Raw genomic sequence first — 115,343 nt, forward strand, 5'->3', positions numbered from 1 at the left:
AGGATACGTCCGTGGTCAGCAACCGATGAACTCATGATGATTTCCGCACCTTCTGGAAGTTCGTCGAGCGATTTGTATTTTTGTGAGTAGACACCGATTGGCTCAATGTGGACACCACCCGCAGATGCGAATTTGTAGTCTTTGTTTTCAGCCATTTGCGACTCGAGGTATGGCTCGTGTTGGAAGTAGTTCGCATCGAGTTCCCCGCTTGCGAGCGTCTTGTTCGGAAGCACGTAGTCTTGGAACTTCTTGATTTCGAGTTTGTAACCTTTTGCTTCATATTCTTCTTGTACGTGCTCTAAAATCTCAGCGTGTGGTACGTTCGATGCACCGACAATCAATGTCTTTTCATCGCCAGACCCTGTGTCTGCCTCTTCCCCGCCGCAAGCCGCGAGAACTGTGAATGCTGATAATGCTGTCAATCCGAGTACTGTTTTCCAAGTTTTCATAATGAATCCCTCCAAATGGTATATGTGTGATTAAGCTGAACGTTTATCAATTTTTGTGACGAGTCGGTCACCGATGAATTGGATGACGAACACGATGATCAAGATGAGCACCGTCGCTACGAACGTGACGTCGTTTTGTGAGCGCTGGAACCCTTCCAAGAAGGCCAAGTTCCCGAGTCCGCCGCCCCCGACGACCCCTGCCATCGCCGTATAACCGACGATGGCAACGATGGTCACCGTGAGTCCTGATACGATTGCCGGAAGAGCTTCCGGAATCAAGACTTTATAAATGATTTGCCATTTCGTTGCTCCCATCGATTCGGCCGCCTCGATGACACCACGGTCGACTTCACGAAGCGCAAGTTCGACCATTCGGGCGTAGAACGGTGCCGCTCCGATGATGAGCGCCGGAAGCGCCGCCGTCGAACCAAGCATCGTACCGAGTAGGAACAACGTGAACGGGATGAGTAAGATGATCAAGATGATGAACGGGATCGAACGGAACACGTTGACGATCGCGCTGACAAAGACGTAAATCGGACGATTCTTCAATAATAGCGATTCGTTTGTAATATAGAGAATCAAACCTAAAGCGAGTCCGATCACAAACGTTGCGACACCTGCGACGAGCGTCATGTATAACGTCTCCCAAGTCTGTTCCATCATGATTTGCCAGTCTACGTTAGGAAACATCGCTTTCCACCTCCACTTCTACAGATTGCGAACGAATCGACGCGATGGCGCGGTCGATTTCTCTTGCTTCCCCAATCAATTGGATGAATAGCGTGCCGAGCGCACCGACTTGTGACTGGGTCACATTCCCGCCGATGATGTTGAATCCGATATCGTGTGTTTTAAGGACGTCAGACAAAATCGGTTGTTCCGCCGTCTCATTCAAGAATTTCAATTTGACGATTTGACCACTTGGGTATCGTGCTTTCAAGTGTTCGAACGTGAGCGACAGATCGTCGACCGCTCCGATTTGTTTCACGAATTCTTTCGTGATCGGTTGTTCCGGATGTTGGAACACGTCGGAGACTTGACCCGTCTCGACGACTTTCCCCGCTTCCATCACGGCGACACGATGACAAATCTTTTGGATGACGTGCATCTCATGCGTGATGAGGACGATCGTCAAGCCGAGTTTCTTATTGATGCTGACGAGCAGTTCGAGAATCGAATCCGTCGTCTTCGGGTCGAGCGCACTCGTCGCTTCGTCACAGAGGAGCACCTCTGGATTCGTAGCGAGCGCGCGGGCAATCCCGACTCGCTGTTTTTGACCGCCCGATAATTGTGATGGGTAGCTGTCTTCACGACCAGCCAATCCAACGAGCTCAACGAGTTCTTGGACCCGACGTTTCCTCTCACTTGCCGGAACCCCAATCAATTCGAGTGGGAAGCTAATGTTTTCTGCGACCGTGCGCGACCACAGAAGGTTAAAGTGCTGGAAGACCATCGAGACGTTTTTGCGAACCCCTCGTAATTCTTTCGGGCTGAGCTTCGTGAGCTCACTCCCGGCGACCTCGATTTCACCGCTAGACGGTGACTCGAGACGGTTGAGTAATCGGATGAGCGTCGACTTCCCCGCCCCCGAATATCCGATTATTCCAAAAATTTCACCGCGATCAATCGTTAGTGACACATCATCGACCGCCTGGACACGACCATTCTTCGTATCGAACCATTTGGCGACGTTTCGTAATTGAATCAATTCTTTTCCCTCCTGACAACAAAAAAAGCGCGCACGTTTGAGCAAACGTGCGCACTTTATCGTACGGACAACGATTGCTCTCATCTCTCAAGGTTTCTCACCTTGCTGGAATTAGCACCATTTCGGATTGCTCCGCGGTTGCTGGGCGTCATAGGGCCAGTCCCTCAGCCTCTCTTGATAAGAGTGTTGTGTATTCGATTAGCTTTATCATAGCGACAGCTTTTTCTGCTGTCAAATCCTTTTTTCAAAAAAATTAAAAAAGGTGCCGTCCGAGGACGACACAGAACGTAGCACCTTGAGTCACGGAAGGACAGCCCATAGATGAAAATCTTTTGCCCGTTCAAGATTTCCACCCTTATATGGGGGAGATTCACCAATCATCACTCGATCTTGACTTGGACCGTGCGATTATACGGAACGTCTTTCTTCGCTTGATTTTTTTGGGGGACAATCGAAGGGAAGACTGACGTGTATTCGTATAAAGTGTAGCAGCGGCTTCATCAAAACGTCTTGATGTCGGGAATATCGCGTCCTATTTTGTGTTCAAGTAAGATGTTGTAATGAATATACCATTCGTGAACTTTCTGTGTCAACTGATTATTTAAAATTTTCAGATTATTCTAATGTTCCTCTCTCACTTCACGAAAGAGAGGACATGCTGGACGTTTTGAAAAGCATAGAGACGATCCCGAACCTCGCCATTTTCAAGCTTTAATAGGGCCGGGACACTCATCACTTGATAGGCCTCAAGCTCTTTTGGAATATAGTTCGCGTCTCGCTTTTCAATCTGAATTTCAGGGTCAACCGCCTCGACGACCGTTAACATTTTCTCTGCGATAGCGCATGTACCACACATCGGCGCGTATATATATAAGAATCCGTCTGTAATCATTATTCTCACCTCTCTTGCCATTATAATGGTCGATTGATTCTCGTTCAAAAATCGTGCTCTCTTGAAATTTCAGAATTTTTCAATGATTCTCTTGACTCTTCTGTCGGATAGGAATAATATGGGTTCTAACTTTATCGCTTTTGTACATAACAGCAAAAAAGAAGGACAGGTGAATGAATGATGACGGAACAGGCAACAAGTACGACAAAGCAATTCACGATGAACGTCTTAAACGGTCTCAGCATGGCGATTCTGATCGCCCTCATCCCGAGCGCACTGCTCGGTGAACTCACGAAAGCCATACTCCCTTATTTTCCGTCTCTTCAATTCATATTGGATGCGACGACGATTGCGATGCGGCTTCTCCCAGCCATTATCGGTCTGGCCGTTGCGATGCAGTTCGGACGATCGATTCTAGAGGCAGGAACGATTGCCATCGCGACGTATGTCGGCAGTGGTGCCGTTCGAATTAACGAGGGTGCGTTTGTGATGGCAGGCATCGGTGACGTGATCACAGCCGGCGTGACCGCTGCGATTGCCACCCTTCTCGTCATGAAGCTCGCTCCCCACTTGAAGACGTATACGGTCATCGTTATGCCGATGACAGTCATTGTCGTCGCTGGTGGGATTGGTTCCTTCTTGTTGACGTATATCTCACAGATTACGACATACATCGGATACCTCATCATGACGATGACAGATCTTCAACCCGTTCTCATGGGTATCTTGATTGCGATGGCGTTCTCGCTCATCATCGTCTCGCCGATTTCGACCGTTGGGATTGCGACCGCGATTAGCCTATCCGGCGTTGCGGCCGGTGCGGCAAACCTCGGCGTCGTTGCCGCCGGATTCGGTCTCGCCATCGCGGGTTGGCAGGCGAACGCGACCGGTACATCGATTGCACACTTCCTTGGGTCACCGAAAATTCAAATGGCAAACTTCGTCCGACGTCCCATTATGATGCTTCCGATTTTGGCGAATGCGGCCATTCTCGGCGCCCTCGCCGGTATGTTAAGAATCGAAGGGACTCCGATTAGCGCCGGATTCGGTGTATCTGGACTCATCGGACCGGTGAACGCGCTACACCTCATGCCGGGCGGATTCGCCTTGTTCAATGTTCTTCTCGTCATCGTCTTGTTCGGTCTCATCCCGGTCGGACTCGGGATTTTCTTCTACCGTGTGTTCGAACGGGCGACACTCGTCAAATCCGATCATTATCGTCTCGATTTCGAGTAAGACGTAAAAAAGCCGGCTTCTCCAATTCGGAGAGGCCGGTTTTACTTATCCTTGAATCATCGCTTCGTATTCTTCAGCTGTCATGAGCTTGTCGAGGTCCGACTCTTCCGTCAACTCGACTTCGACCATCCATGCGTTTTCAAACGGTGACTCGTTGACGAGTTCTGGAGAATCCGCGAGGTCCTCGTTCACTGCTGTGATGCGTCCTGATACCGGCGCATACAACTCAGAGACCGTCTTCACTGATTCGACTGAACCGAATGGCTCGTCGAGCAAAATCGTACCGTCGACTTCTGGGAGTTCCACAAACACGATATCCCCTAGTTCGCTCTGTGCGAAATCCGTGATGCCGATGCGGGCTTTCGTTCCGTTTACTTCCACCCATTCATGTTCTTTTGAATAACGTAAATTTGCTGGTACTTTGCTCATCCTAACTTCCCCCTCAAATAAATTAGACTCACATCTGTATTATAGCACTTAGCCCCAAACGTCCGTAAAGGACTTTTCTGAAAATCCGACCGTCGTTTTTTCACCATTTGTGACGATTGGTCGCTTCAAAAGCATACCATTACTCGCCAACAGCTCGAGTTGTTCGTCTTCTGATAGATTTGGAAGCTGATCTTTGATGCCTTCATTCCGATACACTTGCCCGCTCGTATTGAAGAACTTTTTGAGTGGTAAATCCGATTGTTTCCACAACTCGGCGAGCTGTTCTTTCGTCGGTGTCGATTCGACGATATGGACGTATGTATAATCGACGCCTTGCGCTTTCAACCATTTTTCTGCTTTTTTACACGTGCTGCATGGTGGATAGCCATATAGTGTCACCATCTGTTCATCACCTCTCTCATCAATGTAGCATATTCTGAGAAATCAATTCACGTCTCAAGCAACCGTTCGATTTCTCGTTTCATCGTCGTGTTGACCATATGTCGCTCTTCGATAAAACGTAAGATGATCGCCGCCGCGACACCTGACTTGCCATATCCTAATACCCCGCCCATCAAGAAAGAAATCATTTGTGGATGTCTCGACTCGACCCGACGTGTCGGGTTGAACGGGTCCCCTTGTCCACCGAGCGCCTTCAGAACGTTCTGAACGGCCGCGACTTGGACGAGTTCGAATCCGGCGAGCGTCTCTCCTCGGCGTTCACGTAGCAACCCGACATATAGGTTCGTCAACGCTTCTTCATAGTAATAAGCCGTCTCTTCACGCGCGATCTCGAGATGCGGTGTCGCGAATACATCGAGTGCTTCGTCCCGTCGCCAGACGATCCGTCCTGGCGTGTAGGCGATCGTTGCGAGTTCATGTACTTCGAAGACGGCGAACTCACCGTAAATGCCATCGTGATACATAATCTTATGCCCGTCTTTCGTGTTTTGGAACTGATAATGAAGCGGCTCGACTTCGAGCCAGTCGAGTCGGTCGATAAAGCGTGCCTTATGCCCGTCCTCGACAATCAAAAAGAAATCGAGGTCCGAGTAATCATCCAACCGCTCCGTCTCTTGTCCGATCGAACCTAATGCCAGCAGCATAAGCGTTCCTTCGTGTGCAGCGACCGATTCCCCGATTCGTTCCATCCGTTCAAGCAAGATCTCTCGTTTTTTCATCGTCTCTCCCCCTCGTTTCTATTGTACGTGGCGGAGAGACCAAAAAGAAAGGGTCGACCGCGTCCGGTCCACCCTTTCTGTCGATTGGATTAAACGATAAACTTGTTCGCTTTGATGAGGCTCGCAGCGACTTCGCGCTTCGTTCCGATCACATTGATCGGCTGGTAGCGGCTGAACTTCTTCATTGCCGAGAGAAGCATACGCTGCTCGTCACCAGACGCCGCTGCGTACAACACTTCTTTCGCCATGAGTTCGACTTGTTTAAATACTTGTTCCGCAAAGATTTCCGTGTAGCGGACTTTGAGCGTGTTCTTCTCTTCGCCTGTGCGTGCAATCGCTTTGTCCGTACGAGCGATCGCTGCTTCAAGCGCATAGATGGCACTGATCATGTCTGCGATCTTCGCCAAGATTTCTTGTTCGTTTTGAAGGTTTTGTTGATACTTCTGAACCGCTGTACCTGCGACCATCAAGTTGATTTTCTTCATGTTTGAAAGGAGCATCTTCTCGCGTGCGAGCGGTGAGCCGTCCAATTCTTGCGGCATGTAGCTCATGAGCTCTTTTTGAAGTTTTTGTGCTTCTGCGAGGAGCGGTAATTCCCCTTTCATCGCTTTCTTGAGAAGCGTACCAGGAACGATCAAACGGTTGATCTCGTTCGTTCCTTCGAAGATGCGGTTAATGCGTGAGTCACGGTAGAGGTTTTCGACTTCATACTCTGCCATGAATCCGTATCCACCATGAATTTGAACGGCTTCGTCGACGACGTAGTCGAACGTTTCAGATGCGAATACTTTGTTGAGTGAACATTCAATCGCATATTCCGCGATGGCTTGCGCAACTTTCGATCCGTCGCGCATGTTCTCGTCACCGAGTGCGTCAAGGCTGTCCTGGAACAAGCCGCCCGTACGATACACTGAACTTTCCATCGCATAGATGTTTGCTGCCATCGTCGCCAATTTCTCTTGGATGAGTGGGAATTGGCTGATTGGTGTCTTGAACTGTTTGCGCTCGTTCGCGTATTGAACCGAGAGGTCGAACGCGCGTTTTGATGAACCGACCGCTCCGACTGCGAGTTTGTAACGACCGACGTTCAAGATGTTGAAGGCGATGACGTGACCTTTTCCGACTTCACCGAGGAGGTTGTCGACCGGTACTTCAACGTCCTCAAGGATGAGCGTACGTGTCGACGATCCCTTGATTCCCATCTTCTGCTCTTCTGCGCCTGTTGAGACTCCTTTGAAGTCACGCTCGACGATGAAGGCACTGAACTTGTCGCCGTCGATTTTTGCGTAGACGACGAAGACGTTCGCAAAACCAGCGTTTGTGATCCATTGCTTCTCACCGTTCAAGACGTAGTGTGTTCCTGCTTCGTTCAAGACAGCCGTCGTTTTCGCACCGAGAGCGTCAGACCCTGAGCCTGGCTCCGTGAGCGCGTAAGCTGCGATCCATTCCCCTGTCGCGAGTTTCGGCAAGTACTTGTGTTTTTGCTCTTCTGATCCGAAGAAGACGATCGGGAGTGTCCCGATTCCAACGTGTGCGCCGTAGCTGAGTGCGAACGAACGAGCTTTTGCGAAGCGCTCCGTGATGATCGAAGATGAGATTTTATCGAGTTGGTAACCACCGTACTCTTCTGGAACGTCTGCTCCGAGGAGGCCGAGTTCGCCTGCTTCTTTCAACAATTCGACTGAAAGGTCGAACTCGTGCTTCTCGATACGCTCGAGGACTGGCATGACGCGATCATCGACGAATCCTGCTGTCGTGTCACCAATCATTTTATGCTCATCTGAGAAATCCTCTGGTGTGAAGAGACGCGATGCGTCGAGTTCGTCAATAACAAAGCTACCGCCTTTAATCAATTCATGTTCTGTACGTTCCATATCCGATTCCCCCTTAAAGTAATTCGAAGACACCAGCCGCGCCCATTCCGCCGCCGATACACATCGTGACAACCCCATACTTCTCATTGCGTCGTTTCATCTCGTGCAAGATGGAGACAGAAAGTTTGGCTCCTGTACATCCAAGTGGGTGACCGAGGGCGATGGCGCCGCCGTTCACGTTTACTTTCGAAGGATCGATTCCGAGTTCACGGATGACACCGAGTGACTGACTCGCGAACGCCTCGTTCAACTCGAACAATCCGACGTCTTCTAATTTTACGCCAGCCATTTCGAGTGCTTTCGGAATCGCGACGACTGGACCGATTCCCATCACTTCTGGACGGACACCGCCGACAGCGAACGAGAGGAACTTGGCCATCGGTTGTAACCCTTGACGTTCTGCTTCTTCACGGTCCATGACGAGAACAGCTGCTGCCCCGTCTGACACTTGTGAAGCGTTACCCGCTGTGACCGAACCTTTGATTTTGAAAGCCGGGCGAAGTTTACCGAGCGCTTCGATTGTCGAATCGGCACGGACACCTTCGTCATGCTTCACGACTTTCTCCACTTCAGCGACTTTTCCGTCTTCACCGAGTACGTGCTCGATGACTGTGACAGGTACGATTTCTTCCTGGAACTTGCCACCTGCGATGGCTGCCGCTGCTTTTTGATGACTGTTGATCGCGAACGCATCTTGGTCTTCACGCGAGATGTTATATTCGGCTGCGACACGCTCTGCCGTATGACCCATGCTCATGTAGTACTCTGGTGCCGTCTCCATGATGTGTGGGTTTGGACGGATGACGTGACCACCCATCGGTACTTGGCTCATCGACTCCATACCGCCGGCGATGATTGCCGTCGCTTGACCGATCATGATTTTTGCCGCCGCATCCGCAATGGCTTGAAGGCCTGACGAGCAGTAGCGGTTGATCGTAATCGCTGGAACTTCGTGCGACAGTCCCCCCCGGACCGCCGCATAGCGAGCGATGTTCATCCCTTGTTCCGCTTCTGGCATCGCACAACCCATGATGACGTCATCAATCGGGCCTTTATATCCTGAACGCTCAAGCGTTGCCTTGATGGCATATCCCGCGAGCTCGTCCGAACGAACGTTACGGAACGATCCGCGTTTTGCTTTTCCGACCGGCGTCCGTGCGCCGGCTACGATGACTGCTTCCCTCATCTGTTATGTCCCCCTTTATCAGTTCCGTAGTGGTTTACCTTTCACGAGCATATGTTGCATCCGTTGTTGTGACTTCGGCTCCCCGATGAGGCTCAAGAAGGCTTCACGCTCGATGTCGAGGAGGTACTGTTCGTCGACGAGCGTACCGTATGCCAAGTCGCCACCACTGATGACATGTGCGAGTTTCTTCGCAATCTTCAAATCATGCTCTGAAATATAACCGCCGTAGAACATTTCATACGCCGCGAGTTCGAGCGTCGCTTTACCCGTTTGACCAACGACCGGTAACTTCTCACGAACCGGTGCCGTGTAACCATCAGCAAGTTCGAGTACCGTTTGTTTCGCATCGAACGTCAAGTGATCACGGTTCATCGAGATGCCGTCGACCGCACGATGGTAACCGAGCGCCTTCGCATCAAATGCCGACTTCGATACTTTCGCCATCGCGATGTTCTCAAACGTCTGTTGCGCAGCCTTCTCGATGTTTTGCATCGATTTCGGCGTCTGTTCGAGGAGACGACGATACGTGTTGACGTTTCCGCCCCCACCTGGGATGAGACCGACACCGACTTCGACGAGACCCATATACGTCTCAAGCGCAGCTTGCATACGTGCTGCCGGTAAGCTGATTTCCGTTCCGCCACCGAGTGTCATACCGTATGGTGCGGCAACGACCGGACGACCCGAATAACGAATCTTTTGAACGACTTGTTGGAACTTGTTGATGATCCAATCGAGTTCGTACCAGTTCTCGTCTTCTGCTTCCATGAGCATCATCGCAAGGTTCGCGCCGACACAGAAGTTCTTGCCATCATTCGCGAGGACCATTCCTTTGAAGTCTTGCTCGACACGGTCGATCGACTGTTCGATCATCTGCATGATGTCGACACCGATTGCGTTGTTTGGTGACGTGAATTCGAGTGCGACGACGTCATCGCCGATATCGACGAGGCGTGCGCCACCGTTCTCTAAGATAATGCCGTTAGATTTTGCGAGTGGCTTGAGTTTCAATTCTTTCGGGTTGACGGTCTTCTCGACATACGCCTTCGACGCTTTATCGTAATACTGGTCTCCCTTGTAGAATGACGTGTTGCCTGCAGCAAGCATCTCATCGATCCATGCCGGGACTTCGTAACCTTCTGCTTTCATACGTTCGACTGATTTTTCAACACCGAGGGCATCCCACATCTCAAACGGTCCGAATTTCCAACCGAAGCCCCACTTCATCGCATCGTCAATCGCAACGATCGTGTCTGCGATTTCACCCGTGAGACGCGCCGAGTAAGCGAGCGTCTTCGCCGTAATCGGCCAGAGCAATTGTCCGATGCGACCTTTGTTCAAGATGGCACCTTTCAACTTCGCCTTCGAACCAGGAAGTGACTTGATTTGATCGAGTTCAGGACCTGTAATCGCTTTCAATTGTTCGTATTCGAACGTTTGAAGATTCAATTCCTGAATGACCTTTCCTTCTTTCTTATAGAAGCCTTGACCGGCCTTCTGCCCGATCCAGCCTTTTTCGACGAGTTGCTTCATTTCTGAAGGGACGTCGAACGTGTCCTTTTCTTCCCCTGCTTCGAGCGTCTCGTAGACGTTACCCGCCACGTGAACGAATGTGTCGATTCCGACGACATCGAGTGTGCGGAACGTCGCTGATTTTGGACGACCGATGAGCGGACCTGTAATCGAATCCATCTCTCCGATTGACGCGTTTTGTTTGAGCATCTCTTCGAACGTGACGAGGAGCCCGTATGTCCCGATACGGTTACCGATGAAGTTTGGCGTATCTTTGGCTTCGACGACACCTTTGCCGAGACGGTCTTCCGCGAAGCGTGACATGAAGTCGATGACCGGACGAGCCGTCTTCTCCGTCGGGATGAGTTCGAGCAACTTCAAGTAGCGCGGTGGGTTGAAGAAGTGCGTCCCGAGGAAGCGTGATTTCAAGCCTTCTGGAAGGGCACTTGCCATCGCTTCGATCGAGATCCCTGACGTGTTCGAGCTGAGAATCGCATCTTCACGGATGTAAGGTGCGATCTTCTCGAAGAGCTGTTGTTTCACGTCGAGACGTTCGACAACGACTTCAATCACCCAGTCTGCTTCTTTCAAACGCTCCAAATCATCTTCTAAATTTCCGACTTCGATGAAGTTGAGATGGTCTGCTGTCGCGAGTGGTGCTGGATTTTGTTTCAATAACTTTTGACGGTTTTCTGAGGCGATGCGATTACGTACTTCAGGTGACTCGAGCGTCAACCCTTTCGCTTCCTCTTTTGCTGTCAATTCACGTGGTACGATGTCGAGCATGAGCGAACGAATCCCCGCGTTCGCCAAGTGAGCCGCAATCCCCGCCCCCATTACTCCTGAACCGATGACGACCGCAAAACGAATTGAGTTCGTCAAACGGAGGTCGGTTGATTGTTCGATGTGACTCGTCATAGTGTTCCCCCCTAAAATGAGAATGAATAGTGATTCATTTCACGCGTAAAAAAAATCGCAATCACCATCGTGTTTACTCTTCTATCATAAATGAATGAACATTCATTCGCAAGCGTTCATTTTTCAATTTCATTCCATTTTTTAATTGAACGATTAGTTTTCAATCGGTGTGGTATAGACAAAAAGAGTCAAATTTAGAAAGGGGAATGTATACATGCGCGATAATCGTTTAAACACCGCCGGCAGCCGAGAGGATTTTGAATCGTTCAAAAAGAACGCCCAAGAACAGGCCCATCAACCGGGAATCGATTCGAAGATGGAGCCTTTCCCAATCTATGAACGAGAGGACTATAAAGGAAGTGACAAGTTAAAAGACAAGGTGGCAATCATCACCGGTGGGGATTCCGGGATTGGAAAATCGGTCGCTATCTTTTTCGCCCATGAAGGCGCGAACTCGGTCATCGTCTATAAAGATCAAAACGAGCTCGAGGACGCGGAAGCGACGAAAGAACGGATTGAAGACTTGGGGCAAGCCTGCCTCTTGCTTCAAGGAGACCTCGGGGAATCTTCTTTCTGCCAACGAATCGTCGAAGAAACGCTCGAGACGTTCGGTCATATCGACATCCTCGTCAACAATGCCGCCGAGCAGCATCCGCAGGAATCACTCCTCGACATCTCGGACGAACAACTCGAGAAGACGTTCCGCACGAACATCTTCAGCATGTTCTACTTAACGAAAGCCGCGCTCCCTTATTTAAAAGAAGGAGCCAGCATCATCAATACAACCTCGATCACGGCATATGAAGGAAACGATCAGCTCATTGACTATGCGTCGACGAAAGGCGCGATCACCGCGTTCACCCGCTCGCTCGCCAAAAACTTGGCGGATAAAAAAATTCGCGTCAACGGGGTCGCACCAGGACCGATTTGGACACCGCTCATCCCGTCGACGTTCGACGCGGAAAAGGTCAAATCGTTCGGTGACTCTTCCGGTATGAAACGACCGGGGCAACCGGCCGAACTCGCACCAGCATACGTCTATCTCGCAAGCGATGACTCGACATACGTCAGCGGTCAAGTCATTCATGTCAACGGTGGGACAGTGATTAATGGATAATAGGTGAGACTCAGCGATGGCTGGGTCTTTTTTTGTTAATCCCTTTCGTTTTCTTATCAATCCTACCTATGTTTTAATTAAGGAAGAGATTACCACTTTTTATAGAATGGAGGAAACGTATTGACCACTCAGTATCATTTGACGGAACATGATTTTTTCGCTCTTCAAAAAAATTCCCTTCACCAATTAACAATGCATAAAAAAGGACGCATTGCCTTTACTGTTGTCGCAGAAATACTCGCCATTTTTTATGGGATTGTATTATTAGTTAATGTACTTCCTCAACAAAATGCGTTATATCCACTTGTCGGAAGTTTGATCATCGGGTTGTTGCTTTTACCATTCATCACGAAACTCTATCAAAAAATCGTTCTCCGACAAACTCGGTCAATTATAAAAACGAAGACGAAGTGGCCAAGAAAAGTCACCTTACACTTGAGTGAAAGCGGTATTGAATTTCATTCAACCCACCATAACGTAACCAAACGCATACACGTGGCATGGGAAGCGATCCAAAACATGAGTGAAGATGAAACAAACCGCTATTTATATTTCCAAACAAATGAAGTGTTTATCATCCCAAAGCGGAATCACGGAATCAGTGAAATCGACCAAACTGACATCAATCGCTGGTTACAAAACCATCTACATATCAAAAACTAATCAGATCAATATACTGACCGACAAATAAGTTTGAAAGGAGTGAACGAATTGACGTTCACGTATCAAATGACAGTAGAAGATGCCATATCTTTTCAAAGAGAATTGATCCATCACACTGCAGAACATGAACGAAGACGTAAAGCATGGATGAAATATATGCGCGCCATTCTGATTGCCATTGGGTATGTAGGGACACTCTTTTTCCCGTACCGACCCGAGTCGACCGCATCACATGTATTTATTGCCGTCATCGTCGGATTCTTGTTCGCGCTCTTGCTGACGCCACTTTTAAATGATTTGTACGCACCATATATGTTGCGACTAAATCGTCGTTTCCTGCAAAAGAGTCAGACTTGGCCAAAAGAAACCACTCTTCAATTTTATGAGACTCACGTCGAAGTCCATTCTGTTAGTACAAACATTCATCGAACGACTCAAGTTCCTTGGGAATCCATCAAAAAAGTGAACGAAGACGAGACATATCGCTTCTTGTATTATGAAGAAGATGAGGCACTGATCATCCCAAAAGCAAAACAAGGAATTAGTGAAGCTGAACAGCTTGAAATCAATCGGACACTCGAAAAATATTTGTCTACCTCACCAAATGTATGACTTCGGTTAAGGAGGACGAGAACAAGAAATCGTAGCCCCTCCGCTATATAGAAAGCGGAACGAATCGACGTCATCCGTACATCAAAAAAGCACGAACATCCTTTGACGGACGTTCGTGCTTTTCTCATTTCTTGACCATTCCTTTTAACACGAACGCCACGTTTGCCGGGCGCTCCGCGAGGCGGCGCATGAAGTAACCGTACCAGTCACGGCCGTATGGCACGTAGACGCGGACTTTGTATCCTTGGCGCACGAGTTCGAGTTGACGCTCGACGCGGATACCGTATAGCATCTGGAACTCGAACTGGTCGAGTGGAATGTTGTTCTCTTTGACGTGCTCGATGACAGCGTCAATCATATGGTCATCGTGTGTCGCGATGGATGCGTAGTTTCCGTTCGCAAGATGGAGCTTGACGAGCTTCACATAGTTATGGTCGACGTCCTCTTTTTCAGGGAATGCGACCGTCGCTGGCTCTTTGTATGCCCCTTTGACGATTCGGAGGTTCGGCTTAAGCGGTGCGAGGTGATTGATGTCATCTTCCGAACGATACAAATACGACTGGATGACCGTTCCGAGACCGTCAAATTCAGTCTTCAGCTTCTTGAACAATTCGAGCGTCTTCTCACAACGCTGCTCGTCTTCCATATCGATGGCCACAAAGACCCCGACTCTTTGTGCGACCGTCAAAATTTGACGCATGTTGTCTTCAATCAATTCGTCCGAAATGTCGAAGCCGAGTGACGTCAACTTGAGTGACATATATGCATCTAATTGTTCTTCTGCCATAATTTCAATCGCACGAATGATCTCGTCGCGATTCGTATTCGCTTCTTCGACCGTCTTGATAAATTCCCCGAGATGATCGACCGTGACCGACAACCCTTTCGCGTTGAGTTCGCGAATCGTTGGAACGGACGCCTTAAAGTCTTCTCCTGCTACAAAGCGTGATGCACCAAATCGTAAACCATATTTCTTCGCCAAACTATTGAGTGTTTTGTTTTGTGACATGTAGATAAATCCATCGCGCAACACTTTTTCCATCTGATTTTCCCCCTTACTTTTACACCCATCTATCTCTATGATGATGTCTGAAATTATTATGACACACAAACGTCAATTCGTCTGTATTTTTGTAACCGTTTTCAGCACTTTCTTCCCAACTTTTCAAAAAAGACAGACGCCCCGTAGGACGGCTGTCTTATAGGCTTGTCGAAGGTGCGACATAGAGCAGAATACTGAGGAAGATGAACACACTTCCCGCTAAGACGAACAAGTGCCAAATCGCATGATTGAACGGCAGTTTTTGCCACACATAAAACACAATGCCGACCGAATAAGCAATCCCTCCGGCGAGGAGAAGCATGAACCCTTGATGCCCGAGTGATTCATAGAGCGGACGGATGGCAATGATGCAGATCCAGCCGAGTGCGAGGTATGTCACGTTTGACACCCACATGTACTTCCCGGTCGAAAATAGTTTCCAGATGATTCCGAGAATCGCCACTCCCCACACGATCCCGAACAACGTCCAGCCGAGCGTCCCGTGAAGCGTCACGAGGGCGAACGGTGTATAACTTCCGGCGATGAGTAAGTAAATCCCTGCGTGGTCGAACACTTGCAGCACCCGCTTCGCCCGTGGATGCGGGATGGCGTGCATGAGTGTCGAGAAAAGATAGAGTAAAATCATCGATGCCCCGAACACACTTACCGCCGTGACGTTCCATGTGCTCCCACTTTCTGTCGCGCTCATGACGAGCAAGACGAGGGCGACGATGCTGAAGATGACTCCTAAGCCGTGCGTGATCGCGCTCGCAATCTCTTCCCCGAGCGTATCGGCATGGAGCATCTCTTTGAGTTGTTCTTGTTTCATATGCTCCCACCTTCCATAACTGTTCCCTCTAGTATGGACATTTCCCGATTTGAACGCAATCAAAAACACGGGCTACCGATTAGCCCGTGTCGAGATTATGCGACTTCTTTCACCGGAATGTCACATTCCATTTGTGCAGCCCGCATCGCGCGTGCCCGTTTGTGGAACAAGACGAGAAGCGTCAATGTCCCGAGTGTTGAAATGACATAAGGAAGGACTCCGTCAAGCTTGAAGCCAATCGGTGCCGTCAAAATGTAGAACCAGACCGCATACAACATGAACGTCCCCGGAAGAAGCGCGATATAGTGGTTACGTCCTTTAATGTAGAGGTACATCGCCCCGACGAACAGTGCGATGACCGCCGTCGTCTGGTTCGCCCAGTTGAAGTATTGCCAAAGCATCTGGAAGTCCATGTTCGTGAGCACGTACGAGATCGCGAAGAGTGGAAGTGCGATCCAGAGGCGTGACGAGAATTTCTTCTGCGCAATCGACAAGTAGTCCGCGATGATCATACGGGCGCTACGGAATGCCGTGTCGCCTGATGTGATTGGTAAGACGATGACACCGAGAATCGCGAGCGTGCCGCCGATGCTACCGAGCATGAGTGTCGCCACTTCTTGAACGACGAGTGCCGGCGTCCCTGAGTTGATGAGTCCGAGCAATTCACCTGGCTCGAAGATGGCCATTGCAGCCCCAGCCCAAATCATCGCGATGACCGCTTCCGCGATCATCATACCGTAGAAGATTTCACGACCATTGCTCTCTTTCATCGTCGTCCGCGAGATGATCGGCGACTGTGTCGCGTGGAAGCCAGAGAGCGCCCCACATGAGATTGTGAAGAAAAGGAGCGGCCAGATCGGTAAGCCGTCCGGGTGCATGTTCGTCAATGTCATCTCTGGAATTTGGTAGCCTTGTGCGAACAAGCTGACCGCAATCCCGATCGCACTGACGACAAGAAGTGCCCCGAAGAACGGGTAAATCCGACCGATGATTTTATCGACTGGGAGAAGCGTCGCCAAGATATAGTAGGCGAACACAGCGAAAATGACGAACATGAGCGTCGTTGCGTTTCCGTCAAATAAGTTGTTGATCATGTTACTCGGAGACGTGACGAACACCGTTCCGACGAGTAAGAGAAGTAAAAGTGCGAATCCGTTGACGATATGACGGAGCGAGCGTCCGAGGAACTTCTCCGCAAGTTGTGGCAAGTGTGCCCCGTTATTCCGAAGGGAAATCATTCCTGTCAAATAGTCGTGTACCGCCCCGGCAAAAATCGACCCGAAGACGATCCAAAGAAATGCGACCGGTCCGTAGAGCGCCCCCATGATCGGTCCAAAGATTGGTCCGACACCGGCGATGTTGAGCAGCTGGATCATCGAGTTCCGTTTTTTTCCCATCGGCACATAGTCGATGCCGTCCTGAGAAGCATAAGCAGGCGTCGTCCGCTCTTCCTTAATGCCGAACGTCTTCTCGACGTAACGACCATATACCAAATACCCGACCAAAAGTAGTGCGAGTGCGACAAAGAATGTAATCATCTGTCAGTCCCCTTTTCCGTCCATATGTAGCTGATCTCCGTCAGCTCTTCGGTTTACACGTGTCATGTAACCGATTACATGATTGATTATACAAGAAGAATCCATAGAATGTAAGGGTTTTCATTCACATTTTCGCCACAAAAAATGAGCCCCCATTCAGGAAGCTCATTTCCAATTAACGAAGCGCAGGTTCACCGACGTGGCCGGCACCAACGACTTCCATTTCTGACTTCGTCTGACCATCTTTTTCACTGACGACTTCTACTGTTTGGCGAAGTTTGAGCGGTTTGACAGACAGTACGTATTCTCCGTTCTCGTTCGCGACCGTCTCAGCCAAGATGCGATTGCCGTCGCGAAGCGTCACGTCTGCTCCAGGAGCCGTCATTCCCGTCACGCGTTTCGCACCCGGTTTGATCGTATCCACTGTGAGGTTTAACACGAACTCTGGTGCTGTCGGCTCAAGACCGAGCGTATACGTCCGGAAGAGACGCCCCGCTGCGTCCGCACGTGTCGCGTCTGTCGCTTCGATGCCTTCGTAAAGGTTCAAGTACTGCTTGCCGGCATCTGCTGTCTCAAATGTCACAGAACGTTTCGCGTCCGCGACAATCTTCCAGTTGTTGTCGGCTTTATAGTCCAAGTTACTGCCACTCGACACGATATAGTCCGAGATGACGTTACGTGTCTCATACGCTGAGCGATAGACGATGTTCTTCCCTCCACCGAGACCCGGGAATGAAGACGACCCTGCACGATAGTTGTTCGTCGCGACCAAGAACTCTTGGTCCATCGTGATCGGTTGACCGTTATACTCGACGTTCTTCACGCGGTTGGCGTTCTCGTTGACGAGCTTCCCGCCGACATCGAACTTTGCCGGTCCTGTGACGTCAATCTCATACATCAAGCCGTCGAGGACGTCGAAGTTATAGCTACGGAACTGGAGGTTGAGGAGATTTTCGCCGTCCGCCTCGATTTGGTCATATGCCCCCGCTGACATCTCGAGCCAGTCCATGACGTCTTTCCCTGTCACTTTGACGACTTCGAGCGTGTTCGGATAGACATAGAGGTCCGCCACGTTCTTCAAGGCGATTTGACCTTTCGGGATGTTCGTGTAATAGCTCGCGTCCGTCAATTCACGACCGCCCGCTTTGAACGGTGCCCCTGCCGACAAGAGTGGCAAACCTTTGTACGGTGAAAGTTCTGGGTTCGTCTCGAGTTCTTTCTCGACGTACCATTTCTGTGCGTTCGTCACGAACTGGACCGATGCATCATCACGGACGAGTGCGAAGTAGCTCTGAATATCGTCTTGAATCTGTCCGACCGGTTGGTTGATGTAGTCGATTGTCGCCAAGTGGTCGTCTTCAATCAACGCTTGGATCGTCGGGTCGACCGCTGTATCAGTCGTCACCGTGTCGAGCGCAGCTGATGCGTCAAGAATCTGCCATTTGCCCTCGACGAGTTCGAGTTCAAAATCGATGACGCCGAGGTCTTTCCCTTGGTTGTTCGCCATGACGACCGGTTTCCCGTTGATCGTCCCTTTTGTCATATCGACGTTCGGGAACGAGGCGAACATGCCTTTCGCATCCGGGAATCGACCGTGCTGGTGTCCCGTCATGACCATGTCGAGCCCGTCAATCTTCGTGAGCGCATACCCGACGTTTTCTTCGCTGTCGAGTTGTTCGTCCGCGAGTGCTGCACTATCGCCGATGCCTGAGTGCGCGAGCGCGACGACGACGTCTGCTCCTTGGTCTTTCAATTTTTGAACCGATTCACGTGCCGACGGGATGATATCTTCTGCCGTCACACGACCTTGCAGGTTCCCTGAATCCCATGACATGATTTTCGGCGGAACGACCCCGAACACACCGACTTTGATTGTATGTGTTTCCCCGTCCAAGTCTGTGACCGTCCGTTCGATGATTTGGACCTCTTGTCCATCCACGTTGAACTTCGAGACGATCGGGTTGCCTTCTAAGTCTTTGACGTTCGAGTTGACGAAACGGAGCTTCCCTTTCGATCCTTCCATCGCGTTGTACAAGAATTCGAGACCGAAGTTGAACTCGTGGTTCCCGAGTGTGACAGCGTCATAGTTGAGTGCTGCCATCGCCTTATACATCGGATGTTCGAACGCTTCATTTTTCCCAGCTTGAAGCTCACGGACGTAGTCGCCAAACGGTGTCCCTTGAATCGTATCGCCGTTATCGAACAAGAACGTGTTCGATTCCCCAGCGGCTGTACGATGTTCATTGATGAGTGTCGCGACTTTCGTCAACCCGATCGTGTTGTCGACCTTGTCTTGGAAGTAGTCATAGTTCGTGATGTTCGTATGTAAGTCTGTCGTCTCTAAGAAACGGAGCTTGACGATATCCTCGTCGACCTCTGCCAAAACGTTTGGTGCCTGTAGCGGTAAAACGGTTGGTAACACGAGCGCGGTCGCGATCGACCATTTCCATGCACTTTTCATTTGATTGTCCCCTTTGTCTGGTTGATAAGTTTCTAACCATACTCAATATAACACCAGCCTCGTTGACCTTCTATTAAAATTTTGTATAAAAAAGACCCAATTTCCTTTACAGAAATTAGGTCTTTTGTCTTATGAGCGTTTAATCCGTACGGTGAACGGGCCGTTCCCTTCCACATTCTCGAATGTGACGGAAATCGGGTACGCATGTTTGCTGTGGACCGGGTTCTCGAGACGGATTGTCGTGAGACCGACAACTTCTTCTCCACTCATGAGTTCAAGTGGGAGTTGTTCGACGTTCAAGTCGTGAGCATAGCCGTTTCGGAGAAGGAGTGTCGTCGTGACACGTGTCTCTTCTTGCTCGACGGCGACGAGCATCATGTTGAACTCGTCTTCCGCGACCGGTGGTGTCGCAACGTTCGTGCGCATCACTTGTTGCCACGCTTCTGCCGAGAACTGTTCCATCGCCTCGCGTGAGATGGCTTGGATCGCGTCGATCGGGTTCATTTGGAAGACGAGACGAAGTGGTGCGGACGTATCGATCTCGCCAAATAGTTCATCCTGAAGAAAATCGAGGTAAACAGGCTTACTCGTCCACGGCTCGAAGTTCGGGAGCGCCGAACGTTCCAACACTTTTCGTCCGAGCGGCATGTTGTTCGCGTCGAGCAACAAGACCGGGAGTTCGTTGATCTCGAACGAACTCGGGAGCGTGTTGCGGAACAACGCAACAATCGACAAGTCCTGACCGAGCGACTCGGCGCTCAATAGTTCAATTGAGAGCTGGTTGTCGAGTAGGGCCGGGAGCCGTTTCGCATGATAACGGAAGACGTACTCATCTTCTTTCGGGATCCCCATCTCATCGTCGAAGACGAGCGTCAACTGACGCCCTTCTTCCGTTTTGCCTGTCTCGATTTGTTTTCGCTTACGAAATCCTAACATTACACTTCCTCCTCTGCCGTCTCGACGAAGTACAGGTCGAGCTGGCATAGTTCTACCGTCACGTCACGGGCGATGTTGACATACGTCTGTTCGAAGATGTCCAACCCTTCTTTGCTGAAGAGACGACTTGGATCTTCTTGGGCATAGCTCCGTAGACCGATTCCTTCTTTCAATCCGCTCATCATCGTCAAATGATCCGTCCATTTCGTATCAAGGGCGCGAAGGAGCGACTCTTTCGTGAATAAGACGACGTCTTCTCGCGTAAGGCGCGCTTCTGTTTTTTGGATGATCTCTTCCATCCAATCCTTCAACGCTTCTTTCAACTCATACGTATCCGCGATGTCATTCGACCAAGTCGGCTCTTGCATCGTCAAATAACGCAAATCTTCTTTTAGTTCGGCGACTGGCCACTCTTCCGGAACGAGTTCGTCTGACACATGCATGTCGATACTGTTCTCGAGGGCGAGACGCATCATGCTGAGCACGTTTTTCGTGATGGCATCCGCATCGGCATTGACGGCCTGGTCGCGAATCGTATAGATGATGTTCCGCTGTTCGTTCAAGACGTCATCGAGCTTGAATAAGTAGTCGCGGATCGATACGCCGATTCCTTCAATCGTCGTCTGGGCGTATTCCACCACATCGATCGCTTCTTTTGACGAGACCTCACCTGTCGCGTTTGGCTTCAGTTTCTTCTCGATGCGTTCTAGTTTTTGTGCGGCATATCGTTTCACAATCTCATCTTCGAGCGAGACGAAGAACTCGGTCTCCCCCGGGTCACCTTGGCGTCCCGAACGTCCACGAAGCTGGTTGTCGACACGCTGCGACTCATGACGCTCCGTCCCAACGACGAATAGTCCACCTGCCGCTTTCGACTTCGCATCGAGCATGATGTCCGTTCCCCGCCCTGCCATGTTCGTCGCAATCGTCACTTTCCCGAACTGTCCGGCGTCGGCGATGATATCGGCTTCTTGTGCGACCGTCTTCGCATTCAAGACGTCATGCTTGATCCGTTTCTTCTTCAAATGTTTACTGATCGCCTCAGATTGCGCGATCGATGTCGTCCCGATCAAGACCGGACGTCCCATCGCATGCAACTCGTCGACTTTTTCCGTCACGGCCGCATACTTCTGCTCGATCGTCATGAAGATGCGGTCCGGATGGTCGATCCGTTTCCGTTCACGGTTCGTCGGCACTTGCACGACGTCCATGTTATACGTCTTCAAGAACTCTTGACGTGACGTCTGTGCCGTCCCCGTCATCCCGCCGACGAGCGGATACATGCGGAAGTAGTGCTGAATCGTGATTTCCGCCGTCGTCTTGTTCTCCTCGGTGATTGTGACACCTTCTTTCGCCTCAAGCGCCTGATGCAATCCTTCCGAGAGGCTACGTCCTTCCATGATGCGTCCCGTGAACAAGTCGATCAGTTCAATCTTGTCGTCACGGACGATATAGTCGACGTCGAGCTCGAACAATACGTTCGCACGGAGCGCCTGGACGAGATAGTGATAGAGCACCTGGTGCGACGCGCTGAACAAGTTGTCGATGGCGAACAACTCTTCGATTTTAGTGATCCCGGCTTCTGTGAACGAGGCCGCTTTCGATTCCAAATCGACTTCATAGTCCGTATCCTCAAAGCTCGAGATGACTTGTTGCGAGAGTTGTTTCAAGCGGATATGTGAACGGTCCTTTTGTGCGATGATGAGCGGCGTTTTCGCCTCATCGATCAAGATGCTGTCCACTTCGTCGACGAGGGCGAAATGGAACGGGCGCTGGACGCGCTCTTCCGGTTTCCCGACGAGGTGGTCACGTAAATAGTCAAACCCGAACTCGGTCCCGACCCCGTACGTGATGTCTGCCTGATAAGCGGCGCGCTTCTCGTCTGGCTCAATATCTGGCACGTTCAACCCTACCGTCAACCCGAGGAAGTCATGGATTTTGCCAATCTGTTCGGCGTCACGTCTCGCCAAGTAATCGTTCACGGTGATGACGTGGACCCCTTTTCCTTCGAGTGCCTTGACATAACTCGGTAAAGCGGCGACGAGCGTCTTCCCTTCTCCTGTCGGCATCTCCGAGATGTTCCCTTCGAGAAGGGCGAACCCGCCGATGAGCTGGACATCGTAATGGCGCATGCCGAGCACACGGACCGATGCTTCCCGGACGAGGGCGAACCCTTCTTCGGCGATATCATCGACTGTCTTTCCATCCAAAAGACGCGCTTTGAGCGTCTCCGTATATGTACGCATCTCGTCATCCGAGAGTGCTTGCATCGTTGTCTCTAATTCGTTGATTCGCGCGACCCGTCGTTCGTACGCTTTCAAACGCCGGCTTTGATCATTCGTTAATTGTTTTACAAATTGGATCACACTAATAGCCTCCATCTTTCTGTCAATTCATCTGTTACATACTCGTCTATTATAACGAAATTCGGACGAATTCGGAGATTTTTTTACGAAAACTTCCTAAAAGTTGGTTTTTGAATTCTTAAAAACCTATAAATTTTGGTTAATTTTCAAAAAGTATTTGTAAAAATATTTTCAATTCACTATTTGAGACGGCGTGAGACCGTGTTACGATGAGAAAAACAGAACATTTGTTCGTAAAAAGGAGTGGTGACGATGCGCAGACGAATCTTTTGTATCGACAGCGTCTCGTTCTATGCCAGTTGCGAGTGTGCCGCGCGCAACAAAAATCCTTACCATACGAAGCTCGTCGTCCTCTCGAATCTACAGGACAGCGGGGCACTCGTCCTCGCGGCGACCCCGAAGATGAAGCAGCTCGGTATCAAGACCGGGTCGCGTCGTTTTCAGATCGACCGCCTTCCGTGGCACGAACGGCGGGACGTTTTGTACGCTGAGGCGCGAATGAGTCATTATTTGAACGTCTCGATTCAAATCATCCACATCCTCCATCAGTTCGCCCCACCCGAAGCGATTCGCGTCTATTCGATTGACGAGACGCTCGTCGACATGACCGGGACGGAGCGGCTGTTCGGAAGTGACGAGCACGTCGCCCACCTCATGCGTGCGACGATTTTTCGCTATACGGGTATCCCCGTGACGATCGGCATCGGACCGAACAACGTCCTCGCCAAGCTCGTCCTCGACTTGCATGCGAAAAAGAAAGGGGTCGCCACGTGTCTCCTCCACGACGTCGAGCGACTGATTCATCCGGCCCCGATCGAAAAGATGTGGGGCGTCGGGACGAAGATGGCGGTCCACCTGCAGCGGCTCGGCATCTTCACGATTGGTGACCTCTCCCGTTATCCGCTCGACGTGTTGCATGAAAAATTCGGCGTCATCGGCGCCGAACTCTGGCATCACGCTTGGGGCATCGATGAGTCGCCGACCATCTTGCCGGCGAGTTCCTTGTTCGGTGCGAAACGGACGCGACCGAAGTCGATTGGACACGGAATCACGCTCATGAAAGATTATGCAACGTATTCCTCAATCCGGCTCGTCTTACAGGCGATCGCAGTCGAGGTCGGGATGCGGACCCGGCAAGCGGGACTCGTCGGAGGGATGATTCATCTCGGGGTGCGCTATACGCGGACGAGTGACCGGGGTGGGTTCAGTAAACAAAAGAAGCTCCCCCGCTTCACAGCGGACGAGCAAGAGTTTCTCCCAATCTTGTTGCAGCTATTTTTAGACGGCTGGGAAGAGACAGAGGCCGTCCGCTACGTCTCGGTCGCCCTCGGCAAACTCGAGCCACGGAGCGATCATGTCCAATTGTCATTCTTCGAAGACGAATGGGCGAAGGCGAAACGGCTCGACTTCCTCGATTTGATTGATGGTTTGAACGTCCGGTTCGGTCGCGGTACAATCCGACCGGCGTCGAGCCTACTAAAAGACAGTCCGCTCCGGACGCGCCAACGTTTAATTGGCGGACATAAACAAGGAGGCGATTCCTCATGAGCAAGACCCGCTATCGTGACCGGGGTGAATTGAAATGGATCCCATTTCTCATGCCCGAGCACGTCGCCCTACTGAAACGTTATTATGCCCAAATCCAAAAGATCGAGCTGCCCGATTTGGACGAACAACTCCTCTATCTGTGGCAGACCGAGCTCGAACGCGCCATCCGTGAAGGCGACCAGGTCGAAGTGACACTATTCGTGGACGGCCTGACAAAAAGCATGCGCGGTTACGTCCATGCCATCTATTACGCCGAGCGCGAAGTCGAACTGTTCGATGGCGAAGTGCGCCGTGTCCCGTTCGGCGACATCTTGTCCGTTCGTTAAGACGCCTCGATCGCTTCCTGGGTTGTCTCAAACGTCTCAATTCCATCGAGTAGCCCATAGTGAGCAAGCGTCGCACGGACCGATGGTGACAAGTGCGCGAAGATTACGTGCCGGTCGGCCGCTTTCAGCTCGGTGACGACACGCCGCAACTCCTCGACCGCGGTCACGTCGATGACCGGGCAGCGGTGAAAGTTGAAGATGAACACGTTCGGCTCCCGATGAATGTGATGGAGGACGTGCTCGAACAGCTCGACCGCACCGAAAAAGAGTGGTCCTTCGACACTGAAGACGATCTGCCCGTCTCTTGTGACGTAGCGTTCCGTCCGTTCACGTACGTCAATCGTGTCTGCCATCCGCTTCGCGAAGAGCGCGAGCGCACAGATGACACCGACCTCGACGGCGACGACCAAGTCGACGAATACCGTCAACAGTAGCGTCACGAGGAGGACGAGCGACTCGGATGAACGATGACGTAACATCGCCATCACGTGATGACGCTCGGACATGTTCCAGGCGACCCGCATCAAAATCGGGGCGAGTGCAGCGAGCGGCACGTAACTCGCGAACGGTGCGAGAACGATTACCGCAACGAGTACGGTAATGCCGTGGATGACACCGGCACGTCGGCTGACCGCACCCGCCTGGATGTTCGTCGCCGTCCGAGCGATGGCACCCGTCGAGGGGATTCCACCGAAGAACGGCGTGATCACGTTCGCGAGCCCTTGACCGAACAGTTCCTTGTCCGGCTTCATCTTTGTTCCCGCCATCCCATCGGCGACCGTTCCCGAAAGAAGTGACTCGAGCGCACCGAGGAAGGCGATGGCGAATGCGGATGGAAGGAGCGTTGTGATCAGGTCAACGTCGATCGCGAGCCAGTTGACTGTTGGCAGTCCACTTGGGATGCCGCCGTAGGCACTTCCGATTGTCGCGACCTCACCCGGGATGAGGAGACTGACGAACGTCGGGACGAGCATCGCCATGAGTAAAAGCGGTAAACGGAACGGCAGCTTCGGTACGAGCCAAAGCGTCAAAAAACCGATCCCGGCAATGACAATCGGCCACATCGATGCGTCAGGCAACGCCTGACCGAGACGAAGCAGATTCTCGTGAAAATGTGGCGCCTTCTCAAACGTGACCCCGAACAACTCATCGAGCTGGTCGACGAAGATGACGACGGCGATCCCTGCCGTGAAACCGATCGTGACGGCACGGGGCATGAAGCGGATGAGTCGTCCGACCCGGAGTACGCTCATGAGGAGCAGTAACACACCGGCGAGGACGGTCGTGACGAGTAACCCTTCATACCCGTATGCGAGAACGACACCCGAGACGATCGGGATGAACGCCCCCGTCGGTCCGGCGATTTGGAACGTCGAACCTCCGAACAGGCTGACGAGGATCCCAGCGAAGATGGACGTGTAGAGCCCGTATACCGGTGGGACCCCAGAGGCGATGGCGAATGCCATGGCGAGCGGGATCGCGACGACACCGACCGTGATCCCGGCCGAGATGTCCTTTTGCCACATCTCACGTGTGGAGAGTGAGTCTTGCATCATACATTCCTTCTTTCCAATCAGTTCAAAAGCGAGTTTAGTGTACGCCTGTAAAGAGGGCTTGTAAACGGGTTGAGAAAAACATTAACAGAATGTACAAAACAAGCACCATGTCTATGATTGGGGCACAGAGATCATCGTTCGACCAAACATGTCCTAGCAAACTGTTTAAGCGAATGACTCAACTCGAATAACCGGGTGGTGATGGCCGGCTTGTCTCCGTAACGAATGATATCCTCTCGCGCCAATTCTTCTTGACGTAACAACTGGTGATGGAGATACACCGTCTCGAGTAATTGCAGCAGCTGTTCTCCTCGTACTTCACGAATGACGGACTTATCTCCGCCACTATAGCCTTTGAGAAACCCTGTTGCTATGCCTTTCAACTGGTCTTCATATACATCAAACCGATGCTTCCGATAGCGCTCCGTTTGTGACAGTGCGACAAAATAGCTCTCATATAAATTCATGAAGTTCCCTGCCATGCCTCGCGGTGCATAGACGATCGGGTACGGATCGATCAAACAGACACAATCCCCTTTCAATAAAATATTTTCGGGAGAAGCATCTTGGTTAACGAGACTTAGGACAGAAACCCGTTCGTTTCGCGATTCTGTCGCCACTTGAAGCATATGTTCCACCACATCGTCTTGAATTTCGGGATACGCTTCACACAACACTTTGTAATCTGCCAAGTGTTCGTCACCTTCTTCACGGACAAACGTATGCAGGTCACCGCTCAAACTACCGTGCAACTTCTTTTCTTCCGTCCAGATCAAATACCCGAGTCCTTCGACACCATGTTCAATTTGATCTGTTCTTCGATAAATCGCTCCTACTTGGACGCCGATATCGATAGCTTGCTCTATCGTCATGGTATGTAACGAAAGCGGTTCGCCCCCGAACGACTCTAATGTATATGTAAAGTCAGGAGACACATAGAATTCGTAAAAATCAGGCGCTGCTCCGGGAACCGCTTGATTGACGGACTGATAGTATAGCTTCGTAGCCGCGTACTCTGCCGTCAAGGCATTGTAATCGAACGTCACTCGCTTTCCATACGCCACTTCTTTCGGAATCCGGAGAACCCGTTCGTAACCGTCTTTTACTACTTTCCACGCCTCATGCCATGCACCCTCACCTAGAAAGTTCGGATCAGTGACCCCTGCATGCCTAAACACCTTGAGTCGTTTTTCATTATTCGTTTGTTGAATCATTAATCTAATCACCCCTCTGTTTTCAACCTCAAGTGTTTGATTCAAATATATGTATTTTGTCCTAATGTACACTTTCTACTTTTGACGAGGTTACATTGATTGTACCGTACTTCCGAAAATTGGAATTAAAAAAGACGCACCTTTCGATGCGTCTCCCTTCAATTAGTCGGAGCCTCTACGACTTGATCACCGTCTTCCGTGTCTTTCGCCAACAACTTCACGTGACGACCGAACAGCCACATGACGACGAGATGGGCTTTCGCCTGTGTCTTCGTATAGAACCACCATGGGAGGGCCGGCACGAACTCATGGATGGCGACGAGTCCTTCATCCGATTCTGGTAAGCGTCTGAACTCGAGACGTCCCGTCTGATCCTCTTCACTCAATTTGACAAACTTGCCCCCATCAATCGCAAAGGATGCCATATCGTCTGTCGCTTCCTGTTCAAGCGATAGATGAAGCGCGACGAATGACGGATCGAGAAGCGCGATCTCCCAATCATCGTCTTCTTTTGTCGTCTGGATAAGCGGATACATGAAACGACCGAGCCATTCAAAGTACGTGTCCGCCATCCAAAGCGCCGACTTTTCTTCCGGCAGACCGAACCGCTGAATCGAGCGGACAGTATACGACTTCGGCTGCTTTTTCTTCTTACCGCCCGAGGATTGTTTTTCCTCTTCTTCAAGTGCATGTTCGACCGCCTGTTTGAACGGAATCTCACCTTGTCCGATGCCTTCGACCGTATCTTCTGCGACCATCGCATGACCCATGCTCTCAACGAGCGGATAGACGGTCGCCTTCGGTTCACCCGTGACCGCCATGACCCACAACCGCGACAGTTTGATTGTCGGGAATGGGAAGTCGATCAAGACGCGACGCTTGTCCATGACCTCCGCCGTCTGCTCGATCATCTTCCGATACGTCATCACTTCGGGACCCCCGATGTCGATATGACGGTCGTAGAGCGACTCCGCACCAACGACCGAAATGAGCGCCTGAACGGCTTCACGGATATCAATCGGATGCGTCTCCGTCTTCGTCCACCTTGGCAATATCATCGACGGCAAACGTTTGACGAGCTTCGCTAAAATCGGGAACGATGAACCTTCCGGACCGATGATGAGTCCTGCCCGAATCGTCGTCACCGGCACCCCTTGTCCGCCGAGGATACGTTCGACCTCGAGTCGACTCTTCAGGTGACGCGACAATGTCTTCTCTTGTTTCGGAATGATGCCGCTCAAATAGACGATTTGCTCGATATCGTTCGCCTTCGTCGCCCGAGCGAAGTTATCGGCGATGAGCGCATCCATGTCCTCGAACGTCGCCTGTGTCAAGCCGCCGTCCGGAATCATCGAGTGGACGAGGAACATCGCATAATCCGCGCCCTCACATGCTTCTTTGGTTGCCTCATATGAAAATAAATCACAGGCACGCCATGTAATATGAGCTTCATCTTCTTTATTTTTCGTCGATCGTGACAACGCGATGATGTCGTACTCTTCTTTCAACTGCTCCATCACGTTCGAGCCGATATAGCCGCTCGCTCCCGCAATGACAATCGTTTTCCGCATAAAGCTCACTCCCCTTCGTTTTCACATAGAGGTAATGTACCCGTCTTTTCGAAAAGATAAATCAGTCTGCGTATGGAGATTCTGTTCGTTCAATTGTAGACGTCTGTGGAGGTCAAGTGGAACTTGATATTTTCACTCATTTACTTTTTAAACTACTGTCGAAATCAATGGTTGCCTGGCCTTAAATCAGATGATTATAAAAATGTACGATTCCCCCTTAGAGTAAGAAATTCACTATCGAATTTTTAATAGCCTAGTTTGTTTCTCTGTTCGTTATTATTAATAAAAAATCATAAATATGCAAAAAACAAAAAGAGTACTTTTTGAAAATTAAGAAAGTAACCATTACTAAATTAAAAATCTATGATTTGATCAAATTCAAAATCTCTTAAAAATCTGGATAGGTTTTTACTATAACCATTTAACTTTTTTGACATTAACAAATAACATGTACTTTTCGATCTTGAAATACAAACAAAAAGAACTCGCTTCTCTTCTGTCATTTTTTTAGGGTTATCAAAATTTCTATAAAAAGGTAGACTTCCATCTTCTACAAATGGAATTATAACCACTTCAAATTCTAATCCTTTAGAGCTATGTCTAGTAAGTAAAGCCACTTTATTTCCTTGAATACCTGAAGTTGAAAATTCCTTCACATCCATCGTTTTACTCTTTCCATTTTCAGCAGAATTAACTAGTAAATTTAGGCTTTGGATATTTTCTTTAAAGCGAACGGATAAAGCTAAGGATTTATTAAAATTTAGTTTTAAATTTAAATATCGAAGCCATTCGTACAAATTGCTAGATTTCCCTAAAGAATCTGTTAAAACCCTGTATAGCTTAGTTTTTTCCCGAATAATTTCTTCAGAATTGGATGCACGGAGACCTCTGATGACTATCCACTGATCGAATATCTCTCCAAAAAGCACTTTACGGGATTCTAATAACCATCCAGCACAGTTTTCTAGCCAAATAATAAATTCTGTTCTTGGGTACTCCTTCTTAGATATATAATATGGAATATCTTTAGCTTCTAGATAATTTATCATTTCATTTATCCTATAATTACTAGGAAGTAAGATTGCTATTTCATTTAATGGGGTGCCTTTTCTTAGAGAATCTGGTATTAGAGTGTCTACTATATAGTTTAGTTGCTCATCAACATCCTGCTTACATCTTACTAAATTTATTTCAGAATTCTTTTTAATGTTGGCTTTTGATAAGTATCCTTTTTGCAAATTTAAAATTTTGGATGAAGCATCAACAATTTTTTGATCACTTCTGTAATTATTAATTAACTCAATAACCTCAAAAGAGCTTTCTCTTTCTAATTCATCAAAGAATTCTGGAATAGCACCATTGAAACCATAGATAGATTGATCCGAATCTCCAACAGCTACTATTTTTATACTTGTAAGCTTAGATAAACATAGTACCATTTCATGAAGAGGTCTACCCAAATCTTGATATTCATCAATCAAAATATAAGGAAAACGAGCTTCTAAGCATTTACGGATATATGATTCATTTTGAATCATATAAGTAGAATGTTTCACTATTGAAATAAAATCTAACAAATTATGTTTAGTCAAATACTCTTCATATGCAATAGCAACTCTCTTAGCCAAATCGTAGCTCTCAACTTCTATTTGACTTAATCCATCAATTGACAAATTTCGTTCTTTATCCATTTCTATCAAACTGACCTGGGTATCACAAATATTCAAATTGTCTTTTATAGTTTTCACTATTTGTTCTTTTTCATCATCTGTTAATATTGTGAACTCTTCATCAATTCCATTATCACATAATTTTGAAAATGGCTTTATAATTTGTGCTAAACAAAAAGAATGTATAGTACTGATATAATAATTATTATTTTTTAATTCTAGTATGGACTTTACTTTCTTCTCCAAATTGTTAGTGGCTTCATTACTAAATGTAATACATGCTACTTTTCTAGGAGATTTTATTTTCTCTTTAATTAACCTAGCCAATTTCATAGAAAGTACAGTGGTTTTACCACTTCCGGGACCAGCTTTGATTATAAGCGAATTGTTACTTTTATACGCATTAAACTGTTGTAGATCTTTTGAGATGATTTCTAGAACTTCATCAAATTTCTTCAACTTTCTTCACCCTCAATGAGTTCTAATAAGTCACTCAAACCCGTTTTTATATAGTTAGGGACTTCCAATCCTTGATAGGTAGATAACCTCTGTGCAAATCTACCTTTTCCAACTTTATTTGCACTATCTTCAATCCTTTTTAAACAATAATAGTAGTCACCATCTTTTAATTTGGCCAAGAAGTTTGCTTTTTGTTGACTACCACCTTTTGTAAGGTCAGAAAATGTTTCATTAATTTTACTTTCTAATTCGCTATTGTCCTTACTTAACATCATTAAATCCACTTCTAATGTGTAATCACTAAAATAATAGCCATATTCTCTTAATTGCTCTGCATCCAAAACATCTTGATCACTTATAGTACCTAATTCATTTAAAGTATTCATAGCTAATTCAAATCCTAGATACCCAAAATCGTCATGTTCATCATTAGCCAAAACGTGATATTGTTTTTCCCCTTTAGCATTAACAAAATAATAGTCACCATCAGTAAATATTATATATGGAATATTTAGTGCGTTTAATAAAGAAATATATGGCTTAAAGTTAGTTGAATTAATATTGCAACATACTATTCCGTAAAAATCTAAGTTTATACCGCATTCTCTAGCTAGTATAGGAATTAAATACTCTTCAGCAATTCCCTCTACTAAAATAACACCTTTACCAAAAAATATTTCACTTCTTTTAACATCTAAATATCTTTCGATGTCAGATAGTTCTTTTCCCGAGACATGTAACTCAGCACTCGAAGATATTTTAGTACCAAACTTATTAGCTCGTAGATGAACAATAGATTTTACAGGAGATACTGATACTATGTCCGAAGAATGTGTGGTTAATATTATTGAATTATTTTTAGACATAACTTCTCTATATATAGAGCGTTGTAATATCGGATGTAAATGTGCTTCTGGTTCTTCAATGACTAAAATTGTATGACTTTTACTAAGGTTGAAATATTCACTCAAAAATTTATAAAGTTCAGGCGTTTCTTCTAATTCCGAATTAAGTTTATAATACTTATCTGATATCGGTTCGTAAAAATTATCTAGTAAGTTTAATGAGTCAGAATCTTTAAGTTTTTCAAAGTCTCCTGCTCTAATTAAAGTTGGTATTGTACGATCTTCAATTGACAAAAGCACTAATGCAATATATAAAATGTTTGTCACACCTAAACTAGTCTCAGAGACTTGACGTTGCCTATTGAGTCCAACCATTAACTTTAAAGTATTTAATACTCTATTTGGATTTACATCAATGGTCTCTAATTTAATTTTAGAATAGGGAACATGTTCCCCAACAATTTTCATTAAGCTGGTATTGATTTTTTCATTTAAATCCACAATCTCATCTAATTTTAAAATTTCATCACCTTTTTCTTTCATTTCTAAGGCAATGTCACTTAATAAATCATTATCTAATTCATACATGTCTAGAAGTTTATTAAAAGGAGATTTTTTAGAGTTTTTCAAATCACTATTGGCATCTCTTAATCCATTAATAACCTTAATGTTTAGTAATTTCCGATGAACATGAGTAAAAGGTATATCCTTATTTCCTCCTAAAAATATTCTATGGCCATATTCTCCGTCAACTGACGCAAACTCATAAGTGATTTTTATTGTAGGAGGATTTTTACTAACACTACCATCACAAAAAGCTGCAACTAAAGGTGTATGATTTTCAAACCCTTGAACTTCTATAGAAATTTCTATCTTTTCTTGATTTTCGTAGGGACTTTCAATAGAATCGTTAAAATCTGATTCTTCCAATTCTCGATCAGCATCTGAAAAAGTAGGATCTAATATTAATTGAAGTGCTTTTATGAAGTTAGTTTTACCCACATTATTCTCGCCGATTACAACTTGCTTAGAATTTAAAGTTATTTCTTCATTTAAAAAATTCCTGAAATTTTTAATTATCACTTTTGATATATATGGAAATTGAATTATTTGACTCATATCACATCACCTCTACCAACTATTATAACTTCAAAATAACAAAAATTGTATAAGAATAATATGTTACGTATACTATATCAATTAGAACGTTAAGTATTATTTCTATATTGTTTCTGGAATAGAAAATCACATTTAGATATAAAGTTTAAATTTACATATTTTTGAATAATTCACATATAAAAAATAAGAAGAGAGCCACTCACGCATAAAATATGCACGGATAACCCTCTTCTTTCATTTTGACTTCTTAAAACAAAACACATGAAGTCAGCTAAGCTGTCTAATCATTCACTAGACTCTTTTTTGTCTTTTTGCTTCTGCAAATACGCTTCACGAAGCTTGTTCAATCGTTCCTTTTTGTTCGAGACAGTCGGCTTTTTCCCGTCCTGATACTTCGCCGCAGCTACTTTGCTTCTCGTGTCCAATTGATATTTTCCCATGTTCTTCACCTTCCTTTCTTTATGGCTTCAATCAAAAGCAAAGACCCTCTAATCTCAATGAAATTAGAAGGTCTTCATGAAAATCATTGATCGCAGTCGTTACAGACTGCTTCAAAATGGAGACGGCGGGAGTCGAACCCGCGTCCGAAGGCATCGTAACGTATGCTTCTACGTGTGTAGTTTATCTATTGAATCTCGATGTGACACTGCCGATAAACAGGCGTTGTCGCATCCAGTCTGTTTCATCTCTTCTTCGCGCCCTCAGACGGCGAGGTTGAAGCGTAGCTTGCTTAGTTTGAGACCCTGAAAGTCATCCACACAAGCGATGGATGTCAGGATCCGCAGGGCACTTAGGCTGCTGCGAGTTGTGTGTTAGTTTTGCCAGTTATAGGCGTTTGCGTTTTAACGAGGCCGACCCCTCGACACGCCACATACGACCGACCTACCCCCGTCGAATCCATAACGTCCCCGGGGTGGTAATTGGTACTATATTTAATATACCACAATCAGGATTCGTTGTCAGTATTTTTGCCGATCGCGCATTGCACGGTCGACGTCACGTTTCGCGTCTTTCTTCTTCAAGTCCTCACGTTTGTCGTACTTCTTCTTCCCTTTTCCGACGCCGAGCAGGCACTTGGCAAACCCGTTCTTGATATACACTTTGAGCGGGATGATCGTGTAGCCGTCACGCCCTGACGCCCCGATGAGCTGATTGATTTGCTTCTTATGCAACAATAGCTTTCGGACGCGGAGTGGTTCATGGTTGAAGCGGTTCCCCTGGTCGAACGGGCTGATATGACAGTTGTGAAGCGTCGCCTCGCCCCCGTCGAATCGGACGTACGCATCCGCGATGTTGATCTTCGATTGACGGACCGACTTGATCTCCGTCCCTGTGAGCACCATGCCCGCCTCAATCGTATCCTCGATCGCGTAATCGAAGGACGCCTTGCGGTTTTGGGCGAGTGCGTTCGAATCTTTCTTCTTGGCCATACACATTCAGTCCTTTATCTACAAGATACGGAAGAAGGGACGAGCCCTTCCCCGTCAGCGACGTTTCTTCGCTCCTCGTTTGGCGTCGCCTTTTCGTTTGTGCTTGTCTTTCTTCTTCAGGTCGAGTGCCGAACGGCCTTGGGAAGACTTCTCCCCGTCTCGTTTCGGTTTCTCACCTGGTTTACCCGGCTTTCCAGGTCTTCCTGGTTTGCCACGCTTCTTCTTGTCGTCCCGACCTCGACCGCCACGACGGTCTTTCTCGTCCTTCTTCGGACGACCGCCTTTCGCTTTGATCGTCGTCGGTTGGCGACGTGTCGATGGTTCCCGTTTCGGCATGCCGACGACCGTGAAGTCGATCGTCCGCTCGTCTAAGTTGACGGCGTCGACTTTGACACGGACGGCGTCCCCGATCCGGAACTGACGTTTCGTCCGCTCCCCGAGGAGCATGAGCTGTGATTCGTCGAAGTGGTAGTAGTCATCCATCGACTGGAGACGCACAAGCCCTTCAATCGTATTCGGGAGCTCGATGAACATCCCGAAGTTCGTGACGCCGGCGACGACACCATCGAACTCTTCACCGAGATGGGCTTCCATGTATTCGGCTTTCTTGAGTGCCTGCGTCTCGCGCTCGGCGTCGACCGAGCGACGTTCCCGTTTCGATGCCTGTTCGGCGATCGCCCCGAGACGGTCCTCGTACTTCGCAATCGTCTGCTCCGACAAGTCGTTGTTGAAGACGTACGTGCGCATGAGACGGTGGACGATCAAGTCCGGGTAACGACGGATCGGTGACGTGAAGTGCGTATAGAAGTCCGTCGCGAGTCCGAAGTGACCGAGCGAGACGTCGTCATACTTCGCCTGTTGCATCGAACGAAGCATGATCGTGCTGATGACCGGCTCTTCCGGTTCCCCGTCGATCGCCTTCAAGATCTTTTGAAGCGTCTTCGGTTCGACCGTCTGGCCCTTGATACGTTCAATGTGAACGCCAAAGTTTGCGACGAAGTCGAAGAAGAAATCGAGCTTGTCCGGTTTCGGGTTGTCGTGGACACGATAGATGAACGGGACGTCCATCTTGTGGAAATGTTCCGCAACTGTCTCGTTGGCCGCGAGCATGAACTCCTCGATCAACTTCTCGGCGACCGAACGTGGACGAAGCACGATATCCGCCGGCTTCCCTTCCTCGTTGACGACGACTTTCGCCTCGGCGAAATCGAAGTTGATGGCACCGCGCGAGTTGCGGCGTTTCCGAAGCACTTCTGCGAGCTCGGCCATGAGGTCGAACTCACCGATGAACGGCTCGTACTTTTTCAACGTCTCTTCGTCATCGCGCTCGATGATTTCACGGACGTTCGTATACGTCATCCGTTCCGTCGTCTTGATGACACTCGGGAACAAGTCGTGGCGGACGACCTTCCCGTTTTGCGGGGAGATCTCCATGACACAGCTGAGCGTCAAGCGGTTGACGTGCGGGTTAAGGGAACAGATGCCGTTCGAGAGTCGGTGCGGCAACATCGGAATGACGCGGTCGACGAGATACACACTCGTCCCGCGCTCGAGTGCCTCGACGTCGAGCGGTGAGCCCTCTTTCACGTAATGCGAGACGTCGGCGATATGGACACCGAGCTCGTAGTTCCCGTTATCGAGTTTTTTGACGTGGACGGCATCATCCAAGTCTTTCGCATCTTCGCCGTCGATCGTGAAAATCGTCTCGTCACGAAGGTCGACGCGACCGATGAAGTCTTTCTCATCCGCCTCGTCCGGTACGGCGTTCGCCTGAGCGATCACGTCCTCCGGGAACTCCGTCGGAATGCCGTGCTTATAGACGATCGACAAGATGTCGACGCCTGGGTCGTTCTTATGCCCGATGATGCGGACGACGTCACAGGCACCAGCGAAGCGTCCGTCGGGATACTTCGTGATGCGCACGACGACTTTATGTCCGTCGACGGCACCGAGTGATTTGTCCGGGTTGACGACCGGCCAGAAGTTGATGCGTTTGTCATCCGGCTCGATGAAGGCGAACTGGTCGAGTCGACCGCTCGGGAGCGTATATGTCCCGACGAACTCCGAGAGTCCGCGCTTCAATACTTTCAATAGGATTCCTTCTGTCTTGCCACGGTTGTCCTCACGTTTTTTGACGAGGATCGTATCGCCATGGTAGACGTCCTTCAGTTGGTCGGGCGGCAAGAACACGTCTTCCGCTTCCCCTTCGACCGACAAGAAGCCGAATCCGCGCTGGTGGATCGAGATGATCCCCGCGACTTGGCCGAGCGAGGCGAGCGTCCCGTAACGGTTCGTCCGCGTCCGGCCGATGGCACCCTCTTCCTCGAGGGCATTCAATGTGCGGATGAGCTCTTTGAAGTCATCCGTCGACGCGAGCTGTAGTCGCTCGGTCAGTTGATCGACAGAGAGCGGTTTCTCGCTCGCCTGTAAGATCTCTAGTAATTGGTCACGTAAATTCAACGTGACACCTCCTTCTTAGACTGACCAGTCTAACGTTTCGAGAAAATCGAGCACGTCCTGGTGCAGTTTCTCTTTTTCTTTGTCGAGCGTGATCACATGTCCCGAGTTCTCATAGATGAGCAACTCTTTTTGGAACGTGTTGACCGCCTCGTAAATCTGATTCGCCGATTCCGGGTCGATCATGTTGTCTTTGGCGCCTTGGACGACGAGTGTCGGGACGAAGATGTCCTCGAGTTTCGACGCCGTGTCGCGGACGAAGGCACGGAGGTCTTTTAGCGTTGGCATCGGTTTGAACTCTGCCATCTCCTGCTCAATCTGTTCCGGCGACTTTTCTTCTCTACCCTTATATTCTCGGGCATATGCCTGAACTCCTTTGTACAAGCGGTCCTCGGCATCGATTCCAGTCGGCGCGCACATCGGGATGACCGCCTTGACGTCTTTCTCCTCGGCGAGACGGAGCGACATCACGCCACCTAGCGATAGTCCGCAGACGACGATTTCCTCATGGCCTTTGTCGACGAGTGTCTGGTAGGCGTTCAAGACGTCTTCCCACCAGTCTTCTGGTCCATATTGGAGTAACTCTTCCGGTGGGACGGCATGACCACGATAGATCGGTCCCATACATGTGTATCCTTCTTTTTGAAGGAAGCGACCGAGCATGCGGACATCCGCGCTCGATCCAGTGAAGCCATGTAACATCAACACGGCACGTTTTCCGCCCTCGAAGAAGAACGGTTTTGGTGCTGTCACTTTCATTTTATCTGTCATCTCCTCGTATCTACATTATTCCCAAAAAATAAATCGAAAAAACAAAAGCTGACCGCCTCACGTGAAAATCGAGAACGATCAGCCTTATCATCATAATGATGCGACTAGTAATCCTAAAATGAAAAACAAAGTGCCTAGTACAGCTGCAGTTCGGTTCAAAACAGCATCGAAGCCGCGCGCTTTCTGGCGTCCGAACAACTGCTCCGCGCCACCTGCAATCGCTCCAAGACCTTGCGACCGACCTGACATGAGCAGTACGACGACAATCAATAAGACAGCCACGACAAGTAGGCTGATTGTAGCGATCGTTTGCATAGTAGTCAGTTCCTCCTTCTATTTACACGCCTTTTATTATATAGAAGTTATCGTCAAAACACCAGCATTCAAATTATCGGGACGGGTAGCTGAATCCTTCCCCGATGACTTCCTTCACTTGGTGGATGACGACGAAGGCACGGTCATCCGTCACTTGGACGATTTTTTTGAGTGGCGCGATCTGACGTTTGTCGACAATCATATACAACATGTTCTTATCTTGCTTCGTATAGTAGCCATGTCCATGGATGATCGTTGCCGAGCGGCCGAGCGTTTCTGTCAAGACGACGGCGAGCTCTTCTTGCTTGTCGCTGATGATCGTGACGGCCTTACGGATATTGAGTCCTTCCGCGACGAGGTCGATGACCCACGAGCCGATGATGATGGCGATGAGCGTATAGAGGACAACCTGTTCCCCTAAGAAGAAGCCAGATGTCGCGACGACGATCGCATCGATGATGAACATCGAGACGGCGACGCTCAAGTGGAGATAGCGCTCCATGAGCCGGGCGATGATGACGCCCCCACCGGTAGTCCCACCGACACGGAGCACCATGCCGATCCCGACCCCGATCATAATCCCGGCGTAGACGGCCGCGAGCAGTTTGTCCTCGGCAGGACTGCCCCAGTCGTGCGTCAGACTGAGAAAGAATGACGTCGCCACGACGGCGATGACCGAATAGACCATTGTCCGACGGTCAAGCAGCTTATAGCCGACGATAAAGAGAATCCCGTTCCCGATAATCGACGTGAGCCCGAGGTCCCAGCCGAACACGTAGTACAGGATGATCGTGACCCCGAGCAGGCCACCTTCCGAGAAATCGTTCGGTACGGTGAAGTAGTTGACCCCGAACGAGAGAATGAATGAGCCCGCGATGATCCAGGCGATATCCTTCACCGAGATCGTTTGTAGCTTGCGCCACACTTGTTGACGTAATAGATGTTGCTGTTGACGTTTCATAAATGTCCTCCCTCCATATAAAAAAGACCGCGGCCAAAGCCGCAGTCTTAAGATTGTACTGGCTTTGGCGCACCGTCTTTCATAATCGGCAACTTGCGCTCCGCAGCATTCGCGTAGACGTTCAAGAGTGCCTCTTTTTCCAAATCCCAGTTATATTGCTCACGCGCGGTCTTCGTGTTCTCTTTGACACGCGCATAGAGTGCTTGGTCTTCAATCATACGGTTGACGCCGTCTGCGATCGATTGTGGATCGTGCGAGTCGACGAGCACCCCGACATCGTTCCCCGCAACGACCCGTTCGATTTCAGGGAAGTCACATGAGACGACCGGTACTTCGGCCATCAAATACTCGAACAATTTGTTCGATGATGCCGAGTAGTGGTTGAAGCAGACGTTGTTCAACACTTGGAAGCCTAGGTAGGCGTTCATCGTATAGTAAGGTAACGCTTCGACCGGTACTTTGTCAATCATCTTGACACGATCGCCGACACCTTCTGTCTCGATCAACTGTTGAATCGTCGGTTTGAGCTTCCCGTCCCCGATCATGACGAGCGTACCTTCTTTGAAGTCTTTCGCCGCGAGCACGAGCTGTTCGAGACCGCGCCCTGCTTGGATCCCACCTTGATACAAGAGGATCTTCTCGTCTTTTGGCAAGTCGAGGAGCGCATGTAAGTCCTTACGGAGCGAGAAGTCGAGCGGACGATAGAACGGGTAGTTGTGGAGCACGTACGGATAGAATCCGTATAACTCTTCGTTATGTGCCGCACGTGTATGGTTCTCGACCATCATCGTGTCGACGAACGGCAAGAGCCATCCTTCGAGGTTACTTTGGATATAGCCGTAACCGGTACGGTCCGTCTGTACCTCGTGCGAATCGTAGACAATCCGACCTTTGTTGAACACTTTTCCAGCGAGGAGTGCCTGCGGGAGCGTGTTCAAATCGTTCGCATGATAAAAGTCGTATGACTTCTTCGTCGACGTGAACACCATCTCGAGCATCGCACTCGCGTTGACGATTTGCTTACGCACTTGCGGCAACAAGATTGTCCCGACCGCTGCCCCGAGAGCGAGCATCGTGAACGGTGCGAGTAGGAACAAGCCGGCACCGACGAGTCCGGCACCGATTTGACGGGTACGTTTCTCGTTCACCCATTGGTACGTCTTCTTCGCGAACTTGAGCGCGTTGACGAGAATCGATGGCTGACGCTTCACGCGGATGACGCGGAAGCCTTCCGGACGCATCTCTTCTTTCGGTAACTCTTTATTTTTGGGATCTTGAAGCGCAATCAAATCAACTTCATAACCTGCCTCAGCGAGTGCCGAGCATTCGCGAAGGACGCGCGCATCATTCGTAAAATGGTTCCATACAAACATACATACTGACTTCATCGTGTTTCCTCCATCACTAACTGTTGTACGACTTGATCTAACACGTCGATATTCTCTTCCCAACATAAATTCTCTTTGACGTAACGAATCCCGTTCGCCCCGAGCGTCTCCCGAAGGTCCGGTCGGTCGAGCAGTTTACGCAGGATTCGTTCAATTTCATCGATATCTCGTTTCCGTGAGACGAACCCGACCTCGGCCGCTTCAATGACATTCGCCGCATGGCCTGACACTGCTGCGACAATCGGTTTGCCGACCGCCATATAGTCGATGAGTTTCCCCGGAATGACCGTATCGAACACTTCTTGCTCGATCAGGCTGACAAAGGCGACGTCTGCATTTTTAATCGCCTGGAACGCCTCGGTCCGTGGCATCGCTTCTAGGAACAAGAAGTTTTGGAAGCCACGCTCTTTGATTGTCTGCTTCAACTCTTCTTTCCGGTACCCGTAGCCGATCAGCTTGAAATGAATCCGTGGTTCGTCACGGAACCGTTCGGCGAGTTCGAGCAAGAGCGAGACGTCCTGCGCGAGCCCCATGTTTCCGGCATATAAAATCTCCATCCGATCGTCCGGTGGGATCGTCCGCTCAAGCGTCCGTTCTGATTCCCGAATCGAGTTCGGCATATAGTGAATCTTCTCGTTCGGGACACCGCGTTGACGAAGGTAGCTGCGGAATCCTTCAGAGTTGATGATGACCTCGTCGGCGGCACGATACAGTCGCTTCTCGAGCCAAAACGCCGGTGCGAGCACCCAATCGTGTTTGAACACGCCGACCCCTTTCACCGATTCCGGCCAAAGGTCACGGACGTCTAGAATGAGCGGGACACGGTATTTCCGTTTCGCATATACTCCGACAAACGCCATAAAAAAAGAAGGGGTCGTCGCAAACACGACGTCTGGCTTCAATTTTAACTGGCGGACGGACCCGATCCCTTTCACCATCTGTTCAAGGAACAAGAGGAGACGGCTGACCATGTTGGACGTATGCTTCCGCTTCTTCGTGATGAGCCGTTTGATGAACGGTTGGTTGTTCAGCTCCCGGTCATTCCAGAAACGGTCGTCCTGATACATATCAAAGCTCGGGTACGAAGGGGCGGCCGTGATGACCTCGACTTCATACCCGCGCTGCTTCATCAAATGCGTAATGTTTTGCATCCGGTTGCCGGCACTGCCGATCTCCGGATAATAGTTTTGACACACCATGAGCATTGTTTTCAAAAATAACACACCTTACTGTTGATCAAGTTCGTCCACAAGCCGTTTTAACAAGGCATGGACGTCATCTTTTAAATCAGGATCGCTGAGCGCGTGGCAAATCGTCGTCTCGACGAATCCGATCGGCTCCCCGACGTCATAGCGTCGACCGTCGAACTCGTAGGCGAAAATCGTCTGCGCCTCATTCAAGCGTGCGATCGCATCCGTCAATTGAATCTCGCCGCCGGCACCTGCTTCTTGCCCCGATAACGCCTCAAAGACGTCCGGTTTCAGAATGTAGCGACCGAGGATGGCGAAGTTCGACGGGGCCTCACCGATGGGTGGTTTCTCAACGAACGTCCGCACCGGAATGAGCTTCCCTTCGACGGCAAGCGGGTCAATTATACCATATCGGTTCGTCATTTCATACGGGACGCGCTGCACACCGATGATGGAACGGTCATGTGCCTCGTATTGATCAATCAACTGCTTCGTCGCAGGTACGTCGGATTCGATGATGTCGTCCCCGAGCAAGACGGCGAACGGCTCGTCCCCGATGAATTTCCGGGCGCACCAGATCGCATGACCGAGACCTTTTGGCTCCTGTTGGCGTATGTAGTGAATATTCGCCAAATTCGAGGAGTGTCGGACGGATTCGAGTAAGCGGGTCTTCCCTTTTGACTCCAAGTTTTGTTCCAACTCGAGCGCGCGGTCGAAATGATCTTCGATGGCACGCTTGTTCTTACCCGTGACGATGATGATGTCTTCGATTCCAGAGGCGACGGCTTCCTCGACGATGAACTGAATCGTCGGCTTGTTGACGATTGGCAACATCTCTTTTGGCATGGCTTTCGTGGCTGGTAGGAAGCGGGTACCGAGACCGGCGGCTGGGATGATAGCTTTACGTACTCGTGTCATAAGCAATGGCTCCTTTACGCGTTATGTAAAGAGTATACCCAAAATTTGTGTGTTCTGACACAAAATAGAGGTCATGACAAAATCGTCATGACCAATCGTCGTCGCGCTTCGTTCTCAGATAGTACCACACTCCAAATGCGATCAGACCGATGACCAGAAGAATCCCTAGCATCATCATGAGAAACGCCTCCCTCATTTATGCTTCACTAGTTATATTCCCTTCCCACATCGCTTCAGAACCATTTCGATCCATGCATTTGAATGAAACGAAGTTCTTCTTGATAATGATCGTAATGCCCTTCATCCATCATCTTTTGAAAGGCGATATCCCCTTCGTTCGCTTTCCGCTTCATCAAGAGGCAGAGTGCCTCGATGCGTAACTGTAGCATCTCAAACAAGTCTTCTTTTGCGTCATCCCAACCATATGCCTTCAAGAATAATGAAACACGTTTTTTATACGTCTCATCATCTCGAACCGCATCGTAATAGATGACCTCTCCCGATTCAGCTTGATGGCGGCGACTGAGCGGAACGAATGTGTAGAGTGCGTAGACGATGTCCCAAGCTCTCGGACCTGGCGCAGCCAAATCAAAGTCGATGATCCCCGATACTTTCCCCTCATGAAAAATCGTGTTGTAGACGGCGAAGTCATTATGGCAAATGACTTCTAGTGGTTGAGGTGTGTTGTCAATCGGTGCCCACTCTGACCATGCAAAATCTGACGACGCATCATGTAGCCGTCTCATCAGTCGTGCAGCATCTTGAATCGCCTCATCGGACCACATATAGGATTTGAGAGGATAGTCTGCGGTCTCTCCATTTAAATACGTTAAGATTTCGCGACCTTGCTCGTCGATTCCCACAAACCGTGGAACCTCTGAAATCCCCTTCGCCTCCAGATGCCTCAACAACCGATGAATATTCGAACTGCCATCCTTCTGCGTACGATAGACGTAATTCCCTTTTTTATAGACGGTCGACACGTTCCCCCCGCTCAGTCGTTCTTCTTGTTCATTCAATTGGTCCATCCAATCCCCCCTACTGTTTTTCAGTCATGTTCAGTATACAGCAACATAAGATATCGATGACGAGGAGTTCCGACACAGAGCGTTCACGCCCGTCGATTGAATGGATATTCCACAAAAAAACAGGCCCGCCATGCGGCGAGCCTGAAAACAATCAATTATTTTTTAAGGTTGTAGAACGACTTGATGCCGTCGTATTTCGCTACATCGCCGAGCATGTCTTCGATGCGGAGAAGTTGGTTGTATTTCGCGATACGGTCTGTACGTGAAAGTGAACCAGTTTTGATTTGTCCAGCGTTTGTCGCAACAGCGATGTCCGCGATTGTCGCGTCTTCTGTTTCACCAGAACGGTGTGAGACAACTGCTGTGTAACCAGCTTTTTTAGCCATTTCGATCGCGTCGAATGTTTCTGTGAGCGTACCGATTTGGTTAACTTTGATGAGGATCGAGTTCGCGATTCCTTTTTCGATACCTTCAGCAAGTTTAGATGTGTTCGTTACGAAGAGGTCATCCCCAACGAGTTGAACTTTGTGTCCGATTTTGTCTGTGAGAAGCTTGTGGCCATCCCAGTCGTTTTCGTCACAACCATCTTCGATTGAGAGGATTGGGTACTTGTCAACGAGCTCAGCGTAGAAGTCTACAAGCTCAGCAGTTGTGAGTGACTTGCCTTCGCCAGCGAGTTCGTATTTACCAGTTGACTTGTCGTAGAACTCAGAAGATGCAACGTCCATTGCGAGGTAGACGTCTTCACCTGGTTTGTAACCAGCTTTTTCGATCGCTTCAAGGATAACTGTGATCGCTTCTTCGTTAGACTTCAAGTTTGGTGCGAAACCACCTTCGTCACCGACTGCTGTGTTAAGACCCATACCAGAAAGAACTGATTTGAGGGCGTGGAATACTTCAGCACCCATACGGAGCGCTTCACGGAATGTTGGCGCGCCAACAGGCATGATCATGAACTCTTGGAAGTCCACGTTGTTGTCCGCGTGCGAACCACCGTTGATGATGTTCATCATTGGTGTTGGAAGTGTCTTCGCGTTGAATCCACCGAGGTATGTGTAAAGTGGGAGACCGAGCTCATCTGCTGCTGCGTGAGCTGCTGCCATTGACACACCGAGGATTGCGTTAGCACCAAGTTTAGCTTTGTTTGGCGTACCGTCGAGTTCGATCATTTTCGCATCGATTGCGTTTTGGTCGAAGACATCGTAGCCGATGAGTTCTGGTGCGATTGTGTCGTTCACGTTCGCAACTGCTTTCAAGACACCTTTACCGAGGTAACGTGACTTGTCGCCATCGCGAAGCTCAACTGCTTCGTGCTCACCTGTTGATGCGCCTGATGGGACGAGGGCACGGCCGAAACCGCCGTCTTCTGTGAAGACTTCTACTTCTACTGATGGGTTACCGCGTGAATCTAAAATCTCGCGTGCGTAAATTTCTGTAATCATTGACATGAAAAATCGCTCCTTTTCGTTTGAAAAAATAGTTGTATTATTTTGTAACGATTGATGAACCAGTCATTTCAGCTGGCTGTTCTCCACCGAGAAGGTCGAGAAGTGTTGGGGCGAGGTCGCAAAGTGCGCCTTCGAGAACTGGTTTCAGTTCGACTCCCTCTTTTGTGATGATACACGGAACAGGTTCCGTCGTGTGCGCCGTCATCGGCGAGCCGTCCGGGTTCGTGACGATGTCTGCGTTCCCGTGGTCTGCTGTGATGATGGCCGCGCCGCCTTTAGCAAGTAATGCGTCCACTACTTTACCGAGGCACTCATCGACTGCTTCGATCGCTTTCTTCGTCGGCTCAAGCTTACCTGAGTGACCAACCATATCCGGGTTCGCGAAGTTGATGATGTATGCATCATACTCATCCGACTCGATACGTTCGAGCAAGCCGTCTGTGAGTTCGTACGCACTCATTTCTGGTTGCAAGTCGTATGTCGCGACTTTCGGTGAAGGTACGAGGAGACGATCCTCGCCTTCGAATGGCTTTTCTTTTTGTCCGTTCAAGAAGAACGTGACGTGTGGGTACTTCTCTGTTTCTGCGGCACGGAGCTGTTTGTATCCTTGCGCAGAGAGTGTTTCCCCGAGTGTGTTTTTCAAATCTTCCGGTGGGAAGACGATGTCCGTGTCGATATCATCCGAGTACTTCGTCATCGAAACGAGAAGAAGGTTCTCAGGATGGTTTTCAGAGAGTTTGAAGCCTTCGAATCCAGCTTTCTCTTTGAATACTTTCGACAACTGGATCGCCCGGTCCGGACGGAAGTTGAAGAACATGATCGCATCGTTGTCTTGAATTGTTGCGATCGGCTTGCCATCTTTTTCGATGACTGTCGGTAAGACGAACTCATCCGTCAAATCGTTCTCATACGACTTCTTGAGAACCTCGACTGGGTCCGTACCGACTTCGCCTTTTCCGTTTACGAGGACGTCGTATACTTTCTCGACGCGCTCCCAACGGTTGTCGCGGTCCATGGCATAGTAGCGACCAGACACGCTAGCGACTTGACCGACACCGAGTTCAGCGAGCTTTTCTTCTGTTTCCTTGAGGAAACCAGCACCTGACTTCGGATCACAGTCACGGCCGTCCGTGAACGCGTGAATGTACACTTTTTCAATACCGTGGAGTTTTGCGAACTCAACGATGGCATACATGTGTTTGATGTGCGAGTGAATCCCACCATCTGACACGAGGCCCATGATGTGGAGGCTCGAGTCATGTTTCTTCACATGTCCTGCCAAATGGTTCATCGCCTGACGGTCGAAGAACGAACGATCCTTGATTGCGTTGTTGACGCGTGAGAGTGACTGATAGACAACTCGACCGGCACCGATATTTAAGTGACCGACTTCCGAGTTCCCCATCTGCCCTTCTGGAAGACCGACGTACTCGCCTTTTGCGTTTAAGAGCGTATGTGGATACTGCTCCCAGTAGCGATCGAAGTTCGGCTTGTCTGCAGCCAAGACCGCGTTACCGAACGATTCGTCACGCATCCCGAAACCATCTAAGATGATGAGTGCGACTGGTCTAGCCATTTAAATCGCCTCCAACAATTTGAGGAACGAAGCGGCTTCAAGTGAAGCACCGCCGACGAGTGCGCCGTCGATATCTTCTTGTGCCATGTACTCTTTGATGTTCTCAGGTTTTACAGATCCACCGTATTGGATGCGTACTGCAGCCGCTACGTCTTCGCCGTAAAGACCTTTCACCACGTCGCGAACATACTTACAAGAGCTTTGTGCGTCAGCTTCGTCCGCTGATTTACCTGTACCGATTGCCCAAACTGGCTCATACGCGATGACGAGTTGTTTGACTTGGTCAGCAGAGAGGTCAGCGAGACCGCCTTCGACTTGTGTTTTGATGACTTCTTCGAACTTGTCGCCTTCGCGCTCCTCGAGTGTTTCACCGACACAAACGATTGGCGTAAGACCGTGTTCGAACGCTTTTTTCGTTTTGCTGTTGATGAACGCATCTGATTCGCCGAAGTACTCGCGACGTTCTGAGTGACCGAGGATGACGTAAGTCACGCCGAGGTCAGCGACCATAGCTGGGCTGATTTCGCCAGTGTAGGCACCGCTATCTTTGTCGTACATGTTTTGTGCACCGAGCTTCAAGTTTGACCCTTTAGCTGCTTCTACCATCGGTGCGAGGAAAAGTGCCGGAGCACCAATCGCTGCATCTACTTTGTCAGTAGACGGGATGTTGTTTTTAACTTCCTCTACGAAAGCGACTGCTTCCGAGAGTGTTTTGTTCATTTTCCAGTTACCTGCAATAATCGGTTTACGCATCGATAACCCTCCTCTAAATTACTTGTCGTTAAGCGCCTCGACACCTGGAAGTTTTTTGCCTTCCATGAATTCGAGTGACGCGCCACCACCAGTTGAAATGTGACTCATCTTGTCAGCAAGACCAAACTTGGCTGCCGCAGCGGCTGAGTCGCCACCACCGATGATTGAATATGCATCGCTGTCTGCAAGTGCTTGAGCGACACCTTTCGTTCCGTTTGCGTATTTATCAAGTTCGAATACGCCCATCGGTCCGTTCCATACGACAAGTTTCGATTCGCGAATCGCGTCCGCGTAAAGTTCGACTGTCTTCGGTCCGATATCAAGACCCATGTGATCCGCTGGGATCGAGTCGATATCGACTGGGCCGACATACGTTTCTTCGCCGAATTCTTTCGTGATGACACAGTCGACAGGCATCAAGAACTTCACGCCTTTGTCTTCTGCTTTCTTCATGAATTGACGAGCGAGGTCAAGCTTATCCTCTTCAAGGAGCGACGTCCCGACTTCGTGCCCGAGTGCTTTCGAGAACGTGTACGAGAGTCCGCCACCGATGATGAGTGTGTCAACGATGTCAAGAAGGTGGTCGATGACCCCAATCTTGTCAGCTACTTTCGATCCGCCGATAATCGCCGTGAACGGACGGTCTGGGTTAGAAAGAGCTTTACCGAGAACTTCAAGTTCTTTTTCCATCAAGAGACCAGCAACGGCTGTATCCACGTGGTGTGCAATTCCTTCAGTTGAAGCGTGTGCACGGTGAGCCGCGCCGAACGCGTCGTTGACGTATACGTCAGCAAGTGCTGCGAATCCTTTTGCAAGTTCAGCGTCGTTTTTCGTTTCACCTGGGTAGAAACGAACGTTCTCTAAAACGACGACATCGCCTTCAGAGAGTTTAGCGACCGCTTCTTCTGCGACCGGACCGTATGCTTCTTCGACGAGCGGTACATCTTTTCCGAGGAGCTCAGCGAGACGCTTCGCTACTGGAGCAAGTGAGAACTCAGGGTTCTTCTCGCCTTTTGGACGGCCGAGGTGGCTCGCAAGGACGAGTTTCGCACCACCGTCAAGCAAATGCTTGATCGTTGGAAGTGCGGCTTGGATCCGAGTTTCGTCTTGGATGACGCCATCTTTGAGTGGAACGTTGAAGTCAACGCGGCAAAAGACGCGTTTCCCTTTTACATCGATGTCACGAATAGACTGTTTGTTCATAACTTTCGCCTCCATATGTCGTGCGTGTCATTTCATAAATAGAGCGGAGAACAATCTCTTGTTTCCGCTCCTATTTGATTCTATTTAGTTCACGAAATTACTTCGCGATGTTAGCGAAGTGCTTAACTGTGCGAACCAATTGTGCAGTGTAAGACATTTCGTTGTCATACCAAGAAACTGTTTTAACGAGTTGCTTGTCGCCAACTGTCATTACTTTAGTTTGAGTCGCGTCGAAGAGTGAACCGTATGTGATTCCAACGATGTCAGAAGAAACGATTTCGTCTTCAGTGTAACCGAATGACTCGTTTGCTGCTGCTTTCATCGCTGCGTTTACTTCGTCTACAGATACTTGCTTGTCGAGTACAGTTACGAGCTCAGTGAGTGAGCCTGTAGCAACTGGTACACGTTGTGCAGCACCGTCAAGTTTTCCTTGAAGTTCAGGGATTACGAGACCGATTGCTTTAGCAGCACCTGTTGTGTTAGGTACGATGTTCGCTGCAGCTGCACGTGCACGACGGAAGTCACCTTTCGGGTGTGGAGCGTCAAGCGTGTTTTGGTCGCCAGTGTAAGCGTGGATCGTAGTCATGAGACCTTCAACGATTCCGAACTGGTCTTGAAGTACTTTAGCCATTGGTGCCAAGCAGTTTGTTGTACAAGAAGCACCTGAGATGACTGTTTCAGTACCATCGAGGATGTCGTGGTTTGTGTTGTAAACAACAGTCTTCATGTCACCTGTAGCAGGAGCCGAGATAACAACTTTCTTCGCGCCAGCTTTCAAGTGAAGCTCAGCTTTTTCTTTAGAAGTGAAGAATCCAGTACATTCGAGAACGATGTCTACACCGAGGTCTCCCCATGGAAGTTCTTCAGGGTTACGGTTAGCAAGCGTGATAACTTTCTCTCCGTTTACGAGGAAGTGATCGTCATGTACTTCAACTTCTCCGTCGAAACGACCTTGAGTCGTGTCATACTTGAGAAGGTGCGCAAGCATCTTCGTGTCTGTCAAGTCGTTGATTGCAACAACTTCGATCCCTTCGTTTTTGATGATCTCGCGGAATGCCAAACGACCGATACGTCCAAATCCGTTAATACCAACTTTTACTGCCATGTTAATTTCCTCCTTAGGGTAGAAGCTATTTATTGAAGAGCCAACGGGGGGTCAACTCTTTAATAACAAGTTAATAATTCTTTCGCCGCACCTTCGTCTGTGACGAGGATGATGTTCGACGTGTGTTTCGCATAAGCGGCGATCGCCTGTGCCTTCGATTTTCCTCCGGCAACCGCGATGACGGTATCCATGTCATCCAGCTCTTCGAGTTGGATCCCGACCGTCTTGACGCGATGAACGATCTCACCTTCCGCATTGAAATAATATCCGAATGCTTCGGCGACGGCGTCATGCCGTTCAATCATCCGCAAATGCTCCGGTGATGCATGACGGCGTTTTGCCATCGTTTCTGCCTCACCAATTCCATGTACCACAATTCGCGCCGCTCTAATCATTTCCAGTACATTTTTAATACTAGGTTCCTCCACCATCCGGTCGAATGTTTCTTGTGACACTTCATCCGGAATATGTAGAAGATGATAGTCTGCGTGGGCCCGGTCCGCCATGCGTGAGCAGACGGTATTCGCTTGAAGTTCAAGCGTTTCACCAAGACCTCCGCGTGCGGGCACAAAATGCATCGGGCGTTCTTTTTTATCGGGCGACATCATCGCCGCAACCGATGCCATCGTCGTTCCACCTGTTACCGCAATCACGTTATCATCCGGTGCGAGCCGCGCTTTTAACTGCGTGACCGCTGCCCGTCCGATATCGCGTTGGACCCAGAATGTCTCATCTGAATCACCTGGTACGATGACGACTTGGCGAACTCCTAATTTCTCTTCGAGCTCTCTTGCCACTTCTGAGATTCCGAGAAGTTCTCCCATGATCTCGTGCAAGTCTCGTAAGACGTTTCGTCCCGTCTCACTAAGGGAAATTCCTTGAGTAGCGACGTAAAGAAGACCTTGGTCTTTCAAAAAATCGACTTCTCGTCTGAGCACCCGTTCGGTCAGTCCCAAACTCGTTGCGAGTGTCCTGCGGCCAATCGGCTGCATCAAGCGGACATAATGTAAGATATCGTAACGATGTCGGAGCGTATCGAGCAGGTCAGGGACAATTTGCTTCTGAACGTGAATCAGTTGCTGGATCATGCTCTTCCCCCCTCGACTTTCAGTGTGGACAACTTTTGTCCCACTTTTTTATTTGCGTCCCACCGCTACGAGTTCATCTTATCAATCACTTTTCCGTCTGGCAACCCCTTCAAACGTTTTTTTTCGATGTAAGCGTATACTTAACAAAATCTTCAACTTTGTTGTCATCATATCGCCCTTGACTGATGACTTGCCCTTCGTGTATAAGAACGGGGATCTCGAAGAGGTACTTCGCCTCGAGTACCTCGTCTCCCGTGATGTCGACTTGTTCGAGCTCAATCGGATAATCTTCCTGCAACCATTCGAGCATGACGATTGCCTCGTCACAGAGTGAACAATTGTCACGTTTATATAATGTAAATTTCATTTTCGTCATCCTTTCCATAACTGTCGCTCACGCTCACGTGAATTGCCGAATCCGAGTTCTTCCCGATAGTTCGTCACGGTCCGTCGCGTCACGAGATATCCGTATCGGGCGAGCTCTTTAGCGAGGGCTTGATCACTTTGCGGTGCCTTCTCTCGTTGGATGAGTTCCGCGAGCGTCCGTTTGATCATGAACGGCGAATGCCCATGATTCGTCGACCGGACGAAAAAGTGTCGCCATTCCATGATTCCGCCCTCGGTCTTCGCGAACTTCCCTTGTATGGCACGCCCGACCGTTGATTCGTGCTTTCCGATTTGTTGCGCGACGGTACGACGTGTCAACGGATGGAGGACAAGTTCTCCTTTGAGCCACTCGGTCTGACGCGACTCGATGACCGCCCAAATGTCTCGAAGCGTCTCGTTACGCATCGCAAGGGATGTCATCCACCATTTCGCCTCGCGGTCATTCCCGACACGCGTCTCGTCAAGTTCAGGACTGAGCCACGTCGTGACAAGCTCCCCGTCCTCCACACACACTTCGACTTCCGGATAGACGTGCCCCGTTTCTTCATATAATAAAGGACGCTTCGGGAGTGTCGCGACAATCCGTTCTAGACGGGCTAGTTCTTCTTCCGAAATCGCGAGCGCGCTTGCCATCTGTTGATGGCTCACTCCACTCTCAATCGCATCGAATACATCGACGACGCGCGGGTCCTCATGCTCGATCGCATGCCGATACTGACACTCCCGTTCCGTTCTTGCCCCGATCCCCGTCGGTTCAAGAAATAGGAGTGCCTGTCTCGCCTGTTCGATTTGAGAGATGTCGATACCGAACCGCTCCGCCAATCCCTCATTCGTGTCCGGCAACAACCCTCGATGATCGAGCAAGAGGACGAGTTGTCGTCTCAGCTCCTTCTCCGTCTCGCTTCCGCTTCCTTCCCGAATCTGCGTGAACAGCTTCTCCTCGAACGCACTCGCCGCATCTGCAATCCATCCGAGATCCCCGCTCCCGACATGAATGTTTGGATTATGTCGCGCGAGCCGTGCGAGACGAAACGTGAGCGCGAGACGATCCGCCTCGAGTACCGGCAGCCGTTGCACAAGGTCTTGTGTCATCTGTTGCTGTTGCACCTGTTTTTGTTCTTGCCGTTGCATCGTTCTCCCCCCTCTCTTCTATTGTAACGAACCCGCTCCACTCGCGCTCAAAAAAGCGTAATGAACAGGATTGCTTTTTCAATAAAACAAATGTATAATAAATTCGTGTCACACACATGCACCCGTAGCTCAGGGGATAGAGCACTGGTTTCCGGTGCCAGGTGTCGGGAGTTCGAATCTCTCCGGGTGTATTACATAAAAGGACGAAGGCCTAATTAAGGTCTTCGTCCTTTTTTTGTGTTTTCTCCCTCAATTTCAAACCACCATCCTTTTTATGTATCCTTTATATAGTATATTTAAGTAAAAGGATTGGAAACGAGGTGTCAATTAATGGCTCATACTGTTCCTGAAACGATTCGTTCATCCGCAACAGCAGGAGAGCGGCTCGTGTTTCGTACGTTGAAACGCTACCTTCCAGACGATTACATCGTTTATTTTGAACCCAATATACACGGTCGAAGACCCGATTTCGTCATCATCGGACCTGATTTAGGGTTAATCGTTTTAGAAGTGAAAGACTATACGCGTTCTACTCTCTACCAACTGAACCATGATGAATGGATGATCACTCCCGCAAACGGATCTCAAAAGAAAGTAAAAAGTCCATTTCTACAAGCCCGTGAAAATATGTTCAAACTGACTGACGTCCTAAAAAAGGATCAAAACCTGATTCAACACGAAGGAAAGTATGCAACGACATTAAAATTTCCTTATGGATCAGGCGTCATTTTTACACGATTGACACAAGATGACTGTATTCGTCATGGACTCTATCAAGTCATTGATCCTTGTTTCTCTCTGATGCGTGATGAAATCAACCCGGATGATTCACAATTCTCAGAAGAAATCCTCATCGAAAAAATTCTGAATATGTTCACGGTTCCTTATCGCCTGAGGCAACCGTTGACTGGTGAAGAAATCGATGCGATTCGTTATCATCTCTTCCCAGAAGTTCGAATCAGCGCCGAATTTAAAAAAGTCACACCATATCAAGACCAGCTTTTACTATCCCTTCACAACATCCGGGCGATGGACCTACATCAAGAAAACTTGGCCAAACAACTCGGTGATCAAAATCGTTTAATTCGAGGTGTTGCAGGTAGTGGCAAGACCCTCATTTTGGCGAGTCGCGCTAAACTGTTATCTAAACAACATCCCGAATGGAAGATTTTAATCCTATGTTACAATATCTCGCTAGCCCGTTTTATCGAACAGATGGTACAACAGATGATGTTAGAACCGGATGATTTATTCGATTTCGATCCTCAGTTGAAACAGAGGAACCATTTGATTGAAGTTCGAAATTTCCACGCCTGGTTGCAGAATGATTTACACATCTCGGAAAGAAGAATACCGGCGATACTTGAAAAGTTAAGGAAGCGAGAAATCATCTTCCCGTCTTACGATGCGATTTTGATTGATGAGGGACAAGACTTCGAACCCGAATGGCTCGAACTTGCAAGCGAACTTTTAAATCCTGAAACGAAATCGCTTTTACTCGTCGAAGATCGAGCGCAGTCTATCTATAAACGAAAACGTAGTTATGTACAGGATACCGGTTTGGATTTCCGAGGAAGGTCCAAAATTCTAAATATTAATTACCGAAACACTTCTCAAATCGTATCGTTCGCCTGGTCGTTTTATCAATCCAATTCCTCCCTAAAAGATAAAGTTGTGACGAAGGAATTAGATGGTGAAATCATTGCTCCTCAAAGTACGCTTCGAAGAGGTCCTGAACCAGCCATTATTAAATGTGATCATTTCTTCAAAGAGGCAGATCTCGTTGCTCGGCAAATAAAAAAATTACATGACGAGAAAAAAGTCCCCTATTCTGAAATGTTGATCCTGTATCGCGTCCAGAAGTTCTCGACGATGCATTATGTCGACACGTTACAACGTGCCCTAAACTACTATGGAATCGAGCACTTTTGGATTACGGAGAGTAGCGAGACGAAACGTACCTTCTCAAAAGATGATCAACGCGTAAAAATTAGTACAATTGACAGCAGTAAAGGTCTTGATTTTCAAGCCGTTTTTATCGTAAACGTTGAAAATATGCCGTTTAAATATGAAGAAGATCTCGAGCGTGAAGTCTCTCTCCTTTACATCGGAATGACGCGTGCTAAAGAATATCTCTTCTTATCCTATTCAGGTGAATCCACTTTCACACGTTATTTTGAATCAAGTCGGGTAATCAAACCAGCTCGTCCAAAGCTAAATGGGTAACCATCACGTCTTGAGACGTTTTACACATCGAGGGTCGTGGAATAAGCAGTAGAAAGGGTTTCTGTTTGACCAACATTGACTATACAGGTATGATGAACTTACAACCTACATAAAGGAGGCAGATTCAATGTTAATTCCAACAGTTATCGAACAGACAGGCCGTGGGGAGCGCGCGTATGACATCTACTCACGCTTGCTCAAAGACCGTATCATCCTTCTCGGAAGTGCGATTGACGACAACGTCGCGAACTCAATCGTCGCACAGCTCCTCTTCCTCGCAGCTGAGGATCCAGAAAAGGACATCTCGCTCTACATCAACAGCCCAGGTGGTTCGATTACAGCAGGTATGGCGATTTATGACACGATGAACTTCATCAAGCCAAACGTGTCGACGATTTGTATCGGAATGGCTGCATCGATGGGTGCCTTCTTGCTCCAAGCCGGTGAAAAAGGAAAACGCTTCGCACTTCCGAACGCAGAAATCATGATTCACCAACCGCTCGGCGGCACACAAGGCCAAGCGTCAGACATTAAGATTCACGCAGAACGCATCATCAAAATGCGTGAGAAATTGAACCAAATCATGGCTGAGAACACAGGACAGCCACTTGAAGTCATCGAGCGCGACACAGAGCGTGACTACTTCATGGCAGCTGACCAAGCGAAAGACTACGGTCTCATCGACAAAGTCATGACACGCTAATCATACAAAAGACGTTTCCCGATTGATCGGGAAACGTCTTTTTCTATTCGATGGGCATCCAGACTTCAATCATGTCATCCGCCCCTGCCTGCCCGTGAATGTAGCGTTCAAAGTCGACCGCATCGCGAAGCGTCACGTCTGGAACGTTTAACAGTTGCTCATATGTCGTAGGAATCATCGGGATGCCCCCTTCGACCGTCGCGACGATATAGTTCCCTTCCGTCAGTTCGACTTGTCGCGCTCCTTCCCCACTCAGGGGCTTCGTCATGCCAGCCACATAGCCGTTCTCATGTGGGAGGCAGACGCCATATGACTCATCTGTCGTCAATTCTGGTTGAAGTTTCACCCATACCTGAGGGATTTCTTCTAGCGTGCTCCCATAACCATATATTAAAATCGGTTCACGCAATGTTTCATATCGAATGTTCATGTTGTTCCCTCCTGACTGCATCGACCGAATCTGTCCCTCGATTCGATGAAGCTGTTCAATTTCCGTCCTGACTTCACGTAACCGCGTTTCAAGCAATGCCTCGATTGATAAATTAGACTGGATTTGTTCCATACTCAGTCCAATCTGACGCAATCGTTTGATTTCGCTTAAACGTCGAATCTCGTCCATCCCATACATTCGATAGTGATTATCGGATCGGATTGGTCGCACGAGACCTCGTGCTTCATAAAATTTGATGGCTTTGACCGACAACCCGGTCACATGCGCCACTCTCCCAATTGGAATCAAAGTTTCCCCACCTCCTATCTTCACTGTACAGCCGTCCCTTGGAGGCAGGTCAACCCATTAGTTTTCAGGTACCCTGACACCGAACACGTATCGGCTGTCGCCTTGTGTCCATTCCCCACCAATCTCATATACATAAATACCTGGTTCGTCTGGCACGACCGGTTCAGCCGGGACGAGTTCTCCGTCCTCGACTCGATAAAAAGTCGATTCCATCGGCTCGGCATGATAGACGACGTCAATCGCATCACCCGGTTTGACCGTGATCAGTTGCAGGTCCTCGGCTTCCGGCAAGCCGTAGTCGGCGCACGTTGCACGATTGCCGGCTTCCCAACAATAGGTCGATTGCTCCACTTCCGCTGTCACCGAACCGACACGAACCGTCGGGAGCGGCGGTTTGACTGGATCGTCCCCATCACCGAACCAAGACACGGCGACATAAATCACCCCCACACCGACAAGTAACCCAATCAATACGATCCAAAAACGTCGATTTCTCTTCACGGTCTCATCTCCTTTCCTCACTCATTCCCTATCGTGCGGTAAAATCCCTACTCCAACAAAAAAAGACCCACTTCCGTGAGTCTTGTGCGTCATTTCGGACGACGCAGTCCTTTCATCATATAGCCGCCTTTGAAGTCGATTGGGTCGAATGCGACGAGAAACGCCTTCGGCTCATGCTTCTCGACGAGTTCACGCAATTCTTTCATCCGTGTCCGGGCTGCCAAGACGTCCAGACGATAACGGACACCGTCTCGACCTTGACCTTGGTAGTGCGTCACCCCGTAACCATTGTCACGCATCTGTTGGATGAGCTCCGCCGGATATTCTTTCGTGTGGACTTGAATCATGTTGTAGCCGATGGCGAGTTTACGTTCAACGTAGCCACCGAGTAAAATCCCAAGTCCGAACCCGACCGCATAAACGATCATACCGAGCGTCGTCAAATCTTGGAATACAATCCCGAGCGCGAAGATGTAGATGAGCGTTTCAAGCGTCCCGAACAGACCCGCGATGACCGTCTTCCCTTTCACGAGCATAATCGTCCGAAGCGTGAGCACCGGGACGTAGATAAGTTGTAGCAATAGGATAAGTAAGATTTGACCCATTCGATCGACCTCCGTTCAAATTCATTACCACCACTATTCCAAATTTCCGAGAGAGATGCAACTAAAAAAGGCTGACCGAAGTCAACCTTATTATTTCGTATCTAGATTTTTCACGCTCGTGAGCAATTCGTAGTCTTTACGAATCACTTCGTAGATCGCGTTCTTATCTCCGTTCAACAACTCTTCCGCACGAAGCTGGTTCAAGAGAAGGCTTGTTGCGAACGTGACGAGTGCACTCTTCGGAATTCCGATTTCTTTTGCGCGCTCTGTGATGACTTGGTCGAGCTTAGCGTCAATCGTGAGCGATAATCTTTTCTTTTCATTCGACATAGTGATGAAGCTCCTTTAATTCCTATTCAGTAAACCTATTCCAGTTGCTTATTATATAGGAAGAATGGTTTTGGTGCAACCGCGTCACGAAGAGGCGATCTCATCGCCGCTCCGCACACGCTCTGCAATTTGGTCAATTTTACGAAGTCGATGGTTGATTCCAGACTTCGAAATTGGACCAGACTCGAGCATTTCCCCGAGTTCTTGTAACGAGACGTCTTGATGCGTGACGCGCAGTTCAGCGATTTCACGAAGTTTTTTCGGCAAGACGTCGAGTCCGACCGTCCGCTCCAAGAACTTGATGTTCTCGACTTGGCGTAACGCCGCCCCGACCGTCTTGTTCAAGTTGGCCGTCTCACAGTTGACGAGGCGGTTGACGGAGTTGCGCATGTCTTTGATGATGCGTGCATCCTCAAATTCGAGCATTCCTCGTGTCGCACCGATCAACTTGAGGAAGTCGGAGATCTTCTCGCTCTCTTTCATATAGAGGATGTGCCCTTTTTTCCGTTCGAGCGTCTTCGCGTTCAAATCGAACCGATTCGCCAGATCGCGTAGCGCCTGGTTATGGTTTTCATACAAGCTGTAGACTTCGAGGTGATACGACGACGTCTTCGGATGGTTGATTGACCCTCCGGCGAGGAAGGCCCCACGCAAGTAGGCGCGTGCCAAGTTCTCATCACGTGTCATATCTGAGTTCAGCGTCCGAATCATCTCATAGTGCTCCCCGAGAATCTCGAGGTCACGAAGCATCGTCTCCGCATGCTGTGACACACGGACGATATAGACGTTATTCTTTTTCAGACGCATTTTCTTCCGTACGAATAAGTCTAGCGGATGGTCATAGAGGCGTTTCATCAACGAATACATCCGACGGGCGATCGAGGCGTTTTCGGTCGAGACGTCGAGCGTCATGCCTCGTCCTAGGGCGAGTGAGATGACGCCGTTCATCCGAACGAGTGCCGACAACTCTGCTTTCGCCTCGGCGTCGTTCACTTCGAGTTGTGTCAATTCTTTCTTCACATCTGATGCAAAGCTCATCGATTCCCCCTCCTTTCTATCTTTCAAACAATTCTTATTTCAATTCAAGCTGCTGAAACGAACGTGGTTTCTTGATCCGGAGCACGCGTTGCATGACGAGTCCGGCGATGGCGTCGGAGTCATGACGGATGTAATCCCGATTGTAATCGACGATATCTCCCGCAAGGACATTCGTTCCATAGTTTCGGAGCTTTTTCCGGTCGAAGCGGACTTCTTCCGATCCGTCTTCGAGGTAGCGCTCCAAATATTCTTCATCGATTGGCTCATTATTGACGACGATCGTATCAATCGACGCCTTCCCGAGATAGGCTTCGATGGCCTTCAAGTGCTTCATCGCATCATAGCCCTTCGTCTCGCCCGGTTGCGTCATGACGTTACAAATATAGACGACCGGGACTTGTGAGCGGACGATGGCTTCCCGCACCGCCGGAATGAGCAGGTTCGGGATGATGCTCGTATAGAGGCTACCTGGACCGAGCACGATGACGTCGGCCGACTCGATCGCTTCCACGACCCCTGGGGCCGGCTTGATGCCGTCCTCGAGTAAAAACAGGCGTTTGATCGGCTGTTGATGAAGCGGGATCTTCGATTCGCCTTTGACGATCGTCCCGTCCTCAAACTCTGCCGCGAGCGTCATGAGCGTCTCGGTCACCGGCAACACTTTCCCTTGTGCGTTCAAAAGCTGTGACATGACGTCGATTGCTTTGACGAACGACCCTTCACAAATATGGGTCGCCGCCGTCAGCATCAAGTTTCCAAGAGAGTGACCTTCTAGGCCGTATCCCGTGTCGAAACGATACTGTAAAATCTTATCCATCAACGGCTCGACTTCTGACAAGGCCAAGATGACGTTACGGATGTCTCCCGGGGGCAACATATGAAACTCGTCGCGCAAACGCCCTGAGCTGCCTCCGTCGTCTCCTACCGTGACGATGGCGGTGATGTCGAGAGGATAATGCTTCAAACCACGGACGAGGGTGGACAATCCTGTCCCCCCACCGATGGCAACTACTTTCCGTTCTCGTCTCATATCATTTCTCCTTCGTCGCGTGGGCAAGGTCACGGTGGACCGTCTTCACGTTGTAACGCTCTGCGAAATGCTCTGACACTTTCTCGGCGAACGTGATCGAGCGGTGTTTGCCGCCTGTGCAACCGAATGCCACCACGATCTGCGTCTTCCCTTCCCGCTTATATTGCGGAAGCAGGAATTCGAGCATATCGATCAACTTCTTATAAAATGCCCGCGCCTCCGGATGCGACATGACGTAGTCTTGCACTTCCGTCGTCTGACCCGTGAGCGGTCGAAGTTCAGGGATATAGAACGGGTTCGTGATAAAGCGGACATCAAACAGTAAGTCCACATCGAGCGGGACCCCGTGTTTGAACCCGAACGACATGAAGTTGACCGTGAACGGAATACGTTCCTCGTTGAACTGTTGCAAGATGCGGTCCTTCAGCATCTGCGGCTTCAAGTCACTCGTGTCGTATAGCGTATGGGCACGGTCGCGGAACCCTTCTAACAGTTCGCGCTCCATCTGGATGCCGACAAGTGGCGCATCTTCTGGGGCGAGCGGGTGTGACCGGCGCGTCTCTTTATAGCGACGAACGAGCACGTCGTCGCGCGTCTCTAAGTACAGAAGATGCGGGTGTACATTCTTCTTTTCCAAATCGTCGATGACGATGAACAAACTATCGATAAAATCTCTCGTACGTGTATCAATGGCGACCGCGATTTTCGGTCGGACCGAGCTGATGACATCAATCAATTGTGGTAAGAGAACCGGTGGTAAGTTATCGACACAGAAATAGCCGAGATCCTCGAAACTATTCATCGCGACGGACTTCCCAGCCCCGCTCATTCCGCTGATGATGATCAATTCTTCTAATCCTTTAAAATCTTCCATCTCGCTGACGCCCCCTTAAAATTGACAACCGAGCCGTGTGTGTAGCTCTCTCCATCTAGTATAACGAACGTCCGAAAAAAAGAGAAGGACCGCGGTTCCCCGCAGTCCTACCTTCTTGAATCATGCGTTTTGTTCTTGCAACGATTCGAGGAGCCCCTCGATGAAGTGTTGAGCGTTCTGAGCGGCAATCGATCCGTCGTTCGTCGCCGTGACGACTTGGCGGAGCGTTTTCTCACGAACATCACCGGCAGCGAAGATTCCTGGGATATTCGTTTCCATCGCCTCGTTCGTGACGATGTAGCCTTGCTCGTTCGTAATCCCGAGGTCTTGGACGAATCCAGTGATCGGGTTCATGCCGATATAGATGAAGACGCCGTCGATATCGTGGTCTGTCTCTGTACCGTCAACCGTGCTGACGAGACGAGCCCCACCGACTTTTCCGTCTTTCTCTGTAATTTCTTTCAATGTGTGGTTCCAAATGAAATCGATTTTCTCATTGTCGAACGCACGTTTTTGAAGAATTTTTTGAGCACGGAGCTCGTCGCGACGGTGAACGATTGTCACCTTGTTTGCGAAACGTGTCAAGAAGACACCTTCTTCAACAGCTGAGTCGCCACCACCGATGACGAACAAATCTTTCCCTTTGAAGAACGCTCCATCACATACCGCACAGTACGATACGCCACGGCCACCGAGTTCTTCTTCACCCCGTACACCGATTTTCTTATACTGAGCACCAGAGGCGAGGATGATTGCACGCGCTTTGTAGTCGCGGTTGTGCGCATGGACGATTTTATATTCTGTTTCATCCGAGATGCTTTGCACGTCCCCATATGCATACTCCGCACCGAACGCTTTCGAATGGTCGAACATTTTCTGAGACAAGTCAGGACCGAGAATGCTGTCGTATCCTGGGTAGTTCTCGATGTCTTCCGTGTTGGCCATTTGGCCACCTGGAATTCCGCGTTCGATCATAAGTGTTGAAAGGTTCGCACGTGAAGCATATAGCGCAGCGGTCATTCCGGCAGGACCGGCACCGATGATAATGACGTCATAAATTTTTTCTTCTGTCATGTTGATTCCACCTCTGCAAGAAATTGATTGCCTTTAGTATAAGAAACCTGTATGGGTATCGTCTATCTTTATGCTTGTTCGAGTGTCCGTTTGAACGAACGAACCGTCTCTGTCAACGTATCGACCGGGAGATGGAAGGCGTTCGCACAGTCCTCAAGAATCAAGGCGTCACGTTTCGTATAAAACATCCAGACGAGCGCAGCGGCCGATGCCGTTACGTCCATAAATGTTTCATCAGACAACAATAGCGTCGCAAATCGTTCATAGAAGTCACCTTCAAGACTCATCCGTTCAGCTTCCGAAACATGCGCTTCGGCAAGGACGAGGGCGTCAAACGCGCGCTTGACGCGAGCGTCTCCGTGGAACGGTTGTTGACAGAGGTCGGCACGACACATCTCTGCGAAGGCACGGACCGTCTCATTCTCCGTGACGGCGTTCGTCAGCGCAAGCGCCTCAAACGCCTCATCATCTTTTAAATTAGAAATGATTCGAATGATCTCGACTCGCGCTAGGTCGGTCTCTTGACGAAGACCTTGTACGAGCGCCGAACGAAACTCGAGGTTTTCCCGAATGTCGAAACTTTGCTTCTCTTCGAAACGTTTCATCTCTTCATTGTTCAAGTAGGTGGCTGCCTCTTCTAATCGTCCTGTCTTATAGGCAGACACGCTGAGCCAATGCCCAAACAATGGGTCTCCACGAAAACCGCGGTCTTTCAATAGACGTAACTCTTCATACGCACGGTCATAATGTCCGACGAGCGCAAGTGTCGTCGCCAATTTATAACGTAGGTCAAATTGGAGTGGACGGACACGTGTGAGTGGCGTCGATAACTGCGTCGCCGCTTCGGATTGTCCCGCCTCATGCAGCAATAGAATCGTGTTCAAAATTGCATGCAAGTTGCCCGGGTTCTGGTCGAGCACATATTCGAGCGTCCGGAACGCCGCTTGGTCATCGCCGAGGTAAAAACTGACGACGGATAGGTTGTTGTAGGCTGGCCAAAACGATGGGTACTGCCCGATCAAACGTTCGAGCGTCGCCTTCGCCGCAAAAAGTCGGCCTTTGTCGATTTGACGCTGTGCTTCTGTATGCCATGTGATCAATTCGTCCTCTTCCTCGTCCTCGAGCTCTTGTTCGAGTTCGATCAGTTCAAGAAGGGATTGCACGGCTTCCGCGTAGTGACCTTTCGTGTCACGGGCGAGATATTCAGAAGCATAGTTCGCCGCTTCTTCATATTGAGAGACATAGGCACAGTTGCTCGCTAAGTGATAGAGCGCCTCTGTCGCGGTCTCGTCGAGCTCTAATACTCGTTTCCACACGTCATTGGCGTGGTAGACCTCCCCTACTTCAAATAACAGTTCTGCGTACTGTTTATGATAGTCGACGCGATGCGTGGCTGCTGCTGTCGCTTCAGCCATGAAAAAAGTCGCTTCATCTAGGCGACCTTCCCGTAACGCACGACGACCTCTATAGTAGTGGAGCTCCGCAGCGAGCGGAGATTCTGGTTCGGGTAGCGTCATTACTGCTTCATAGTTCGCTTCCATATTCTAAATCCTCCACATCATCTCTAAATCTTTTTTTAGTTGCAGGGATAAGAATACCGCACTCGAACAACGAGGGCAACTGAAAAAGTTAAAAAAAATTGCGACTATATTCCCTCTATAATGAATATTTTTTACTAGGTCCAAAAATTGTTTTTGAACGAAAATATGATTCCGTCAATTCGGTTCATTTTCCCATTAAAAAGCGGCATCTCTTTTAAAAAAAGTGATACCGCTCAAGTATTCTTTCACGCCTCTATACAAAAAAGGCATAAAAACATTTTGCGAAAAATTGTGTCAAATATGTGTCAGCGACTGGAGCTTTGAACCGACGACCCGCTCACCTGGTAAGACGTCGCGGTGCACGACCGCACCCGCACCGACGACCGCACCGTCGCCGATTGTCACACCTGGTAAGATGGTCACGTTCGCCCCGATTAAGACTTCATTTCCGATAACGACGTCCCCGATCCGGTACTCATCGACGAGATACTCATGACAGAGAATCGTCGAATTGAATCCGATGACGGTGTTACGACCAATCGTGATCCGTTCCGGGAACATGACGTCCGGCGTGACCATGAGGGCGAGGGCACTATACTCGCCAATCTTCATACCGAGAAATGTCCGGTACAGCCAACGCTTCGCCTTCACCGAAGGGAAGTAACGACCGATGAGCACGACCGACGTGTTTTTGAAGACACGCAGAAAGCGAATCGTCCGATACATCTGCCAAAGCGGATTCGGTCCGTCGATGCGAAACCGTTTCGTCTTACGCATGAACGCTGACCTCGTCAAGCCATGCCTCAAAATGTTCCATCGAGTCGATGATGACATCCGGCTCGAGTGACTCAAGGAACGGACGGCCTTTTAATGCCCAGCCGACAGCGACCGTCTTCGTCCCTGCATTTTTCCCGCTGAAGATGTCTGTATCGTTATCCCCAACCATGACCGCTCGCTCCGGTGACGAACCAAGCGCTTGAAGCGCACGTTCGACCGGTTCGGCGTGTGGTTTTTCATTCTCGACATCGTCCGCCGTCACGACGACGTCAAACAAGTGGTCGATGTTGAACAACCGAAGACCGCGTTCGACGACCGGACGACCTTTCGATGTGACGACGCCCATCTTGTATCCTTTCGCATGAAGGCGATATAGGCCTTCGATGACACCCGGATACTCGGCGACAAGTTGGTCGTGCATGGCGATATTGAAACTCCGATAGAACGCTTGCATCTCTTTCCATTCCGCTTCGTTCAATTCACGGAACGACTTCTCGAGCGTCGGTCCGATGAAACGATAGATGTCCTCATCCCGATACGTATGTTCCGGGAAATAATACTCAAACGTGTGGCGGAAACTGGCGATGATGAGCGGGTTCGTATCGAGTAACGTACCGTCTAAGTCAAATAAGAGCGTATCCATTAATCAAACAATCCTTTCTCTGATGGGTCATTGTATCGTTTCGCATTGCGGCGAAGGATCATCATGACGATACCGAAGAGAATCAGCACGATTGACACCATTTGGGCTGCACGCAAATCGCCTGACATAAGACTATCTGTCCGGAGTCCTTCAATATAGAAGCGACCGATTGAATACCAGACGAGGTAAGACAAGAAGATATATCCACGACGTGGGTTCCCAATCATACGCCAAGCGACGAGGAGGATGACCCCGATGATGTTCCAAACACTTTCATAGAGGAACGTCGGGATATAATATGCGCCATCGATATACATCTGATTGACGATCCAATCCGGTAACATGAGCGTATCTTGCAGGAAGCTACGCGTCGTCTCGCCACCATGGGCCTCTTGGTTCATGAAGTTCCCCCAGCGCCCGATTGCTTGTCCGAGGAGAAGTGATGGCGCCAAGATGTCCGTCACTTTCCAGAACGACATCGATTTTCGCATACAATAGACGATGACGACAAGGAGTGCCCCGAAGATGGCACCGTGAATGGCAATCCCGCCTTGACGGATATCGATGATCTGCCCGAGGTTCTCTGAGTAGTAATCCCATTGGAACGTCACATAGTAAATACGCGCGAAGATGATACTGATTGGAATCGACCAGATGACGACGTCGACGAGTCGTTCCGAATCATAGTTAATCCGTTTCGCCTCATAGAGGGCAAGGACGAGTCCGAGCATTGCTCCGAAAGCGATAATCATGCCATACCAATATATCGGAAGAGAGCCAATTTCAAACGCTACACGATCAAATGTCGGTTCTACCATGATCACAAGTCTCCTTCAGTGTCCTGAATCGCGTTCGCGAGACGTTCCGCAAACTCTTCAGCCGTATTGATCCCCATGTTTTGCAGACGATAGTTCATCGCTGCGACCTCGATGATGACCGCCAAGTTTCGACCTGGGCGGACCGGGATCGTGAGGAGCGGGACTTCACTGTCGATGATTTTCATCGTGTTGTGATCGAGCCCGACGCGGTCGTACACTTTTCCAGCGTCCCAGTTCTCTAAGTTGACGATGAGACTGATCTTTTTATGGGACCGGACCGCACCTGCACCGAACAAGGTCATGACGTCGATGATGCCGATTCCACGAATCTCAAGCAAATGACGAATCAGCTTTGGTGCTGAACCGACGAGGAGCTGGTCACCCGTTTGACGAATCTCGACCGAGTCATCGGCGACGAGACGGTGTCCGCGTTTGACGAGCTCGAGTGCCGTCTCCGATTTCCCGACACCGCTTTGTCCTTTGATGAGGACGCCGACGCCATAAATATCGACGAGAACCCCGTGCATCGCCGTCATCGGCGCGAGTTCCATCTCAAGGAAGTTCGTGATTTGCGATTCGATCGAAGTCGTCACCGCATTCGTCCGCATGAGTGGGACGTTTGCCGCTTCCGCTTCTTCTTCGATTTCTTTCGGAATGTCAAATCCACGTGTGATTAAAATCCCAGGTGTCGATTCCGTACATAAGATCCGAGCACGCTCGCGACGCTTTTCTTCCGATAAGCTCGCATAGAAAGTTAACTCTGTCTTCCCTAGCACTTGAAGACGATTTTTCGCATAGTGCGTGTAATAACCGGCGAGGACGAGTCCAGGACGACTCAGGTCGGGTGTAGCGACCGGACGATGAAGCCCCTCTTCTCCCGCAATGACTTGAAGTTTAAAACGCTCAACGACTTGAGCTGTACGTACGATATTTTGCATCAGTATCTGCCCCTTTCACGCTCATTATTGTATCATAGCTCTTTCTATGTAGGGTTAGAGAAGTGATGAAGAACGTGTCAAAAAATTGTTGAAACTTTCATACATAGCGTTCGTAGGAAGGGTATAGGCAAATAGAGGAGGTGAAAATATGGATGCTTTATTTTGGATTGTCGTAATCATCGCGCTCGTCATCGGAATCGGGACCCTCATCTACATCATCAAGTCGCTGATTGATATGTGGAAAGAGTACGCAACGACGAAAAACGAGACGGTTTTGCTCTTGTTCATCTTGAATATCATCGGATTCTTCTTGTCGGGTGCGCTCATCTCGATGATTGTCGCCATCATCTTCTACTGGAATCGTTCGAAATCGATGCGTCTTCTCGGCATCATCTTGCTCATTGCCGGACCGGTCCTCTTCATCGTCTTCGCAGTCAGTGCATTCACGCTGTTTGATACACAGATGATGGATTGGCAACAGATGGAATATGAAATGAATCTTTAATCAAAAAAGTCCCGAAGGCTAAGCCTTCGGGATTTGCTTATTGTTGATGGAACGGATTGTTCAAATCAGCTGGGTCGACGGGATCGACCGGATCCGATGGCTCCGTCTGTTCTTCCTCAAGGAATGTCGACGGTGTGTATACCGATCCGTGTTCCAAGTCGATTGTACCGGTACGCGTACCCGCTTCGACTTCGATGCGAGGCGTTTGTCCACGACCGGACAAGAATTCAAGCCGACGCTGCGCGACGTCTTTTCGGTCACGGATGATTTCAAGTTCGTCGAGCAAGCAGTGGAGTCCACCGAAGTTCGTCTCAAGTTCACCTTCGACTTCGACACCATGCGGTAACACGAGTCGAACGTTTCCGGCGAGCGAGGCGAGTTCGAACTTGGCCGGACGAGCAGTCGCAAGCTCCGCGCGAATGTTTCCATTACCCGTCTTGAGGGATGCTTTGTCGTACTTCCCGCCGACGATGACGGCCCCATTTCCGGTACGGACATGGACGAGCTCTGCTTCGACACCTTCGACCTCGACTGTCCCGTTTCCGGTGTTAAGGAGGAGTTCCGATGCATGCACGTCATGTAAGACGACGCGACCGTTCGCCGTTTGAACCCGGACGTTCTCGACGTCAAGACCATCGGCACGAACTTCCCCGTTCAACGTCTGAATATGAAGATGGTTGAAATGGTGATGCGGGACGTACAGCTCCACATGGGCCCGGACGAGTTTATCACGCAATGAGACGACGAGACGGTCTCCGATGACGGAATGTTTGACCGCCGACTGCAACTGTTCGAGCGCTTTGTCCGCGTCTTGTTGGCGAAGCGGACGACCAGTCACGATGAGCTCACAATCTTCTGCATCTGACGAGACGATCGTCGCCGATGCGTTGAAGAGATCGAGTGAGATGTCGGTGCCCGTGAATGGGAATGATTTCGAATACGTCACTTCTGGCCCGAAATTCGAGCTGAAGGAGAAGTCGCTGTCACGAAGCTTCGTGACGAGCCCCTCTACCGCAGACGTCAGTTTCGTTGTGAGCGATTCGACCGAATAGGCATCGACCTTTTCCGTGTCTTGTCGCTCTTCTAACGCCTTGACTTGTTCTGGTTCAAGGCGTTCGAGACGCTCGAGTTGCGTCATCGCCTCCTCGATTGTCATCTTGCCTTCCTTCACTTGCTGGAGAATCAGTTCACGCATTTCTTGTTTCACGTTCGTTTTCCCCCTTCAATTTGGTTGCACGTCAATTACCTTCCCGTTTCTCACCATTTCTATACTTATTTCTTTTTTCCTGCTTTTGGTTTCACACGAGCCGCATCTCGTTCGAGTACCGGCTTCAAGTACTTGCCGGTATACGAGCCAGACACTTCCGCGACTTCTTCCGGCGTTCCCGTCGCGACGATGAGTCCGCCACCGTCTCCGCCCTCTGGTCCGAGGTCGATCAAATAATCGGCCGACTTGATAACGTCGAGGTTATGTTCGATGACGAGTACCGTATCCCCGTTCTCGACGAGGCGCTGCAACACTTTCAACAAGCGCGCGATGTCGTCGACGTGGAGACCTGTCGTCGGTTCATCCAAAATATAAATCGTCTTCCCGGTCGAGCGTTTATGGAGCTCCGAGGCGAGTTTCACACGCTGCGCTTCCCCACCCGAGAGTTCCGTCGCCGGCTGACCGAGTTTCATATAGCCAAGACCGACGTCATAGATCGTCTGGATCTTCCGCTTGATTTTCGGAATTTTGTCAAAGAATTCGAGCCCTTCCTCAATTGTCATATCGAGGACATCGGCAATCGTCTTCCCTTTATATTTCACTTCGAGCGTCTCACGGTTATATCGTTTACCGTGACAGACCTCACACGGTACGTACACGTCCGGTAAGAAGTGCATCTCGATTTTGATGATCCCGTCCCCACGGCACGCTTCGCAGCGTCCGCCTTTGACGTTGAAACTGAAACGTCCTTTCTTATACCCTCGCATCTTCGCTTCGTTCGTCGAGGCAAAGACGTCGCGGATGTCGTCGAAGACGCCCGTATACGTCGCCGGGTTCGAACGCGGTGTACGTCCGATTGGGGATTGGTCGATATCGATGACTTTGTCGATATGCTCGAGACCTTCAATCTTCTTATGCTTCCCTGGTTTCGCTTTGGCACGGTTCATGTTGTGCGCGAGCGATTTATAGAGAATCTCGTTGATGAGTGTCGACTTCCCAGAACCCGATACGCCCGTCACGGCGACGAACATCCCGAGCGGAATCGAGACGTCGACATCTTTCAAGTTGTTCTCTTCCGCCTTGATGATTTTCAAGAAACGCTCGTCCGGCATCTTCCGTTCAACTGGGAGCGGAATGAACTTCTTCCCGGCGAGATATTGCCCCGTGAGCGAGTTCTTGTTTTTCATGAGTTGCTTCGGTGTCCCGGCGGCGATGACTTGTCCACCGTGCTCCCCGGCACCCGGTCCGATATCAATCAAATAGTCGGCTTCCATCATCGTGTCCTCATCATGCTCGACGACGATGAGCGTGTTGCCGATGTCCCGCATCTGTTTGAGCGTCGCGATCAAGCGGTCGTTATCTCGTTGATGAAGACCAATTGATGGTTCATCGAGGACGTACAAGACACCTGTGAGGCGTGAACCGATTTGCGTCGCGAGGCGAATTCGCTGCGCTTCCCCACCTGAGAGTGTTCCTGCAGCACGAGACAGCGTCAAATAGTCGAGACCGACGTTATTCAAGAAGCTGAGTCGTTCCCGAATCTCCTGCAAGATGAGACGGGCAATGGCGATATCCTTTTCACTGAGCTGTTCATTGAGCTCTTCGAAGAACGCGAGGGCGTTCACGACCGACTTCTCCGTCACTTGTCCGACGTGCTGTCCGGTGATCTTGACGGCGAGTGACTCTTCTTTCAAGCGATAGCCGTGACATGTCGGGCAGGCGTGGGTTGCCATATACATCTCCATCTGTTCACGGATATAGTCGGACGTCGTCTCGCGGTAGCGGCGTTCGATGTTACGGAGCACCCCTTCAAAGAAGATTGTGTTCGTCCGGACTTGACCGAAGTCGTTCTCGTAGCGGAACAGGAATGACTCTTCCGAAGAACCGTTCAAGACGAGCTCTTGGTCACGCTTCGACAGGCGCTCGAACGGCACGTCCATGTCGATGTTGAAATGCTGACACATCGCCGCTAACAGTTGCGGATAGTACTGGGAACTCGTCGGCTGCCATGCAGCGATTGCCCCTTCTTTTAACGTTTTCGATGGGTCTGGTATGACGAGTTCCGGGTCGACATCTAATTTCGTCCCGAGTCCGTCACATGTCGGGCAAGCCCCGAACGGTGAGTTGAAGGAGAACATGCGTGGCTCGAGCTCTCCGATCGAGAATCCACAAATCGGGCAGGCATGGTGTTCGCTGAAGAGAAGCTCAGTACCGTCCATCTTGTCGATGATGACACGTCCGTCGGCGAGACGTAATGCCGTCTCGAGAGAGTCGGCGAGGCGTCCTTCGACATCAGGTCGGACGACGAGACGGTCGACAACGACTTCGATGGAATGCTTTTTGTTTTTGTCGAGCTCGATTTCATCCGTCAGCTCGATCGTCTCTCCGTTCACACGGACACGGACGAACCCTTCTTTTTTCAACGAGTCGAACACTTTGACGTGCGTCCCTTTACGACCTGACACAATCGGTGCCAAAATCTGAAGTCGGGTTCGTTCCGGCAACTCCATCACTTGGTCGACCATCTGAGAGATGGTCTGACTCGAAATCTCGATTCCATGGTTCGGACAAACCGGTTTCCCGATACGTGCGAACAGGAGTCGGAGATAGTCATAAATCTCGGTCACCGTCCCGACCGTCGAACGTGGGTTTCGGCTCGTCGTCTTCTGGTCGATTGAGATGGCAGGACTTAATCCTTCAATCGTATCGACGTCCGGTTTATCCATCTGTCCGAGGAACTGACGGGCATACGCAGACAAACTCTCGACGTAGCGGCGCTGTCCTTCCGCATAAATCGTGTCGAACGCGAGCGACGATTTCCCGGAGCCGGACAAGCCCGTCAAGACGACGAGCTGGTCACGTGGGATATCAATATCGATATTTTTTAAGTTATTGACGCGTGCCCCTTTGATGACAATCGCATTTTTCTTTTCAGCCATTTAATTCCCTACCTTCAACTCCAAGATTAAGTCACGCAATTCGGCCGCTCGTTCGAACTGAAGATCGCGCGCCGCTTGCTTCATTTCTTCTTCTAATTTGGCAATCGCTGCCTCGCGTTCGGCCGGTTTCATCGTACTGAGTGATTCGAGCGCCTCTTCCTCGGCCTCGACCGTCGCTCGGATGACGCCACGAACGTCTTTACGAATTGTCTGTGGCGTGATGCCATGTTCTTCATTATAAGCTTGTTGAATCGTACGACGACGATCCGTCTCTTCGATGGCTCTTGCCATCGAGTCGGTCATCTTGTCCGCGAACAGGATGACGTGTCCGTTCGCATTACGGGCCGCCCGCCCAATCGTCTGAATGAGCGAACGGTCAGAACGAAGGAACCCTTCCTTATCGGCATCAAGAATCGTCACGAGACTGACTTCAGGAATGTCGAGTCCTTCCCGCAACAAGTTGATTCCAACGAGCACGTCGTATTTCCCGAGACGAAGATCTCGGATGATTTCAATCCGTTCGAGCGTCTTGATCTCGGAGTGCATATAGTTGACCTTGATTCCCGCTTCACGCAAGTAGTCGGACAAGTCCTCTGCCATCTTCTTCGTGAGCGTCGTCACGAGGACACGCTCGTCTCGCTTGATGCGTTCGCGAATCTGGTCCATCAAATAATCGATCTGACCTTTAATCGGATGAATCTCGATCGTCGGGTCGAGCAGTCCCGTCGGACGAATGATCTGCTCGATCATGTGCGGTGTATGTTCGAGCTCATACGGACCTGGTGTCGCCGAGATGAAGATCGCTTGTGAGACTTTCTTCTCGAACTCATCGAACTTGAGCGGACGGTTGTCTTTCGCAGACGGGAGACGGAACCCGTGGTCGACGAGCACTTGTTTCCGCGCCTGGTCTCCGTTATACATCCCGCGTACTTGCGGCAGCGTCACGTGCGACTCATCGGCAACGAGCAGGAAGTCTTCTGGGAAGTAATCGATCAATGTATATGGGGTCGAGCCTTCTGGCATTAAGTTCAAGTGTCGCGAATAGTTCTCGATGCCTGAACAATACCCCATTTCACGCATCATCTCCAAATCGTAATGCGTTCGCTGTTCGAGACGTTGCGCTTCAAGCAGCTTCCCTTCCTCACGGAACTTTTCGAGTTGCTCTTCGAGTTCCGCTTCGATATTAACGATTGCCTTTTGAAGTTTTTCATCGCGTGTGACGAAGTGGGATGCCGGGAAGATGGCGACGTGATCTCGGTCTGCGATGATTTCTCCCGTCAACGGGTCCATTTCACGGATTCGATCGATCTCATCACCGAAAAATTCGATTCGCATACAGTGTTCGTCACGCGAAGCCGGGAAGATCTCGACGACGTCCCCACGGACACGGAACCGTCCGCGCTGGAAATCGATATCGTTTCGTTCATATTGAATGTCGATGAGTTTACGAAGCATCTCGTCACGCCCCATCTCTTTTCCGACCCGAAGGCTGAGGACGAGACTGCGGTATTCTTCTGGGTTACCGAGACCATATATACAAGAGACCGATGCGACGATGATGACGTCATCCCGCTCAAAGAGAGCCGACGTCGCCGAGTGACGCAGCTTATCGATTTCATCGTTAATGGAAGCATCCTTCTCGATGAACGTATCGGTCGAAGGAACGTACGCTTCCGGCTGATAATAGTCGTAATAACTGACAAAGTATTCGACCGCGTTGTTCGGGAAGAATTCTTTGAACTCGGAATAGAGTTGACCCGCGAGCGTCTTGTTGTGGGCAAGGACGAGTGTCGGTTTCTTCACTTCTTGAATGACGTTCGAGACAGTAAACGTCTTCCCTGTTCCAGTCGCCCCGAGGAGCGTCTGATAACGGTCTCCCCGATTCACGCCTTCGACAAGCTGCCGAATCGCTTCAGGCTGGTCACCTCCTGGTTGAAATTCAGAATGTAATGCAAACGGGATCGATTCCATAAGATACTCCTCACCTTCTCATTTCATAAGTGTCTTTATTATATCATAGACACGAACAAATATTCGCTTATTAGCTTGTAGATGGATATATTCCATTTCTCTTTCATATCATCTTTTCTTTTTCCGTTACCGTCTCAAAAGAAACATCCAATCTCACGCCAATCATCATCTGAGAGTTTAATCGTAATCGCTTTTGTGACATAGGACACGAAAAGTCGAATCCTGGACCTTGTTCCTATTCGATTAAAATTCCCACGATTTTAAAAACGGAAGCCAAATTGGTGTATATTTCGCTCCCTGTCTGCTCCTTTATGTGAAGTTTACAGGTGTAAATGTGAACATTTGTAGGAAAAAAGTAGGATTTTTGAAAAACACTGTTTTAAAACGCTTACATTTTGGGCATATAATGAAGTGGTAAGTCAAATTGCATAGGGAGAAAGGGGAGTATCACATGTCAGCATTTGTAAGTGAAATTATCGGTACGATGCTATTGATTCTGCTCGGTAACGGTGTCGTCGCCGGCGTCGTCCTCCGCCATTCCAAAGCGGAAAACTCTGGCTGGATTGTTATCACAATGGGTTGGGGTCTCGCGGTTATGGTCGGGGTCTACGCAGCCGGTATTTACGGAGGCGCACACATCAACCCTGCCGTCACGATTGGTCTCGCGACAGCAGGAGAATTCCCATGGGCCGATGTCCCACTCTACATCCTTGCTCAGTTTATCGGAGCGTTCATCGGGGCATGTTTGGTGTATGTCCACTACAAGCCGCACTACGATGCGACGGACGATCCAGGTTTGAAACTCGCAACGTTCTCAACTGCACCAGGTATTCGCAACACACCATCTAACTTGATCGGTGAGATTATCGGAACATTCGTCCTTTTGTTTGCGTTGTTGTCATTCGGGGCAAACACATTCGCAGATGGACTCAACCCGCTCATCGTCGGTTTCTTGATTGTCTCAATCGGTCTCTCACTAGGTGGTACGACGGGATATGCGATCAACCCAGCGCGTGACCTTGGGCCACGTATCGCCCACGCTGTCCTTCCGATTAAAGGAAAAGGTTCATCTGACTGGGGCTATTCATGGATTCCAGTCGTTGGTCCGATTATTGGTGCTGTCATTGCCGCTCTCGTATATGGCATTCTCGTCCCTTAACACATAATTTTGAAGGAGGAAATCACATATGGCGAAAGAAAAACGTTATATTCTAGCATTGGACCAAGGAACGACAAGTTCACGGGCAATCATTTTTGATCATGATGGAAAAATTGTCACAGTCGCACAACGCGAATTCAAACAATATTTCCCAAAACCAGGCTGGGTCGAGCATAACGCCAATGAAATTTGGGGTTCTGTCCTCGCGGTCATGGCGGAAGCGTTCGGTTCGGCGGATATCGATCCGAATGAAATCGCTGGAATCGGGATCACGAACCAACGTGAGACAGCAGTCGTTTGGGAGAAAGAAACAGGACGCCCTGTTTACAACGCGGTCGTTTGGCAATCACGTCAAACTGCTGATATCTGTGAAGAACTAAAAGCAGCAGGTCACTCGGATATGGTCCGTGACAAAACAGGTCTCCTCATCGATGCCTACTTCTCAGGTACGAAAGTGAAATGGATTTTGGATAACGTCGAAGGCGCTCGTGAGAAAGCCGAAAACGGTGAACTCCTCTTCGGAACAATCGATACATGGCTCATCTGGAAACTCTCAGGTGGTAAAGCCCACGTAACGGATTATTCGAACGCATCACGTACACTCATGTATAACATTTACGAACAGAAGTGGGATGACGAGTTACTCGAAATCTTGACGGTACCGAAATCAATGCTTCCTGAAGTCAAACCTTCGAGTGAAGTATATGCAAACACGATCCCATATCACTTCTTCGGATTCGAAGTACCAATCGCCGGCGCGGCTGGTGACCAACAGGCTGCCTTGTTCGGTCAAACATGCTTCGAAAAAGGTGAAGGAAAGAACACGTACGGTACAGGTTGCTTCATGCTCATGAACACGGGTGAAGAAGCCGTCAAATCGGATCACGGTCTTTTGACGACAATCGCATGGGGCTATAACGGAAAAGTTGAGTATGCGCTCGAAGGTTCAATCTTCGTGGCCGGTTCGGCAATTCAATGGCTCCGTGACGGATTACGGATGCTGAAATCAGCGAAAGACTCAGAACAATATGCGACGCGTATCGAATCGACAGAAGGCGTATACGTCGTACCAGCCTTCGTTGGTCTCGGTGCACCATACTGGAACTCTGACGTTCGTGGAGCCATCTTCGGCCTCACACGCGGAACAGAGAAAGAACAGTTGGTCCGTGCGACGATCGAGTCACTCGCTTATCAGACGCGTGACGTCCTCACATCGATGGAGAACGATTCAGGTATCAACTTGAAGACACTCCGTGTCGATGGTGGAGCCGTCAGCAACAACTTCCTCATGCAGTTCCAATCGGACATCCTCGACGTTCCGGTTGAACGTCCGGAAGTGAGTGAAACGACTGCACTCGGTGCCGCTTACTTGGCAGGTCTCGCTGTTGGTTTCTGGAAAGACCAAGCAGAGATCAAAGAGCAGTGGAAACTCGATAAGAAGTTCGAGCCAAACATGGACGAGTCTCATCGCGAAGCACTCTACAAAGGTTGGCAACACGCCGTCGAAGCAACGATGGCATTCAAACCATCAAAACTTGACGTATAAGATGAAAGGGCATCCTAACGGGTGCCCTTTTCGTATGCAAAAAAAGAGTACCCGTTAGGATACTCTTACAATTTACGGAGGCGGACACGTGGACTCGTCGGCTCCCCGACGAACAAGATACCGAGTTCGTGTGGATCGGTCTCATACATCGCACGCTGAACGAAACGGATGTCCCCGTTCAGATTCAGCACTTCGAGCTTGATGTACGGTTTATGTTGCTGGAGCGCCTCGTAAAAGCTATGCCCTCCTGTGATGATCGTTCCATTGACTTTATAAATCGATTCACCTGGGATGAGTTGCATCGCCTCTCCCGGTGAATTCGGAAGCGTGTCGACGATGACCGCCCCGCGATTTCCATTGATGAAGACAGGTGTCGTGCCACGATTTTCTCGTTTGATCCACTGAAGCCCAAGCTCATATAGCACGAACAAGGCAAACACGGCATAGTCGACATATGGAATCTCCCATACATACGAGAGACCAAATAGACCGAGAGCAATCAATGCGAGCACTGCGCGATAATTGCTCAATCGTGCAAGTAGCGTTCCCGGCAATGCGCCGGTCGACAACAAGCTGACTCCGATTGGAATCGGAAGAATGATGGGAACCATCGGCCAGTCGAGACCGAACGTCGGTGGCAAGAAGACGACAAGCGGGAAAAACCAAATCCGTTTGACGACATGCCCCCCGATGAACTGACCGCGTTTCGATAAGATCAGTGTCGGGGACGTCTCTTTTGGTCCATTCCAGCGTAAAAGGATCGCTTCCGCGAGCGTGACGAGCCCGAACGTGAGGGCATATACCGTCCAATCGACTCGAGCGAGCTCGATCACCCAATCACTGAGCGCCCCATAAGAGACGACATCGCGCAACATGACGACCCCGAACAAGACGAGAAGCGGAAGCACCGGATTGAAGAATCGCGGATGCATCGTCAACACCACTAGCGTATAGAGCACTGTGAACGAGACGGCCCACTCAAACGTGATGGTCGTCTCAAGTACGATCGTCGCGGCTGATGCGAGGACCGCTAGAAGAAGACTTGGCCAGATGAAATGCTTCCATTCCGACTTCGGCGAGCGTCGTCTCGAACGAAACATGGCTCGTTCTCGTTTGACTCGTGTCATCGATATGTATGTAAGGGCGACGAGCGTCACCCAAAACAGCGGACTACCTAACAACGTCAATAAAGCCGTAACACTCATTCGTACAACTTCCACGCGGTCCAATCCTTTCTTTCATTCAACGTTATTTTGCGGCTTCTTCGAGCGCTCGGTTCAATTGGGCATCGTTCGCCTCATCTTGAATCGCCTCGAGCAACTTCGATTCGAGCGCCGAAGCGGTCTCTTCATCGACAGTCCCTGAAGCCTCGAGACCATTGTCTGTCTGGAATGCTTTCACGGCTTCTGCCATCGTGTCTCCGAAGTATCCCGGTTGACCACCTGGCTCGTAGCCGATTCCCGTCAAAATTTTATGCAAGTTCGAGACGGCATCGCCGTAATCGCCGACTTTTAGTGACTCTTCTTCTGTCAAGACACGGGTCACATTAAAGTAATCTGGTTGAGCCACTTCAATATCCGGCTCGATTCCTTTTTTATTGATCCAGTTCCCGTCTGGCGTGAGCCATTTGCTCGTCGTCAACTTCAGGTTGCTACCGTCCTCTAAATCAAATGCCGTCTGGACGACGCCTTTCCCGAACGTCTTCGTTCCGATGATTGTTGCGCCTGCTCCTTCTTTCATCGCACCCGTCAAAATCTCAGATGCCGAGGCAGAGCCCTCATCCGTCAAGACGAAAAGATTGTACGGTTTTGCTTCGCGGGCGCGACCATTTTGAGCGTCACGGTCCCCGTCCGCATTCTCGATTTGAACGACCGGTTTTGATGTCGGGACGAACCCTTCAGACATCTCGATGACGGCTGGTAAGAGCCCACCTGGGTTCCCACGCACGTCGATGATCAAGCTATCGATATCCTCTGACTCGAGCTGTTCGAGCTGTTCGAGAAACTCATCGGCCGTCGGTTCGGAGAACTGTGTCACTTGAAGATAGCCAATCTTTTTACCGTCCTGCTCTTTCACTTCTGAGAACACCGTCTCGATTGGGATCGTGTCACGCGTGATCTCATAGTCCGCCGTCTGACTGCCACGGCGAATCGTCAATGTGACGGTCGTCCCTTTTTCCCCTCGGATGAGTTGGACGGCTTCTTGTACATCCATTCCTTCGATCGACTCCCCGTCGACCGCTGTGATGATGTCACCGGGGCGAAGGCCCGCCTCCTCGGCTGGAGCGCCTTTGATCGGAGCGACGATTAAGATGTCTTCTCCTTTCTTCTCCAAAGTTGCGCCGATTCCTTCAAAACTCGATTCAATCGAGTCAGTAAATTGCGATGTTTCTTCCGCGTCCAAGAAATCCGAGTATGGATCATCGAGTGCTGCGGTCATGCCGTCGAGCGCTCCTGTCAATAAATCCTCTTCCGAGATGTCTTGTAACGAATGTTCCTCAATCAAATCACGCACTTGGTCGACTTTATCCCAGCCTTCCGCATTCGTCTGAATCGGAAGTGATGTGTCTGTAAACGCCATCGTCGCAAGGCCTGCACCGGCCCCAGCCACGAACGTTGTGCCAGCGAGTAGTCCTGCGGTTGAATTTTTCACGGGTTGGTCCCTCATTTCTCTTTGTAAGTCTTTTCATTAGTATAGCAAAAACGAGAGGAAAAGCGGACGCGTTCCACATATTTGGGACGCGTCCGCTTTAGTCAGTATCCAATATACGGGGCTGGGTCAATCGCATTCGGTTGTCCCGGTGCCCATTTTCCTCGATGTAACTCAAAGTGGAGGTGCGGTCCGGTCGACCAGCCGGTGTTGCCGAGCGTCCCGACCGTCTGTCCTGCCGCGACTTGTTGACCGGCGCCGACCGTGATGGCGTTCAGATGGGCGTAGACGGTCGTCCAAATCTCCCCGTTCATGACGTGAGAGACGAAAACGACGTTCCCATATCCGGTCGCCGGTGCCGCCTTGATGACCACACCCGGTGCGCTCGCGACAATCGGTGTCCCTTGGGCGTTGACGAGGTCGATCCCCTTATGGATCTCAGGGACACCTGTCAACGGATTGTTCCGCGGTCCGAACGGGCTCGAGACGTAACCGGACACGGGGCGGACAAATCTAGTCGACGTGGACACATTCGTCGGCGTTTCAGCCGGCTGTGCTGGCGGTGGAGCCACTTCAGGTACTACGACCTCTGTCTCCGCTTCCCGTTTCTCTGCTTCGGCGCGCGCCCGCTCTTCCGCAGCACGTGCCTCAGCTTCCCGTTTCGCGCGTTCTGCAGCCTCGGCGGCTTCGCGTTCTGCCGTTGCAATCGCCTCGAGCTGTTCGCTGATAATCCGGTTCTGTTCGGCCATGACCGCCTGCTCTTCACTGCGCGTCATTTTCTCGAGTTCGAGTTGCTCGACTTGTTCGTTCAGTTCGACCAACAAATCGCGCTTCTTCTCGGCCGTCCGGTCAAGGTCTTGTTTCGTGATGACGAGTTCACGCTCTTTTTGTTTGATGAAAGAGAGTTGGGTGCGCTGAGTCGTCTCTAACGACTCGAGACGTTCCATCTCACTCATATAGTTATGTATGAGCTCCCGGTCCTGCTCAGCGATCGTGCGGGCCGTCATGACCCGTGTCACGAAATCACCGAAGGAACGGGACTCAAAAATGACTTGTAGATAGGAAGTATCTTCATGTACTTGCAAGACGCGAAGGCGCTCATTCAATAAATCCTTCTGGCTTTCTAAGTACTCTTCCTGAACGGAAAGTTGTTGGCGGGTCGCCTCGAGCTCTTCACGGGCCGTATCGACCTCGTGTTGTTGAATCGCGATTTGTTCACTCAAATCATTCAATCGGTCATCGACGACGTGAATCTCCGTCTGCACGGCATCACGCTCTGCCTCGGTGACCTCGAGCTCGGCGTCTGTCTCGGCCTGCGCTTTTTTCGACTCCTCCAATTCATTGGACAATCGATCTTGTCGAGCTTTTAACGTGTCTTTCTCTGTCGCCATGACTGGCATGGCAAGTAACGATACACACAACCCTAGCGCAAGCGAACGTTTCATCCGCCAACTCCTCCTTATTTAAGTTAGATTTTCAAGAAGCGACCGAGCGATGTCGTCGATCCCCAGATCCCGATGAACGCACCGAGTGCAAGTAAGACGAGCGATACTTGTACCGTGAGCGTCGATGGATCAATCAACTTAAATATATCACTATTCAATTGATCAAGCGATGGTTGTAAAGCACTATATGCGACGTCATATCCGAAATAAATGACGAGAATCGGGACGAGAGCACCAAGCATACCGAGAAGCAGTCCTTCGATAAAGAACGGCCAGCGGATAAAGCTGTTCTTCGCTCCGACGAGTCGCATGATTTCAATCTCACGACGACGTGAGAAGATTGTCATCTTGATCGTATTCGAGATCAAGAACATCGCCATCAATGTCAATCCGACAATCAACGCGAGTCCACCGATGCGAATCCCGTTGAAGAAGGCAAACATTTTATCGATGTAGTCTTTTCCGTACTTCACATCGTCGACATTATCGAGTGAACTGACCGATTCGGCCACTTTCTCTAGTTCTGTCGGGTCTTGTGCTTTGACGATGTAACGGGCGTGGAGCGGATTGTCTTTCTCAACCGTTCCGTATGCTGCCGCATCATCCCCGAGTTGAGTTTGGAATTTCTGTAACTCATCCTCTTTCGAGCTGAACGTGACCGTCGAGACTCCCGGTACCTGTTCAATGTTCTGTCCGAGCTTCTCTACCGAGTTCTCATCCGCTGTCCGGGTGATGAACACTTGAATCTCGACATCGTTCTCGACGTTGTCTGAGATCTCGTTGACGTTGAACATGACGAGTGCGAAGACACCGACAAGCAACAAAGTGATTGTCACGGCACTGATTGCCGCGAACGACATCCATCCATTACGAAGTGTTCCTTTGAACCCTTCACGCAAATGGCGCAATCCAGTCTTAAACATCATAGCCATATGCTCCTTTCTCTTCATCGCGAACTACTTTACCACTCTCAATCGCGATGACGCGGTGACGAATCTTATCGACGATGTCACGGTTGTGCGTCGCCATGACGATTGTCGCCCCGCGGCGGTGAATTTCTTCAAACACTTCCATAATGCCCCATGCCGTTTCCGGGTCCAAGTTTCCCGTCGGCTCATCGGCGATGATCAGCTTCGGCTTGTTCACGATCGCTCGAGCGATCGAGACACGCTGCTGTTCCCCACCTGAGAGTTCATCTGGATAGTTGCGCGCCTTGTTTTTCAATCCGACAAGGTTCAACACATCCATGACTTGTTTACGAATCGACGACGTGTCTGCTCCGACGACTTCTAACGCGAACGCGACGTTCTCATAGACAGTGAGTGTCGGCAACAATTTGAAGTCTTGGAAGATGACGCCGAGTTGGCGACGTAACTTCGGCACATGCCGGTCTTTTAATTTTCCGACATCGAGCCCATCAATCAATAATTGACCAGCTGTCGGTTTCTCCTCACGATAAATCATCTTCATGAATGTCGACTTTCCGGCTCCGGAAGGTCCGACCACATAAAGGAACTCGCCGTCGCGAATCTCTAGATCGAGGTCATCCATGGCAACGACGCCGTTTGGATATACTTTACTGACTTTTTGCATCGAAATCATAACGTATTCCCTACCCTTTTTTTAATATTTGTATGCATCTATGACGAAGTTGAATCAATTGTTTTAGTTACTGTATATTTCGCCTAGAGTCTTTTTTACAGGAAACAACTCCCTCTGTCAAGGTATCGTTTTTCATGTTCGCCTGGTCAAAAAATCATCTAGGGCATAGTTGAAGCGACTACAATTATATCAATCCAACTTTTAAAAGACCATTACAGGAGTATTTCAGTTCGATTGAGTTCGGTGGGAAAATGTCGCCAAGAACCTTGCCTTCTCTATATGTAAGAAAAAGTTGAAACTGAACTTCAAAAAGGGTGCTCCCGTAGGAACACCCTTCACGATATCGTCAAATGTTAGTCATGTGGTTTTTCTTTCAATGCATCAAACGGAGATTTTTTCCGCTTCCGATATTTGATATGAATCGTCGAAGACTCATAATCATCGGAGGCACGAATGTCCCGACTCGACACCCGGACGAACGACCACGCCAGGAGGAACATGATAAAGATTAACGGGAACCCACCGACGATACTTGCCGTCTGTAACGTATCAAGTCCACCGAGGAACATGAGCGTAAGCGGCATGATGGCGAGTGCGAATGCCCAGAAGAGACGGTTCCAAACGATTGGCTCGTCCTCGACATGCTTCTGTGTGACTGACGCCAAGATGTAAGACGATGAGTCGAACGTCGTCGCCAAGAAGATGATGGCGAGAAGTGTGAATACGCCGACAACGACCTTCCCGAACGGCAATTGACTGATGATGGCAATAATCGTCGGAGCCGGACCGTTCGCCGCCATGTAACCGACGACATCGAACGTGCCGCTCAAGTGGAGGTAGAGACCATAGTTCCCGAGTATCCCGAAGAACAGGATACAACCGAGCGTCCCGTACACCATCGTCCCAAAGATCATATTCCGAATCGTCCGGCCGCGAGAGATACGGGCGACGAACAATCCGACGAACGGTGCATATACGAGCCACCAAGCCCAGTAAAAGACGGTCCATGATTCAGGGAATCCGGTCGTCGTGAAACCACCGAAGTCACCGAACGGCTCCATCCATGTCGCCATGCGGAAGAAGTTGTCCATGACGATCCCGACTCCGTTGAATGTTGTCTCCAAAATGAAACGCGTCGGTCCAAAGATGAAGACGAACGTCAAAATCCCAAGCGCGAGCCAAATATTCAAGTCACTGAGCACTTTGATCCCGCCTTTCAGCCCGATATATGAGCTGACGGCGAAGATGACGGTACAAATCAACATGATGACGGCCTGCATACCAAGCGTGACCGGAATACCTGTCAGTTCGTTGACCCCTTCGGCAATCATCGGTGTCCCGAGAGCGAGCGTCGTCCCGGCACCACCTAATAATCCAAAAATAAATAAGATATCAATCAATTTACCGATTGGGCCGTCCGCCCATTTCCCGATCACCGGACGTACCGCTTCACTTACTTTCAATACTGATTTCTTACGGACATAGAAGAAATAGGCGATCGGCAATGCCGGTAACGTATAGATTGCCCAGGCAATCGGTCCCCAGTGGAACATGCCGTAAGCCGTCGACCACTGGATGGCTTCAGGTGACTCGGGTGTCAACCCGAACGGCGGTCCTTCATAATAGTAGACCCATTCAATGACCGACCAATAAAGGATACTAGACCCGATTCCGGCAGCAAACAACATCGCCGCCCACGAGAACGTACTAAATTCGGGTTCTTCATCTTCACGACCTAACTTGATGTGACCATTCTTACTAAAGGCAATAAAGATCAAAAATCCGAACGCGCCTAACCCCATGGCTAAGTACAATACTCCAAAGTTAGAGGTCATGTATTCGTTCGCCGCTCCAACCCATGCCTTTCCCGTCTCCGGGAAGAAGATGAGCGGTAACGTCACCCCTAACAGTAGTACAAACGAGCCGATAAAAGTCGGCCAGTCAATCAACTTCGTCTTCAATTGTCATCACTCCATTTCCATAACATCTACCATTACCCTAACAATAATTCCCCAAGGAATAACACCCCAAACAAAAAAGCACGAGGTGAATGTTCACTCCGCGCTTCCCTATCTTATTTTTTCTCAGCGAGCCAAGCGGCGACTGCCGTGATCTCTTCATCGTCTTCGAGGACGTTCGCAGGCATCGCGCCTTGACCGTTACGGATGACGTTTTCAATTTCTTCTGCCGACAAACGAGCACCGACTTGCTCGAGTGACGGACCACTCATTCCTTCAAGGTTCGCACCGTGACATGCCGCACAGTTTTGTGCGTATACCGCTTCCGCGTCAACCGATGCCGTGTTCGAGCCCGAATCCCCGTTGCTCGATGTGTCTTCTTCTTCACCGCCGCCACATGCGCCGAGTGTCAGCATGGCGCCGAGGCCGATGGCCATCATCCATTTTTTCATAACCACGTTCCCCTCCTAAGTTGTAGAAATGACCTACATTTACCATTATAGCCGTTAACGTATGCTTTCTAACCTAATCTCACGAAAAGTACACAAAGATTCCACAACTTATGGCACGTTGATATAACGTTTGTCCGACGTAAACCCTTGTCCGAGCACCTCGTGCGCCTCGCTGAAGACGAGGAACGCCTCGGGGTCGATTCGACGAATGATCTCTTTCAGTCGGCTCACCTCGCTCTGACGGACGACAATCATGAGCATCGGACGGTCGAGACGAGAATACGCCCCGATCGCCTGAATCTCCGTCGCGCCACGGTCGAGCTCTTCAAACACGGCACGGACGATAAAGTCCCGTTTCTCCGAGATGATATATGCCATCTTGTCCTGCGTGAACCCGAGCTGGACGAAGTCGATCATCTTGACCGTGATGAATAACGCGATAAGTGCATAGAGCCCGGTCGAGAACGAGAACGTGATGGCGGCCGTCAAGACGACCATGCCGTCAAGGATGGCGATACAAAGATAGAGCGGGATGTGCGTGAACTTATGTAAGATCTGCGCGATCAAGTCCATCCCTCCTGTCGAGGCACGCCCCCGGAAGATGAGTCCGAGCCCGACTCCGACTCCGACTCCACCAAAGATGGCGGCGAGTAACGTGTCGTTCACGGCAGCTCCCGCATCGATCGCCTCATAGAATAGGATGACGCCTGGTAAAAAGATCGAGCCGACGAGTGACTTCACCCCGAAGCCAAGACCGAGGATGGCCCACCCGATGATGAGCAGCAACACGTTCGCCACGAGCTGGAACGCCCCCGGCGAGATGCCGAACAGTTCATACGTGATGACCGAGATCCCGCTCACCCCGCCCGACGCGAGATTGTTCGGCAACAGGAATAAGCTGAAGGCCGAGGCGACGAACACCGAGCCGGACAACAAATACAGATAGTCTTTGACGATTTGCTTCATTAAAGAAATTCTCCTTTACAGACAACGTGGCCCAAAGACGGGAGTCTTTGAGCCACATGCATCACATATTTGTTTTACGAAGATATGCATCGATGAATGGCATGACATCGCCATCCATGACACCACTTGTGTTTCCGACCTCATGGTTTGTACGGTGGTCTTTGACCATCGAATACGGGTGGAAGACGTATGAACGGATTTGGCTACCCCAACCGATGTCCGTCTTCTCTCCACGGATCTCGTCGAGCTTACGTTGTTGCTCGTCGAGTTCGCGTTGGTACAATTTCGCTTTCAACATCTTCATCGCAGACTCACGGTTCTTGATCTGTGAACGTTCTGTCTGACATGAGACGACGACGCCTGTCGGCACGTGCGTGATCCGAACGGCAGAGTCCGTCGTGTTGATGTGCTGTCCGCCGGCACCTGACGCGCGGTACGTGTCGATGCGGAGGTCTTCTGTGCGCACTTCGATTTCGATATCGTCATCGAATTCTGGCATGACGTCACATGACACGAACGACGTGTGACGACGGCCTGACGAGTCGAACGGCGAGATGCGGACCAAACGGTGAATCCCTTTCTCCGCCTTCAAGTAACCGTATGCGTTATGACCGACGATGCGGAGCGTGACTGATTTGACGCCTGCTTCTTCACCAGGAAGGTAATCGACCGTCTCGACTTTCCAACCTTGCTTGTCTGCGAAACGCTGATACATCCGAAGGAGCATCGATGCCCAGTCTTGTGACTCGGTACCGCCCGCACCCGGGTGTAATTCTAAGATTGCGTTGTTCGCATCGTACGGTCCGTTCAAGAGGATCTCAAGCTCGAAGTCGTCGAACTCTTTCTTGAGCGATTGAATCGTCTCCGCGAGCTCTTCTTGCATCTCTGCATCCGGCTCTTCCTTGATGAGTTCAAGCGTCACTTCGCCGTCCTCATGCTGTGTCGCGAGGTCTTGGTACTTATCGACCATCGCTTTGAGGCCGTTCGACTCATCGATGACTTTCTGTGCCTTCTCTTGGTTGTCCCAAAAGTCAGGATATGTCATCTCGTTCTCGAGTTCGGCGATGCGTGCTTCTTTCTCCGTTAAGTTGAGCGAAGCTCTGTAATTCTCGAGGCGCTTCGCCATTGCCTCAAGTTCGTTCCGAATATCTGAAATTTCCATAGTGTTGATTCACCTTTCCGTAGGAAAGAGGCGAGCGGACCCGCCTCTTCAATAATTAAGCCTGTTGTCTACCGTGACAGTTCTTGAACTTTTTACCAGAGCCACACCAGCACGGATCGTTCCGGCCGATGCTGTCTTCTTTCGAACGACGGACCGGTTTCTTCTTAACCGGTGCATCTTCCTTGCCTGAGACGGCGACTTCCTCTTCGACGACTTTCTCGCGACGGAGGTTATCCCCGACTTCGGCACGGAGCACGAAGCCTGTCACTTCTTCTGAGATGGCTGCGTTCATCGCATCGAACATGTTGATCCCTTCCGCCTGATACTCGCGGAGCGGGTCGTTCTGTCCATATGCACGGAGATGAATCCCTTGACGCAACTGATCCATATGGTCGATGTGAGACATCCAGTGCGAGTCGACGGCACGGAGCACGATAATCTTCTCGAACTCGTTGAAGCGCTCAGGCGGTGCGAGTTGACGTTTCGCCTCGTACTGTTCGTTCACGCGCTCCATAAGGAGTTCGATGATCTCTTCGCGTTCTTTGCCGAAGAAGTCTTTGCCTTCGACCGCTCGTTCGAGCGCGAGCGTCTGGTTCGCCCAGTGCGCGAGCTCGTCGATGTTCCACTCTTCCGGTACGAGTTCGATCGGCGTGTATTGACCGACGCCGAGTTCGACCGTCTGTGCCATCATCGAACGGACGATATCCGTGACCGACTCGTTCTCGAGGATGCTTGAGCGGTCTTTATACATGACCTTCCGTTGGTCGGCCATGACGTTATCGTAACCGAGAAGCTGTTTACGCGCGTCATAGTTGTTACCTTCGACGCGTTTTTGAGCCGATTCGACCGCTTTCGATACCATGCGGCTCTCAATCGGTTGCGTGTCATCCATCCCGAGACGCTCCATCATGTTCTGGAGGCTGTCCGTTCCGAAGCGACGCATGAGTTCATCTTCGAGTGACAAGTAGAACTGGGATTTACCCGGGTCCCCTTGACGACCTGAACGACCACGGAGCTGGTTATCGATCCGGCGTGACTCGTGACGCTCTGTCCCGATGATATAGAGACCACCGAGGTCGACGACACCTTCGCCGAGCTTGATGTCAGTACCACGACCCGCCATGTTCGTCGCGATCGTGACCGAACCTTTTTGACCGGCGTTCTCAATGATTTCCGCCTCACGCGCGTGGTTCTTCGCGTTCAAGACGTCGTGACGAATTTTCTTCTTCGTCAAGAGCTTGCTCAAGTATTCAGACGTTTCGACAGCGACCGTACCGACGAGGATTGGTTGACCAGTCGCGTGGACGGATGCAATCTCCTCGACGACGGCTTTGAACTTCCCTTCCATCGACTTGAAGATGAGGTCCGAACGGTCCTCACGAAGGATTGGTTTGTTCGTCGGGATTGTCACGACTTGCATGTTGTAGATGTTACGGAACTCTTCTTCCTCCGTCTTCGCCGTACCAGTCATTCCGGCAAGCTTCTCATACATACGGAAGTAGTTCTGATACGTGATCGTCGCAAGCGTCATCGATTCGCGTTGAATCTCGACGCCTTCTTTCGCCTCGATCGCCTGGTGAAGACCTTCCGAGTAGCGACGTCCGTCCATGACACGACCGGTGAACTGGTCGATGATCATGACTTGTCCGTCACGCACCATATAGTCGATGTCATGATGCATGACCGCGTTCGCACGAAGGGCGAGCCCGACGTGGTGGTTGACCGCGACGTGTTCGATGGCGAACAAGTTGTCGATGCCGAAGAACTTCTCGGCGAGGTCGACCCCTTGGTCCGTCAAGAGGACCGATTTCGTCTTGATGTCGACCGTGTAATCGTCTTCCTCTTTCAACGTACGGACGAATGCATCCGCACGTGTGTAGAGCTCAGTCGATTTTTGAGCCGATCCCGAGATGATGAGCGGGGTACGCGCCTCATCGACGAGAATCGAGTCGACTTCATCGACGATCGTATAGTAGAGCTCACGCTGAACACGGTCTTCCTTATAAAGGACCATGTTGTCACGGAGGTAGTCGAAACCGAGCTCATTGTTCGTCGAGTACGTGATATCACAATTGTAGGCCGCCTGCTTCTCGACACGGTCCATGTTCGACACGTTGAGGCCGACCGAGAGACCGAGTGCGAAATAGAGCGGCTCCATGAGTTCTTTATCTCGCTTCGCCAAGTATTCGTTGACCGTTACGACGTGTACGCCACGGCCCGTGAGCGCGTTCAAGTAGACCGGAAGTGTCGCGACGAGCGTCTTTCCTTCACCGGTTTTCATTTCGGCGATGTCACCGTTATGGAGCACGTAGCCCCCGATGAGCTGGACACGATAGTGACGCATACCGAGCACTCGCTCAGATGCCTCGCGACAGACCGCGAACGCTTCTGGCAAGATGTCGTCGAGCGTCTCACCTTTGTCTAAGCGTGCACGAAACTCTTCTGTCTTCGCTTGAAGCTGTTCGTCTGACAATGCTTTGATTGGTTCGGCGAACGACTCGATCAAGTCGGCCGCTTTCTCTGCTTTTTTCAATACTCGTTTCTGTGGAGCAAATAACTCTTTCAAAAAGTTCGCCATACTCATATCTCCTCTGCACTCACTAAAAAATGCATGTTTTTTCCCTAATGTACAGTTTAACCGAAGTGGTGCCACCTTTCAAGGAAAGGCAAAACGAAACGACCCTCCGAAGCCGGAGGGTCGTGTAAGGTCAAGTATATTATTCTGGTTCGATCAAGCCATACTTTCCATCTTTACGACGGTAGACGACGTTCGTGTTGCCCGTTTCCGCGTCAGAGAAGACGAAGAAGCTGTGACCGAGCATGTCCATTTGAAGAATCGCCTCTTCCGTGTCCATCGGTTTCAATGTGAAGCGTTTCGTCCGTACGAGTTCGAGTTCTGCCTCGTCCTCATCGTAGACGGCCGGTGCATCATCAGGTCCTTCGAGGGACTTGAAGTACTCGCCGACGCCACCTTCTTTTCCGCGTCCTTTACGGTTGAGCTTCGTTTTGTGTTTACGGATTTGACGTTCCAATTTATCGACGACGAGGTCGATTGCCGCGTACATGTCGAGGTTGATGTCCTCGGCACGGAGCAACAAGTTCGGCATCGGGATCGTCACTTCCACTTTTTGTTTCTCGTTATACACTTTTAAGTTGACGTAAGCCGTCTGTGCATCCGTAGGAGTTGTGAAATACCGAGTCAACTTCTCCAGCTTTTTCTCGACATAGTCTTTGATTGCTGGTGTGACCTCAATGTTTTCGCCGCGAATGTTATAAATCATCTGAACTCCTCCTTAAAATAACCGCTTGAACCAATGATTCGTCGAACGAGACGGAATCTCCTGCTTCATTTCTAAAAAGAAAGTGGAACCAGGTGGCTCACTAATATTATACCCCGAAATCGCTATGTTTGAAAACGTTATCATCAGAAAATAATGACAATTTTGTTCCGAATTCAACGCTCCCTAGAACGAGCGAAAGGTATAGAAAGAAAATACCCATTCCACCCATTTTTAAACGCGTTTTTTTATTATGTAGGCAAAATAAAAAGCCGACTCCCGAGGGAGCCGGCTTCACGGTTTGAAATTATAATTTTACAACGTTAGCCGCTTGTGGGCCACGCTCGCCATCAACGATTTCAAACTCTACGTCTTGACCTTCGTCAAGTGATTTGTAGCCTTCAGATTGGATTGCTGAGAAGTGTACGAACACGTCTTTGCCGCCTTCTACTTCGATGAATCCAAAACCTTTTTCTGAGTTAAACCATTTTACTTTACCTACCATGTGTAAATCCATTCCTTTCACCATTGGAGAATACAGAGGGTTGTCCTCTACGGCTAATCTTACCACCTTCTTGTAAGCGTGACAAACACTTTCTCAAATATTTGTAAACGTTTCGTCATTTGGCTTTCATTGGAATTATATTTCCCTACTTTTCATATTGTCTTGTTGAATTTACATTTTTTGTGATATATCATTGAAGGGATGATTTAGGTTTGTGCCGTTTTGTCATTTAGCCGATCCTGAAAATCTTATACGAGGAGGATGGTGCAGCGTATGCGCTCCTACTATTCTGAGGAAAAATATCGCATCACAAAGCGAACCGTGGCGATTCTCCCTTGCTTTGATATCATGAAGCAGTCACGGATCATTCTCGAGGATGGCACCGAGATTTCAACCCCGCTCCGGCCGTACCAGTTGTTGCAACTTTCTTGCCGCCAGTACAACAGCTCGATCGAGGAACGAATCTTCATCGCCAAACGCGTCGCCGGCGTAAAAGGGAAAGTCCCTGTCGTGATCGAACCGACAACCGGACTCGTCTTCTTCCCGACGAAGTCTCCGAAGCGAGACGATTGTGAATGGTATGCCTGGTCCCATATTCGAGACATACTGAACATCGAGGAGGAGCCGAACGGCCTCGTCCTCACAAAAGATGGACACCAAATCCAGACGAACGCGACACCGTACGTCCTTCGGAACCAACTGAAGGCGACAGGTGAACTCGTCGCCCGGTTCCAACAATTGAACGCGAGCCCCGCGCTTGAATCATGACACGCCTTCCGTCGAAAAGACGGGAGGTTTTTTTCGTTTGTTTCGCTTCATTTTTTGAAAAAGAGGTCGATATTATGGTCGAGGTGACAAACATGCAAATTCAAGCCCAAGCGACCGCCGTCAGTTCGGTCTTACCAGGCATCCAGACGAATCGGACCTATAAGGCCGAACTCGTCAAACAGACAGGGCCCGACTCCGCAATCGTCAAAATCAACGGCGAGGAAGTCGAGGTCACATTCAAAGACGGACTCCCGAAGACGAACCCGTTCCAGGTGACGCTTGCCGAACAGGATGGCGTCTTGCTCGCGACCGTCGTTCCACAAAAGGAAGAGACGCTTGAACCCGCACCACCTGCATCGTCAAAGCTCGACGCGAAGATCCAGACGCTCCTCGCCGCCCTTCCACCCGAAGTGCGAAGCGCGGTCAGCCGACTGCTCCAGTCCGGGCGCTTGCCGATGAACGAGGACACGGTGCGCTTGCTCGAGACAGCCTTTAAAGGAGACATGCGCGACGTCATCCTTCATCTAAAGACGCTCGACACGCCGACCGTTCCCCGAGAGGTCGCACGAGAGATCGCCGTCCTCTCCTTAAATGAAGCGAGACAACTCCTCACACCGCCGGCGTCACACGCCCCGTATCCACAAAAAGAGCGATACGTCGAACTCGTTAACTTGTCACGTCCCGTGAGCGAACGGGTGACGCCGACGCCGGAGACGGTCGATCGAGTGATTCGCGACTTGCCTACCCCACCGAAGATGGAGCGCACCGAACCGTTGCCGCTCCCACCGGTCAACGGACGCCAAGTCATGGTCAAGGAAGTGACGAGCCATCTCGCGAACGTGACGAACACGTTCAGGAATGAACAAGCGACGGTGACGAAACAACTCGGACAAGTCGCCGCACTTATCGAGACGAACCCACATGCGGCCCGCCCCGCGCTCGAGACCGTCTCAACCCGCTTGACGCAACTCGTCCAAAAGACGGATGCGCTCCTGCATACGGATGTGACGCAAGAGAAACAACTCGTCGCCATGACCGCGAAGCTCGATCTCGCCTTGTCGTTACTCTCGACGAAGCCACAAGAGAGCGCGGCGCTCGTCAAAGACGTGCGGGCGACGTTGAACGACTTCCGTTACGCACCGAACCAGGCACGGATCGAGTATATCCCTCACGGTGCGACACGCGCCGGAGAGATGCCTAGCGTCACGCCACTGAAACTTGACGCGACACTGTCCGGCCGACACGTCCAGGAAGTGACGCAACGCGTCCAAGCACAGGCCCAACTCGCACAGGCGAACAACACGCCGACGTCCGCGCTGTCGGTACGAAGTGACACGACGAACCCCGAGGCGCAACGACTCGCCTCGTTCCTTCAGGTCCAACAGACGCTCAACCGCCTCGATGGCGGGCAGCTCCACCAGCTCCTATTCGCCCTTCCGGCGAAAGTGCAGGAGATCGACACCGGGATCCACGTCCATATCCAAAACCGGGAGGCCGGCGACGTCGTCGACTGGGAGAACAGCGTCCTCTATATCCGTTTAGAGACGCCTCGCCTCGGCGAGATCGGCGTCAAACTCGAGGCGAAAGACCGGAACCTCCGCCTCACGCTCGAACATGACGATGCGACGGTCGAACGACTCGCACGCCCGCTCCTCGGCAAGATCGAACAGACGCTCGAGACGATCGGTTATAAGAGTGTGACGACCCAGTTCAAACCACTCACGAAAGCTGAACGTGTCGTCGATGAGCCTAAGATCGCACCGACGACCGGCTATGATTTCAGAATTTAGGAGGCCGCGATGTACCAACGCATGGATTTGACGAAACGAAAGACGGCCGCGGTCGTCCGCTATGACGAATCGACGGACAAAGCGCCCGTCGTCGTCGCCCGCGGGACGGGCGCCGTCGCTGAAAAGATTTTACAAGAGGCCCGTGCCCGAGGAGTTGCGGTCGAGAACGACCATTCCTTGCTCGGACACCTGCTCGACCTCGACTTAGGGGACGCCATCCCCCCGCAGCTCTATGACGTGATGGCGGAAGTGTTGCTGTTAATAGAAGAACTCGATTCCATTAAAGGAGAACCAAGATGAACCCAACCCAGTTATATGAAATGAGGCCTGAAGAACTGACACAGGCGATGTTACACGCGCTCACGTATCACTATGAACGCGCGCAAGGCTCGACGATTGCCGAACGAAATCGTCACCTGCGCCAAGCTCGCGAGCTGTTGGTCAAGCTCCATCAAGGACTTCATGACGGCGGCGGCATCATCGCGGCGCAACTCGATGAAATCTATCTCTATATGGCGAACGCCAGCGTCGAGGCGATCATCGACCAGGATCAACAAAAGATCGCCGAACTACATACGCTCGCAAGCGACCTCGACAAGACGTGGAGCGAAGCGATGGAACGTGCCAAGACCCAACCTGTCCCGACTGGAGGAAACCGCTATGAAAATTACCAATAACGTCCAAGCGTTAAAAGCCTATACATCACTCTCGTTGAACCAGGCGTCGATGAAAAAGACGATGGACCGCCTCTCGAGCGGGGTCCGGATCAATAAGGCGTCGGATGACGCGGCAGGTCTCGCCATCTCCGAGAAGATGCGGATGCGCCTCGACTCGCTGTCGATGGCCGAGCGCAACACGCTCGACGGGATCTCGCTCACCCAGACGCTCGAAGGTGGGATGAACGAGACACATTCCCTCCTCCAACGCATGCGTGAACTGTCGGTCCAGGCTGCGAACGGGACGCTCAGCGAGGACGATGCGAAAGCCGTTCAGGAAGAGATCAACGCCTTGACGGAAGAAGTGACACGAATCGCCGAGACGACCGAGTTCAACTCGAAGAAGATTATGAACGGTGAATACATGCAGGGCGCCAATACGCTCTTCTTCCAAATCGGGGCCGGCAATAACGAGGCCGTCATCTTGAACGTCGAAGATATGCGGGCGCACGCGCTCGGCATCACGACGACGACAGCGGGAGGCGGAGCATTATCTCCCGTCGACCATGACAATGATCAAGCGACAGCTTCTGAAACTTATTACTCCCTCAGCGTATTGACGCCGGACAAAGCGGGAGAAGCGATCGCGAAGTTCGATGCGGCGATCAACAAGGTCTCGCTCGAACGTTCGAAGCTCGGGGCGATTCAAAACCGGCTCGAGGCGAACGTCAGCATCGTCGCCATCGGTTCTGAGAACTTGACGGCGTCCGAGTCACGGATCCGTGATGCCGACATGGCCCGTGAAATGATGGACTTCGCCCGCCTAAACATCCTGAATCAGTCCGGCATGGCGATGATTGCGCAGTCGAACGCGTTGCCGCAAGGCGTGTTACAATTATTGAACTAACCTAAAGAAAGGACGGTTGCCCATATGGACATTCGTCGCATCATGGAGACGCAATCGCTCCTCGGCTCAAGTAAGGCGAAACGCCCCGAGGTCGAACCCGGCGTCTCCTTCCAAAACGTCATCGGTCAAAAGCGCGAGGACCGTGAACACGAGCGGTTCCATCGTCAAATCGCCGCAATCCAGGAACAAGGAGAGCTACTCGCCGAGAGCCAGACGGTCGAGGCGCTCGCCGATTATAAGAAAATGATCAAAGACTTTATGAAAGAGGCCGTTGACGCGGCACTCCGCCTCGAGGACAAACGCGGGTTCAACCGCCGTGGACGCGCGAAAATCTATAAGGTCGTCGAACAAGTCGACCAAAAGCTCCTCGCGCTGACGGACCAGGTCATCTCAGGGGAAGCCTCACGCCTCTCCCTCCTCGACCAGGTCGGTGAGATTCGCGGATTGCTCGTCAACGTCTATGTGTGAGGTGTCGAGATGGCAGAGCATTTGTTTTTAAAGAAAGTCAAATGTCCGTATTGTTTACAAGAGAGCAAGGCCCAGCGTGTCTTATCACGTCACATCCGACCGCTCGAGGTCGAAAAGGACGGCTATACGACGTATGACGGACCGAACCCGTATTTATACGAACCGACCGTCTGCGACCACTGTCACCTCGTCTTCCATGACTCGTTCGACAAGGTGCGAAAGCATAACCGGGAGGCACTTGAGACGCACTACTTCAAACAAGTGAAACCGGACGTTCTAAAAGGCGATCGGACGAACGAGCACGTCATTCTCTTATATAAGTTCGCCGTCATGACGGCCCAGTTGAGCGGACAAAAACCGTCCGTCGTCGCCATGCTCGGGATGCGAATCGTCTGGATGTATCGGTTGATGGGAGATACGGCGTCTGAGAAGGAATGGATGCAGCGGACGCTCGATAAATATAACGAGGTGCAAGAGGCGTATACGGACCCGATTCGGACCGGGCTGCCGTATGACCAGCTCATGTTGCGAATCGCCGACCTTTCCGCCGCGCTCGACTATTATGAGGACGCGCGTCGCTGGTACGGGATTCTCCTCAGCAGTAAGGAAGTATCGGAGCGGATCCGGAATCAGGCCCGGACGCATTGGGAAGATTTTCGGTTGGAACATGCGTAAACGAAAGCGTGGGATATTGGATCCTACGCTTTTTTCGTAGTTATCATTGAGAAGTTCGATGATGGGGTATAAACAAATAGCTTACATACTAAAGGAGGTTTTTTCATGTTTGAAACGCAATATCTCGATACCGCACGTGCCACGTTCAACAGCCAGAAACAACTCGCCGAGCGCGCGCTCGTCCAAGTAAGTGACGAGGACCTGCATAAGACGCTCGCACCGGATACGCTCTCCCTCGCCCTCATCATCCAACACATGGCGAACAATATGAAATCGCGCTGGACCGATTTCCTGACGACGGACGGTGAGAAGCCGGACCGTAATCGCGACGCCGAGTTCGAGGACCAGCAGTTGTCCCGAGATGAGCTCATGCAGGTGTGGGACGAGCGCTGGCAACTGTTGGACGACGTTTTAGCTGATCTCACACCAGAAGACTTAGGGAAAGATGTCATGATTCGCGGGGAAGCCCATTCAGTGATCGATGCGATTGAGCGACAAGTGTCGCATTATGGCTATCACGTCGGGCAAATCGTCTACCTATCGAAACTGTTTGCCGGTAGCGACTGGGATGTGTTGTCGATCCCATTGCCGCATCAGCGGAAGTGAGATGCGCATCTTCTTGTTTGTGACGTTCTTGCTCGTCACATCCCTTCTTCCGCTGATCAGTTTTGACGGTTACCATATCGCTCGTCATACGACGAGTCACTTAGGATCACAAGGTGCTCCCTTCGCATGGGTGATGAATATCACGTTTGTACTTTTAGGTTTCACGGCTATTCTGATCACATGGCGAACGAGAATCTGGTACCACCGAGTTTGAGGTGGTGTGTTTGGGATAAGCCTTTGTTTCACAGGAATATTCCGTCACGCCCCACTTGTAGATGCAATCACGACGATTGTCTGGCAAGATACATGGCACTCCATTTTCGCGACAACGACCGGTATTGGGTTTACAATGCTAGCAGCCGGACACACCGTGATGTCTCGTGGTGCCCAACGGTGGGGCGCCCTCATCATGACAACCGTGGCGATCGTCATCCCCATTGCGATGTTCGGTATTCCTGAAATCATGGGATTATTGCAGCGCGTGATGTTTATTAGTGCATTTTGGTGGTTGTTCTTTTATATGAGAGCACCTAGCGGACTCTCTGTTTAATCATGAAGCGGACCTATAGAGAAATGGGTCCGTTCGTTTTATTTTCCAATGACCATACAAAAAACGTGCCGACACTCGTTCGGCACGCCTCATCTTATTTCGTCACGTTGATTGTATACTCGTAGCGGTCTTCCGCCATTTTGTCGAAATTCTCGTTAAACGGTCCATCGATGACGACTTTTAAGTCCGTCAGCTCTTCTGGCTTTGCCTTCACGAAGAAGAGGACATTCCCTTCTTTCTTCACTTTCCCCATAAATTCGCCACCGACGTCATCTGAGAACCACAAGTCAGAAGACACTTGTTCCCCCGTATTCGTCACGAGCGTCGCCTGATTCGGATGGAAACTCATCGTCTCGTCGACCGTGTTCTCGACAATCATGTTCATCGCGACGACCGTCACCTCTTCTTGTCCGTCGAATGAATCGCTATAAGCTTCTGCGACTGTGAGACGTGACGTCTGTACTTTATCGATGGCGAACTGAATCGGTCCCATCGTCTCCGTGATCGTGAGTGCCTTGTTCTTCATATAAACCTTGTTCGTTCCGAGCTCACTTTCTTGGACGTCCGTCTCTTCAACAGTCGTCTCCTCTGACGCACTCGCTTCTGCCTCTGCCACTTCTTCCGTATCCGTCGACGTCGTCTTCAGTTCATCTGCTTCCCCGCATCCGACGAGTAGTGCGAGCGGTACCGCCACCAGTAAGCCAAATCGTTTCATGTTCATCTTCATCTCTCCCTTTTCATAATCCAAGTGATGTGGTTAAGACGAATATAACGAATTGGCAATCTGGATCGTGGCAAGAAAAAGTTCCAGGTAAAATAAAAGTCAAGGTCCATAATAGGACCTTGACACATACACTTATCCTCTTGATTTCAGCTCTTCTTCCTCATACGGATCGGGACGATCCTCAAACGGCGTATCGTCCTCGACGTACGCCTCAAGTTTTGGATCCCGTTCCACATACTCATCGTACGCTCCCTCTGGACCATAGACGAAATAACGGCGCTTCCGTGACGATACCGGTTTGGACTCTTTCTCACGCATCTCGTTTCCCTCCTCTTTCCAGAAAAGAAGCAACGGCTACAATGATGTTTACCCGATTATAGCGAAAAACAGACGTCATTTCATCCTCGCTTTTTACCTGAAACCTTTTTACATGATGTGCGCATATATTCATAATGATTCAATGAAGGGATGGTACATATGCAATTATTGAAGAAAGGGTTCGTGCGGAGCCTCTTATGGGCGTTGCCGTTCGCGATACTCGCGCTCTACCAAGGCTGGTCAGGAAATTCAGACGCTGTACATGCCATGCTCGTCTACGCCGGAGTCGCTTTCTTTCTCGGGCTCACGAGCGTCATTTATGAAGTCCGACAATGGTCGTTCAAAAAACAGATTTTCATCCACTGGAGCGTCATGCACGTGACGATCCTGCCACTCCTTTGGTTCGGTGGGTCTACACCGGTCACGTCACTTCAAGATGCCGTCCGCCTCTACTTAAACTTTACGGTAAGTGGTCTCATCTTGTTTACCATCTCTTATTTCATCATTCGGATGCGTCGCCAAGTCAAGACCTCTTAACACACAAAAGCTCGAAGGCATCATGCCCTCGAGCTTTTTACGTCTGTTGGTCGAATAGACCAGAAAAGTTAGAATCGACGTCTTCATACGGATCGACGTACGACTTGACCGTCTTCCGTTCCAGTCGGGCCGTCCCGAGCGTCATCCCGAGACGCTGGTGTTCGGCCTCAATGAGCCGTGCAATCTTTTGGCTGTCGTCGACGAGCTGCCGTAAAACCGTCTGATCGGCTTTCTCCAAGTCAGGACCGTGTGCTACGAGTAGTTGTTCGCGGTCGTCCAAGAGCTCATGGATTTGTTCCATCCACGTGTCGTACGTCGGCTCTTCCGGAACTTGCGCCAGCAACTCTTTCAGGCGCTGCGTCTTTAAGATGATCTCATCAATCGGCATCATGACTGCTTCGCGAGTTTCATCGCTTCCTTCCACGTGTCGCGGAGTTCCGTCGTGAAATCGAGCACCTCATCGAGGATGGTCGTATCGTTCTTGACGTTCGCATCGACGAGACGGCGCCACATGTACTCATAGAGCGAGTCCAAGTTCGCCGAGATGGCGATGTCTTTATTGAGTGTGAGACGAAGCTCTTGGAAGATCGCTTGCGTCTTTTGGATGTTGATGTTTTTTAAATCAGGGTTGCCCTGGTCGATCGCAAGCTTGGCGAGGCGCATGAACTTGAGCGCCCCGTCATAAAGCATAAGCGTCAGTTCCTGTGGGTTCGCGGTCGTGACCGCATTGTTTTGATAAGCTGCGTATGGATTGGCTACCATTTAAATTCCTCCTCTTACATGCCTCCGCCTAAAAACTGTTGAAGTGAAGCGGCTTGTGAGTTCGCCTGGTTCATCGCCGTTTCCATCGCCGCGAAGCGACGGTAGTAGGCGTTTTCTTTATCGATGAGTAAATCGTTGAGTCGTTTGATTCGTGTATCCATCTGCGTCATCTCACGACCCATTGAATACGTTGGAGCCCCGGCCCCGTCCGCACCAGCGATTCGTGTGATCGTCTCACGCGAGTCTTTCGCAGTATCGCGGATTTGTGGGAGGAGTCCTGTCTCTTCATCCGTGAAGAGTTTATACACTTGTTCCGGATCTTTCTCGATAGCGGCTTTTAACTTCTCTTCATTCAGCTCGATCTTTCCACCGTTCGTGAAGTCAGAACCGGTCGAGAGACCGATTTGGAATAAGCGAGACATGTCTAGATCGTTCGTAGTAGATGTGGCGCCCGACCATTTGCTACGAAGCGTATCCATCGTCCCGCGAAGGATCGTGTCCCCACGGAGCATCCCGCTCATCGCTTTTTCTTCCCACTTCTTGATCTCATCTTCCGACAACTCATCACGCTGCGCCTGCGTGAGCGGTGCGAACGAACGGAATCGTTCTTCGCGTGTCTTCTTGTTCATGAGATCGATTGTCTCATTGTATTTATCGACGAAACCTTTGATGTTGTCAAAGATTTTTTGAGTGTCAGTAGAAGCACTTAGTGTAACCGGTGCAGGGTTATCAACTGCTTTAAATTCAGATTTCAAAGTAATTGTCATGTTATCAATTGTGACGGTATTCGTACTTCTTGTCAGTTCGATTCCATTCACATTAAAAACTGCATCTTCTCCTTTAATATCATCAGTGACACTTGCTTGGAAGAATGTTGCCGCAGCTCCTGTGAAAGCAATCGTTGAATCGCTACCTGTGTTTCGTTGAGTGAGTGCCAATTTACCTGATGCATCATCAAAGAATGTAGAAAAATTCGTGTTTTTTGAGCCAAGTTGAGTCAATACATCACTGAATTTTGCCTCGGCACTGACCGTCAATTCAGAAGGTGTCCCACCACTCTTATTGATGTATTCAACTTTATAGCCGGATTCGAACTTTAATTCATCACCGTCAGCAAGAGGTGTTGAAAAATTCACCTTGCCTGTCGCTGAGTCATACGTATAGTTAGACGGGTCAACTTCAACATTATTAATGAAGATTTTCCCACTATCATTTAGTTTTGTTGAGAGAGTCACTTCGGTCGGAGTTCCTGTTATCGTTTGCGTTTTTGTACTCGCATCAAGATTCAAATCTTTCACAGCAGTATCTCGCTTGACCAAATTATTGTTTTTGTCTCTTACTTCAACAATATGACTAGCAGATGTCGCTAAGTTTTCTACACTTTGAATTTCAAGTGCTGCATTCCCGGTTGATGGGCCTGTCACAACCGAAACACGTGACTCATCTGATGAACTAGACGTCTTCGCATAGAAATTTCGACTGAACATCAAATCGACTGCACTGTTTCGTAATGTCATGAGGGAGCGGTTGATTTCACGATAGGCATCGCGTTTCCATTCCGTCGTTTGTTTCTTTTGTTCGAGTTTATCGACCGGCGCACGCTCAACCTGCATTAACTGCTTAATAATCGTATCCGTATCGATTCCACTGGCGAGTCCGCCAAATCGGATTGGTGTCGTCATGAGAATCCTCCTTTATACCCGTTCATCGAATAGTTGATTGAACTCCATGAACGCCGCAAAGAAATCGAGCGATTTCTTGCTTGGGATTTCGCGGATGACCTCGTTGTTCGTATCCACGATTTGAATATAATAGTCGTTTAATTTTTCATGTTTCATAAACTTTAAGCCCGTACGTTGTTGTTCGAGTACTTGATTCGCCTTCTCGACGGCCGCCTCTAACTTGGTGACGTGTTGAGGCGTCGGTAGAATGACGATGCCTTCATCAGCGAGCTTTGCTTGATTCGCTTCGACGAACACGTTTTTCGTTTGTTCATACGGCAAGACGGAAGAAGGTAGGTGAAGCCGGACTTCTGAAATGGTCGGGTTCATACGTTTCTACTCCTTATTTGTTCTTCTCTTTCTTAATATCGGCAAGTCAGGAAAGAAGTTCAATGGAAACTTGTTCAATGATTGTTCATAATTATTTTCTTTTGAATTGAAATTCGATTATTTAAATTGGGTATTCAATATAAGAACATATATTCCCTTAAGAGAGGATAAAAAGCGATGAAATGGGCAGAATTGACGACTTTTGAGAAGAGTTTAATAATGGGGACTTTATTGGGAGATGGACACATCGGAATTTCTAAGAAGAAATATCCAAACGCGAATTTAAGATATGGAGAACATTTTTCAATCAAGCAACTCGAATATCGTGAGTGGAAATTAAACAGCGCTCCACGAATCTTTTCAAGTATCATCAAAAATAACAACGGAACGAGCGCTTCTCTCACCTCACGTTTTGACGAATTGTTCACCTGGCTTCGAGCAGAACTTTATATTGGAGGTAAAAAAAGTATTCCCCTTCATTTACTTGAAGAATGCACGGATCCAGTTTTTTTACTAGCCCTCTATTTAGATGACGGTAGCCTGTGTGTCACGCGCTCGACTCGTTCAAAAAAGCAACAAATGATTTTAACACCTCACATCGCACTTTACTTGCAAGCATTTCATCCTTCTGAATTAAATTACTTAAGTCAATTCATCGAAAAAACATTTGGACATCGATTCGTGTTAAGTCGAAGAAACGATGGTCACAATTTTATTCTTCGTATTCAAAAGACGGAAGATGCTCTAAAATTCTTAGACTTTACTGCTTCTTATAGTGAGGAGATATCTTCTATGGCATGGAAACTAGATTGGAAACACCGTTTACAGATTGAGAAAGAAGCGAATCCAGATTTGACCGTCATCACTTCAAAACCTAAAAACGATTATTCGGAGGAAGAAATCGAATTGATTGTGACTTCAAAATTAAAGGGAATATCAGATCAAGAAATTGCGGATACACTAGGACGCAGCTATTGGTCTGTTGTATACAAGTGGCAGGATATTAAGAGAAATCGATTAAGAGAAGAGCAAGTTGTGTATGTAATTTAAAAAAACACCCGCGTTTCCTTTGAGGACGCGGGTGTAAAAAAGTATGTTATAGAGCCAATTAACGAAGCAATTGAAGAACTGCTTGCGGTTGCTGATTCGATTGCGCCATCATAGCCTGTGCAGCTTGGTTAAGAATGTTGTTCTTCGTGAAGTTCATCATCTCTTTCGCCATGTCTACATCACGGATACGTGATTCTGCAGCTTGAAGGTTTTCAGCACCAACATTTAAGTTATTGATTGTATGTTCAAGACGGTTTTGGTTAGCACCCAGTTTAGAACGTTCGGCTGATACTTTATTTACAGCTGCTTGCACAACATCAATTGCTGTACGAGCGCTTGCGCTATCCACTACGCTGATTGAAGAAGTATTCAATGAAGTTGCAGAAGAATCCATTTTTGAAATTGAAATTCCAAGACGTTCTGCAGTACCCGTGTTTGCACCGATTTGAATATCAACGGCTTGTTGAGCCCCCGTAATTACAGTACCAGCTGCTCCACCACCAGAAGTTGTAGCCGCAATACCCGCAGCAGTCTGAGTACCATTGACTGAAATCTTCACTCCTAATTTATCAAAGTTTAATACTCCAGCAGTATTATCAGCAAGTGTTACCGATTGTGTGTTTCCCGCACCATCAGCAAGAACATAGTTTCCTGCACCACCAGATGTGATTGTGAAAGTAGTGCTCGCAGCAGCTCCAGAGATATCGATTGAGGTTACGCCGTCAGATCCTACCTGCAAACCACTTGTTGCTAATTGAACACCGAAAGTCCCATCAAGAAGGTTCTTACCGTTAAATTTAGTTGACTCTGAAATCCGATCAATTTCACTGTTTAACTGCGTAAGCTCATCCGAAATAGCAGTTCGGTCTTCAGTTTGAAGTGTTCCGTTCGCTGCTTGTGTTGTCAACTCTTCCATTCGTTGAAGAATTGAGTGTGTTTCGTTTAGCGCGCCTTCAGCAGTCTGAATGAGAGAAATCCCATCTTGAGCGTTACGTGAGGCTTGATCAAGACCACGAATTTGACCACGCATTTTTTCAGAAATCGCAAGACCGGCTGCATCGTCACCTGCACGGTTGATGCGAAGACCTGAAGATAGTTTCTCCATTGCTTTACCAGTTTGCGTTGTGTTGAATGACATGTTACGGTGTGCGTTCATTGAGTTAAGGTTGTGGTTAATAATCATTGTAATTTTCCCTCCATAGGTTTGAGTTTTTTCCGCTCTTCCAAATCCATTTGTCCGAGCATGCAAGGTTTAGGCCGGCCCCTCACCTTGCATTTTTTGGAACGTTTTATCGTTTCCATACTCTATATCGGAGTCATCCCGTATCTGTTTAGTCTTTTTTTCAACTTTCTATTCAAAATCTGTAGATTCATACTTTTGAATAGAAAAAACGCCCCATCACTGGGACGCTTCCTCTTTTCTCTTACACTTCCACCTTCATCTGTTCCGTCTCATTCTGCAAACTTTCCGCGACGCGAACGAGCTCTGTCATCGCCCCGTTCACTTCTCCAAGGCTTGCTGCTTGCTGGCTTGCCGCTGATGTCACTTCATTCGCATAACGTGATGCTTCTTCAACCATACCGACGATGCCTGCCGAGTTCGTCACGACCGAGTCGATCTGACCGCGTGACTCATCAAGGAGTGAATCGACTGAATGCACGTGGCTGTACACTTCATTTGCCGAATTATGAATCGATGCGAACGCACCACCTGCTTTTTCAACCAATCCGACACCTGTCTCGACTTCTGCTTTCACGTTCGCCATCGACGATGACGTATCGCCAACGAGACGCTTTACGTCGACGATGAGATCTGTGATTTCTTGCGTCGAGTTCGCTGTTTGTTCCGCGAGCTTCTTGACTTCTGCCGCAACGACGGCGAATCCACGTCCATGCTCCCCGGCACGTGCCGCTTCAATCGACGCGTTCAAGGCAAGCAAGTTCGTCTGTGCCGAGATGTCACTGATGACATCCGTGATGCGTGAGATTTCGCCTGTCATTTCCGTCAACTGGCTGTTAAGCGTCGATGACTGTTCGACTTTCCCAGCAATCGCATGCATCGCGTTAACGGAAGACGACGCGAGGCCTTTCCCGCTCTCTGCTTCCTGTTGCATCTCGCTCGCCGAGTCAAGCGCCGATGACATTTCTTGACGGATGCTCTCCATCGTCCGCGCGACCGCTCCGAGCAAGTCCATCGAGTTGTATGTCGCACTGACGTTGTCTTCTAACATTTTGTTGAGGGAGTCCATCGCAACACGAATACTTTCGCCCGCCACGTTCCCTTCTTGGACTGAAGCTGCAATTTCCTGTGCCGAACCAGTCAACTGGTCCGCCGTGTAGCGCATATTCGTCCCTTGCTCCCGAAGGTGCTCGACCATGTTGTCCATCGACAAGAGCAAACGTCCCATCTCCGAACGGTCTGATGTCTTCTCGTCCGCGAAGTGAACCGTCAAATCACCGTTCCCCACTTCGACGGCTTTCTCTGAAGCCATCTCGACCGCTTTCAGTGGACGACGGGCGATCAAGTAAATGACAATCCCGCCGAGTGACGAGATAAGTAACGCCACGACCGTACCTACGAGCATGACCTGACCTTGTTCCATCTCGAGTTCTGTCAAAAGCAATAGCGTGATGTAGCCGACCGCTCCGCCCGTGATAAAGGACGTGACCAAAATCCACGCGAGCAGTTGTGTCGTAAAGTTTTTAAATACTTTCACTGTGTTGTTCCTCCTCATTGTGTTCATCACTCCTTATATCGTCCGATTTCCAATGAATGTATAGCGTTTTCAGTTGAACGTTTGGTCAATGAAAAAACGCACCCCAGAAAGGAGTACGTTAAAATGCTTCATCGTCACGTTCGACGCGCGTCACCCGTCGTGGTGTCGTCGCTGCGTCAATCGCGAGCGTGATCGCTGCCGCCCAGTGGAGCATCATCCCGACGATCGGAATGAACCCGAGGACCGATGCCGTGATTCCGACGGCCGCGCCGTACGAGAAGCGGTTCAGTCGACTGAACGAGAGAATCAACACGATGACGTGATAGACGAACATGAATCCGAGGGGAGAATACCCCATCCCGATGATGAAAAGACCACCGAGAATCGGAATCCCGAGAAATGCTTCAAACGCCGCACCGAGCCATTTCAGATTTTTCACCATATGGTTCACCTCATAATTCGATCATGTAAAACTCGTAGCCGCCATTTTCTGCAAAGCCTGCGCGCTTATAGATTTCAAGCGCCGCCTTGTTTTCCGTCTCGACATCGAGCTCGACTTTCGTCCGGCCCATGCGGAACAGTTGTTGCACCATCTGCTTCAACATCTTTGTGCCGTAGCCTTTACCTTGTTCTCCTGCTTTGACACCAAACGCGTGGATGCTTGCCGCATCGTCACCGACGAGAAGGGCACGGATGACGCCGACCGGTTTGCCGTCGACTTCGCCGATATACGTCACGCGGTCCGGCGTGTCGATTTGTTGATAGATGTTTTCCGTCACATCGACCGGGTCGCCGAACGCCTCGCTGAGCGTCGCGATGATGAGCGGACGGTCGTCCGCCGTTGCCTCACGGAGCGATACCTCATCCGGTTTTAAGAACAGTTCCGCCTTCTTCAAGACGAGATTATATTCCGAGAACTGGTACGCCGCCTGAAGGTGCTCGAGTACTGCCTTCCCAGATGCCGAGTTCCGGTCGATGACGAACGTGAACGCCTCACAGCCGTTCAGTTTCGCATCCTGTTTCGCCGTCTCGAGCAGTGCCGAGAAGACACCTTGCTTCCGGTACTCCGGATGGACGAGCGCGTTCACCTCATACTCGTTCGGGAGATATGGGAAGAGCATGAGATACCCGACGAGCGTCTCCCCGTCATATACCGCATAGTCGTTCTGTCCGACCGACTCATGACCGACTTTGACGTCGATCTTGTCGTTCGTATTGACCGCCTGTTCTAACATTTTCACATCATCCGCTTGTTTGACTTCTTCTACTGTCCAATTCATGTACATCACCTCATTTGTATTGTAGCACAAAGGAAAAAGCCCGCCGTAGCGAGCCCACTTACGAGATTATAACGTCCGGAACTCCAACTCAGGGAGCGTCTCGATCAATTCAGCGATTTCATCCGTATGCGCCTCGGCACCCGGGACGGCCTCTGTCGGTTCGACCCAGAAGAACGTCTTGTCGTTCGTGCCGAGATAGTTGCCGTAACCGACCTCTGTCGCGAACGCCTCTTCCGTCAACTCCCGGTCGATCAAGTCCAAGTGGAACAAGAGCTGGTCGTCTCCGTCCTCGACGTTATAGTACAAATCGAACGTGCTGTAGCTCTTCGTGTCCCCGATGTCGACGACGTCCTGTGCCTTCTCGATATAGACGTCACCGCGCTCAATCGCCGCAACGATCTTTGACGGCAAGATGATCTCATATCCGAGCTCTCGGTCACGGATCGTCTGCGTCGTATCCTCTGTCCGTCCCCGGGACGAGACGACACCGACCGTTGCCACCAATGCACCTGTCACACCGAGCGCGAGCGCCCATTTCATCGATTTGTTCACAAGAACCACTCCCTAGTTGTTGATGTCTTCACTTGATTATCCCACAAGTTGATGACTTTTCATCAAATATTCTGAAAAAATGTTTCCCCTTACATTGACGACCGTCCGCCAATCCCATACGATGGTAATAACGTACTAGAGAAAAGAGGAACTGACATGTCTAACGAAACTACTTTGACGCGCGCCCAGCTCGACGCGCTCTTGAAAAACGTCTTCGCCCTTCAAATCCCGGTCATCGAGAAGTTCATGACGGATTTGTTTAAACAATACGTCTCGACGGCTTCTACGTTCAAACAAGATATGGACACGATGAAAGCGACAGACTGGCACAAGCACTTCTTCGGTCAAAAAGTGATGCCGCACCTCTTCATCGAAAACCTCGGCTTCGGCGCATCGTTCCGCCACCAAGGTCAAGAGAAGGTCGTCAGCATCCCTGAGAACATGACGGTCGTCAAACCGGACTCGGACGCACAGATCAAAGAGATTTTAGAGAACCTCGACAAGACGCTCGCGTCGATGGACGGGATCAAAAACAAAGGACTCGTCAAAAAGTTCTATAAAGAAACGCTCGAACTCATCTGCCAGCTCGGTAGCCGTACTGGTATGATGGATGACTTCTACGACAAAGTCAAAGGCAGTTTGACAACAAGTTCATGACAATACCTCGCTCGTAGGAGCGAGGTATTTTTTATGCCTCTTTTTGCAATGCGGTCGGAAGCTCGATGAACTGGCTGCGGCTATGGAAGACGACTCCGACCATGACGAGTGTAATCCCCACCAAGGCGATCGGGGACGGCATGACCGCATGGAGGAAGAGGAGCTCGCCGATGAGGGCGAACAACACCTCGAGCGCCTGCGTCGCCTCGACAGACGCCAGTTTTCCCATATCGTGCTTGACGAGGTCCGTCGCCTTGAAAAATAGGACGGTCGCGACAATCCCTGACAACAACGCGACGAGGAACGTCTGCCCGAGCTGACTCGATGAGGGACGCCCCGTCGTCAAGCCGTACCCGAACAATAAGAACCAGACCGGGAGCGACCCGAGGCACATCCCGAGAATGCGTTCGAACACGTCGAGGTCCGTATGTTGCATCATCTTCCGATTCCCGAGCGGATACGCAAAAGCCGCGATGACAACCGGGACGATGCCGAGCCAGAGGAAACGAGGCTCGAACGATTCGAAGAACTCGACTTGCATCAAGACGACCCCGATCAAGATCAGACTCGAGAATCGTAGTCCACGCCACGGGATCTGTTCGCGTGACCCGTCCGGCCGCTTGAAGAGTGGTGACAAGAGCGCACCGGCGACGATCGTCACTTGCCATGTGCCCGCGATGAGCCATGGGGGCGCGACCTCGGCCGCGAGACAGATGGGAACGTAAAACAACCCAAACCCGACCGTCCCCCAGACGAACCACGGACGTGGATTTTCCGTCAGTGCCTTGACGACCCGCTTGAGCCCGCCCCGCAAGGCGACAACAATCATTAACAGTGGGATCATCCATAAAAAGCGGAGCGAGGCACTGTAGGCGAAGCTGCCTCCCCCGACTTGCATCACTTCATTCAACACGAACGTGCTCGCAAAAAACAAGGCTGCGAAGACACCGAGTACAAGCGGACGCATACGTTCCCTCCTTTCCGAATCCTGTCTTGTTCTCGGTACCCATCTATTTTTCCTGCAAAAAAGACGCATGACGCGTGGTCATCCGTCTCTTCATTCAATCCGTCACGTTCGCAGTTCGAGCGCGGCAATCCGCTCCATCTGCTCGAGGATAGGCTTCGCCTGATCGATATACGCCCTCACTTCAGCAAGCGACAACGACGCCGCATGCGCATCCTCACTCCGCCACACTTCATAGACGAACACCGTGTCCGCCTCATCGAGCGATACGTGGACCCGATACGATTCACAGTCCGGCGTCGCCTCCATCTCCCGCGCCGCTTCCGATAAAATCGCCACGAGCCGGTCGCGTTGTCCCGCTTTCGTGACGAGCTTGCCGATCAGTGCATACATGCTCCATCCTCCCCTTTCCCTTGCCTCGTCTCATTCCACTTCCCATGTCCGTTTTCCTGCATGGACGCTTCGCACATGCGGAATGTTTTCGCGGCGCACGTTTCCCGGTCAAACAAAAAACGGACAGCACGTGGCCATCCGTTAGTGAATATCGCGTTTTTGGAAATTCCCGCCCTTGACCTCCGTCACTTCATACACGACGACGAACGCTTTCGGGTCGACATCATCGATGATGTCTTTGATTTTTCGTTCTTCGAGCCGGTTGATGACGCACGTGATTTCGTAATAGCTCTCTTTTGAATACGCCCCTTGGATTTGATTCAACGTGGCGCTTCGTCCGAGACGGTCCCGAATCGTCTCGACCAGCTCATGCGGTTCACTCGTGATGATCTTGAACGTCTTCGCCCCGCTCAATCCCTCTTCGACAATATGTATCACTTTGGATGCGATGAAGTAGGCGATCGCGGACAAGACGGCCCCTTGAAGCCCGAACACCGTCGAGACGACGATAAAGACGAACGTATTCAAAAATAGAATCAAGTCACTCGTCCCGAACGGCAATTTACGGGACAAAAGGACGGCCAGCATATCAATCCCGTCGAGCGCGCCCCCGTTACGAAGGGATATCCCCATCCCGAACCCGAGGATGATTCCGCCGACCACGGTGATAAGGAGCGCGTCGCCCTCGATGATGGTCGGTACACGGTGCATGATCACCGTACCGACAGACAACGACGCGATTCCCGTGACCGAAAGGATGGCGAAGCTCTTTCCAATCTGTTTATAGCCAAGGTAGATGAACGGAATATTCAGAATCCCGATGAAGATTCCGAGCGGCAACCCCGTCAGCTGCGACCCGACGATACTGATCCCGGTGATGCCCCCGTCCGACACGTTATTCGGGATGAGGACGGACTCCAACCCGTACGCCGCAATGAGTCCGCCTATGATGTTCATGAAGATTTGAAATCCCATCAACCAGACTTTATTCTCTCGTTTCATGTTTCATTGACCTCCTTCTCAGTTTCAACAACTTTTTTAGCCTATCACAAAACAATATCGAAATAATTCACGAGAAATCATCAATCTATTCTGAATATTCATGTCAGATTCTCTGTCTCAAATGATTTTGCCTCGACTCGTTTTGGTATACTTAAGAAAATGGAAAGGGGGCACCACGTATGCAGCGTACACCCATGCCTTCCCCGACACCGGAGGAAGTGCAGCGCTTAAGGCGCGAACATAATCCGATCAAAGCGTCCGAACTGTTTGCGAAAGTCGTCCTCTTGCTGCTCGGTTCCCTCGTCTTCGCGGTCGGGTTGGAAGCGTTCCTCGTTCCGAACCAAATCATCGACGGCGGGATCGTCGGGGTCTCGATCATCGTTTCCTTTTTGACCGAGACGAAACTTGCCATCTGGCTCGTCCTCTTCAACTTGCCGTTCATCTATTTCGGCTATCGGCAAATCGGGAAGACGTTCGCCGTCGTCACGTTGACGGCAATCCTACTCATGTCGGCGTTCACGATCGTCCTGCATGACATCCAACCGTTCACAGATGACCTCTTGTTGTCGACCGTCTTCGGCGGCTTCTTGCTCGGGGCAGGCATCGGGCTCGTCATCCGCGCCGGTGGATCGCTCGACGGGACCGAAATTCTCGCCGTCGCCTTCACGAACCGATTACCGTTCTCGGTCGGGGAAATCGTCATGTTCTTCAACATCTTCATCCTTGGGACGGCCGGCTTCGTCTTCAGCTGGGACCGGGCGATGTACTCGCTCCTCACGTACTTTATCGCCTTCAAGACGATTGACGTCGTCTTAGAAGGAATTGACCAGTCGAAAGCGGCGTGGATCATCACGACCGCACCGGAAGAGATCGGCCAAGCCATCATGGACCGGCTCGGTCGTGGCGTGACGTATCTCCACGGGGAAGGTGCCTACACCGGGGACGGGAAGAAAGTCGTCTTCACGGTCATCAGCCGACTCGAGGAGACGAAATTAAAGGACATTCTCGACGACTATGACGAGAAAGCGTTCCTCGCCATCGGAAACATTCACGACGTCCGGGGCGGACAGTTCAAGAAGAAAAACATTCACTAAACGTGAAATCCCCTATAACCGCTGGACACACATCGCCAACGGTTATAGGGGATTTTTTAGGCGAAACGTACCTGGTCCCGTCCATTCCGTTTCGCATCATATAAAGCCTCGTCCGCCCGCTCGAACACGACCATGCTCGGCTCGTGCCCGGCGACCGCCGCACCGATCGAGACGGTCATCGGAATGACCTCGCCCTGACATTCGAACGTCGTATGGCGCACCGTCTCGACTAACATTTCCGCCAACTCTTTGGCCTGTTCACTACCTTCGATGACGAGCAGGAACTCCTCCCCGCCGTAACGACCGACGAACCCGCCCGGCGGACAATGCCGTTCGAGTGTCTGACCGATATGCCGGAGCGCGGCGTCACCGGCCAAATGACCATATGTATCGTTCAACTGTTTGAAGTGATCAACATCGATGACGAGTAACGTCCACGGCTTCCCGGACACTTCTAAGTCATTCATCTGTTCGAGCGTCCGGTAACGGTTCGGAAGTCCCGTCAATTCGTCGATGGTCGCCCGATGCGTATGCAGAAGGAACATCCATAGATGCGTCTCGAGCTTCTTCGCCCCCCAGTAACAGAGCCATGCCCCGAGCGACAGCATGATGAAATACGGTACGAAGACGTTCACGAACACCGTCGCATCAACGCTACCGGTCACCCGCATCAAGACGAGGAGCGCACCGAACCCGATATAGACGGCATACCCTCGTGACCGATGCATCGGCATACGCGAGAGGATGAGTGAAAATATGTAAAAGGCGATGAACATGAGAATCGAATCGACGAACGGGGCACTCATCCCGTGTAATGTCATCCGCCCGATAAAGATGAGCGCGAGCGTGACGATGGCACCGAACGGTCCGGCGTACGTCGCCGACAACGCGATCGGGATGAGGCGGAGGTCGATCCTCGCGTCACCGAGTTCAATCGCATTGAGGGTCAACAGAATCGCCGTCAATCCGTTCGACACCCCGAACCAAAAGCGGACAAATAATGGGGAGGACGGCTGAATCGGTAAGACCGTCCGCATCACATAGAGCGTGAGTGACATGAGTAAAAAGATGAGACTGATATTGATTAAAAATTGGTTGATGACCGTTCCCACCGTTTCTCCTCCTTCCCTTTCCGTTTCCATCCTATCCCAACTAGGTGAAACATGTCACCCTTACATTCTAAATTTACAAAAAAAGTCGAAAGCTCACGCTTCCGACTGCTTTTGAATCATCTGCTTCATCAAGTTGGCACTGTCTCGTGCTGACTCGTTCTCTTCTTGCATTTGAATGTACACTTCATGACGATGGATATCGATATGGCGCGGGGCATCGATGCCGAGCTTCACCTGGTCGCCCTCGATAGCGAGAACGGTGAGCGTCACATCGTCCCCGATGTGGATTGCCTCGCCTTGTTTCCGTTTCAATACGAGCATCAGCGCACCTCCGCTTTCGTGCCGCCGAGCGGATAACGGGCCGGATAGGCGTCATCTAAGATGACTTGCTTCCCGCGTCGTTCCTTCGTCTCGATGACAATCGGTGCCTTCAAGTTGAGCGTCGACGCATCGAACGGCTCACGGAGCGTGACGATCGAGTAGACGGAGACATGTTCTGCTTCCGCAATCCCGAGCTGGTCTTTCGCCCCGTCCGACAGTTCAAACGAATAGTCCGCCTTATGCCAGAACGGATTCGTCACGACGAACGCGCACGCCTTCTCTTCGATCGACTGGAGCGACCAGAACGGCAACTCTTCCCCGTACGGAATCAAGACGAACGTCTTCGAGTCCGGGAATCCTGGAATCTCACTGACGAATGTGATCGTCTCCGCTTCATTTATTTCAATCTTGCCAAAGTAGTCTGTTTCAATGAACATGGATTGTCCTCACTTTCAACGCGTTTCATCATACATCCCACCGACCGGCCATATGTCGAGCGACGCCTGTTGACGGAGGGAAATGTCCGTCGTCCATGGCGTGAACGAGATGTCAGCCGGTGTGAGCGATACATCAATCTGGGGCGGTGTGATATTCCATTCGATTTTCACATCCGCGGGCGTATACGTCAACTTGACACGGTCAATCGATTTCGGCATATAACCCATCTCGACGATCGGATACGGGTCGTTCACTTTCTCTGCAGCGATTGAAGGGATCGGGTTCCCGTTCTCGATGCGCATGAGACGGTCCCCTTCACGGGCAATGTTCGCCATCGCCTCGCGAGCCCCTTGTTCCCCCATCTGTCCGAACGATTTTCCGAGTTCGAGCGCGCCTTTCAGGTTACTCTCACTCCGAGCAACCGAGGAGTCGATGTCAAGTTTCCCTTGAGTCGTCTGTTGCGTCATCTCGGCCTTGCCTTGCTTCATCGACATGTCCGCCCGACCTTGACGCATCTCGAGCACTGGTCGGTTCGACGTCATCTGGATGGCGGCAAAGGTTTGCCGCATTTCAAGTCTCGCGAGATTCATGACCGATTACCGGAGGAAGTCAAGGAGGGTCGGTTGAATGATTCGAGCCCCTGCCGAGAGCGCCGCACGGTGGACCGTCTCATGCGACTTCAACTCCATGATGACTTTCTCGACGTCGATATCTTCGTTGTCGGACATGATTGTCTTGGCGATGATCTCGTGGTCTTGTAGACGGTTGTCGACGAGCTCCAAACGGTTCGCCCGGGCCCCGAGCTCAGACCGCTCGGTGATCAAGTTTTGCCCGATCGTATCGAGCGTCTCGAGCTGGGCCGACAAATCAGCACCACCCGTGTTCTCATCGGCGAGCAAGCCGCTCAATTGTTTCAATCCTTCAAAGAGTTCTCGTCCGAAGACGGTCTCTGGCTGCATATTCACTTGCATCGTGATCCCTTTTGAGACTTCGAACTCGATTTTCCCGCTCGCCGTCGGAGGACCGTCCGTCCCATAGATAGACTCAAGCGTTGCTCCAGGTTCTTCGTTCAAATAGTCTTTGAGCGCCTGCATGTCAATGAGCGGTTTGTCCGTTTTCGTCCCGTTGTAAATATATTTCTCGCCCGCCTTCGAGTTGGCGAGTGAGCCGATATGTTCGATTAACTGGTCGACCTCACTCTTGATGATTGCGCGTTGCGACGACTCGTACGTATCGTTCGCAGCTTGCGTCGTCAACTCACGGATCCGTTTGACAGCTTCCGTGACCTCGTTCAATGTCGAGTCCGTCATGTCCATCCAACTCGTCGCCTCGCTGACGTTACGGCGGAACTGATCGACTTCACGCACCTCGGTCCGATATCGGATTCCTTGCATCGCGACGACCGGGTCCTCTGATGCCTTTTGGATCCGCTTCCCGCTGATCAGTTGTTCCTGGACGCGGGCGAGCGTATTATAGCTACTCGATAAGTGTTTCAAGTTCGTCTGTGTGAGCATCGTCTGTGTGACACGCATCAGTCATTACCTCCCTACGACACCCATGCCGTTAATGATTTTGTCGAGCATCTCGTCGACGGCCGTGATGTTACGTGCCGCCGCATTGTATGCATGTTGATATTGGATCATCATCGTCATCTCTTCATCGAGCGAGACCGCGCTCACCGACTGGCGGCGCTGGTCCGAGCTACTCAAGAGGGCGAACGTGCTCTTCGCGAGGTTCGCGTTCTGGCTCGCCTCGACCGCCATGTTCCCGATGACGTTCTGATAGTACTTCCCAATCGAAGTCGTCGTCGTGGCCGACCCGGCAAAGCTTAAGGCCATCTCTTTTAGGCGTGCGAGTTCGAGCGCGCCGCTCCCGTCCCCGATATTGCCGTCTTTCGAGGCTGCGATCAAATCGAGGTTACTCATGAACGTCTCGTTCACTTCAATCGTAGACGCCGTGATATCGGCATTCGTATTCGTATCCGAGTTCACGAAGAAATCGTTACGCCCGTCCGTCCCTGACGCATCTTTGTTCGTCATATGTGCATCGTTGAACGCCGTCGCGAACACGCTCGCCATCTCATCTAAGTCTTTGAGCATCTTCGTATACGCCCCGTCCGCCGCTTCAGGACCCGACTGACTCCCGTACATCTCAACGAGCGCTCGCAACTTACCGTTCGGCATGTCTTGGAGCGTCATCGTCTCAGATGTCGTCGCATCTGCCGCACGATACGTCGACTCAGTCATTTCCCCGACGCCACCTGAGATGCCGTCGACCAATTTGATCGGGTTTGGATTTCCGGGCACGCTAATTTGGATATCAATCCGTCCTTCTGCGACGCGTTGCGAGTTCCCGCGCGTCTCACCGTTCAAGTAATCGACGGGCACACGCTCGAACTCGATATATTGCGAGAGCTCGTCCATGTAACGGTCACGCTCGTCATACAGCTCGTTCGGGAGGACGCCGAGTGGTTCCGCGTCTCCGATTTGACGGTTGACGTCATTGATTTTCGTCAACAGGTCGTTGATCTTTTTCGACACGACGCCCGCTTCCGCTTTCAAGTCATCTTGCACTTTCGTCAGCGACGAAGACATGTAATTGAACGTCTCGGCGAGCGTCATTGCCCGCTGACGGACGACGCTTCGCGCGCCTGTATCGTCCGGGTTGACCGACAAGTCTTGGAGCGATGCCCAGAACAAGTCGAGCGATTTGGCAAGCCCGTTCTCAGACGGTTCGTTGATGATATCCTCCATCCGACCGAACGCCGCCTCTTTCGTCGCATAGAACGCGTTCTTCACCGATTCGTCCCGATACTGTTGGTCGATCATGAGATCGCGAATCCGAGCGAGTGTCTCCCCACGCACTCCGGTCCCGAATTGTCCGGCTTTCGTGCCACCGAAGTTGACCGAGAGTTGTTCTGTCATCCCGAGGGTGAGACGTTGGCGTGAATAGCCAGGGTTTGAGGCGTTCGCCACGTTGTTCCCCGTCGCCTGGAGCGCCCACTGGTGTGTCGTCAGACTGCGACGCGCCGTCTCTAATCCCATAAATGTTGAACCCATTCTGTACTTCCTCCTTAAACGTCACGGCTGAACGAGCGTGTTTCAAACGCCTGTTGTCCGTATGTGAAATCATCTGCTTCTGGCAAGAGCATGTCCAAGTGCCAAGTAATATAACGAAGGGACTGTTCAAGAAGCAACGCGTTCAATTCGTTCTGACGCTTCAACTCGAACAAGACTGGTCTCAGTTCCTCTATCTCTTCATCGTCCAATTCATACGTCCCTTGAAGTCGTTCTGCTTCTTTTTGTGAGATTTGTCGGACGAGTTTCGCCTCTTCTTTGACGAGTGCGCTAAAAGCGGCCAT

Annotated in this window: 112 protein-coding genes, 1 tRNA gene, 1 other RNA gene and 1 riboswitch (2 of these 115 running past the window's edge); of the genes, 25 read left to right on the forward strand and 89 right to left on the reverse strand. The window is 50.2% G+C overall.

Going from position 1 to position 115,343, the window contains the following annotated elements; all coding sequences use genetic code 11:
* The 4 genes from KNO91_RS07125 to KNO91_RS07140 form a co-directional block, all read right to left on the reverse strand.
* A protein-coding gene (locus KNO91_RS07125; RefSeq protein WP_214817208.1) for a MetQ/NlpA family ABC transporter substrate-binding protein crosses the window boundary here: on the reverse strand, positions 1-449 show its 5' portion. 385 nt of this gene lie to the left of the window's left edge; 449 of the gene's 834 nt are visible here — the first part of the coding sequence; the start codon lies at positions 447-449; the stop codon falls past the left edge of the window.
* Positions 450-479: 30 nt separating this feature from the next.
* Positions 480-1,142 carry a methionine ABC transporter permease gene (locus KNO91_RS07130; RefSeq protein ID WP_012726857.1) on the reverse strand — a complete coding sequence of 221 codons (663 nt, stop codon included), beginning with the start codon at positions 1,140-1,142 and terminating at the stop codon, positions 480-482.
* Complete coding sequence (locus KNO91_RS07135) at positions 1,132-2,160, reverse strand: methionine ABC transporter ATP-binding protein (protein WP_214787021.1); 1,029 nt, start codon at positions 2,158-2,160, stop codon at positions 1,132-1,134. Before KNO91_RS07135 ends, KNO91_RS07130 begins: the two co-directional genes overlap by 11 nt.
* Positions 2,161-2,237: 77 nt before the next feature.
* A riboswitch (SAM riboswitch) is annotated at positions 2,238-2,344 on the reverse strand.
* A gap of 450 nt (positions 2,345-2,794) precedes the next feature.
* On the reverse strand, positions 2,795-3,052 hold the full coding sequence (locus tag KNO91_RS07140; protein WP_214817211.1) for a thioredoxin family protein: 258 nt from the start codon (positions 3,050-3,052) through the stop codon (positions 2,795-2,797).
* A gap of 180 nt (positions 3,053-3,232) precedes the next feature.
* Here KNO91_RS07140 and KNO91_RS07145 point away from each other — a divergent pair, with 180 nt between their 5' ends.
* Complete coding sequence (locus tag KNO91_RS07145; protein WP_251126569.1) at positions 3,233-4,288, forward strand: PTS sugar transporter subunit IIC; 1,056 nt, start codon at positions 3,233-3,235, stop codon at positions 4,286-4,288.
* 45 nt (positions 4,289-4,333) lie between these two features.
* Here the strand turns inward: KNO91_RS07145 and gcvH are convergent, their stop codons facing one another.
* The 6 genes from gcvH to KNO91_RS07175 all read right to left on the reverse strand — a co-directional run bounded on the left by gcvH (position 4,334) and on the right by KNO91_RS07175 (position 11,388).
* Positions 4,334-4,717, reverse strand: a complete 384-nt coding sequence (gene gcvH / locus KNO91_RS07150; protein ID WP_214787015.1) for a glycine cleavage system protein GcvH — start codon at positions 4,715-4,717, stop codon at positions 4,334-4,336.
* Between the two features lie 48 nt (positions 4,718-4,765).
* Positions 4,766-5,119 carry an arsenate reductase family protein gene (locus KNO91_RS07155; protein ID WP_214795519.1) on the reverse strand — a complete coding sequence of 118 codons (354 nt, stop codon included), beginning with the start codon at positions 5,117-5,119 and terminating at the stop codon, positions 4,766-4,768.
* 47 nt (positions 5,120-5,166) lie between these two features.
* Entirely contained in the window at positions 5,167-5,898 is a 732-nt protein-coding gene (locus KNO91_RS07160; protein ID WP_214817214.1) for a hypothetical protein, read from the reverse strand.
* Between the two features lie 89 nt (positions 5,899-5,987).
* Positions 5,988-7,772: an acyl-CoA dehydrogenase family protein gene (locus KNO91_RS07165; RefSeq protein WP_214787009.1), complete on the reverse strand. Its 1,785-nt coding sequence runs from the start codon at positions 7,770-7,772 to the stop codon at positions 5,988-5,990.
* 13 nt (positions 7,773-7,785) lie between these two features.
* On the reverse strand, positions 7,786-8,958 hold the full coding sequence (locus KNO91_RS07170) for an acetyl-CoA C-acetyltransferase (RefSeq protein ID WP_214795513.1): 1,173 nt from the start codon (positions 8,956-8,958) through the stop codon (positions 7,786-7,788).
* A gap of 18 nt (positions 8,959-8,976) precedes the next feature.
* Positions 8,977-11,388, reverse strand: a complete 2,412-nt coding sequence (locus KNO91_RS07175) for a 3-hydroxyacyl-CoA dehydrogenase/enoyl-CoA hydratase family protein (RefSeq protein ID WP_214787005.1) — start codon at positions 11,386-11,388, stop codon at positions 8,977-8,979.
* Between the two features lie 214 nt (positions 11,389-11,602).
* On the opposite strand from KNO91_RS07175, the gene KNO91_RS07180 reads away from it, so the two are divergent.
* The 3 genes from KNO91_RS07180 (at position 11,603) to KNO91_RS07190 (ending at position 13,780) form a co-directional block, all read left to right on the forward strand.
* Positions 11,603-12,505: an SDR family oxidoreductase gene (locus KNO91_RS07180; RefSeq protein WP_214795509.1), complete on the forward strand. Its 903-nt coding sequence runs from the start codon at positions 11,603-11,605 to the stop codon at positions 12,503-12,505.
* A 138-nt stretch (positions 12,506-12,643) separates the two neighbouring features.
* Positions 12,644-13,168: a YcxB family protein gene (locus KNO91_RS07185; protein WP_214817217.1), complete on the forward strand. Its 525-nt coding sequence runs from the start codon at positions 12,644-12,646 to the stop codon at positions 13,166-13,168.
* Positions 13,169-13,234: 66 nt separating this feature from the next.
* The gene (locus tag KNO91_RS07190) at positions 13,235-13,780 is read left to right on the forward strand and encodes a YcxB family protein (protein WP_214817220.1); all 546 of its coding nucleotides are present in this window, start codon (positions 13,235-13,237) and stop codon (positions 13,778-13,780) included.
* Positions 13,781-13,904: 124 nt separating this feature from the next.
* On the opposite strand, the gene KNO91_RS07195 is transcribed toward KNO91_RS07190, so the two are convergent.
* The 6 genes from KNO91_RS07195 to secA2 form a co-directional block, all read right to left on the reverse strand.
* Positions 13,905-14,822 (reverse strand): proline dehydrogenase family protein, encoded by a 918-nt coding sequence (locus tag KNO91_RS07195; protein ID WP_214817223.1) that lies wholly within the window; start codon positions 14,820-14,822, stop codon positions 13,905-13,907.
* A 157-nt stretch (positions 14,823-14,979) separates the two neighbouring features.
* Positions 14,980-15,651, reverse strand: coding sequence for a PAQR family membrane homeostasis protein TrhA (trhA, locus tag KNO91_RS07200; protein WP_074033553.1), 672 nt, complete (start codon positions 15,649-15,651; stop codon positions 14,980-14,982).
* A 95-nt stretch (positions 15,652-15,746) separates the two neighbouring features.
* A complete protein-coding gene (locus KNO91_RS07205; protein WP_214817225.1) occupies positions 15,747-17,189 on the reverse strand; it encodes a carbon starvation CstA family protein in 1,443 nt (480 codons plus the stop codon).
* 175 nt (positions 17,190-17,364) lie between these two features.
* A complete protein-coding gene (locus KNO91_RS07210) occupies positions 17,365-19,650 on the reverse strand; it encodes a bifunctional 2',3'-cyclic-nucleotide 2'-phosphodiesterase/3'-nucleotidase (protein WP_251126570.1) in 2,286 nt (761 codons plus the stop codon).
* Between the two features lie 129 nt (positions 19,651-19,779).
* Positions 19,780-20,586 (reverse strand): SLAP domain-containing protein, encoded by an 807-nt coding sequence (locus tag KNO91_RS07215; protein WP_214817227.1) that lies wholly within the window; start codon positions 20,584-20,586, stop codon positions 19,780-19,782.
* Positions 20,586-22,952, reverse strand: coding sequence for an accessory Sec system translocase SecA2 (secA2, locus tag KNO91_RS07220; protein WP_214795497.1), 2,367 nt, complete (start codon positions 22,950-22,952; stop codon positions 20,586-20,588). Before secA2 ends, KNO91_RS07215 begins: the two co-directional genes overlap by 1 nt.
* Before the next feature lie 252 nt (positions 22,953-23,204).
* Here secA2 and KNO91_RS07225 point away from each other — a divergent pair, with 252 nt between their 5' ends.
* Together KNO91_RS07225 and KNO91_RS07230 are read left to right on the forward strand one after the other, a co-directional pair.
* Complete coding sequence (locus KNO91_RS07225; RefSeq protein WP_214817229.1) at positions 23,205-24,500, forward strand: Y-family DNA polymerase; 1,296 nt, start codon at positions 23,205-23,207, stop codon at positions 24,498-24,500.
* Positions 24,497-24,826 carry a YolD-like family protein gene (locus tag KNO91_RS07230; RefSeq protein ID WP_214746123.1) on the forward strand — a complete coding sequence of 110 codons (330 nt, stop codon included), beginning with the start codon at positions 24,497-24,499 and terminating at the stop codon, positions 24,824-24,826. The genes KNO91_RS07225 and KNO91_RS07230 overlap by 4 nt, the downstream gene beginning before the upstream one ends.
* Here KNO91_RS07230 and KNO91_RS07235 read toward each other — a convergent pair.
* The 24 genes from KNO91_RS07235 to KNO91_RS07350 form a co-directional block, all read right to left on the reverse strand.
* The gene (locus KNO91_RS07235) at positions 24,823-26,379 is read right to left on the reverse strand and encodes a SulP family inorganic anion transporter (RefSeq protein WP_251126572.1); all 1,557 of its coding nucleotides are present in this window, start codon (positions 26,377-26,379) and stop codon (positions 24,823-24,825) included. The genes KNO91_RS07230 and KNO91_RS07235 overlap by 4 nt on opposite strands.
* Positions 26,380-26,513: 134 nt before the next feature.
* Positions 26,514-27,596 (reverse strand): hypothetical protein, encoded by a 1,083-nt coding sequence (locus KNO91_RS07240; RefSeq protein ID WP_251126573.1) that lies wholly within the window; start codon positions 27,594-27,596, stop codon positions 26,514-26,516.
* A gap of 158 nt (positions 27,597-27,754) precedes the next feature.
* Positions 27,755-29,167 carry an NAD-dependent epimerase/dehydratase family protein gene (locus KNO91_RS07245; RefSeq protein ID WP_214817233.1) on the reverse strand — a complete coding sequence of 471 codons (1,413 nt, stop codon included), beginning with the start codon at positions 29,165-29,167 and terminating at the stop codon, positions 27,755-27,757.
* 353 nt (positions 29,168-29,520) lie between these two features.
* Positions 29,521-31,296 carry an ATP-dependent helicase gene (locus KNO91_RS07250; protein WP_214817235.1) on the reverse strand — a complete coding sequence of 592 codons (1,776 nt, stop codon included), beginning with the start codon at positions 31,294-31,296 and terminating at the stop codon, positions 29,521-29,523.
* Positions 31,293-33,260, reverse strand: coding sequence for an ATP-dependent nuclease (locus KNO91_RS07255; RefSeq protein WP_214817238.1), 1,968 nt, complete (start codon positions 33,258-33,260; stop codon positions 31,293-31,295). Before KNO91_RS07255 ends, KNO91_RS07250 begins: the two co-directional genes overlap by 4 nt.
* A gap of 284 nt (positions 33,261-33,544) precedes the next feature.
* Positions 33,545-33,700: an alcohol dehydrogenase gene (locus tag KNO91_RS07260; RefSeq protein WP_214817239.1), complete on the reverse strand. Its 156-nt coding sequence runs from the start codon at positions 33,698-33,700 to the stop codon at positions 33,545-33,547.
* 114 nt (positions 33,701-33,814) lie between these two features.
* Positions 33,815-34,170, reverse strand: a transfer-messenger RNA (tmRNA) gene (gene ssrA / locus KNO91_RS07265).
* A gap of 49 nt (positions 34,171-34,219) precedes the next feature.
* A complete protein-coding gene (gene smpB, locus KNO91_RS07270) occupies positions 34,220-34,690 on the reverse strand; it encodes an SsrA-binding protein SmpB (RefSeq protein ID WP_214693541.1) in 471 nt (156 codons plus the stop codon).
* A 54-nt stretch (positions 34,691-34,744) separates the two neighbouring features.
* On the reverse strand, positions 34,745-37,150 hold the full coding sequence (gene rnr / locus KNO91_RS07275) for a ribonuclease R (protein ID WP_214795459.1): 2,406 nt from the start codon (positions 37,148-37,150) through the stop codon (positions 34,745-34,747).
* Between the two features lie 15 nt (positions 37,151-37,165).
* The gene (locus KNO91_RS07280) at positions 37,166-37,906 is read right to left on the reverse strand and encodes an alpha/beta hydrolase (RefSeq protein ID WP_074033592.1); all 741 of its coding nucleotides are present in this window, start codon (positions 37,904-37,906) and stop codon (positions 37,166-37,168) included.
* 102 nt (positions 37,907-38,008) lie between these two features.
* Positions 38,009-38,233 carry a preprotein translocase subunit SecG gene (secG, locus tag KNO91_RS07285; RefSeq protein ID WP_012726902.1) on the reverse strand — a complete coding sequence of 75 codons (225 nt, stop codon included), beginning with the start codon at positions 38,231-38,233 and terminating at the stop codon, positions 38,009-38,011.
* A gap of 73 nt (positions 38,234-38,306) precedes the next feature.
* Entirely contained in the window at positions 38,307-39,194 is an 888-nt protein-coding gene (locus tag KNO91_RS07290) for a YitT family protein (RefSeq protein WP_083600113.1), read from the reverse strand.
* A 47-nt stretch (positions 39,195-39,241) separates the two neighbouring features.
* Positions 39,242-40,582 carry a glycosyltransferase gene (locus KNO91_RS07295; RefSeq protein WP_214817241.1) on the reverse strand — a complete coding sequence of 447 codons (1,341 nt, stop codon included), beginning with the start codon at positions 40,580-40,582 and terminating at the stop codon, positions 39,242-39,244.
* A complete protein-coding gene (locus KNO91_RS07300) occupies positions 40,579-41,787 on the reverse strand; it encodes a glycosyltransferase family 4 protein (RefSeq protein ID WP_251126141.1) in 1,209 nt (402 codons plus the stop codon). Before KNO91_RS07300 ends, KNO91_RS07295 begins: the two co-directional genes overlap by 4 nt.
* 21 nt (positions 41,788-41,808) lie before the next feature.
* A complete protein-coding gene (galU, locus tag KNO91_RS07305; RefSeq protein ID WP_214795448.1) occupies positions 41,809-42,690 on the reverse strand; it encodes a UTP--glucose-1-phosphate uridylyltransferase GalU in 882 nt (293 codons plus the stop codon).
* A 233-nt stretch (positions 42,691-42,923) separates the two neighbouring features.
* Positions 42,924-43,718, reverse strand: coding sequence for a phosphotransferase enzyme family protein (locus tag KNO91_RS07310; RefSeq protein WP_214817245.1), 795 nt, complete (start codon positions 43,716-43,718; stop codon positions 42,924-42,926).
* A gap of 155 nt (positions 43,719-43,873) precedes the next feature.
* Positions 43,874-45,166: a phosphopyruvate hydratase gene (gene eno, locus KNO91_RS07315; RefSeq protein WP_012726908.1), complete on the reverse strand. Its 1,293-nt coding sequence runs from the start codon at positions 45,164-45,166 to the stop codon at positions 43,874-43,876.
* A 37-nt stretch (positions 45,167-45,203) separates the two neighbouring features.
* Positions 45,204-46,742, reverse strand: a complete 1,539-nt coding sequence (gene gpmI, locus KNO91_RS07320) for a 2,3-bisphosphoglycerate-independent phosphoglycerate mutase (protein ID WP_214795444.1) — start codon at positions 46,740-46,742, stop codon at positions 45,204-45,206.
* Positions 46,743-47,495, reverse strand: a complete 753-nt coding sequence (gene tpiA / locus KNO91_RS07325; RefSeq protein ID WP_034778525.1) for a triose-phosphate isomerase — start codon at positions 47,493-47,495, stop codon at positions 46,743-46,745.
* Between the two features lie 18 nt (positions 47,496-47,513).
* Positions 47,514-48,698, reverse strand: a complete 1,185-nt coding sequence (locus KNO91_RS07330) for a phosphoglycerate kinase (RefSeq protein WP_214746065.1) — start codon at positions 48,696-48,698, stop codon at positions 47,514-47,516.
* Between the two features lie 97 nt (positions 48,699-48,795).
* The gene (gap, locus tag KNO91_RS07335) at positions 48,796-49,803 is read right to left on the reverse strand and encodes a type I glyceraldehyde-3-phosphate dehydrogenase (RefSeq protein ID WP_012726912.1); all 1,008 of its coding nucleotides are present in this window, start codon (positions 49,801-49,803) and stop codon (positions 48,796-48,798) included.
* A gap of 59 nt (positions 49,804-49,862) precedes the next feature.
* Positions 49,863-50,891, reverse strand: a complete 1,029-nt coding sequence (locus KNO91_RS07340) for a sugar-binding transcriptional regulator (protein WP_012726913.1) — start codon at positions 50,889-50,891, stop codon at positions 49,863-49,865.
* A gap of 109 nt (positions 50,892-51,000) precedes the next feature.
* Entirely contained in the window at positions 51,001-51,258 is a 258-nt protein-coding gene (locus tag KNO91_RS07345) for a glutaredoxin family protein (RefSeq protein WP_251126064.1), read from the reverse strand.
* 5 nt (positions 51,259-51,263) lie between these two features.
* Positions 51,264-52,409 (reverse strand): RNA polymerase factor sigma-54, encoded by a 1,146-nt coding sequence (locus tag KNO91_RS07350; RefSeq protein ID WP_214817247.1) that lies wholly within the window; start codon positions 52,407-52,409, stop codon positions 51,264-51,266.
* Positions 52,410-52,527: 118 nt separating this feature from the next.
* On the opposite strand from KNO91_RS07350, the gene KNO91_RS07355 reads away from it, so the two are divergent.
* The 3 genes from KNO91_RS07355 to clpP all read left to right on the forward strand — a co-directional run bounded on the left by KNO91_RS07355 (position 52,528) and on the right by clpP (position 55,338).
* Positions 52,528-52,600 (forward strand) — tRNA-Arg (locus KNO91_RS07355).
* Between the two features lie 139 nt (positions 52,601-52,739).
* Complete coding sequence (locus KNO91_RS07360) at positions 52,740-54,635, forward strand: 3'-5' exonuclease (protein ID WP_214817249.1); 1,896 nt, start codon at positions 52,740-52,742, stop codon at positions 54,633-54,635.
* A gap of 127 nt (positions 54,636-54,762) precedes the next feature.
* Positions 54,763-55,338, forward strand: a complete 576-nt coding sequence (clpP, locus tag KNO91_RS07365) for an ATP-dependent Clp endopeptidase proteolytic subunit ClpP (protein ID WP_012726916.1) — start codon at positions 54,763-54,765, stop codon at positions 55,336-55,338.
* Between the two features lie 43 nt (positions 55,339-55,381).
* Here the strand turns inward: clpP and KNO91_RS07370 are convergent, their stop codons facing one another.
* The 13 genes from KNO91_RS07370 to hprK all read right to left on the reverse strand — a co-directional run bounded on the left by KNO91_RS07370 (position 55,382) and on the right by hprK (position 66,246).
* Positions 55,382-56,077 (reverse strand): MerR family transcriptional regulator, encoded by a 696-nt coding sequence (locus tag KNO91_RS07370; RefSeq protein ID WP_214817252.1) that lies wholly within the window; start codon positions 56,075-56,077, stop codon positions 55,382-55,384.
* Positions 56,078-56,134: 57 nt separating this feature from the next.
* The gene (locus KNO91_RS07375) at positions 56,135-56,578 is read right to left on the reverse strand and encodes a hypothetical protein (protein ID WP_371816648.1); all 444 of its coding nucleotides are present in this window, start codon (positions 56,576-56,578) and stop codon (positions 56,135-56,137) included.
* Between the two features lie 89 nt (positions 56,579-56,667).
* On the reverse strand, positions 56,668-57,183 hold the full coding sequence (locus KNO91_RS07380; protein WP_074033625.1) for a DUF2179 domain-containing protein: 516 nt from the start codon (positions 57,181-57,183) through the stop codon (positions 56,668-56,670).
* A 90-nt stretch (positions 57,184-57,273) separates the two neighbouring features.
* On the reverse strand, positions 57,274-57,513 hold the full coding sequence (locus tag KNO91_RS07385) for a CopG family transcriptional regulator (protein WP_074033629.1): 240 nt from the start codon (positions 57,511-57,513) through the stop codon (positions 57,274-57,276).
* A gap of 84 nt (positions 57,514-57,597) precedes the next feature.
* Positions 57,598-58,551, reverse strand: coding sequence for a DNA-binding protein WhiA (whiA, locus tag KNO91_RS07390; protein WP_074033630.1), 954 nt, complete (start codon positions 58,549-58,551; stop codon positions 57,598-57,600).
* 34 nt (positions 58,552-58,585) lie between these two features.
* Positions 58,586-59,581 carry a gluconeogenesis factor YvcK family protein gene (locus tag KNO91_RS07395; protein ID WP_214795434.1) on the reverse strand — a complete coding sequence of 332 codons (996 nt, stop codon included), beginning with the start codon at positions 59,579-59,581 and terminating at the stop codon, positions 58,586-58,588.
* A gap of 1 nt (position 59,582) precedes the next feature.
* Positions 59,583-60,455: an RNase adapter RapZ gene (gene rapZ, locus KNO91_RS07400; protein ID WP_074033636.1), complete on the reverse strand. Its 873-nt coding sequence runs from the start codon at positions 60,453-60,455 to the stop codon at positions 59,583-59,585.
* A 120-nt stretch (positions 60,456-60,575) separates the two neighbouring features.
* The gene (trxB, locus tag KNO91_RS07405) at positions 60,576-61,529 is read right to left on the reverse strand and encodes a thioredoxin-disulfide reductase (RefSeq protein ID WP_214817258.1); all 954 of its coding nucleotides are present in this window, start codon (positions 61,527-61,529) and stop codon (positions 60,576-60,578) included.
* A 68-nt stretch (positions 61,530-61,597) separates the two neighbouring features.
* On the reverse strand, positions 61,598-63,070 hold the full coding sequence (locus KNO91_RS07410; RefSeq protein ID WP_214817261.1) for a tetratricopeptide repeat protein: 1,473 nt from the start codon (positions 63,068-63,070) through the stop codon (positions 61,598-61,600).
* Between the two features lie 294 nt (positions 63,071-63,364).
* Entirely contained in the window at positions 63,365-63,847 is a 483-nt protein-coding gene (locus tag KNO91_RS07415) for an acyltransferase (RefSeq protein ID WP_214786945.1), read from the reverse strand.
* Positions 63,840-64,490, reverse strand: a complete 651-nt coding sequence (ppaX, locus tag KNO91_RS07420) for a pyrophosphatase PpaX (RefSeq protein ID WP_214795430.1) — start codon at positions 64,488-64,490, stop codon at positions 63,840-63,842. Before ppaX ends, KNO91_RS07415 begins: the two co-directional genes overlap by 8 nt.
* Positions 64,490-65,308, reverse strand: coding sequence for a prolipoprotein diacylglyceryl transferase (lgt, locus tag KNO91_RS07425; RefSeq protein WP_214817264.1), 819 nt, complete (start codon positions 65,306-65,308; stop codon positions 64,490-64,492). The genes ppaX and lgt overlap by 1 nt, the downstream gene beginning before the upstream one ends.
* A 2-nt stretch (positions 65,309-65,310) precedes the next feature.
* Complete coding sequence (hprK, locus tag KNO91_RS07430) at positions 65,311-66,246, reverse strand: HPr(Ser) kinase/phosphatase (protein WP_214786940.1); 936 nt, start codon at positions 66,244-66,246, stop codon at positions 65,311-65,313.
* Positions 66,247-66,394: 148 nt separating this feature from the next.
* Here hprK and KNO91_RS07435 point away from each other — a divergent pair, with 148 nt between their 5' ends.
* Entirely contained in the window at positions 66,395-66,751 is a 357-nt protein-coding gene (locus KNO91_RS07435; RefSeq protein ID WP_214786938.1) for a hypothetical protein, read from the forward strand.
* A gap of 37 nt (positions 66,752-66,788) precedes the next feature.
* Here the strand turns inward: KNO91_RS07435 and KNO91_RS07440 are convergent, their stop codons facing one another.
* The 3 genes from KNO91_RS07440 to uvrB form a co-directional block, all read right to left on the reverse strand.
* Positions 66,789-67,958 carry a DUF4097 family beta strand repeat-containing protein gene (locus tag KNO91_RS07440; protein ID WP_214786935.1) on the reverse strand — a complete coding sequence of 390 codons (1,170 nt, stop codon included), beginning with the start codon at positions 67,956-67,958 and terminating at the stop codon, positions 66,789-66,791.
* A gap of 65 nt (positions 67,959-68,023) precedes the next feature.
* Positions 68,024-70,897: an excinuclease ABC subunit UvrA gene (gene uvrA, locus KNO91_RS07445; protein WP_214817267.1), complete on the reverse strand. Its 2,874-nt coding sequence runs from the start codon at positions 70,895-70,897 to the stop codon at positions 68,024-68,026.
* A complete protein-coding gene (uvrB, locus tag KNO91_RS07450) occupies positions 70,898-72,868 on the reverse strand; it encodes an excinuclease ABC subunit UvrB (protein WP_214817270.1) in 1,971 nt (656 codons plus the stop codon).
* Positions 72,869-73,319: 451 nt separating this feature from the next.
* On the opposite strand from uvrB, the gene KNO91_RS07455 reads away from it, so the two are divergent.
* Entirely contained in the window at positions 73,320-74,027 is a 708-nt protein-coding gene (locus KNO91_RS07455; RefSeq protein WP_214817273.1) for an MIP/aquaporin family protein, read from the forward strand.
* 28 nt (positions 74,028-74,055) lie between these two features.
* A complete protein-coding gene (glpK, locus tag KNO91_RS07460; protein WP_214795420.1) occupies positions 74,056-75,573 on the forward strand; it encodes a glycerol kinase GlpK in 1,518 nt (505 codons plus the stop codon).
* A gap of 65 nt (positions 75,574-75,638) precedes the next feature.
* On the opposite strand, the gene KNO91_RS07465 is transcribed toward glpK, so the two are convergent.
* The 12 genes from KNO91_RS07465 to cspD all read right to left on the reverse strand — a co-directional run bounded on the left by KNO91_RS07465 (position 75,639) and on the right by cspD (position 89,590).
* Positions 75,639-76,793 (reverse strand): PDZ domain-containing protein, encoded by a 1,155-nt coding sequence (locus KNO91_RS07465; protein WP_353048756.1) that lies wholly within the window; start codon positions 76,791-76,793, stop codon positions 75,639-75,641.
* Between the two features lie 28 nt (positions 76,794-76,821).
* Complete coding sequence (locus KNO91_RS07470) at positions 76,822-78,225, reverse strand: S41 family peptidase (RefSeq protein ID WP_214817276.1); 1,404 nt, start codon at positions 78,223-78,225, stop codon at positions 76,822-76,824.
* Between the two features lie 101 nt (positions 78,226-78,326).
* A complete protein-coding gene (locus tag KNO91_RS07475; RefSeq protein ID WP_214817279.1) occupies positions 78,327-79,667 on the reverse strand; it encodes a murein hydrolase activator EnvC family protein in 1,341 nt (446 codons plus the stop codon).
* Between the two features lie 23 nt (positions 79,668-79,690).
* Positions 79,691-80,593: a permease-like cell division protein FtsX gene (gene ftsX, locus KNO91_RS07480; protein ID WP_214795411.1), complete on the reverse strand. Its 903-nt coding sequence runs from the start codon at positions 80,591-80,593 to the stop codon at positions 79,691-79,693.
* Positions 80,583-81,269 carry a cell division ATP-binding protein FtsE gene (gene ftsE, locus KNO91_RS07485; protein ID WP_214795409.1) on the reverse strand — a complete coding sequence of 229 codons (687 nt, stop codon included), beginning with the start codon at positions 81,267-81,269 and terminating at the stop codon, positions 80,583-80,585. Before ftsE ends, ftsX begins: the two co-directional genes overlap by 11 nt.
* Before the next feature lie 353 nt (positions 81,270-81,622).
* The gene (locus tag KNO91_RS07490; RefSeq protein ID WP_214795407.1) at positions 81,623-83,230 is read right to left on the reverse strand and encodes a BCCT family transporter; all 1,608 of its coding nucleotides are present in this window, start codon (positions 83,228-83,230) and stop codon (positions 81,623-81,625) included.
* A gap of 113 nt (positions 83,231-83,343) precedes the next feature.
* Positions 83,344-83,679 carry a cytochrome c551 gene (gene cccB / locus KNO91_RS07495; RefSeq protein ID WP_012726941.1) on the reverse strand — a complete coding sequence of 112 codons (336 nt, stop codon included), beginning with the start codon at positions 83,677-83,679 and terminating at the stop codon, positions 83,344-83,346.
* A gap of 108 nt (positions 83,680-83,787) precedes the next feature.
* Entirely contained in the window at positions 83,788-84,645 is an 858-nt protein-coding gene (locus KNO91_RS07500; protein ID WP_214795405.1) for a YitT family protein, read from the reverse strand.
* 61 nt (positions 84,646-84,706) lie between these two features.
* Positions 84,707-85,807: a peptide chain release factor 2 gene (gene prfB / locus KNO91_RS07505; protein WP_214693596.1), complete on the reverse strand. Its 1,101-nt coding sequence runs from the start codon at positions 85,805-85,807 to the stop codon at positions 84,707-84,709.
* Positions 85,808-85,862: 55 nt separating this feature from the next.
* Complete coding sequence (gene secA, locus KNO91_RS07510; RefSeq protein WP_214795403.1) at positions 85,863-88,385, reverse strand: preprotein translocase subunit SecA; 2,523 nt, start codon at positions 88,383-88,385, stop codon at positions 85,863-85,865.
* 139 nt (positions 88,386-88,524) lie between these two features.
* Positions 88,525-89,088 carry a ribosome hibernation-promoting factor, HPF/YfiA family gene (gene hpf / locus KNO91_RS07515; RefSeq protein WP_214687196.1) on the reverse strand — a complete coding sequence of 188 codons (564 nt, stop codon included), beginning with the start codon at positions 89,086-89,088 and terminating at the stop codon, positions 88,525-88,527.
* Between the two features lie 304 nt (positions 89,089-89,392).
* Positions 89,393-89,590, reverse strand: coding sequence for a cold-shock protein CspD (cspD, locus tag KNO91_RS07520; protein ID WP_012726946.1), 198 nt, complete (start codon positions 89,588-89,590; stop codon positions 89,393-89,395).
* Positions 89,591-89,851: 261 nt separating this feature from the next.
* Between cspD and KNO91_RS07525 the strand changes: the two genes are divergently transcribed.
* The 9 genes from KNO91_RS07525 (at position 89,852) to KNO91_RS07565 (ending at position 96,010) form a co-directional block, all read left to right on the forward strand.
* Positions 89,852-90,358, forward strand: a complete 507-nt coding sequence (locus KNO91_RS07525) for a competence protein ComK (RefSeq protein ID WP_251126574.1) — start codon at positions 89,852-89,854, stop codon at positions 90,356-90,358.
* Positions 90,359-90,432: 74 nt separating this feature from the next.
* Complete coding sequence (locus tag KNO91_RS07530; protein WP_214817282.1) at positions 90,433-92,148, forward strand: hypothetical protein; 1,716 nt, start codon at positions 90,433-90,435, stop codon at positions 92,146-92,148.
* Between the two features lie 9 nt (positions 92,149-92,157).
* The gene (locus KNO91_RS07535; RefSeq protein WP_074033686.1) at positions 92,158-92,448 is read left to right on the forward strand and encodes an EscU/YscU/HrcU family type III secretion system export apparatus switch protein; all 291 of its coding nucleotides are present in this window, start codon (positions 92,158-92,160) and stop codon (positions 92,446-92,448) included.
* Entirely contained in the window at positions 92,445-92,825 is a 381-nt protein-coding gene (locus KNO91_RS07540; protein ID WP_214817284.1) for a flagellar export chaperone FliS, read from the forward strand. Before KNO91_RS07535 ends, KNO91_RS07540 begins: the two co-directional genes overlap by 4 nt.
* Complete coding sequence (locus KNO91_RS07545; protein ID WP_214817286.1) at positions 92,809-93,711, forward strand: flagellin N-terminal helical domain-containing protein; 903 nt, start codon at positions 92,809-92,811, stop codon at positions 93,709-93,711. Before KNO91_RS07540 ends, KNO91_RS07545 begins: the two co-directional genes overlap by 17 nt.
* 24 nt (positions 93,712-93,735) lie before the next feature.
* A complete protein-coding gene (locus KNO91_RS07550) occupies positions 93,736-94,179 on the forward strand; it encodes a YaaR family protein (protein ID WP_214693607.1) in 444 nt (147 codons plus the stop codon).
* 9 nt (positions 94,180-94,188) lie between these two features.
* Positions 94,189-94,854, forward strand: a complete 666-nt coding sequence (locus KNO91_RS07555; protein WP_214817288.1) for a DUF2225 domain-containing protein — start codon at positions 94,189-94,191, stop codon at positions 94,852-94,854.
* A gap of 105 nt (positions 94,855-94,959) precedes the next feature.
* The gene (locus KNO91_RS07560) at positions 94,960-95,460 is read left to right on the forward strand and encodes a DUF1572 family protein (RefSeq protein WP_214817290.1); all 501 of its coding nucleotides are present in this window, start codon (positions 94,960-94,962) and stop codon (positions 95,458-95,460) included.
* A 220-nt stretch (positions 95,461-95,680) separates the two neighbouring features.
* A complete protein-coding gene (locus KNO91_RS07565; protein ID WP_214817292.1) occupies positions 95,681-96,010 on the forward strand; it encodes a hypothetical protein in 330 nt (109 codons plus the stop codon).
* Between the two features lie 94 nt (positions 96,011-96,104).
* Here KNO91_RS07565 and KNO91_RS07570 read toward each other — a convergent pair whose 3' ends face one another.
* The gene (locus tag KNO91_RS07570) at positions 96,105-96,731 is read right to left on the reverse strand and encodes a hypothetical protein (protein ID WP_214817294.1); all 627 of its coding nucleotides are present in this window, start codon (positions 96,729-96,731) and stop codon (positions 96,105-96,107) included.
* A gap of 135 nt (positions 96,732-96,866) precedes the next feature.
* Positions 96,867-97,052 (reverse strand): hypothetical protein, encoded by a 186-nt coding sequence (locus tag KNO91_RS07575; RefSeq protein ID WP_031422829.1) that lies wholly within the window; start codon positions 97,050-97,052, stop codon positions 96,867-96,869.
* Positions 97,053-97,211: 159 nt separating this feature from the next.
* Between KNO91_RS07575 and KNO91_RS07580 the strand changes: the two genes are divergently transcribed.
* A complete protein-coding gene (locus KNO91_RS07580; protein WP_214817296.1) occupies positions 97,212-97,589 on the forward strand; it encodes a DUF3021 family protein in 378 nt (125 codons plus the stop codon).
* A gap of 37 nt (positions 97,590-97,626) precedes the next feature.
* On the opposite strand, the gene KNO91_RS07585 is transcribed toward KNO91_RS07580, so the two are convergent.
* The 4 genes from KNO91_RS07585 to KNO91_RS07600 are packed head-to-tail and all read right to left on the reverse strand — an operon-like array spanning position 97,627 to position 100,402.
* On the reverse strand, positions 97,627-98,013 hold the full coding sequence (locus KNO91_RS07585; RefSeq protein ID WP_371816649.1) for a flagellar protein FliT: 387 nt from the start codon (positions 98,011-98,013) through the stop codon (positions 97,627-97,629).
* Entirely contained in the window at positions 97,977-98,351 is a 375-nt protein-coding gene (fliS, locus tag KNO91_RS07590; RefSeq protein WP_214758342.1) for a flagellar export chaperone FliS, read from the reverse strand. The genes KNO91_RS07585 and fliS overlap by 37 nt, the downstream gene beginning before the upstream one ends.
* Before the next feature lie 14 nt (positions 98,352-98,365).
* Complete coding sequence (gene fliD, locus KNO91_RS07595; RefSeq protein WP_214817298.1) at positions 98,366-100,033, reverse strand: flagellar filament capping protein FliD; 1,668 nt, start codon at positions 100,031-100,033, stop codon at positions 98,366-98,368.
* Between the two features lie 12 nt (positions 100,034-100,045).
* A complete protein-coding gene (locus KNO91_RS07600) occupies positions 100,046-100,402 on the reverse strand; it encodes a flagellar protein FlaG (RefSeq protein ID WP_114165849.1) in 357 nt (118 codons plus the stop codon).
* Positions 100,403-100,579: 177 nt separating this feature from the next.
* Here KNO91_RS07600 and KNO91_RS07605 point away from each other — a divergent pair, with 177 nt between their 5' ends.
* Entirely contained in the window at positions 100,580-101,452 is an 873-nt protein-coding gene (locus KNO91_RS07605; RefSeq protein ID WP_214817300.1) for a DNA endonuclease, read from the forward strand.
* A gap of 58 nt (positions 101,453-101,510) precedes the next feature.
* Here KNO91_RS07605 and KNO91_RS07610 read toward each other — a convergent pair whose 3' ends face one another.
* From KNO91_RS07610 to KNO91_RS07630, 5 genes are all read right to left on the reverse strand, one after another.
* Positions 101,511-102,701, reverse strand: a complete 1,191-nt coding sequence (locus KNO91_RS07610; protein WP_371816651.1) for a flagellin N-terminal helical domain-containing protein — start codon at positions 102,699-102,701, stop codon at positions 101,511-101,513.
* Between the two features lie 175 nt (positions 102,702-102,876).
* Positions 102,877-104,169, reverse strand: a complete 1,293-nt coding sequence (locus tag KNO91_RS07615; protein WP_214760025.1) for a methyl-accepting chemotaxis protein — start codon at positions 104,167-104,169, stop codon at positions 102,877-102,879.
* Positions 104,170-104,287: 118 nt separating this feature from the next.
* Positions 104,288-104,611: a hypothetical protein gene (locus KNO91_RS07620; protein WP_214745921.1), complete on the reverse strand. Its 324-nt coding sequence runs from the start codon at positions 104,609-104,611 to the stop codon at positions 104,288-104,290.
* A 10-nt stretch (positions 104,612-104,621) separates the two neighbouring features.
* Positions 104,622-105,449, reverse strand: a complete 828-nt coding sequence (locus tag KNO91_RS07625; RefSeq protein WP_214817303.1) for a GNAT family N-acetyltransferase — start codon at positions 105,447-105,449, stop codon at positions 104,622-104,624.
* A gap of 66 nt (positions 105,450-105,515) precedes the next feature.
* Positions 105,516-106,001 carry a hypothetical protein gene (locus KNO91_RS07630; protein ID WP_074033732.1) on the reverse strand — a complete coding sequence of 162 codons (486 nt, stop codon included), beginning with the start codon at positions 105,999-106,001 and terminating at the stop codon, positions 105,516-105,518.
* A 156-nt stretch (positions 106,002-106,157) separates the two neighbouring features.
* Here KNO91_RS07630 and KNO91_RS07635 point away from each other — a divergent pair, with 156 nt between their 5' ends.
* Positions 106,158-106,658, forward strand: a complete 501-nt coding sequence (locus KNO91_RS07635) for a hypothetical protein (RefSeq protein WP_074033734.1) — start codon at positions 106,158-106,160, stop codon at positions 106,656-106,658.
* A gap of 31 nt (positions 106,659-106,689) precedes the next feature.
* Here KNO91_RS07635 and KNO91_RS07640 read toward each other — a convergent pair whose 3' ends face one another.
* The 3 genes from KNO91_RS07640 to KNO91_RS07650 form a co-directional block, all read right to left on the reverse strand.
* Positions 106,690-107,625, reverse strand: coding sequence for a DMT family transporter (locus KNO91_RS07640; protein WP_214817304.1), 936 nt, complete (start codon positions 107,623-107,625; stop codon positions 106,690-106,692).
* A 102-nt stretch (positions 107,626-107,727) separates the two neighbouring features.
* A complete protein-coding gene (locus KNO91_RS07645) occupies positions 107,728-108,015 on the reverse strand; it encodes a putative quinol monooxygenase (protein ID WP_214793771.1) in 288 nt (95 codons plus the stop codon).
* 141 nt (positions 108,016-108,156) lie between these two features.
* Positions 108,157-109,017 (reverse strand): YitT family protein, encoded by an 861-nt coding sequence (locus KNO91_RS07650; RefSeq protein ID WP_214793768.1) that lies wholly within the window; start codon positions 109,015-109,017, stop codon positions 108,157-108,159.
* Positions 109,018-109,196: 179 nt separating this feature from the next.
* On the opposite strand from KNO91_RS07650, the gene KNO91_RS07655 reads away from it, so the two are divergent.
* Positions 109,197-110,111, forward strand: coding sequence for a YitT family protein (locus tag KNO91_RS07655; protein ID WP_214793765.1), 915 nt, complete (start codon positions 109,197-109,199; stop codon positions 110,109-110,111).
* Positions 110,112-110,167: 56 nt separating this feature from the next.
* Here the strand turns inward: KNO91_RS07655 and KNO91_RS07660 are convergent, their stop codons facing one another.
* From KNO91_RS07660 to flgN, 7 genes are all read right to left on the reverse strand, one after another.
* Positions 110,168-111,223, reverse strand: a complete 1,056-nt coding sequence (locus tag KNO91_RS07660) for a GGDEF domain-containing protein (RefSeq protein WP_214817306.1) — start codon at positions 111,221-111,223, stop codon at positions 110,168-110,170.
* Between the two features lie 93 nt (positions 111,224-111,316).
* Entirely contained in the window at positions 111,317-111,544 is a 228-nt protein-coding gene (gene csrA / locus KNO91_RS07665) for a carbon storage regulator CsrA (protein WP_078147346.1), read from the reverse strand.
* Positions 111,544-111,981 (reverse strand): flagellar assembly protein FliW, encoded by a 438-nt coding sequence (fliW, locus tag KNO91_RS07670; RefSeq protein WP_214793759.1) that lies wholly within the window; start codon positions 111,979-111,981, stop codon positions 111,544-111,546. The genes csrA and fliW overlap by 1 nt, the downstream gene beginning before the upstream one ends.
* A gap of 15 nt (positions 111,982-111,996) precedes the next feature.
* Entirely contained in the window at positions 111,997-112,572 is a 576-nt protein-coding gene (locus tag KNO91_RS07675; RefSeq protein ID WP_214817308.1) for a DUF6470 family protein, read from the reverse strand.
* Positions 112,573-112,578: 6 nt separating this feature from the next.
* Complete coding sequence (gene flgL, locus KNO91_RS07680; protein ID WP_214793753.1) at positions 112,579-113,514, reverse strand: flagellar hook-associated protein FlgL; 936 nt, start codon at positions 113,512-113,514, stop codon at positions 112,579-112,581.
* Positions 113,515-113,520: 6 nt separating this feature from the next.
* A complete protein-coding gene (gene flgK / locus KNO91_RS07685) occupies positions 113,521-115,041 on the reverse strand; it encodes a flagellar hook-associated protein FlgK (protein ID WP_214817310.1) in 1,521 nt (506 codons plus the stop codon).
* A 14-nt stretch (positions 115,042-115,055) separates the two neighbouring features.
* Positions 115,056-115,343, reverse strand: partial view of a flagellar export chaperone FlgN gene (gene flgN / locus KNO91_RS07690; protein ID WP_214793747.1) — the 3' portion only. The gene runs 69 nt beyond the window's last position; 288 of the gene's 357 nt are visible here — the last part of the coding sequence; its start codon lies off the right edge, out of view — the gene reads right to left on this strand; its stop codon occupies positions 115,056-115,058.

The sequence above is a fragment of the Exiguobacterium sp. s59 genome (genome assembly GCF_018617475.1).
Lineage (GTDB): Bacteria > Bacillota > Bacilli > Exiguobacteriales > Exiguobacteriaceae > Exiguobacterium > Exiguobacterium aestuarii.

Coding starts and splice junctions, on each gene's coding strand:
- KNO91_RS07130 (WP_012726857.1), bottom strand. CDS start 1,142: ATGTTTCCTAACGTAGACTGGCAAATCATGATGGAACAGACTTGGGAG.
- KNO91_RS07140 (WP_214817211.1), bottom strand. CDS start 3,052: ATGATTACAGACGGATTCTTATATATATACGCGCCGATGTGTGGTACA.
- KNO91_RS07145 (WP_251126569.1), top strand. CDS start 3,233: ATGACGGAACAGGCAACAAGTACGACAAAGCAATTCACGATGAACGTC.
- gcvH (WP_214787015.1), bottom strand. CDS start 4,717: ATGAGCAAAGTACCAGCAAATTTACGTTATTCAAAAGAACATGAATGG.
- KNO91_RS07155 (WP_214795519.1), bottom strand. CDS start 5,119: ATGGTGACACTATATGGCTATCCACCATGCAGCACGTGTAAAAAAGCA.
- KNO91_RS07160 (WP_214817214.1), bottom strand. CDS start 5,898: ATGAAAAAACGAGAGATCTTGCTTGAACGGATGGAACGAATCGGGGAA.
- KNO91_RS07165 (WP_214787009.1), bottom strand. CDS start 7,772: ATGGAACGTACAGAACATGAATTGATTAAAGGCGGTAGCTTTGTTATT.
- KNO91_RS07170 (WP_214795513.1), bottom strand. CDS start 8,958: ATGAGGGAAGCAGTCATCGTAGCCGGCGCACGGACGCCGGTCGGAAAA.
- KNO91_RS07175 (WP_214787005.1), bottom strand. CDS start 11,388: ATGACGAGTCACATCGAACAATCAACCGACCTCCGTTTGACGAACTCA.
- KNO91_RS07180 (WP_214795509.1), top strand. CDS start 11,603: ATGCGCGATAATCGTTTAAACACCGCCGGCAGCCGAGAGGATTTTGAA.
- KNO91_RS07190 (WP_214817220.1), top strand. CDS start 13,235: ATGACAGTAGAAGATGCCATATCTTTTCAAAGAGAATTGATCCATCAC.
- KNO91_RS07195 (WP_214817223.1), bottom strand. CDS start 14,822: ATGGAAAAAGTGTTGCGCGATGGATTTATCTACATGTCACAAAACAAA.
- trhA (WP_074033553.1), bottom strand. CDS start 15,651: ATGAAACAAGAACAACTCAAAGAGATGCTCCATGCCGATACGCTCGGG.
- KNO91_RS07205 (WP_214817225.1), bottom strand. CDS start 17,189: ATGATTACATTCTTTGTCGCACTCGCACTACTTTTGGTCGGGTATTTG.
- KNO91_RS07210 (WP_251126570.1), bottom strand. CDS start 19,650: ATGAAAAGTGCATGGAAATGGTCGATCGCGACCGCGCTCGTGTTACCA.
- KNO91_RS07215 (WP_214817227.1), bottom strand. CDS start 20,586: ATGTTAGGATTTCGTAAGCGAAAACAAATCGAGACAGGCAAAACGGAA.
- KNO91_RS07225 (WP_214817229.1), top strand. CDS start 23,205: ATGCGCAGACGAATCTTTTGTATCGACAGCGTCTCGTTCTATGCCAGT.
- KNO91_RS07230 (WP_214746123.1), top strand. CDS start 24,497: ATGAGCAAGACCCGCTATCGTGACCGGGGTGAATTGAAATGGATCCCA.
- KNO91_RS07235 (WP_251126572.1), bottom strand. CDS start 26,379: ATGCAAGACTCACTCTCCACACGTGAGATGTGGCAAAAGGACATCTCG.
- KNO91_RS07240 (WP_251126573.1), bottom strand. CDS start 27,596: ATGATTCAACAAACGAATAATGAAAAACGACTCAAGGTGTTTAGGCAT.
- KNO91_RS07245 (WP_214817233.1), bottom strand. CDS start 29,167: ATGCGGAAAACGATTGTCATTGCGGGAGCGAGCGGCTATATCGGCTCG.
- KNO91_RS07255 (WP_214817238.1), bottom strand. CDS start 33,260: ATGAGTCAAATAATTCAATTTCCATATATATCAAAAGTGATAATTAAA.
- KNO91_RS07260 (WP_214817239.1), bottom strand. CDS start 33,700: ATGGGAAAATATCAATTGGACACGAGAAGCAAAGTAGCTGCGGCGAAG.
- smpB (WP_214693541.1), bottom strand. CDS start 34,690: ATGGCCAAGAAGAAAGATTCGAACGCACTCGCCCAAAACCGCAAGGCG.
- KNO91_RS07280 (WP_074033592.1), bottom strand. CDS start 37,906: ATGAAAGTGACAGCACCAAAACCGTTCTTCTTCGAGGGCGGAAAACGT.
- secG (WP_012726902.1), bottom strand. CDS start 38,233: ATGCAAACGATCGCTACAATCAGCCTACTTGTCGTGGCTGTCTTATTG.
- KNO91_RS07290 (WP_083600113.1), bottom strand. CDS start 39,194: ATGAAACGTCAACAGCAACATCTATTACGTCAACAAGTGTGGCGCAAG.
- KNO91_RS07295 (WP_214817241.1), bottom strand. CDS start 40,582: ATGAAGTCAGTATGTATGTTTGTATGGAACCATTTTACGAATGATGCG.
- KNO91_RS07300 (WP_251126141.1), bottom strand. CDS start 41,787: ATGCTCATGGTGTGTCAAAACTATTATCCGGAGATCGGCAGTGCCGGC.
- galU (WP_214795448.1), bottom strand. CDS start 42,690: ATGACACGAGTACGTAAAGCTATCATCCCAGCCGCCGGTCTCGGTACC.
- KNO91_RS07310 (WP_214817245.1), bottom strand. CDS start 43,718: ATGGACCAATTGAATGAACAAGAAGAACGACTGAGCGGGGGGAACGTG.
- eno (WP_012726908.1), bottom strand. CDS start 45,166: ATGTCAATGATTACAGAAATTTACGCACGCGAGATTTTAGATTCACGC.
- gpmI (WP_214795444.1), bottom strand. CDS start 46,742: ATGGCTAGACCAGTCGCACTCATCATCTTAGATGGTTTCGGGATGCGT.
- tpiA (WP_034778525.1), bottom strand. CDS start 47,495: ATGCGTAAACCGATTATTGCAGGTAACTGGAAAATGAACAAAACACTC.
- KNO91_RS07330 (WP_214746065.1), bottom strand. CDS start 48,698: ATGAACAAACAGTCTATTCGTGACATCGATGTAAAAGGGAAACGCGTC.
- gap (WP_012726912.1), bottom strand. CDS start 49,803: ATGGCAGTAAAAGTTGGTATTAACGGATTTGGACGTATCGGTCGTTTG.
- KNO91_RS07340 (WP_012726913.1), bottom strand. CDS start 50,891: ATGATCCAGCAACTGATTCACGTTCAGAAGCAAATTGTCCCTGACCTG.
- KNO91_RS07345 (WP_251126064.1), bottom strand. CDS start 51,258: ATGAAATTTACATTATATAAACGTGACAATTGTTCACTCTGTGACGAG.
- KNO91_RS07350 (WP_214817247.1), bottom strand. CDS start 52,409: ATGCAACGGCAAGAACAAAAACAGGTGCAACAGCAACAGATGACACAA.
- KNO91_RS07360 (WP_214817249.1), top strand. CDS start 52,740: ATGGCTCATACTGTTCCTGAAACGATTCGTTCATCCGCAACAGCAGGA.
- clpP (WP_012726916.1), top strand. CDS start 54,763: ATGTTAATTCCAACAGTTATCGAACAGACAGGCCGTGGGGAGCGCGCG.
- KNO91_RS07380 (WP_074033625.1), bottom strand. CDS start 57,183: ATGGGTCAAATCTTACTTATCCTATTGCTACAACTTATCTACGTCCCG.
- KNO91_RS07385 (WP_074033629.1), bottom strand. CDS start 57,513: ATGTCGAATGAAAAGAAAAGATTATCGCTCACGATTGACGCTAAGCTC.
- whiA (WP_074033630.1), bottom strand. CDS start 58,551: ATGAGCTTTGCATCAGATGTGAAGAAAGAATTGACACAACTCGAAGTG.
- KNO91_RS07395 (WP_214795434.1), bottom strand. CDS start 59,581: ATGAGACGAGAACGGAAAGTAGTTGCCATCGGTGGGGGGACAGGATTG.
- rapZ (WP_074033636.1), bottom strand. CDS start 60,455: ATGGAAGATTTTAAAGGATTAGAAGAATTGATCATCATCAGCGGAATG.
- trxB (WP_214817258.1), bottom strand. CDS start 61,529: ATGACAGAAGAAAAAATTTATGACGTCATTATCATCGGTGCCGGTCCT.
- KNO91_RS07410 (WP_214817261.1), bottom strand. CDS start 63,070: ATGGAAGCGAACTATGAAGCAGTAATGACGCTACCCGAACCAGAATCT.
- KNO91_RS07415 (WP_214786945.1), bottom strand. CDS start 63,847: ATGCGTAAGACGAAACGGTTTCGCATCGACGGACCGAATCCGCTTTGG.
- ppaX (WP_214795430.1), bottom strand. CDS start 64,490: ATGGATACGCTCTTATTTGACTTAGACGGTACGTTACTCGATACGAAC.
- lgt (WP_214817264.1), bottom strand. CDS start 65,308: ATGGTAGAACCGACATTTGATCGTGTAGCGTTTGAAATTGGCTCTCTT.
- hprK (WP_214786940.1), bottom strand. CDS start 66,246: ATGCAAAATATCGTACGTACAGCTCAAGTCGTTGAGCGTTTTAAACTT.
- KNO91_RS07435 (WP_214786938.1), top strand. CDS start 66,395: ATGGATGCTTTATTTTGGATTGTCGTAATCATCGCGCTCGTCATCGGA.
- uvrA (WP_214817267.1), bottom strand. CDS start 70,897: ATGGCTGAAAAGAAAAATGCGATTGTCATCAAAGGGGCACGCGTCAAT.
- uvrB (WP_214817270.1), bottom strand. CDS start 72,868: ATGGAATCGATCCCGTTTGCATTACATTCTGAATTTCAACCAGGAGGT.
- KNO91_RS07455 (WP_214817273.1), top strand. CDS start 73,320: ATGTCAGCATTTGTAAGTGAAATTATCGGTACGATGCTATTGATTCTG.
- glpK (WP_214795420.1), top strand. CDS start 74,056: ATGGCGAAAGAAAAACGTTATATTCTAGCATTGGACCAAGGAACGACA.
- KNO91_RS07475 (WP_214817279.1), bottom strand. CDS start 79,667: ATGAAACGTTCGCTTGCGCTAGGGTTGTGTGTATCGTTACTTGCCATG.
- ftsX (WP_214795411.1), bottom strand. CDS start 80,593: ATGATGTTTAAGACTGGATTGCGCCATTTGCGTGAAGGGTTCAAAGGA.
- ftsE (WP_214795409.1), bottom strand. CDS start 81,269: ATGATTTCGATGCAAAAAGTCAGTAAAGTATATCCAAACGGCGTCGTT.
- cccB (WP_012726941.1), bottom strand. CDS start 83,679: ATGAAAAAATGGATGATGGCCATCGGCCTCGGCGCCATGCTGACACTC.
- KNO91_RS07500 (WP_214795405.1), bottom strand. CDS start 84,645: ATGAAGCAAATCGTCAAAGACTATCTGTATTTGTTGTCCGGCTCGGTG.
- prfB (WP_214693596.1), bottom strand. CDS start 85,807: ATGGAAATTTCAGATATTCGGAACGAACTTGAGGCAATGGCGAAGCGC.
- secA (WP_214795403.1), bottom strand. CDS start 88,385: ATGGCGAACTTTTTGAAAGAGTTATTTGCTCCACAGAAACGAGTATTG.
- hpf (WP_214687196.1), bottom strand. CDS start 89,088: ATGATTTATAACATTCGCGGCGAAAACATTGAGGTCACACCAGCAATC.
- cspD (WP_012726946.1), bottom strand. CDS start 89,590: ATGGTAGGTAAAGTAAAATGGTTTAACTCAGAAAAAGGTTTTGGATTC.
- KNO91_RS07525 (WP_251126574.1), top strand. CDS start 89,852: ATGGTGCAGCGTATGCGCTCCTACTATTCTGAGGAAAAATATCGCATC.
- KNO91_RS07530 (WP_214817282.1), top strand. CDS start 90,433: ATGGTCGAGGTGACAAACATGCAAATTCAAGCCCAAGCGACCGCCGTC.
- KNO91_RS07535 (WP_074033686.1), top strand. CDS start 92,158: ATGTACCAACGCATGGATTTGACGAAACGAAAGACGGCCGCGGTCGTC.
- KNO91_RS07540 (WP_214817284.1), top strand. CDS start 92,445: ATGAACCCAACCCAGTTATATGAAATGAGGCCTGAAGAACTGACACAG.
- KNO91_RS07545 (WP_214817286.1), top strand. CDS start 92,809: ATGAAAATTACCAATAACGTCCAAGCGTTAAAAGCCTATACATCACTC.
- KNO91_RS07550 (WP_214693607.1), top strand. CDS start 93,736: ATGGACATTCGTCGCATCATGGAGACGCAATCGCTCCTCGGCTCAAGT.
- KNO91_RS07555 (WP_214817288.1), top strand. CDS start 94,189: ATGGCAGAGCATTTGTTTTTAAAGAAAGTCAAATGTCCGTATTGTTTA.
- KNO91_RS07560 (WP_214817290.1), top strand. CDS start 94,960: ATGTTTGAAACGCAATATCTCGATACCGCACGTGCCACGTTCAACAGC.
- KNO91_RS07570 (WP_214817294.1), bottom strand. CDS start 96,731: ATGAACATGAAACGATTTGGCTTACTGGTGGCGGTACCGCTCGCACTA.
- KNO91_RS07575 (WP_031422829.1), bottom strand. CDS start 97,052: ATGCGTGAGAAAGAGTCCAAACCGGTATCGTCACGGAAGCGCCGTTAT.
- KNO91_RS07580 (WP_214817296.1), top strand. CDS start 97,212: ATGCAATTATTGAAGAAAGGGTTCGTGCGGAGCCTCTTATGGGCGTTG.
- fliS (WP_214758342.1), bottom strand. CDS start 98,351: ATGGTAGCCAATCCATACGCAGCTTATCAAAACAATGCGGTCACGACC.
- fliD (WP_214817298.1), bottom strand. CDS start 100,033: ATGACGACACCAATCCGATTTGGCGGACTCGCCAGTGGAATCGATACG.
- KNO91_RS07600 (WP_114165849.1), bottom strand. CDS start 100,402: ATGAACCCGACCATTTCAGAAGTCCGGCTTCACCTACCTTCTTCCGTC.
- KNO91_RS07605 (WP_214817300.1), top strand. CDS start 100,580: ATGAAATGGGCAGAATTGACGACTTTTGAGAAGAGTTTAATAATGGGG.
- KNO91_RS07620 (WP_214745921.1), bottom strand. CDS start 104,611: ATGGTGAAAAATCTGAAATGGCTCGGTGCGGCGTTTGAAGCATTTCTC.
- KNO91_RS07625 (WP_214817303.1), bottom strand. CDS start 105,449: ATGAATTGGACAGTAGAAGAAGTCAAACAAGCGGATGATGTGAAAATG.
- KNO91_RS07635 (WP_074033734.1), top strand. CDS start 106,158: ATGTCTAACGAAACTACTTTGACGCGCGCCCAGCTCGACGCGCTCTTG.
- KNO91_RS07640 (WP_214817304.1), bottom strand. CDS start 107,625: ATGCGTCCGCTTGTACTCGGTGTCTTCGCAGCCTTGTTTTTTGCGAGC.
- KNO91_RS07645 (WP_214793771.1), bottom strand. CDS start 108,015: ATGTATGCACTGATCGGCAAGCTCGTCACGAAAGCGGGACAACGCGAC.
- KNO91_RS07650 (WP_214793768.1), bottom strand. CDS start 109,017: ATGAAACGAGAGAATAAAGTCTGGTTGATGGGATTTCAAATCTTCATG.
- KNO91_RS07655 (WP_214793765.1), top strand. CDS start 109,197: ATGCAGCGTACACCCATGCCTTCCCCGACACCGGAGGAAGTGCAGCGC.
- csrA (WP_078147346.1), bottom strand. CDS start 111,544: ATGCTCGTATTGAAACGGAAACAAGGCGAGGCAATCCACATCGGGGAC.
- fliW (WP_214793759.1), bottom strand. CDS start 111,981: ATGTTCATTGAAACAGACTACTTTGGCAAGATTGAAATAAATGAAGCG.
- KNO91_RS07675 (WP_214817308.1), bottom strand. CDS start 112,572: ATGAATCTCGCGAGACTTGAAATGCGGCAAACCTTTGCCGCCATCCAG.
- flgL (WP_214793753.1), bottom strand. CDS start 113,514: ATGCGTGTCACACAGACGATGCTCACACAGACGAACTTGAAACACTTA.
- flgK (WP_214817310.1), bottom strand. CDS start 115,041: ATGGGTTCAACATTTATGGGATTAGAGACGGCGCGTCGCAGTCTGACG.